General features: G+C 66.0%; 110 protein-coding genes, 8 tRNA genes and 2 rRNA genes (2 of these 120 cut by a window edge). 77 read left to right on the top strand and 43 right to left on the bottom strand.

Features of this window, described 5'->3' with window-relative positions; translation table 11 throughout:
- From ACX1NL_RS09595 to ACX1NL_RS09580, 4 genes are all read left to right on the top strand, one after another.
- Positions 1–1,201, top strand: a 23S ribosomal RNA gene (locus ACX1NL_RS09595); it begins 1,882 nt to the left of the window's first position.
- Between the two features lie 172 nt (positions 1,202–1,373).
- Positions 1,374–1,491, top strand: a 5S ribosomal RNA gene (gene rrf / locus ACX1NL_RS09590).
- 970 nt (positions 1,492–2,461) lie between these two features.
- A complete protein-coding gene (locus tag ACX1NL_RS09585; protein ID WP_458898016.1) occupies positions 2,462–3,250 on the top strand; it encodes an ABC transporter ATP-binding protein in 789 nt (262 codons plus the stop codon).
- Complete coding sequence (locus ACX1NL_RS09580; RefSeq protein ID WP_458898015.1) at positions 3,251–5,779, top strand: ABC transporter permease; 2,529 nt, start codon at positions 3,251–3,253, stop codon at positions 5,777–5,779.
- A gap of 5 nt (positions 5,780–5,784) precedes the next feature.
- Here the strand turns inward: ACX1NL_RS09580 and ACX1NL_RS09575 are convergent, their stop codons facing one another.
- From ACX1NL_RS09575 to ACX1NL_RS09555, 5 genes are all read right to left on the bottom strand, one after another.
- On the bottom strand, positions 5,785–6,138 hold the full coding sequence (locus ACX1NL_RS09575; protein ID WP_239307496.1) for a CrcB family protein: 354 nt from the start codon (positions 6,136–6,138) through the stop codon (positions 5,785–5,787).
- The gene (locus tag ACX1NL_RS09570) at positions 6,131–6,481 is read right to left on the bottom strand and encodes a CrcB family protein (RefSeq protein WP_458898014.1); all 351 of its coding nucleotides are present in this window, start codon (positions 6,479–6,481) and stop codon (positions 6,131–6,133) included. Before ACX1NL_RS09570 ends, ACX1NL_RS09575 begins: the two co-directional genes overlap by 8 nt.
- An 18-nt stretch (positions 6,482–6,499) precedes the next feature.
- Positions 6,500–6,868, bottom strand: a complete 369-nt coding sequence (locus ACX1NL_RS09565) for a fluoride efflux transporter FluC (RefSeq protein WP_458898013.1) — start codon at positions 6,866–6,868, stop codon at positions 6,500–6,502.
- A complete protein-coding gene (locus ACX1NL_RS09560) occupies positions 6,861–7,130 on the bottom strand; it encodes a CrcB family protein (RefSeq protein ID WP_458898012.1) in 270 nt (89 codons plus the stop codon). Before ACX1NL_RS09560 ends, ACX1NL_RS09565 begins: the two co-directional genes overlap by 8 nt.
- A gap of 79 nt (positions 7,131–7,209) precedes the next feature.
- Entirely contained in the window at positions 7,210–8,628 is a 1,419-nt protein-coding gene (locus ACX1NL_RS09555) for an alanine/glycine:cation symporter family protein (RefSeq protein ID WP_458898011.1), read from the bottom strand.
- Between the two features lie 109 nt (positions 8,629–8,737).
- Between ACX1NL_RS09555 and pgm the strand changes: the two genes are divergently transcribed.
- The 5 genes from pgm (at position 8,738) to ACX1NL_RS09530 (ending at position 11,966) form a co-directional block, all read left to right on the top strand.
- Positions 8,738–10,363 carry a phosphoglucomutase (alpha-D-glucose-1,6-bisphosphate-dependent) gene (pgm, locus tag ACX1NL_RS09550; protein ID WP_392398798.1) on the top strand — a complete coding sequence of 542 codons (1,626 nt, stop codon included), beginning with the start codon at positions 8,738–8,740 and terminating at the stop codon, positions 10,361–10,363.
- 18 nt (positions 10,364–10,381) lie between these two features.
- Positions 10,382–10,864, top strand: coding sequence for a MauE/DoxX family redox-associated membrane protein (locus ACX1NL_RS09545; RefSeq protein WP_239307502.1), 483 nt, complete (start codon positions 10,382–10,384; stop codon positions 10,862–10,864).
- 59 nt (positions 10,865–10,923) lie between these two features.
- Entirely contained in the window at positions 10,924–11,658 is a 735-nt protein-coding gene (locus ACX1NL_RS09540; RefSeq protein WP_458898010.1) for a DsbA family protein, read from the top strand.
- A gap of 118 nt (positions 11,659–11,776) precedes the next feature.
- A tRNA-Ala gene (locus ACX1NL_RS09535) sits at positions 11,777–11,849 on the top strand.
- Between the two features lie 41 nt (positions 11,850–11,890).
- Positions 11,891–11,966 (top strand) — tRNA-Ala (locus tag ACX1NL_RS09530).
- A gap of 49 nt (positions 11,967–12,015) precedes the next feature.
- Here the strand turns inward: ACX1NL_RS09530 and ACX1NL_RS09525 are convergent.
- Positions 12,016–12,666: a hypothetical protein gene (locus ACX1NL_RS09525; RefSeq protein ID WP_458898009.1), complete on the bottom strand. Its 651-nt coding sequence runs from the start codon at positions 12,664–12,666 to the stop codon at positions 12,016–12,018.
- A 49-nt stretch (positions 12,667–12,715) separates the two neighbouring features.
- On the opposite strand from ACX1NL_RS09525, the gene ACX1NL_RS09520 reads away from it, so the two are divergent.
- Genes ACX1NL_RS09520 through ACX1NL_RS09510 form a run of 3 tightly spaced genes read left to right on the top strand, consistent with a single transcriptional unit; the run spans position 12,716 to position 14,122 of the window.
- On the top strand, positions 12,716–13,159 hold the full coding sequence (locus ACX1NL_RS09520) for a methylated-DNA--[protein]-cysteine S-methyltransferase (RefSeq protein WP_202032095.1): 444 nt from the start codon (positions 12,716–12,718) through the stop codon (positions 13,157–13,159).
- On the top strand, positions 13,152–13,922 hold the full coding sequence (locus ACX1NL_RS09515; RefSeq protein ID WP_181889000.1) for a fructosamine kinase family protein: 771 nt from the start codon (positions 13,152–13,154) through the stop codon (positions 13,920–13,922). The genes ACX1NL_RS09520 and ACX1NL_RS09515 overlap by 8 nt, the downstream gene beginning before the upstream one ends.
- A 14-nt stretch (positions 13,923–13,936) precedes the next feature.
- The gene (locus tag ACX1NL_RS09510) at positions 13,937–14,122 is read left to right on the top strand and encodes a hypothetical protein (protein ID WP_181888999.1); all 186 of its coding nucleotides are present in this window, start codon (positions 13,937–13,939) and stop codon (positions 14,120–14,122) included.
- On the opposite strand, the gene nadE is transcribed toward ACX1NL_RS09510, so the two are convergent.
- Positions 14,119–14,943, bottom strand: coding sequence for an ammonia-dependent NAD(+) synthetase (gene nadE, locus ACX1NL_RS09505; RefSeq protein WP_181888998.1), 825 nt, complete (start codon positions 14,941–14,943; stop codon positions 14,119–14,121). The genes ACX1NL_RS09510 and nadE overlap by 4 nt on opposite strands.
- Positions 14,944–15,057: 114 nt before the next feature.
- On the opposite strand from nadE, the gene ykgO reads away from it, so the two are divergent.
- The 4 genes from ykgO (at position 15,058) to nrdE (ending at position 18,489) form a co-directional block, all read left to right on the top strand.
- Positions 15,058–15,180 (top strand): type B 50S ribosomal protein L36, encoded by a 123-nt coding sequence (gene ykgO, locus ACX1NL_RS09500; RefSeq protein WP_005288826.1) that lies wholly within the window; start codon positions 15,058–15,060, stop codon positions 15,178–15,180.
- Positions 15,181–15,476: 296 nt separating this feature from the next.
- Positions 15,477–15,707: a glutaredoxin-like protein NrdH gene (nrdH, locus tag ACX1NL_RS09495; protein ID WP_070475768.1), complete on the top strand. Its 231-nt coding sequence runs from the start codon at positions 15,477–15,479 to the stop codon at positions 15,705–15,707.
- Positions 15,708–15,791: 84 nt separating this feature from the next.
- Positions 15,792–16,313 carry a class Ib ribonucleoside-diphosphate reductase assembly flavoprotein NrdI gene (gene nrdI, locus ACX1NL_RS09490; RefSeq protein WP_239307508.1) on the top strand — a complete coding sequence of 174 codons (522 nt, stop codon included), beginning with the start codon at positions 15,792–15,794 and terminating at the stop codon, positions 16,311–16,313.
- Between the two features lie 10 nt (positions 16,314–16,323).
- Complete coding sequence (gene nrdE, locus ACX1NL_RS09485; protein WP_239307509.1) at positions 16,324–18,489, top strand: class 1b ribonucleoside-diphosphate reductase subunit alpha; 2,166 nt, start codon at positions 16,324–16,326, stop codon at positions 18,487–18,489.
- Between the two features lie 95 nt (positions 18,490–18,584).
- Here the strand turns inward: nrdE and ACX1NL_RS09480 are convergent, their stop codons facing one another.
- Positions 18,585–19,298 (bottom strand): FadR/GntR family transcriptional regulator, encoded by a 714-nt coding sequence (locus tag ACX1NL_RS09480; RefSeq protein ID WP_239307510.1) that lies wholly within the window; start codon positions 19,296–19,298, stop codon positions 18,585–18,587.
- A gap of 152 nt (positions 19,299–19,450) precedes the next feature.
- On the opposite strand from ACX1NL_RS09480, the gene nrdF reads away from it, so the two are divergent.
- The 3 genes from nrdF (at position 19,451) to ACX1NL_RS09465 (ending at position 23,222) form a co-directional block, all read left to right on the top strand.
- A complete protein-coding gene (gene nrdF / locus ACX1NL_RS09475; protein WP_284872609.1) occupies positions 19,451–20,440 on the top strand; it encodes a class 1b ribonucleoside-diphosphate reductase subunit beta in 990 nt (329 codons plus the stop codon).
- 267 nt (positions 20,441–20,707) lie between these two features.
- Positions 20,708–22,411 carry an aa3-type cytochrome oxidase subunit I gene (gene ctaD / locus ACX1NL_RS09470; RefSeq protein ID WP_269511327.1) on the top strand — a complete coding sequence of 568 codons (1,704 nt, stop codon included), beginning with the start codon at positions 20,708–20,710 and terminating at the stop codon, positions 22,409–22,411.
- 70 nt (positions 22,412–22,481) lie between these two features.
- Complete coding sequence (locus ACX1NL_RS09465; protein ID WP_448230386.1) at positions 22,482–23,222, top strand: peptidyl-tRNA hydrolase; 741 nt, start codon at positions 22,482–22,484, stop codon at positions 23,220–23,222.
- Here ACX1NL_RS09465 and ACX1NL_RS09460 read toward each other — a convergent pair.
- Together ACX1NL_RS09460 and ACX1NL_RS09455 are read right to left on the bottom strand one after the other, a co-directional pair.
- Positions 23,212–25,176, bottom strand: coding sequence for an ATP-dependent DNA helicase (locus tag ACX1NL_RS09460; protein WP_458898008.1), 1,965 nt, complete (start codon positions 25,174–25,176; stop codon positions 23,212–23,214). The two genes, ACX1NL_RS09465 and ACX1NL_RS09460, sit on opposite strands and share 11 nt — an antisense overlap.
- 3 nt (positions 25,177–25,179) lie before the next feature.
- Positions 25,180–26,526 carry a nicotinate phosphoribosyltransferase gene (locus ACX1NL_RS09455; protein WP_458898007.1) on the bottom strand — a complete coding sequence of 449 codons (1,347 nt, stop codon included), beginning with the start codon at positions 26,524–26,526 and terminating at the stop codon, positions 25,180–25,182.
- A 91-nt stretch (positions 26,527–26,617) separates the two neighbouring features.
- On the opposite strand from ACX1NL_RS09455, the gene clpS reads away from it, so the two are divergent.
- The 8 genes from clpS to lptM all read left to right on the top strand — a co-directional run bounded on the left by clpS (position 26,618) and on the right by lptM (position 32,137).
- Positions 26,618–26,917 carry an ATP-dependent Clp protease adapter ClpS gene (gene clpS / locus ACX1NL_RS09450; RefSeq protein ID WP_070475837.1) on the top strand — a complete coding sequence of 100 codons (300 nt, stop codon included), beginning with the start codon at positions 26,618–26,620 and terminating at the stop codon, positions 26,915–26,917.
- 10 nt (positions 26,918–26,927) lie between these two features.
- Positions 26,928–27,467, top strand: a complete 540-nt coding sequence (locus ACX1NL_RS09445) for a DUF2017 domain-containing protein (protein WP_448238620.1) — start codon at positions 26,928–26,930, stop codon at positions 27,465–27,467.
- A gap of 461 nt (positions 27,468–27,928) precedes the next feature.
- Positions 27,929–28,549, top strand: coding sequence for a rhomboid family intramembrane serine protease (locus ACX1NL_RS09440; RefSeq protein ID WP_239307524.1), 621 nt, complete (start codon positions 27,929–27,931; stop codon positions 28,547–28,549).
- 10 nt (positions 28,550–28,559) lie between these two features.
- A complete protein-coding gene (murI, locus tag ACX1NL_RS09435; protein ID WP_458898006.1) occupies positions 28,560–29,399 on the top strand; it encodes a glutamate racemase in 840 nt (279 codons plus the stop codon).
- Between the two features lie 33 nt (positions 29,400–29,432).
- Positions 29,433–30,200 carry an MBL fold metallo-hydrolase gene (locus ACX1NL_RS09430; protein ID WP_458898005.1) on the top strand — a complete coding sequence of 256 codons (768 nt, stop codon included), beginning with the start codon at positions 29,433–29,435 and terminating at the stop codon, positions 30,198–30,200.
- Positions 30,201–30,418: 218 nt separating this feature from the next.
- The gene (gene rph / locus ACX1NL_RS09425) at positions 30,419–31,147 is read left to right on the top strand and encodes a ribonuclease PH (protein ID WP_458898004.1); all 729 of its coding nucleotides are present in this window, start codon (positions 30,419–30,421) and stop codon (positions 31,145–31,147) included.
- Positions 31,141–31,740: an RdgB/HAM1 family non-canonical purine NTP pyrophosphatase gene (gene rdgB, locus ACX1NL_RS09420; protein WP_458898003.1), complete on the top strand. Its 600-nt coding sequence runs from the start codon at positions 31,141–31,143 to the stop codon at positions 31,738–31,740. Before rph ends, rdgB begins: the two co-directional genes overlap by 7 nt.
- A 22-nt stretch (positions 31,741–31,762) precedes the next feature.
- Entirely contained in the window at positions 31,763–32,137 is a 375-nt protein-coding gene (gene lptM / locus ACX1NL_RS09415) for an LPS translocon maturation chaperone LptM (RefSeq protein WP_269511310.1), read from the top strand.
- 57 nt (positions 32,138–32,194) lie between these two features.
- Here lptM and ACX1NL_RS09410 read toward each other — a convergent pair whose 3' ends face one another.
- Complete coding sequence (locus tag ACX1NL_RS09410) at positions 32,195–32,572, bottom strand: DUF3817 domain-containing protein (protein ID WP_458898002.1); 378 nt, start codon at positions 32,570–32,572, stop codon at positions 32,195–32,197.
- A 6-nt stretch (positions 32,573–32,578) separates the two neighbouring features.
- A complete protein-coding gene (locus tag ACX1NL_RS09405) occupies positions 32,579–33,022 on the bottom strand; it encodes a hypothetical protein (RefSeq protein WP_458898001.1) in 444 nt (147 codons plus the stop codon).
- A gap of 145 nt (positions 33,023–33,167) precedes the next feature.
- Here ACX1NL_RS09405 and ACX1NL_RS09400 point away from each other — a divergent pair.
- Together ACX1NL_RS09400 and ACX1NL_RS09395 are read left to right on the top strand one after the other, a co-directional pair.
- Positions 33,168–33,252: transfer RNA gene (locus ACX1NL_RS09400), tRNA-Leu, on the top strand.
- 1,050 nt (positions 33,253–34,302) lie between these two features.
- Positions 34,303–40,047: a VaFE repeat-containing surface-anchored protein gene (locus tag ACX1NL_RS09395; protein ID WP_458898000.1), complete on the top strand. Its 5,745-nt coding sequence runs from the start codon at positions 34,303–34,305 to the stop codon at positions 40,045–40,047.
- 112 nt (positions 40,048–40,159) lie between these two features.
- On the opposite strand, the gene bcp is transcribed toward ACX1NL_RS09395, so the two are convergent.
- Positions 40,160–40,645: a thioredoxin-dependent thiol peroxidase gene (bcp, locus tag ACX1NL_RS09390; RefSeq protein ID WP_269952793.1), complete on the bottom strand. Its 486-nt coding sequence runs from the start codon at positions 40,643–40,645 to the stop codon at positions 40,160–40,162.
- Positions 40,646–40,730: 85 nt separating this feature from the next.
- On the opposite strand from bcp, the gene ACX1NL_RS09385 reads away from it, so the two are divergent.
- From ACX1NL_RS09385 to ACX1NL_RS09375, 3 genes are all read left to right on the top strand, one after another.
- Complete coding sequence (locus ACX1NL_RS09385; RefSeq protein WP_181888980.1) at positions 40,731–41,006, top strand: DUF3618 domain-containing protein; 276 nt, start codon at positions 40,731–40,733, stop codon at positions 41,004–41,006.
- Between the two features lie 27 nt (positions 41,007–41,033).
- Entirely contained in the window at positions 41,034–41,897 is an 864-nt protein-coding gene (locus tag ACX1NL_RS09380; RefSeq protein WP_458897999.1) for a class F sortase, read from the top strand.
- Positions 41,898–41,997: 100 nt separating this feature from the next.
- Positions 41,998–42,645, top strand: a complete 648-nt coding sequence (locus ACX1NL_RS09375; protein WP_458897998.1) for a DUF305 domain-containing protein — start codon at positions 41,998–42,000, stop codon at positions 42,643–42,645.
- A 2-nt stretch (positions 42,646–42,647) separates the two neighbouring features.
- On the opposite strand, the gene ACX1NL_RS09370 is transcribed toward ACX1NL_RS09375, so the two are convergent.
- Positions 42,648–43,214, bottom strand: coding sequence for an isochorismatase family protein (locus tag ACX1NL_RS09370; protein ID WP_269511299.1), 567 nt, complete (start codon positions 43,212–43,214; stop codon positions 42,648–42,650).
- A gap of 103 nt (positions 43,215–43,317) precedes the next feature.
- Positions 43,318–43,390 (bottom strand) — tRNA-Lys (locus ACX1NL_RS09365).
- Between the two features lie 201 nt (positions 43,391–43,591).
- Here ACX1NL_RS09365 and ACX1NL_RS09360 point away from each other — a divergent pair.
- A complete protein-coding gene (locus ACX1NL_RS09360; RefSeq protein WP_458897997.1) occupies positions 43,592–44,788 on the top strand; it encodes a L,D-transpeptidase in 1,197 nt (398 codons plus the stop codon).
- Between the two features lie 149 nt (positions 44,789–44,937).
- On the opposite strand, the gene ACX1NL_RS09355 is transcribed toward ACX1NL_RS09360, so the two are convergent.
- From ACX1NL_RS09355 to ACX1NL_RS09325, 7 genes are all read right to left on the bottom strand, one after another.
- Positions 44,938–45,013: transfer RNA gene (locus ACX1NL_RS09355), tRNA-His, on the bottom strand.
- Positions 45,014–45,060: 47 nt separating this feature from the next.
- On the bottom strand, positions 45,061–45,690 hold the full coding sequence (gene orn / locus ACX1NL_RS09350) for an oligoribonuclease (RefSeq protein WP_239356637.1): 630 nt from the start codon (positions 45,688–45,690) through the stop codon (positions 45,061–45,063).
- Positions 45,691–46,497 (bottom strand): mycolate reductase, encoded by an 807-nt coding sequence (gene cmrA / locus ACX1NL_RS09345; RefSeq protein WP_269511269.1) that lies wholly within the window; start codon positions 46,495–46,497, stop codon positions 45,691–45,693.
- Between the two features lie 10 nt (positions 46,498–46,507).
- Entirely contained in the window at positions 46,508–46,828 is a 321-nt protein-coding gene (locus ACX1NL_RS09340; protein WP_458897996.1) for a transcriptional regulator, read from the bottom strand.
- Positions 46,825–47,265: a hypothetical protein gene (locus ACX1NL_RS09335; RefSeq protein ID WP_458897995.1), complete on the bottom strand. Its 441-nt coding sequence runs from the start codon at positions 47,263–47,265 to the stop codon at positions 46,825–46,827. The genes ACX1NL_RS09340 and ACX1NL_RS09335 overlap by 4 nt, the downstream gene beginning before the upstream one ends.
- Positions 47,266–47,431: 166 nt before the next feature.
- Complete coding sequence (locus ACX1NL_RS09330) at positions 47,432–48,817, bottom strand: MFS transporter (RefSeq protein ID WP_269952800.1); 1,386 nt, start codon at positions 48,815–48,817, stop codon at positions 47,432–47,434.
- Positions 48,818–49,048: 231 nt separating this feature from the next.
- A complete protein-coding gene (locus ACX1NL_RS09325; protein WP_267465814.1) occupies positions 49,049–49,174 on the bottom strand; it encodes a hypothetical protein in 126 nt (41 codons plus the stop codon).
- 349 nt (positions 49,175–49,523) lie between these two features.
- On the opposite strand from ACX1NL_RS09325, the gene ACX1NL_RS09320 reads away from it, so the two are divergent.
- Positions 49,524–49,721 (top strand): PspC domain-containing protein, encoded by a 198-nt coding sequence (locus ACX1NL_RS09320; protein ID WP_458897994.1) that lies wholly within the window; start codon positions 49,524–49,526, stop codon positions 49,719–49,721.
- A 101-nt stretch (positions 49,722–49,822) separates the two neighbouring features.
- Here the strand turns inward: ACX1NL_RS09320 and ACX1NL_RS09315 are convergent.
- Positions 49,823–49,896 (bottom strand) — tRNA-Arg (locus tag ACX1NL_RS09315).
- 55 nt (positions 49,897–49,951) lie between these two features.
- Here ACX1NL_RS09315 and ACX1NL_RS09310 point away from each other — a divergent pair.
- From ACX1NL_RS09310 to ACX1NL_RS09290, 5 genes are all read left to right on the top strand, one after another.
- The gene (locus ACX1NL_RS09310; protein WP_458897993.1) at positions 49,952–51,934 is read left to right on the top strand and encodes a bifunctional copper resistance protein CopD/cytochrome c oxidase assembly protein; all 1,983 of its coding nucleotides are present in this window, start codon (positions 49,952–49,954) and stop codon (positions 51,932–51,934) included.
- Between the two features lie 165 nt (positions 51,935–52,099).
- Positions 52,100–52,741: a single-stranded DNA-binding protein gene (locus tag ACX1NL_RS09305; protein WP_458897992.1), complete on the top strand. Its 642-nt coding sequence runs from the start codon at positions 52,100–52,102 to the stop codon at positions 52,739–52,741.
- Between the two features lie 116 nt (positions 52,742–52,857).
- The gene (gene ettA / locus ACX1NL_RS09300; protein WP_269511257.1) at positions 52,858–54,528 is read left to right on the top strand and encodes an energy-dependent translational throttle protein EttA; all 1,671 of its coding nucleotides are present in this window, start codon (positions 52,858–52,860) and stop codon (positions 54,526–54,528) included.
- A 9-nt stretch (positions 54,529–54,537) separates the two neighbouring features.
- Complete coding sequence (locus ACX1NL_RS09295) at positions 54,538–54,942, top strand: acyl-CoA thioesterase (protein WP_239306200.1); 405 nt, start codon at positions 54,538–54,540, stop codon at positions 54,940–54,942.
- Positions 54,943–55,569, top strand: a complete 627-nt coding sequence (locus tag ACX1NL_RS09290; RefSeq protein WP_181888962.1) for a hypothetical protein — start codon at positions 54,943–54,945, stop codon at positions 55,567–55,569.
- On the opposite strand, the gene ACX1NL_RS09285 is transcribed toward ACX1NL_RS09290, so the two are convergent.
- On the bottom strand, positions 55,566–55,979 hold the full coding sequence (locus tag ACX1NL_RS09285; protein ID WP_181888961.1) for a globin: 414 nt from the start codon (positions 55,977–55,979) through the stop codon (positions 55,566–55,568). The two genes, ACX1NL_RS09290 and ACX1NL_RS09285, sit on opposite strands and share 4 nt — an antisense overlap.
- Entirely contained in the window at positions 55,963–56,919 is a 957-nt protein-coding gene (locus tag ACX1NL_RS09280; RefSeq protein WP_458897991.1) for a mechanosensitive ion channel family protein, read from the bottom strand. The genes ACX1NL_RS09285 and ACX1NL_RS09280 overlap by 17 nt, the downstream gene beginning before the upstream one ends.
- Positions 56,920–56,983: 64 nt before the next feature.
- Here ACX1NL_RS09280 and ACX1NL_RS09275 point away from each other — a divergent pair, with 64 nt between their 5' ends.
- Entirely contained in the window at positions 56,984–58,126 is a 1,143-nt protein-coding gene (locus ACX1NL_RS09275; RefSeq protein ID WP_458897990.1) for a cystathionine gamma-synthase, read from the top strand.
- Here the strand turns inward: ACX1NL_RS09275 and pepN are convergent.
- Positions 58,113–60,506, bottom strand: a complete 2,394-nt coding sequence (gene pepN / locus ACX1NL_RS09270; protein ID WP_458897989.1) for an aminopeptidase N — start codon at positions 60,504–60,506, stop codon at positions 58,113–58,115. The two genes, ACX1NL_RS09275 and pepN, sit on opposite strands and share 14 nt — an antisense overlap.
- 33 nt (positions 60,507–60,539) lie before the next feature.
- Here pepN and ACX1NL_RS09265 point away from each other — a divergent pair, with 33 nt between their 5' ends.
- Both ACX1NL_RS09265 and ACX1NL_RS09260 read left to right on the top strand, forming a co-directional pair.
- Positions 60,540–61,157: a mycothiol-dependent nitroreductase Rv2466c family protein gene (locus ACX1NL_RS09265; protein ID WP_181888957.1), complete on the top strand. Its 618-nt coding sequence runs from the start codon at positions 60,540–60,542 to the stop codon at positions 61,155–61,157.
- Positions 61,158–61,162: 5 nt separating this feature from the next.
- Positions 61,163–61,630: a ribose-5-phosphate isomerase gene (locus tag ACX1NL_RS09260; protein WP_181888956.1), complete on the top strand. Its 468-nt coding sequence runs from the start codon at positions 61,163–61,165 to the stop codon at positions 61,628–61,630.
- A gap of 6 nt (positions 61,631–61,636) precedes the next feature.
- Here ACX1NL_RS09260 and ACX1NL_RS09255 read toward each other — a convergent pair whose 3' ends face one another.
- Genes ACX1NL_RS09255 through ACX1NL_RS09245 form a run of 3 tightly spaced genes read right to left on the bottom strand, consistent with a single transcriptional unit; the run spans position 61,637 to position 64,403 of the window.
- Positions 61,637–62,743 (bottom strand): glycosyltransferase family 2 protein, encoded by a 1,107-nt coding sequence (locus ACX1NL_RS09255; RefSeq protein ID WP_458897988.1) that lies wholly within the window; start codon positions 62,741–62,743, stop codon positions 61,637–61,639.
- Positions 62,719–63,582 carry a glycosyltransferase family protein gene (locus tag ACX1NL_RS09250; RefSeq protein ID WP_458897987.1) on the bottom strand — a complete coding sequence of 288 codons (864 nt, stop codon included), beginning with the start codon at positions 63,580–63,582 and terminating at the stop codon, positions 62,719–62,721. Before ACX1NL_RS09250 ends, ACX1NL_RS09255 begins: the two co-directional genes overlap by 25 nt.
- Entirely contained in the window at positions 63,579–64,403 is an 825-nt protein-coding gene (locus tag ACX1NL_RS09245; RefSeq protein ID WP_458897986.1) for a WcbI family polysaccharide biosynthesis putative acetyltransferase, read from the bottom strand. The genes ACX1NL_RS09250 and ACX1NL_RS09245 overlap by 4 nt, the downstream gene beginning before the upstream one ends.
- 36 nt (positions 64,404–64,439) lie before the next feature.
- Here ACX1NL_RS09245 and ACX1NL_RS09240 point away from each other — a divergent pair, with 36 nt between their 5' ends.
- The 4 genes from ACX1NL_RS09240 to ACX1NL_RS09225 are packed head-to-tail and all read left to right on the top strand — an operon-like array spanning position 64,440 to position 69,007.
- Positions 64,440–65,360, top strand: coding sequence for a glycosyltransferase (locus ACX1NL_RS09240; RefSeq protein ID WP_458897985.1), 921 nt, complete (start codon positions 64,440–64,442; stop codon positions 65,358–65,360).
- A complete protein-coding gene (locus tag ACX1NL_RS09235) occupies positions 65,357–66,472 on the top strand; it encodes a glycosyltransferase (RefSeq protein ID WP_458897984.1) in 1,116 nt (371 codons plus the stop codon). The genes ACX1NL_RS09240 and ACX1NL_RS09235 overlap by 4 nt, the downstream gene beginning before the upstream one ends.
- A complete protein-coding gene (locus ACX1NL_RS09230; protein ID WP_458897983.1) occupies positions 66,469–68,244 on the top strand; it encodes a glycosyltransferase in 1,776 nt (591 codons plus the stop codon). Before ACX1NL_RS09235 ends, ACX1NL_RS09230 begins: the two co-directional genes overlap by 4 nt.
- Positions 68,213–69,007 (top strand): N-formylglutamate amidohydrolase, encoded by a 795-nt coding sequence (locus tag ACX1NL_RS09225; protein ID WP_458897982.1) that lies wholly within the window; start codon positions 68,213–68,215, stop codon positions 69,005–69,007. The genes ACX1NL_RS09230 and ACX1NL_RS09225 overlap by 32 nt, the downstream gene beginning before the upstream one ends.
- Positions 69,008–69,067: 60 nt before the next feature.
- Here the strand turns inward: ACX1NL_RS09225 and ACX1NL_RS09220 are convergent, their stop codons facing one another.
- The 5 genes from ACX1NL_RS09220 to ACX1NL_RS09200 form a co-directional block, all read right to left on the bottom strand.
- Complete coding sequence (locus tag ACX1NL_RS09220) at positions 69,068–70,105, bottom strand: HNH endonuclease signature motif containing protein (protein WP_458897981.1); 1,038 nt, start codon at positions 70,103–70,105, stop codon at positions 69,068–69,070.
- Positions 70,106–70,260: 155 nt separating this feature from the next.
- Positions 70,261–71,658 (bottom strand): cytochrome b/b6 domain-containing protein, encoded by a 1,398-nt coding sequence (locus ACX1NL_RS09215; protein ID WP_458897980.1) that lies wholly within the window; start codon positions 71,656–71,658, stop codon positions 70,261–70,263.
- Positions 71,658–72,587, bottom strand: coding sequence for an electron transfer flavoprotein subunit alpha/FixB family protein (locus ACX1NL_RS09210; protein ID WP_458897979.1), 930 nt, complete (start codon positions 72,585–72,587; stop codon positions 71,658–71,660). Before ACX1NL_RS09210 ends, ACX1NL_RS09215 begins: the two co-directional genes overlap by 1 nt.
- 9 nt (positions 72,588–72,596) lie before the next feature.
- The gene (locus tag ACX1NL_RS09205; RefSeq protein ID WP_458897978.1) at positions 72,597–73,370 is read right to left on the bottom strand and encodes an electron transfer flavoprotein subunit beta/FixA family protein; all 774 of its coding nucleotides are present in this window, start codon (positions 73,368–73,370) and stop codon (positions 72,597–72,599) included.
- 60 nt (positions 73,371–73,430) lie between these two features.
- Complete coding sequence (locus ACX1NL_RS09200; protein ID WP_458897977.1) at positions 73,431–74,243, bottom strand: DUF1542 domain-containing protein; 813 nt, start codon at positions 74,241–74,243, stop codon at positions 73,431–73,433.
- An 85-nt stretch (positions 74,244–74,328) separates the two neighbouring features.
- Between ACX1NL_RS09200 and ACX1NL_RS09195 the strand changes: the two genes are divergently transcribed.
- From ACX1NL_RS09195 to ACX1NL_RS09175, 5 genes are all read left to right on the top strand, one after another.
- Positions 74,329–74,403, top strand: a tRNA-Gly gene (locus ACX1NL_RS09195).
- A gap of 138 nt (positions 74,404–74,541) precedes the next feature.
- Positions 74,542–74,618 (top strand) — tRNA-Pro (locus ACX1NL_RS09190).
- 79 nt (positions 74,619–74,697) lie between these two features.
- A complete protein-coding gene (tig, locus tag ACX1NL_RS09185) occupies positions 74,698–76,053 on the top strand; it encodes a trigger factor (RefSeq protein WP_458897976.1) in 1,356 nt (451 codons plus the stop codon).
- A gap of 433 nt (positions 76,054–76,486) precedes the next feature.
- Entirely contained in the window at positions 76,487–77,083 is a 597-nt protein-coding gene (locus ACX1NL_RS09180; RefSeq protein WP_181888944.1) for an ATP-dependent Clp protease proteolytic subunit, read from the top strand.
- Between the two features lie 30 nt (positions 77,084–77,113).
- Positions 77,114–77,734 carry an ATP-dependent Clp protease proteolytic subunit gene (locus ACX1NL_RS09175; RefSeq protein ID WP_181888943.1) on the top strand — a complete coding sequence of 207 codons (621 nt, stop codon included), beginning with the start codon at positions 77,114–77,116 and terminating at the stop codon, positions 77,732–77,734.
- Positions 77,735–77,796: 62 nt separating this feature from the next.
- Here ACX1NL_RS09175 and ACX1NL_RS09170 read toward each other — a convergent pair whose 3' ends face one another.
- Together ACX1NL_RS09170 and ACX1NL_RS09165 are read right to left on the bottom strand one after the other, a co-directional pair.
- A complete protein-coding gene (locus ACX1NL_RS09170; protein ID WP_239356609.1) occupies positions 77,797–78,435 on the bottom strand; it encodes a hypothetical protein in 639 nt (212 codons plus the stop codon).
- A 75-nt stretch (positions 78,436–78,510) separates the two neighbouring features.
- Positions 78,511–79,272 (bottom strand): alpha/beta fold hydrolase, encoded by a 762-nt coding sequence (locus ACX1NL_RS09165; RefSeq protein WP_458897975.1) that lies wholly within the window; start codon positions 79,270–79,272, stop codon positions 78,511–78,513.
- A gap of 110 nt (positions 79,273–79,382) precedes the next feature.
- Between ACX1NL_RS09165 and clpX the strand changes: the two genes are divergently transcribed.
- Positions 79,383–80,663 carry an ATP-dependent Clp protease ATP-binding subunit ClpX gene (gene clpX, locus ACX1NL_RS09160; protein WP_458897974.1) on the top strand — a complete coding sequence of 427 codons (1,281 nt, stop codon included), beginning with the start codon at positions 79,383–79,385 and terminating at the stop codon, positions 80,661–80,663.
- Positions 80,664–80,673: 10 nt separating this feature from the next.
- Here the strand turns inward: clpX and ACX1NL_RS09155 are convergent, their stop codons facing one another.
- Positions 80,674–81,414 (bottom strand): TetR/AcrR family transcriptional regulator, encoded by a 741-nt coding sequence (locus tag ACX1NL_RS09155; protein ID WP_311390457.1) that lies wholly within the window; start codon positions 81,412–81,414, stop codon positions 80,674–80,676.
- Between the two features lie 143 nt (positions 81,415–81,557).
- Between ACX1NL_RS09155 and ACX1NL_RS09150 the strand changes: the two genes are divergently transcribed.
- Genes ACX1NL_RS09150 through ACX1NL_RS09135 form a run of 4 tightly spaced genes read left to right on the top strand, consistent with a single transcriptional unit; the run spans position 81,558 to position 87,152 of the window.
- Positions 81,558–82,511 carry a malate dehydrogenase gene (locus ACX1NL_RS09150; RefSeq protein WP_458897973.1) on the top strand — a complete coding sequence of 318 codons (954 nt, stop codon included), beginning with the start codon at positions 81,558–81,560 and terminating at the stop codon, positions 82,509–82,511.
- A 22-nt stretch (positions 82,512–82,533) separates the two neighbouring features.
- Complete coding sequence (locus ACX1NL_RS09145) at positions 82,534–85,236, top strand: valine--tRNA ligase (protein ID WP_458897972.1); 2,703 nt, start codon at positions 82,534–82,536, stop codon at positions 85,234–85,236.
- Complete coding sequence (folC, locus tag ACX1NL_RS09140) at positions 85,237–86,730, top strand: bifunctional tetrahydrofolate synthase/dihydrofolate synthase (protein WP_311390145.1); 1,494 nt, start codon at positions 85,237–85,239, stop codon at positions 86,728–86,730. It abuts the gene before it with no gap.
- The gene (locus ACX1NL_RS09135; RefSeq protein WP_181888936.1) at positions 86,727–87,152 is read left to right on the top strand and encodes a DUF4233 domain-containing protein; all 426 of its coding nucleotides are present in this window, start codon (positions 86,727–86,729) and stop codon (positions 87,150–87,152) included. The genes folC and ACX1NL_RS09135 overlap by 4 nt, the downstream gene beginning before the upstream one ends.
- Here the strand turns inward: ACX1NL_RS09135 and ACX1NL_RS09130 are convergent.
- On the bottom strand, positions 87,149–88,558 hold the full coding sequence (locus ACX1NL_RS09130; RefSeq protein ID WP_458897971.1) for an AMP-binding protein: 1,410 nt from the start codon (positions 88,556–88,558) through the stop codon (positions 87,149–87,151). The two genes, ACX1NL_RS09135 and ACX1NL_RS09130, sit on opposite strands and share 4 nt — an antisense overlap.
- Positions 88,559–88,583: 25 nt before the next feature.
- Here ACX1NL_RS09130 and ACX1NL_RS09125 point away from each other — a divergent pair, with 25 nt between their 5' ends.
- From ACX1NL_RS09125 to ACX1NL_RS09030, 20 genes are all read left to right on the top strand, one after another.
- On the top strand, positions 88,584–88,889 hold the full coding sequence (locus ACX1NL_RS09125) for a hypothetical protein (protein WP_269511183.1): 306 nt from the start codon (positions 88,584–88,586) through the stop codon (positions 88,887–88,889).
- Between the two features lie 28 nt (positions 88,890–88,917).
- Positions 88,918–89,328 carry a nucleoside-diphosphate kinase gene (gene ndk / locus ACX1NL_RS09120; protein WP_034998207.1) on the top strand — a complete coding sequence of 137 codons (411 nt, stop codon included), beginning with the start codon at positions 88,918–88,920 and terminating at the stop codon, positions 89,326–89,328.
- Between the two features lie 137 nt (positions 89,329–89,465).
- Positions 89,466–90,023, top strand: coding sequence for a TetR family transcriptional regulator (locus tag ACX1NL_RS09115; RefSeq protein ID WP_181888934.1), 558 nt, complete (start codon positions 89,466–89,468; stop codon positions 90,021–90,023).
- A 172-nt stretch (positions 90,024–90,195) separates the two neighbouring features.
- Positions 90,196–92,949 (top strand): translation initiation factor IF-2 N-terminal domain-containing protein, encoded by a 2,754-nt coding sequence (locus ACX1NL_RS09110; protein WP_458897970.1) that lies wholly within the window; start codon positions 90,196–90,198, stop codon positions 92,947–92,949.
- Positions 92,950–93,134: 185 nt separating this feature from the next.
- Complete coding sequence (gene rplU / locus ACX1NL_RS09105; RefSeq protein WP_181888932.1) at positions 93,135–93,440, top strand: 50S ribosomal protein L21; 306 nt, start codon at positions 93,135–93,137, stop codon at positions 93,438–93,440.
- Positions 93,441–93,461: 21 nt separating this feature from the next.
- On the top strand, positions 93,462–93,806 hold the full coding sequence (gene rpmA, locus ACX1NL_RS09100; RefSeq protein ID WP_181888931.1) for a 50S ribosomal protein L27: 345 nt from the start codon (positions 93,462–93,464) through the stop codon (positions 93,804–93,806).
- Between the two features lie 92 nt (positions 93,807–93,898).
- Positions 93,899–95,404 carry a GTPase ObgE gene (obgE, locus tag ACX1NL_RS09095; protein ID WP_458897969.1) on the top strand — a complete coding sequence of 502 codons (1,506 nt, stop codon included), beginning with the start codon at positions 93,899–93,901 and terminating at the stop codon, positions 95,402–95,404.
- 40 nt (positions 95,405–95,444) lie between these two features.
- A complete protein-coding gene (gene proB, locus ACX1NL_RS09090) occupies positions 95,445–96,560 on the top strand; it encodes a glutamate 5-kinase (RefSeq protein WP_239306233.1) in 1,116 nt (371 codons plus the stop codon).
- A gap of 18 nt (positions 96,561–96,578) precedes the next feature.
- Positions 96,579–97,487: a D-isomer specific 2-hydroxyacid dehydrogenase family protein gene (locus ACX1NL_RS09085; protein WP_458897968.1), complete on the top strand. Its 909-nt coding sequence runs from the start codon at positions 96,579–96,581 to the stop codon at positions 97,485–97,487.
- A 15-nt stretch (positions 97,488–97,502) separates the two neighbouring features.
- The gene (locus ACX1NL_RS09080) at positions 97,503–98,789 is read left to right on the top strand and encodes a glutamate-5-semialdehyde dehydrogenase (protein ID WP_458897967.1); all 1,287 of its coding nucleotides are present in this window, start codon (positions 97,503–97,505) and stop codon (positions 98,787–98,789) included.
- Positions 98,790–98,798: 9 nt separating this feature from the next.
- Positions 98,799–99,737 (top strand): cutinase family protein, encoded by a 939-nt coding sequence (locus ACX1NL_RS09075; protein WP_239306236.1) that lies wholly within the window; start codon positions 98,799–98,801, stop codon positions 99,735–99,737.
- Entirely contained in the window at positions 99,737–100,132 is a 396-nt protein-coding gene (locus tag ACX1NL_RS09070) for a hypothetical protein (protein WP_181888920.1), read from the top strand. The genes ACX1NL_RS09075 and ACX1NL_RS09070 overlap by 1 nt, the downstream gene beginning before the upstream one ends.
- A gap of 6 nt (positions 100,133–100,138) precedes the next feature.
- On the top strand, positions 100,139–100,759 hold the full coding sequence (gene nadD / locus ACX1NL_RS09065) for a nicotinate-nucleotide adenylyltransferase (protein WP_181888919.1): 621 nt from the start codon (positions 100,139–100,141) through the stop codon (positions 100,757–100,759).
- A gap of 66 nt (positions 100,760–100,825) precedes the next feature.
- Positions 100,826–101,299 carry a ribosome silencing factor gene (rsfS, locus tag ACX1NL_RS09060; RefSeq protein ID WP_239306239.1) on the top strand — a complete coding sequence of 158 codons (474 nt, stop codon included), beginning with the start codon at positions 100,826–100,828 and terminating at the stop codon, positions 101,297–101,299.
- A gap of 9 nt (positions 101,300–101,308) precedes the next feature.
- Positions 101,309–101,941 carry a histidine phosphatase family protein gene (locus tag ACX1NL_RS09055; RefSeq protein WP_458897966.1) on the top strand — a complete coding sequence of 211 codons (633 nt, stop codon included), beginning with the start codon at positions 101,309–101,311 and terminating at the stop codon, positions 101,939–101,941.
- On the top strand, positions 101,942–102,742 hold the full coding sequence (locus tag ACX1NL_RS09050; protein ID WP_458897965.1) for a DegV family protein: 801 nt from the start codon (positions 101,942–101,944) through the stop codon (positions 102,740–102,742).
- Positions 102,743–102,844: 102 nt separating this feature from the next.
- Positions 102,845–103,486 carry a ComEA family DNA-binding protein gene (locus tag ACX1NL_RS09045; protein WP_458897964.1) on the top strand — a complete coding sequence of 214 codons (642 nt, stop codon included), beginning with the start codon at positions 102,845–102,847 and terminating at the stop codon, positions 103,484–103,486.
- 2 nt (positions 103,487–103,488) lie between these two features.
- Entirely contained in the window at positions 103,489–105,060 is a 1,572-nt protein-coding gene (locus ACX1NL_RS09040) for a ComEC/Rec2 family competence protein (RefSeq protein ID WP_458897963.1), read from the top strand.
- A 1-nt stretch (position 105,061) separates the two neighbouring features.
- Positions 105,062–105,997 carry a DNA polymerase III subunit delta gene (holA, locus tag ACX1NL_RS09035; RefSeq protein WP_181888912.1) on the top strand — a complete coding sequence of 312 codons (936 nt, stop codon included), beginning with the start codon at positions 105,062–105,064 and terminating at the stop codon, positions 105,995–105,997.
- A complete protein-coding gene (locus tag ACX1NL_RS09030; RefSeq protein WP_458897962.1) occupies positions 105,994–106,641 on the top strand; it encodes a LysE family translocator in 648 nt (215 codons plus the stop codon). The genes holA and ACX1NL_RS09030 overlap by 4 nt, the downstream gene beginning before the upstream one ends.
- On the opposite strand, the gene ACX1NL_RS09025 is transcribed toward ACX1NL_RS09030, so the two are convergent.
- The 4 genes from ACX1NL_RS09025 to ACX1NL_RS09010 form a co-directional block, all read right to left on the bottom strand.
- On the bottom strand, positions 106,638–107,621 hold the full coding sequence (locus tag ACX1NL_RS09025) for a CE1 family esterase (RefSeq protein WP_458897961.1): 984 nt from the start codon (positions 107,619–107,621) through the stop codon (positions 106,638–106,640). The two genes, ACX1NL_RS09030 and ACX1NL_RS09025, sit on opposite strands and share 4 nt — an antisense overlap.
- A gap of 90 nt (positions 107,622–107,711) precedes the next feature.
- A complete protein-coding gene (rpsT, locus tag ACX1NL_RS09020) occupies positions 107,712–107,975 on the bottom strand; it encodes a 30S ribosomal protein S20 (RefSeq protein WP_038612735.1) in 264 nt (87 codons plus the stop codon).
- Positions 107,976–108,162: 187 nt separating this feature from the next.
- Complete coding sequence (locus tag ACX1NL_RS09015) at positions 108,163–108,669, bottom strand: type II toxin-antitoxin system PemK/MazF family toxin (protein WP_239306246.1); 507 nt, start codon at positions 108,667–108,669, stop codon at positions 108,163–108,165.
- Between the two features lie 33 nt (positions 108,670–108,702).
- Positions 108,703–109,572, bottom strand: a complete 870-nt coding sequence (locus ACX1NL_RS09010) for a CPBP family intramembrane glutamic endopeptidase (protein ID WP_458897960.1) — start codon at positions 109,570–109,572, stop codon at positions 108,703–108,705.
- A 45-nt stretch (positions 109,573–109,617) separates the two neighbouring features.
- On the opposite strand from ACX1NL_RS09010, the gene lepA reads away from it, so the two are divergent.
- Entirely contained in the window at positions 109,618–111,492 is a 1,875-nt protein-coding gene (gene lepA, locus ACX1NL_RS09005) for a translation elongation factor 4 (protein WP_458897959.1), read from the top strand.
- 102 nt (positions 111,493–111,594) lie between these two features.
- Here lepA and ACX1NL_RS09000 read toward each other — a convergent pair whose 3' ends face one another.
- A protein-coding gene (locus ACX1NL_RS09000; RefSeq protein ID WP_181888907.1) for a hypothetical protein crosses the window boundary here: on the bottom strand, positions 111,595–111,975 show its 3' portion. The gene runs 579 nt beyond the window's last position; only the last 381 of its 960 coding nucleotides appear in the window; its start codon lies beyond the right edge, outside the window — the gene reads right to left on this strand; its stop codon occupies positions 111,595–111,597.

The following is a 111,975-nucleotide window of genomic DNA, read 5'->3' as shown; positions in this document are numbered from 1 at the left end:
TTCGGGAGAAGGGGGACCTGCACTAGTCAAGCACTTCACGTGCGGCAGCTGGTGTGGGTCGCAGAGAAGAGAGGGGAGCGACTGTTTATCAAAAACACAGGTCCGTGCGAAGACGGTTAAGTTGATGTATACGGACTGACGCCTGCCCGGTGCTGGAAGGTTAAGAGGACCTGTTAGGACGTCATGTCCGAAGCGGAGAATTTAAGCCCCAGTAAACGGCGGTGGTAACTATAACCATCCTAAGGTAGCGAAATTCCTTGTCGGGTAAGTTCCGACCTGCACGAATGGCGTAACGACTCCCCTGCTGTCTCAACCACAGGCCCGGTGAAATTGCAGTACGAGTAAAGATGCTCGTTTCGCGCGGCAGGACGAAAAGACCCCGGGACCTTCACTATAGCTTGGTATTGGCATTCGGTGCGGTTTGTGTAGGATAGGTGGGAGACTGTGAAGCATGCACGCCAGTGTGTGTGGAGTCGTTGTTGAAATACCACTCTGACCGTAGTGGATATCTAACCTTGGCCCATGATCTGGGTTGGGGACAGTGCCTGGTGGGTAGTTTAACTGGGGCGGTTGCCTCCCAAAATGTAACGGAGGCGCCCAAAGGTTCCCTCAGCCTGGTTGGCAATCAGGTGTTCAGAGTGTAAGTGCACAAGGGAGCTTGACTGCGAGACTGACTAGTCGAGCAGGGACGAAAGTCGGGACTAGTGATCCGGCACCTACTTGTGGATGTGGTGTCGCTCAACGGATAAAAGGTACCCCGGGGATAACAGGCTGATCTTCCCCAAGAGTCCATATCGACGGGATGGTTTGGCACCTCGATGTCGGCTCGTCGCATCCTGGGGCTGGAGTAGGTCCCAAGGGTTGGGCTGTTCGCCCATTAAAGCGGCACGCGAGCTGGGTTCAGAACGTCGTGAGACAGTTCGGTCTCTATCCGCCGCGCGCGTTGAAACTTGAAGAAGGCTGTCCCTAGTACGAGAGGACCGGGACGGACGTACCTCTAGTGTGCCAGTTGTTCCGCCAGGAGCACGGCTGGTTGGCTACGTACGGGAGGGATAACCGCTGAAAGCATCTAAGCGGGAAGCCTGTTTTAAGATGAGGTTTCATTTGAGGTTCCCAGAAGACGACTGGGTTGATAGGCCGGACCTGGAAGCACAGTAATGTGTGGAGGCGACCGGTACTAATACACCAATAAACACACGAATCGCCGCACACCAACCAGGGTGTGAACACCGCGAAACGAACACAACAAAGCAAAACGCTTGCGTCCACTGTGCAGTCACTGACACAACACACCAACCCGAAGAAGTGGTTGGCCGACACTCAATTGCATACACACGCTGAACACTCAGCGCCGTGCACGCCCCTATAGGTGTGTCGGTGGTTGATGGCGGCGGGGAAACGCCCGGTCCCATTCCGAACCCGGAAGCTAAGCCCGCCCGCGCCGATGGTACTGCCCCCGGGAGGGAGTGGGAGAGTAGGTTACCGCCGACCCAACAACTTCACACAACAAGCACCCGCCACAAGCACCTTCTTGCGGCGGGTGCTTTCGCATGCTCACTACTCGGCCGGTGTCGACACGCTGCTTGCGTGTGCTCCCGCATTGCGGACAACCCCGCCCGCACCCATGATTGGCGGGAACCCACGAATATCCGTACCCGACCAAACTTCGCATTGCGGACACCAGCGACACCGCCAACAATGGGTGTACACCAACGGACCTGCCGTCCGGTAGGTGGGGTTTCGTAAAAGCTGACAACAGCGTTTTGCGACCTGGGGAAACAGCGAGCGAGAACCGTCCGGTCGTCAACTTTTACGAGAACACCCCACCCGAAGCCCACCTTGCGGACGCCGCACTGCGGACAACCACCCCACCACCAAGGATGGGTGCACACCAACGAACCTGCCGGCCGGGAAGTAAGTGTCTCGTAAAACCTGACAACACCGTTTTGCGACCTGGGGAAACGCAGAGCGAAAACCGCTCCCTCGTCAACTTCTGCGATACCAACCCAGCCGGACGCTAGCGGACTCCGCATTGCGGACAACAACCGCGTCACCCATCATTGGTGTCCACCCACGAATTGTACGAATCGACGAAACAGTCTCTTCGCCCGAGTATCGACCTGGGGAAATGCGCTGCCGATGCCGATTCGTGCACAACCGGTACCCGGATGACAAGACCGGGGCGCATCATTTGGGGGCGAAGCCCACCTTGCGGACTCCGCATTGCGGACAACAACGGTCCCACAAACAATGGGTGCGCACCCAGGGTGTGTAAAACTCGGCGACACTACCACCTGCCTTTTGCCGCGACCAGCACGAACACGACCGAACGTGACGACTTTTGCAAAACATGCTCACGCGAACCTTGTCAGGGCAGCAGGCCCCTTCGCCTGACTCTCAGCGGTTCACCTCCGGGTGCGTATAGTCCCGAAAGAGTGAACGGATAGGGAGGCGGACCTCAATGGCTGAGAAGGACGAGATCCTCGGGGCAGCACCAGACCCGGCAACACCAGACCCGGCAACCAGGGCCGCGGCCGCCCGGGCGGTAGGCCTGGTCAAGACCTATGGGAGGGGCGACACCGAGGTCAAGGCGCTCGATGGGGTCAACGTGGAGTTCGCCCGCAATGAATTCACGGCGATTATGGGCCCGTCCGGGTCGGGTAAGTCCACGCTCATGCACGTCATGGCGGGGCTGGACTCCGCCACGCGCGGCGAGGCGTATATCGGCGAGACGGACTTATCCCAGCTCAACGATAAGCAGCTCACGGCGCTGAGGCGCGATCGCCTCGGGTTCATCTTCCAGTCCTTCAACCTGGTGCCCACTCTCACAGCCGCGGAAAACATCACGCTGCCCACGAACATCGCGGGCGGCAAGGTGGACCCTCAATGGTTCGAAGAGGTCACCCAAAGGCTCGGCCTGGCCAAGCGCCTGGATCACCGTCCGGCGGAGCTGTCGGGAGGCCAGCAGCAGCGCGTCGCCTGCGCCCGCGCGCTGGTGAGCCGCCCGGAGCTGATCTTCGGCGACGAGCCCACGGGCAACCTGGACTCCAACGCCTCGAAAGAGGTCCTGGACATTCTCCGTACGGCGGTGGACAAGGACGGGCAGACGGTGGTCATCGTCACGCATGACGCCCGCGCCGCCTCCTACGCTGACCGCGTGGTGTTTCTGCGCGACGGCAATATCGTCGACGAGATGCGCGATCCGGACATGGAATCCATCCTCCGCGTCATGGCTGGCATGGAGGACTAGATGGCCAACACGTTGACGAAGGTGTCGCTGCGCAACGTCGCGGCGCACAAGCTGCGGCTCGCGCTGACGGTGCTTGCGGTGGTGCTGGGCACGGCGTTCCTGTCGGGCGCGCTGATGTTCACGAACATGCTGTCTGCCACATTCGATTCGGCCGTCGATACGGCGCTGGAAGACGTGGACGCGGTGGTGCGCCCGACCGAGGGCAGCATCGACATGGACACGTTCCACGCCATCGAGGACACCGAGGGCGTCGATGGGGTGAATGTGTTCGTGGATGTGCCTGTGGTCGTCGCTAGGCAGGATGAAGTTGCGATTCAGACGCAGCTCGGCACCTCGCGCCTCATGCCGTTCTACGGCGAAGGTGAGGCGGTGGGGAGGGCATCTGTGCTTGTCGACGGCTCCGCTCCCACCGCCGCCGGCGACATCGCCGTCAATGCGAATGGCGCGCAGAACTACGGCATTGAGATGGGCGAGAAGCTCATCGTGGTGGACAAGGACGGGCGCAACGAGTTCACCGTCACGGGGCTGTACGAGGACCCGCTGGCGCAGGAGACGTCGCTGGTGATGCGGGTGGGCGAGCAGGCCTACCTCGACGTGTACCGGGACGGCGCGTCGGTGCCGGCGGTGACGGTGGACGGGGGACAGGGGGTCGTCGATAGGCTGAAGGCGCAGTTCCCTGAGCTGGAGGTGCGCGCAGGCGCGGATGTGGCCGAGGAGATGTCGCAGCAGATCCGCGAGGGCTTGAGCTTTGTCAGCTACTTCCTCGTCGCGTTCGGCCTGGTTGGGCTGTTGGTGGGGACGTTCCTCATTGCGAACACGTTCTCCATGATCGTGGCGCAGCGCACCCGCGAGTTTGCGCTGCTGCGCTCGTTGGGGGCGTCGCGCGGGCAGATCACCCGCTCGGTGGCGTTCGAGTCCGCGCTGGTGGGACTCATCGGCTCTGCGCTCGGCGTGGCCGGCGGCATGGGGCTGGTGGCGCTGATCCGGGTGGCGATGGCGCGCTACGGCATGCCGCTGCCGGACGCGGGCACGGGCTTGTCCACCCGCGCGGTGGTGGTGCCGCTGGTGGTGGGCACGCTGGTGACGGTGTTGTCGGCGCTGGCGCCGGCTCGCAAGGCGGGGCAGGTCAAGCCTGTGGAGGCGATGCGCTCCAGCGAGGCCGCCACCCCGCAGCCGCTGCGCTGGCGCACAGCCGCGGGCCTGATCCTGGTGGCCGCGGGCGTCGCGGCGGCGGTGTACGCGATGGGCTGGGACGACGGCGCGACCGGCCGCCGCGCGGGCCTGGTGGGCGTGGCGGCACTGGCCGCGATCACTGGCCTGTTCCTGGCCGGCCCTGCGCTGAGCCTGCCGGTGGTGCCGCCGCTGGGCCGGGTGATTGGGCTGCCGTTCGGTGCGGTGGGCAGGCTTGCGTCCACGAACACGCGCCGTAACCCGCGCCGCACCGCCACCACGGCGTTTGCGCTGATGCTGGGCATTGCACTGGTGACGGTGATCGGCATGCTGGGCGCGTCGATGAAGCGCTCGGTGGACGACGTCGCCTCTAGCGAGGTGTCCGCGGACTTCGTGCTGTCCGGCCCACAGAACGGGGTGTTCCCGCTGCCGGAGGACCTGCCGGAGCGTCTCGAAGCGGTGGACGGCGTCGGCGAGACGGCCGCCTACACCCAGGCCCCGATCACGGTGGACGGGCAGTTCGGCTACCAGCTCGGCGGCTTCGGTATGACCGACGTGCTGCAGGGCGACCCGGCCGACCTGATCGCGCTGGACATGGTGGAGGGCAGCTCCAGCCTGGACGGCAACACCATCATCGCGCCGGCGCCGCTGGCGCAGGAGCACGGCTGGCGCGTCGGCGACACCCTCCCCGTCGCGGGGCCCACCGGCGAGTCGGTGGAGGCGACCCTGGGCGGGACCTTCGAGCCGTCGAATATCCTGCAGTCCTTCGTGGTCTCCGACGAGGCAGCCGCGGCCACGGGCGCGCGGGGGACCGGGCGCGTCCTCATGGTCGGCGTGAACAACGACGGCACGGTGGACGAGGCCCAGTTGCGCGCGAACCTCGAGGAAGAGGTGCGCCACGACATCGTCGTGCAGGTCCGCTCCACCAACGACATGGCGGGCGAGGTCTCCGCCATGATCGACCAGATGCTGTTCATCCTGTACGCGCTGTTGTCGCTGGCGGTGGTGATCGCGGTGCTTGGCATCGTGAACACGCTGACGCTGTCGGTGATTGAGCGCCGCCAGGAGATCGGCATGCTGCGCGCGGTGGGCACGCAGCGCCGCCAGGTCCGCACGATGATCACGCTGGAGTCGGTGCAGATGACCGTCTACGGCGCCATCCTCGGTGTGCTGTTGGGGCTCGGGCTGGGGTGGGCGTTCCTCACCGTCCTTGAGGCAAAAGGCTTGACGACGATCACCGTCCCGTGGCAGCTCATCCTCACCGTCCTCGCAGGGTCGTTCCTGGTTGGCCTGCTGGCCGCGGTGTGGCCGGCGGGAAGGGCCGCCAAGACCCCGCCGCTGGACGCGATCGCGGAGTAGGGGGCTTACCCGAAGCCGTACACGCCGACCGCCGAGGCGGCGATGGCGGCAAGGGCGGTGCCCACCCCGTATTTCACGGCGAGGACGAACTCGCCGCTTTCGACCATCTCGCCGAGCTGGCGCGCGAGCATGGACAGGGTGGACAACGCCCCGGCAAAGCCGACGCCGATGCCGATGCGCCACACGCCCGGCGCAGCCGCCGCAAAACCGATGACTGCGGCGGCCGAGACGTTCGCCGCGAACGTGGATGCAAGCGGGCTGCGGATCTGGCGCATGAGCAGCCAGCGGGCAAACCCACCTAGCATGCCGCCGATGAACACGGCCGCAACCCCGATGAGCAGGGGCAGCAGGTCAGCCATGCCGACGCCCCCGGGTGGCGTCGCCGGCCATCCAGGCCAGGGTGGCGGTGGTGAGGCTGAGCACGATGATGAATCCGGCCCACACCGGAGAATCCGACACCGCGGTCAGGGAGATCGCGGAGAGGGTGGAAAACCCGCCGAGGAAGCCCACGCCCCAGAACGGGCCGGGTTGGAATAGGCCCATGGCGAAGCAGGCGACGAGGTTCACCGCGGTGGTCACGGTTAGCGCGAGCGCTTCGGGCGTGGTGGGGTTGACCCAGATCAGCACGAGGTAGCGTGCGACAGCTCCAAGTCCCGCGCCCAGCGCCACGGAAAGGCCGGTTGTGAGGTCGTTGAACTGCACATTTCCCACTCTAACGCCCTAGCCGCCGAAGGCCCGCAGGCCCCAGTGCATGCCGAACCAGGCGGCGGCGATGCCCAGCACCGCGGTGCGCAGGGCGTAGCGCAGGGCCTGACGGTGCTGCCCGGCGGTGATCAGGTCGCCGAGCTCGCGGGCGAAGGTGGACCAGGTGGACAGCGCGCCGGCGAAGCCTGCGCCGAGCGCGATCTGCCACGCGATTGGGGCGGTGGCGGCGAAACCGGCGATGGTGCAGGCCACGGTGTTGGCGGCGAAGGTGGCGGCGTGGGCGTTGTCGATCAGCTGGGACAACGCGAAGCGCGCCATGCCGCCGAGCACACCGCCGGCGAACACGACGACGAGGGTAAGTGCCAATCCGAGCCAGCTAACCATGGCGGCGCTCCCGGAGGGTGTGGCCGAGAAGGTAGGAGGCTATAGACGTCGCAAAGCTGAGTGCGACGATGACCAGCGCGATGATCGCCTCCGACTGCATCGCCGCCACCGAAATGGCGGAGAAGGTGGTGAAGCCGCCGAGGAAGCCCGCGCCCCACAGCGGACCCGGCTTGTACAGGCCCATGGCGAAGCAGCCGGCGATGTTGACGGCGAAGGCCAGTGCGAGCGCCGCCGTGGACCCGGGTGCGGCATATAGGAGCACAAAATGCCTGACGACGGCCCCAAGGCCCGCCCCGAGCCCGACCGTGAGTGCTGTCCGGAATGTGTCCACGGCTGCGAGTCTATCGCCAGTCCATCTGCTGGCGTTCCACGAACTCTGCGACCTCCTCCGGGGTCTTCTTCAGGTACGGGTCCCAGGCGAGGTACTCGCGGGTCTCGCGCACCACGATGCCGGACAACAGCAGCAGGCCGATCAGGTTCGGGATGGCCATCAGCCCGTTGGACAGGTCGGAGAACGTCCACGCCAGCTCCAGCGACGCCACCGCGCCGACAAAGGACAGGGCGGTGAAGAACATGCGGTAGGGGATGGACGCCCAGTCGCCGAACAGCGCCACGATGGCGCGCTCACCGTAGTAGGACCAGCCCAGGATGGTGGAAAAGGCGAAGAAGATCAGGGCGACGGAGACGATCAGGCTGCCCCACTCGCCGGGCAGGGCCGTCTCGAAGGCGGTGGCAGTCATGATGGCGGCCTGGTCGCGGCCCATGTCCCAGGTGCCGGCGGTGACGATGACCAGGCCGGTGATGGTGACCACGATGATGGTGTCGATGAACGTCTGGGTCATGGACACCAGCGCCTGGCGCGCCGGGTGCTGCGTCTTCGCGGCCGCGGCGGCGATGGCGGCGGAGCCCATGCCGGACTCGTTGGAGAAGATGCCGCGGGCCACACCGAACTGGATGGCCAGCATGATGCCGGAGCCGACGAAGCCGCCGGTGGCGGCGGTGCCGGTGAACGCGTCGGTGAAGATGGTGGCAATGGCTTCCGGCACCCGGTCCGCCATCAGCGCCAGCGCGGTGATGCCGCCGCCGACGTAGATGACGATCATCAGCGGCACGAACGCCGCGGTGATCTTGCCGATGCCCTCGATGCCGCCGAGCACGGCCGCGCCGACCGCGAAGAAGATGATTACGCCGGCGACGTTGGCGCTGATGCCGAAAGCGTCGTTCATGCCCGCGGCGATGGAGTTGCCCTGGGCGAGGTTGCCGATGCCGAAGGAGGCGAAGATGGTGAACAGGGTGAACGCCGCGGCCAGCGTCTTGCCGAAGCGGCCGCCGACACCGGTTTTCAGGTACTCGTGCGGCCCGCCTTGCTGCTTTCCTTTCTTGTCGGTGGTGCGGAAGCGCACGCCCAGGTACGCCTCGGAGTACTTCGACGCCATGCCGACGATGCCGGTCAGCCAGACCCAGAACAGCGCGCCGGGCCCGCCGATGGAGATCGCGGTGGCCACGCCGACGATGTTGCCGGTGCCCACCGTTGCGGCCAGGGCGGTGGTCAGCGCTTGGTAGTTGGAGATGTCGCCGGCGCCTTCCTCGGGCTTGTCCACGAACGCGTGGCGTGTGGCGCGGCCGAGGGTGCGGAACTGGATGCCGCGCAGGCGGATGGTCAGGAACAGGCCGGTGCCCAGCAGCAGGGGGATGAGCAGGAACGGTCCCCAGACGAAGGTGGAGATAGCACTGAGGATGTCGTTCAAGGTGTCAGCCATGCCGAGTAGTAAAACATACGGCGCGGTGAATAATATATAGGTGGCGGGAAATACATTCACGGACGATGATGGTGGAAAGGACTCTGCCTGAGACACAAGGAGTATTCCCATGGCATACGAACGCGCCGGCCAGCCCGCCCGCGAGGACGACCTCATCGACATCGCCGAGGTAGTCACCGCCTACTACACCCGCGACATCGACCCGGACAACCCGGACCAGCAGGTCGCGTTCGGCACCTCCGGCCACCGCGGCTCCTCCCTGGACAACGCGTTCAACGAGGCGCACATCCTGGCCACCACGCAGGCGATCGTGGACTACCGCCGCGGCGAGGGCATCGACGGGCCGGTCTACATCGGCCGCGACACCCACGCCCTGTCCGAGCCGGCTATGGTCTCCGCGCTCGAGGTGCTCATCGCAGGCGGGGTGCAAGTGCTTGTCGACGCCTCCGGCCGCTACACGCCCACCCCAGCCGTCTCCCACGCAATCCTGACCCACAAAGGCGGCAAGGCCGACGGCATCGTGGTTACCCCGTCGCACAACCCGCCGCGCGACGGCGGCTTCAAGTACAACCCGCCCACCGGCGGCCCCGCCCCGGCGGAGGCCACGGACTGGATTGCCAAGCGCGCCAACGAGTACATCGCCGCAGGCCTTGACGGCGTGAAGCGCACCCCCGTCAGCGGCGTGCTGGACGAGCGCGCCGGGAAGTTCGACTACCTCGACCATTACGTTGCCGACCTGGGCAACGTGGTGGACATGGACGCGATCAAGGCGTCCGGCCTGCACATCGGCGCCGACCCGATGGGCGGGGCGAGCGTGGACTACTGGGGTGCCATCGGCGAGCGCTACGGGCTGAACCTCGAGGTGGTCAACCCGCACGTGGACGCCACCTGGCGGTTTATGACCCTGGACACCGACGGCAAGATCCGCATGGACTGCTCCAGCCCGAACTCCATGGCGTCGCTGGTGCACAACCGCGACAAGTTCGACCTGGCCACCGGCAACGACGCGGACGCGGACCGCCACGGCATCGTCACCCCCGACGCTGGCCTGATGAACCCGAACCACTACCTGGCCGTGGCCATCGAGTACCTGTTCAGCCACCGCGACGGCTGGTCCGACGGCACCGCGGTGGGCAAGACGCTGGTGTCGTCCTCCATGATCGACCGCGTCGTCGCGTCGCTCGGCCGCGAGCTGGTGGAGGTGCCCGTCGGCTTTAAGTGGTTCGTGCCGGGGCTCATCGACGGCACGATCGGCTTCGGCGGCGAAGAATCCGCCGGCGCGTCGTTCTTGCGCAAAGACGGCACCGTCTGGTCCACCGACAAGGACGGGCTGATTATGGACCTGCTCGCCGCCGAGATCACCGCCGTGACCGGCAAGACCCCCTCCGCGCGCTACGCGGAGCTCGAGGCCGAGTACGGATCCCCGGCCTACGCGCGTATCGACGCCCCGGCCGGCCGCGAGGAGAAAGCCAAGCTCAAGGCGCTTTCGGCTGACCAGGTGTCGGCGGATACGTTGGCGGGCGAAGCAATCGTCGCAAAGCTGACTGATGCTCCCGGCAACGGCGCCGCCATCGGCGGGCTGAAGGTGACCACCGAAAACGCGTGGTTCGCAGCGCGCCCATCCGGGACTGAGGACAAGTACAAGATCTACGCCGAATCCTTCAAGGGCGACGCGCACCTGCAGCAGGTGCAGGAGGAAGCCCAGGCGCTCGTTTCTGAAGTTTTGGGCGACTAATGGAGTAACGTACGACCTGTGAGCACAACGACAACCCCCGCGCCCGAGCGCAACACGAAGACGCTGGTGCTGGACGTACTGTCCGCACTCGCGCGGTTTTACATGGCGTACGTGTGGCTGGACGCCGGCATCGCGAAACTCGGCGTCCCCCTCGACGTGACCAAGACCATCGAGGCCTACGAAATCTTTACCCCCGACTGGTCTTACCTGCTGGCCCACATCATCGGCCCACTTGAGGTGGCCGGCGGCCTGCTGCTGCTTCTGGGCATCAAGCTGCGCTGGTCCGGCAAGGTGTCCATCATCGTGCTGACGCTGTTCATCATCGGCATGCTGTCCGCCTGGCAGCGCGGCCTGGTCATCGACTGCGGCTGCTTCGATCCGTCCGCGGCGGGGGAGGGCGAGACCAACCTGCTTGTTACCGTCGCGCGCGACGTGGCCTACATCGCGATCACCGGCTTCATGATGTGGCGTCCGTTTAAGAAGTTCGCTATCTACCCCTAAACTTGTGCGGGTAAATCTGTACCCGCCATGCCGCCAGGCACGCACAACAGGAGATAACTGTGACCACACGCAAAGTGGAAAACCCGAACAAGAAGGGCAACACCGCCTTCATCTGGGCAGTCCTCGCCGTACTCGCTATCGCCCTTGTGGTGATCGGCTTGATCGTCTTCAACGGCCGCGAAAACCGCAGCGCCGCCATCAAGGAGGGGATGATCGACGTCGAAGGCATCAACGTCGCCTGGAACGAGGATGAAGACATCATCCACCTCACCGGCGACAACGCCGACGCCAAGACCGCCGAGCTGTTCGAGGACTTCTCCTGCACCCACTGTGCGGACCTGCACATCGCCAGCGACGAAGCGATGATTGAGAAGCTCAAGGCTGGCGAAATCAACGTGGACCTGCGCCCGATGACCGCCCTGGACAAGGGCGAGGAGGGTCACTCCACCAAGGCGCTCGCCGCAGAGCTTGCGCTGTTCGCCAACGGCGATCTGGCCCAGGCGTTCACCATCCGCGACTACCTGTTCCAGAACCAGCAGACCGTGTACAACAAGTACGACAACGACGGTTTCGCGGACATGGCAAGCGACTACGAGGCATCTAAGGAAGCCGTGCAGGACATCCGCGACGGCAAGTACCTGGAGACCGCGAAGCGCATGGGCGCAAACAACATGAAGTACCAGGAGGACAAGACCGGCGAGGCCTGGACCCCGCGCGTCCTGGTCGACGGCAAGGACATCGAGGACATCGAGGGCAAGCGCGACGACTGGCCGCAGACCCTGTCTCAGATGTAAACGCGTTCCGCAAGCGTTTTCACCGCCTCACTCCGGTCCCGGGGTGGGGCGGTTTCACGTTCCCGCTGGGGATTTGGAGGCCCGCGCGCCCGACTGTATATTTACGTGAGTTATCCAAGGGGCTATGGCGCAGTTGGTAGCGCACCACACTGGCAGTGTGGGGGTCACGGGTTCGAATCCCGTTAGCTCCACTCCACAACTACATATTCCTGTGGCGGCACAGCTGCCATACGGGGCTATGGCGCAGTTGGTAGCGCACCACACTGGCAGTGTGGGGGTCACGGGTTCGAATCCCGTTAGCTCCACCAAAAGCAAAACTGCCCGGCTGTTCGGCCGGGCAGTTTCTCGTTTCTGCAGCTACTGGGCGGCTTGGCGCATGCCCTCGAAGTAGGCGTTGCCGTCAGCGCCGGTGTAGCAGGCGTGCGAATCGACGGGCCACACGTCGCGCGCCTGCTCGCACGTGAACAGGCTCCCGTAGGGGCCCAAGGTGGCCCACTCCATGGCCGGCGGGCCGGAGGGTTGCTGGGGCGCTTGCTGCTGGGGTGCGGGTTCGGGGGCTTGTTGCTGTTGCTGCTGTTGTTGGTTCGCCGCCTCGCGCTGCGCTGCCTCGCGTTCGGCGGCTTCGCGCTGCGCTGCCTCACGTTCCGCCGCCTCGCGTTTGGCGGCTTCGCGTTCGGCTTCTGCGGACTTCGACGCTGCAGCTGCGGAAGAGGACGCTGCCGCCGCGGACGAAGACGCGGCGGCCTCTTTCTCCTCGGCTTCCTTGTCCAGCCGCTTGAGGGCGGCGTCGAGCTCCTCGCGGTCGATGACGCCGTCGCCGTCCGCGTCGTCCGACGCGTCGAGCTTGTGGCTGAGCTCGCGCATGTCGGATTCGCAGCCGTCGTCGCCGTCGCACACCGCAGAGGCGATGGCGGGGCTGGTGCCGGCGATGGTGTCGGATGAGCTGCCGCAGGCGGCCAAGGTCAGGGCCGCGGCGCAGGCGAGGGCGGTTGTGAGTCTCCTGTGCATGGCCAGAATTTTAGCGCAATTGCCGGCGCGGGGAGCTACTCTGAGCTGCATGTTTACCTCACCGATCGGGCCGTTGCGCTTCGCCGCGAGCGGGCGCGGCGTCACCCGCGTGTGCTTCGAGGGGGAGCCGCTGCTTGACGACGCCCTTTCGGTGAGCCCCCTGGTCACCCAAGAACTGACCGAGTACTTCGCTGGCACGCGCCGGGAATTCACTGTCCCGCTGGACTTGTCAGGCGTGACTGAGTTCCGGGCGGCGGTGCTACGGGAGCTGGCGAAGGTCCCGTTCGGGGAGACCACCACGTATGCGCAGCTCGCCCGCGCGGTGGGCAACCCCAAAGCGGTGCGGGCGGTGGGCAGCGCGTGCGCGACCAACCCGCTGCCGCTGTTCATCCCGTGCCACCGGGTGCTGCGCTCCGACGGCCAACTTGGCGGTTACCGTGGCGGGGTAGAGGCAAAACGTTTCCTACTGCGAATGGAGGGCATCGATGTCTGACTCGTTTGTGAAGTACGGCAGCGCGCCGGGAGCGGCAGCCGCGGAGGCCGCGTACCTGCGCTGGCTGCGGGAGGGCTCCGCCGCGGTGGTGGAGGTGCTCGCACTCGACGAGGACGCGAACACGCTGACCATCGAGAAGGTGGATTCGGCCCGCCCGACCGTGGACGCCGCCCGCGAGGCCGGGCGGGAGCTGGCCGCCATCCACGCCATGGGCGCCGCCGCGTTCGGCGCGCCCGCGGACGGGTGGGACGGCCCCAACTTCATCGGCACCCGCCAGCAGGCGTGCGAGCCCACCGAACGCTGGGCCGAGTTCTACGTGCAGCAGCGCGTGCTGCCATTCGCCGAGAAGGCGCTTAAAGCGGGGAATCTCGGGGGCGGCGGCATGGACGTCGTTAAGCAAGCATGCGATGCGCTACTCGAAGCGGACGAGGACGCCCCACTGGCGCGCATCCACGGCGACCTGTGGGCGGGCAACCTGCTGTTCGGGTCGGAGGGCCCGCGGTTCATTGACCCGGCGGCGCACGGCGGGCACCCGCTGACCGACATCGCGATGCTCGAGCTGTTCGGCGCCCCGTACTTCAACGCGATCGTGGACGGGTATGTGGATGCCGGCGGCGAGCTGGGCCGCGACTGGCAGCGGCGCATCGCGGTGCACCAGCTGCACCCGCTGGCCGTGCACGCGTGGACGCACGGACCGTCCTACGGCTCCGCGCTCGTGCGCGCGGCGGAGGAGACCCTGCGCGTGGTAGACAGTAGGCAATAAAGGAGGAGATTCAGATGGGGAATGCAGAAAATTCGCTAGACAGGCTCGAGGAACTCGGGCTCCTGGAGCAGAGGGGCAAACCCTTCGAAGTGACCTGGGAACCCATCCAACTCGACTTCACTCTGGAGGATTGGCTCGAGGAGGAGCGCGGTGAGGACTGCCTGGTACGAGTGATGGCGGAGCTCCGCGACCTGCTCTAGCGCCACCAGGTGTCGTTCGGGCCCGGCGGCAGGTGGCGCTTGTGCTGGCCGATGCGCCACAGGTGCTCGAGGTGCTCGGCGGCCTCTTGCGGGATCTGCTTGCCCTCCAGGTAGTCGTCGATGTGGGCGTAGGTGATGCCGAGCGCGTCTTCGTCGGGAAGCGCGGGGCGGTCTTCCTCCAGGTCCGCGGTGGGGACCTTCTCCCACAGGCGGGGATCCGCGTCCAGGTGGCCCAGCAGCGCCGCGCCCTGGCGCTTGTTCAGCCCGGCCAGCGGAACGAGGTCCGCGGCGCCGTCGCCGTGTTTGGTGAAGAACCCGGTGACGTTCTCCGCCGCGTGGTCCGTGCCCACCACCAGCAGGCCGCGCTCGCCGGCGATGGCGTACTGGGCGATCATGCGCATGCGCGCCTTGACGTTGCCCTTATTGAAGTCGCCGAGACTGCCCGTTTCTAGCGCCTCCGCCACAGCACCCGCCATGGCGGTGGTGGCTGGCTCAATGTCCACCGTGACCGTCTCGTCGGGCTGGATGAACTGCAGGGCCAGCTGCGCGTCGTCCTCGTCGGCCTGCACGCCGTGGGGCAGCCGCACCGCCACGAACTTCGCGTCGTTGCCGTCCGCGCGGCGCTGCTCCACCGCCAGCTGCGCCAGGCGCCCGGCGAGCGTGGAGTCCTGCCCGCCGGAGATGCCCAGCACGTATCCCTTCGCGCCGGTGGCGTCCAGGTAGTCCACCAGGAACTGCACGCGCCGGGTGATTTCGGTGTCCGGGTCGATGGTCGGTGCCACGCCGAGGGCGGCGATGATGTCTGACTGCATGGCGCTCATGGTAGGAGGTTTTGATTCAGCGCGTCCGATGTGTAACATTTACCCCCGTGTTGCGACCCGGCAGCCCGCCGTTGGTCGCTAATTGCAGGTAATCCGAGCAGAAAGGAGCGCCCGATGAAGGTCCGCAAGTCGCTTCGGTCGCTGAAGAACAAGCCGGGCGCCCAGGTTGTGCGTCGCCACGGCAAGGTTTACGTGATCAACAAGAAGGATCCCCGTTTCAAGGCTCGCCAGGGCTAAGCGCGAATCCTGCCCCGTCACCGTTTGGTGGCGGGGCTTTTTGCTGTAATTTTCCGCCAAATTACACCCGTGGGAGCAGATGGCCGTCCATGTTTTAACTACATGTAGGTGATTTGCTGGCCCTATCCTGGGAATACCACCCGTGTAACTACTACATGTAGTAGCAGTTGCCGAAGTTTCCCCCAAGGTATAGTGTCTCTTGGTGTTGCCCCGGGGGATCCGGGGAAGCGAGAAAACCCCGTCGATTCCCTGTCGAATCCCAGTCGAAGACCCGCACAGAAAGAGCCTGAAGAACTATGTCGATCACCGTTTACAGCAAGCCGGCCTGCATGCAGTGCAAGGCAACCGAGAAGGCCCTGACCAAGGCCGGCCTTGAGTTCACCACGGTCGACATCTCCATGGACGAGGAGGCCCGCGACTACGTCATGGCCCTCGGCTACGTGCAGGCGCCGGTCGTGGAGGCGAACGGCGAGCACTGGTCCGGCTTCCGCCCGGACCGCATCAAGGGCCTCGCAGCGGCTGCCTAACTCGGCGGTCCACCCCGCCGCAGCGCGGGGATAGGGCGGGCGGCGCCGAACAACTAAAACTCAACACGAAGAAAGGCGGCGTCCATGCTGGTGGTCTACTTCTCTTCCGCGACGGAAAACACGAAGCGGTTTGTGGAGAAGCTTGGCCTCCCGTCCCAGCGCATCCCGTTGCGCAGGAGCGACCCGGAACTCACCGTCGACGAGCCGTACGTGCTCATCTGCCCCACATACGGCGGCGGGGCGAGCGTGAGCGGCGGCAACTCGCGGCCGGTGCCGGGGCAAGTGATCCGCTTCCTCAACAACGAAGGCAACCGGAGCCTGATCCGGGGTGTCATCGCCGCAGGCAATTCCAACTTCGGGGCAGATTACTGCCTTGCCGGGAAGGTTATCGCCGACAAGTGTAAGGTCCCGTACTTGTACCGGTTCGAGCTCATGGGCTTGGCCGAGGACGTTGCGCACGTGCGCCGCCAACTGATCCAGAACGCTGGAAGGTTGGGGCTGCGTGGGGGACCGGAGGTCGTCGATAGGCAAGATGCTCCGGACGAATCCGAGCGCTTGGCAAAACTGCGTGAAAAATACGCCGGTAAATACTCAAGAACACGATGAAGGACGCGATGTGACTACCCAGACTGTCGGTAAGAATGTCCCGGAGCCGGTCAATACAAGCGACCAGCTGGATTACCACGCGCTCAACGCGCTTTTGAACCTCTACGACGAAAACGGCCAGATCCAGTTTGACAAGGACCGCGAGGCCGCCAACCAGTTCTTCCTCCAGCACGTCAACCAGAACACCGTCTACTTCCACGACCTGGAAGAAAAGATCGACTACCTGGTCACCAACAAGTACTACGAGCCTGACACCATTGAGAAGTACGACTGGACCTTTATTAAGGACACGTTCAAGCGCGCGTACTCCTACAAGTTCCGCTTCAAGTCCTTCCTCGGCGCGTACAAGTACTACACCTCCTACACGCTGAAAACCTTCGACGGACGCCGCTACCTCGAGCGCTTCGAAGACCGCGTGGCCATGACGGCGCTCTTCCTCGCCGACGGCAACGAGGAGCTCGCATTCGCGCTCGTGGACGAAATCATGACCGGCCGCTTCCAGCCAGCCACCCCGACGTTCTTGAACGCCGGAAAGGCGCAGCGCGGCGAGCTGGTGTCCTGCTTCCTGCTGCGCATCGAGGACAACATGGAGTCCATCGGCCGCGCCATCAACTCCTCGCTGCAGCTGTCCAAGCGCGGCGGCGGCGTCGCGCTGCTGCTGAGCAACATCCGCGAGTCCGGCGCGCCGATCAAGCACATCGAGAATCAGTCCTCCGGCGTCATCCCCGTGATGAAGCTTTTGGAAGACTCCTTCTCCTACGCCAACCAGCTCGGCGCGCGCCAGGGCGCCGGCGCGGTGTACCTCAACGCACACCACCCGGACATCATGCGCTTCTTGGACACCAAGCGCGAGAACGCGGACGAGAAGATCCGCATCAAGACCCTCTCGCTCGGCATCGTCATCCCGGACATCACCTTCGAGCTGGCCAAGCGCAACGACGACATGTACCTGTTCTCCCCGTACGACGTCGAGCGCGTCTACGGCGTGCCGTTCGCGGACATCTCCGTGACCGAGAAGTACGAGGAGATGGTGGAGGACCCGCGCATCCGCAAGTCCAAGATCTCCGCGCGCGCGTTCTTCCAGACCATCGCCGAGATCCAGTTCGAGTCCGGCTACCCGTACATCATGTTCGAGGACACGGCCAACCGCGCGAACCCGGTGAAAACCGGCCGCATCAACATGTCCAACCTGTGCTCGGAGATCCTCCAGGTCAACTCGCCGTCCGTGCTCAACGACGACCTGACCTACGCCGAGACCGGCCACGACATTTCCTGCAACCTCGGCTCGCTGAACATCGCGATGGCCATGGACTCCGACAACTTCGCCCGCACCGTCGAGTCCGCCATCCGCGCGCTGACCGCCGTGGCGGACAAGACCTCCATCGACTCCGTGCCGCCGGTGCGCGACGGCAACGACGCCTCCCACGCCATCGGCCTGGGGCAGATGAACCTGCACGGCTACCTCGGCCGCGAGCACATCGAGTACGGCTCCGAGGAAGGCCTGGACTTCACCAACGCCTACTTCGCCGCCGTGATGTACCAGTGCCTGCGCGCCTCCCACAAGATCGCAGTGGAGAAGGGCACCGCGTTCGCGGACTTTGCCAAGTCCGAGTACGCCACCGGCGAATTCTTCGACCGCTACGACCCGGCGGACTTCCAGCCGAAGACCGATAAGGTCAAGGAGCTGTTCGCCAACTCCGACATTGCCGTACCGACGGCGGAGGAGTGGGCGCAGCTGAAGGAGGACGTCGCCCGCGACGGCATCTACAACCGCTACCTGCAGGCGGTGCCGCCGACCGGCTCGATCTCCTACATCAACAACTCCACGTCCTCGATCCACCCGATCGCCTCCAAGATTGAGATCCGTAAGGAAGGCAAGATCGGCCGCGTCTACTACCCGGCGCCGCACATGGACAACGAGAACATCGACTACTTCAAGGACGCCTACGAGATCGGCTACGAGAAGATCATCGACACCTACGCGGTGGCCACGAAGTACGTCGACCAGGGCCTGTCGTTGACCCTGTTCTTCAAGGACACGGTGACCACCCGCGACATCAACCGCGCGCAGATCTACGCGTGGAAGAAGGGTGTCAAGACCCTGTACTACATCCGCCTGCGGCAGATGGCGCTGGAAGGCACCGAGATCGAGGGCTGCGTCTCCTGCATGCTGTAGGTGAGCGTGCTTCTCGACGAAAACCGCTGACGTGCTAGTTCCGTTTTTGGGCAACTAGCACGTCAGCGGTTTTCGTTTGCAAGGCGCGGGGAGAGTTACATCTCCATGAAATCGTTGACGCCGCGGAGGAGACGTCGAGAAGCATCTTCTGCTGCATCCGCGTCGCCGGAGGAAATGGCCTGGGCGAGATCCACGTGGATCTGCATGGTGTCCACGTGCGGGTCGTCCGGCATGATGCCGTAGAGCGCGCGGCCGGACATGATGTCCATGATCGGCGGGGTCAGCGCCACGAACATCTCGTTGCCGGACGCCTCGAGCATCAGGCCGTGGAACTCCAGGTCCGCTTCCTGGAACGCCTCGGAGTTGCCGGCGTCTTGTCCTGCCAGCTCCACAATCTGGTCCGCCAGCTGGCACAGCCGGCGCGCCTGCTCGCGGGACGTGTTGGTGGCGGCTAGGCGGGCGGCGGCTGGCTCGATGGCGTCGCGAAGCTCCCGCAGCGACGCCAACTGCGCCGGACGTTGCTCCTCGCTGCGCAGCCGCCAGGAAATGATGGAGTGGTCGAAGACGTTCCACTCGCTTTGCGGCAGCACTTTCAAACCCACGCGGCGCGAGGAGGAGACCAACCCCAGTTGCTCCAGTGCGCGCATCGCCTCACGTGCCACGGTGCGGGAGATGCCGAAGCGCTCCGACAAGTCGTGGAGCGTGAACGTGTGCCCCTCCGGCTGCCGGCCCGAGACGATGTCTTCGCCGAGCGTGTCCAGAATCGAGGAAAGCAGGGGTTGAGAGGACCGATGACCGCTTGTAGTCACGGCGCGACCTCCTTTAAAAGATGATGTATTGCAGCAATCTGCGAGTAGTTTATGTCATGCGGACAGAGCATTAATGCATTGCGTGCGGGCGGTTCACGCACGGGGCGCAGGACGACTCCCGCAGTGTTTGACACCGAAGTAGGATGGTCGCCATGACTGACGATTACGCGCGTTACCTCGAGTCCCACGAAAAGCCCGTGAAGGCTATTAACTGGAATAGCGTCCCGGACGACAAGGACCTTGAAGTGTGGGATCGCCTGACCGGCAACTTCTGGCTTCCGGAGAAGATCCCGGTGTCCAACGACATCCCGAGCTGGAACACCCTCAACGACGAGGAAAAGCAGGCGACCATGCGCGTGTTCACCGGCCTGACGCTGCTGGACACCATCCAGGGCACCGTCGGCGCGGTGTCGCTGCTGCCGGATGCGAACTCGCTGCACGAGGAGGCGGTGCTGACCAACATCGCGTTCATGGAGTCGGTGCACGCGAAGTCCTACTCCAACATCTTCATGACTCTTGCGGACACGCCCGCGATTAACGACGCGTTCCGCTGGTCCGAGGAGAACGAGTACCTGCAGCGCAAGGCGAAGATCATCCTGAGCTACTACGAGGGCGACGATCCGCTCAAGCGCAAGATCGCCTCCGTGATGCTGGAGTCCTTCCTGTTCTACTCGGGCTTTTATCTGCCGCTGAACTGGTCGGTGCACTCCAAGCTGACCAACACCGCGGACATCATCCGCCTGATCATCCGCGACGAGGCGGTGCACGGCTACTACATCGGCTACAAGTACCAGGTGGCGCTGCGAAACGAGTCCGAGGAGCGCAAGGAGGAGCTGAAGGACTACGCCTTCGAGCTGCTCTACGACCTCTACGAGAACGAGAACCAGTACACCGAGGACATCTACGACGCGCTCGGCTGGACCGAGGACGTGAAACGCTTCCTGCGCTACAACGCCAACAAGGCGCTGAACAACCTCGGCTACGAGGGCCTGTTCCCGGTGGATGAGACGAAGGTGTCGCCGGCGATCCTGGCGTCGCTGTCGCCGAACGCGGACGAGAACCACGACTTCTTCTCCGGCTCCGGCTCCTCCTACGTCATCGGCCGCGCGGAGGACACCCAGGACGACGACTGGGACTTCTAAGCACAAGCTTTACGACGCACCTTCGGTGGTCCCCGGTTCGCGCTTGCGAGCCGGGGATTTTTCTTGCCTCCCGTCTAGGTCCCTTGCGCCTCACCAGTAACAGCCCGGACTGGCCGTCGCCGGCGCTGACCCCGCACGGGGGCAGCATTGCGGGAGGCTGGAAAATCAATGTGCAGAACGTTATGCTGATCCGGTATCACTCGTGGCATCTGTGCCCATTCTGGCGTGAGCTGGACGGGGTGTAGGTGCCGTAGTCAGGAGGATCAGATGACCGCTGTGGCACCGCGGCTGGATAATTACGTCCCGCCGACACGCCCCGAGCCGACGGGCAACGCTCGTAAGGGCTCGAAGATTTACAAGCAACTCACCACGACTGACCACAAAGAACTGGGCATCATGTACATCATCATGTCCTTCGTCTGGTTCTTCGTGGCCGGCCTGATGGCACTGCTTATCCGCACCGAGCTGTTCAGCCCGGGCCTGCAGTTCCTGTCCAACGAGCAGTTCAACCAGCTGTTCACCATGCACGGCACCGTGATGCTGCTGGCGTTCGGTACCCCGATCGTCTGGGGCTTCGCCAACTACGTGCTGCCGCTGCAGATCGGCGCGCCGGACGTGGCCTTCCCGCGTCTGAACGCGTTCGGCTTCTGGGTGACCACCGTCGGCGTTGTCGCCATGCTCCTCGGTTTCGTCACCCCGGGTGGCGCGGCCGACTTCGGTTGGACCATGTATATGCCGCTGGCTGACGCTGTGCACACCCCGTCCGTCTCCGCCAACCTCTGGGTTGTCGGCGTGGGCGCCACCGGTGTGGGCACCATCGCCTCCGCGGTGAACATGCTCACCACCGTGCTGACGATGCGTGCGCCGGGCATGACCATGTTCCGTCTGCCGGCGTTCACCTGGACCATCTTCGTCACCTCCATCATCGCCCTGATGATCTTCCCGCTGCTGACCGCTGCGGCGATGGGTGTGCTCTACGACCGTCTGCTGGGCGGCCACATCTACGACACCGCCAACGGCGGCACGATCCTGTGGCAGCACCTGTTCTGGTTCTTCGGCCACCCCGAGGTGTACGTCCTGGCGCTGCCGTTCTTCGGCGTGATCTCTGAGATCGTCCCGGTGTTCTCCCGCAAGCCGGTCTTCGGCTACATCGGCCTGATCTTCGCAACGCTGGCAATTGCCGGCCTGTCCATGGCTGTGTGGGCGCACCACATGTTCGCCACCGGCGCGATCCTGCTGCCGTTCTTCTCCTTCATGACCTTCCTCATCTCGGTCCCGACCGGTGTGAAGTTCTTCAACTGGCTGGGCACGATGTGGAACGGCCACCTCACGTTCGAGACCCCGATGCTGTGGGCCGTGGGCTTCCTGTTCACCTTCCTCTTCGGCGGCCTGACCGGCATCATGCTGGCGTCCCCGCCGCTGGACTTCCACCTGCACGACTCCTACTTCGTGGTTGCGCACTTCCACTACACCCTGTTCGGCACCGTGGTGTTCGCCTCCACCGCTGGCGTGTACTTCTGGTTCCCGAAGATGACCGGCCGCATGCTGGACGAGAAGCTGGGCAAGATCCACTTCTGGTTCACCGTTGTCGGCTTCAACATGACCTTCCTGGTCCAGCACTGGCTGGGCAACATGGGCATGCCGCGCCGCTACGCTGACTACCTGGACACCGACGGCTTCACGCTGCTGAACCAGGTCTCCACGGTTGGCGCGTTCATCCTGGGCATCGGCTTCCTGCCGTTCATCTGGAACGTGTTCAAGTCCTGGCGCTACGGCGAGATCGTCACCGTCGACGATCCGTGGGGCTACGGCAACTCCCTGGAGTGGGCAACCTCCTGCCCGCCGCCGCGCCACAACTTCACCGCCCTGCCGCGTATCCGCTCCGAGCGCCCGGCGTTCGAGCTGCACTACCCGCACATGGTGGAGACCCTGCGCCGCGAGGCGCACACCGGCCACCGCGACTCCAAGTAGTCGCCGGACACCGGCCTCCTGAACGAACCCCCGCTTCGGCGGGGGTTTTCGTCGTTTCAGGCCCAACGCAATGAGGAGTACCCTGACCCCGGTGACTGAGCAGATGATCGCCGCCGCCCACCAACTCCTTACGGAGCGCGTCTCGGGCGACTACAAAGCCCGCAGCGAGGACCCGGACGACCCGCAGACGGTGCAGGCGATGCAGATGGCCATCAACCTGCCCAAACAGGACCCGCCCAGCCGAAACCAGGTGCTTGCAGACGCCGCCCGTGCCGCCGTGGCCGTGTGCCTCGACCCGCGTGCCGGAGAGGACGGGTTTTGGCGCGAGGCCTTAGACGCCTGGTACTCCCACCGCATCCGCAAAGTGGCCCGCCGCGCCCGCAACAAGGCCTGGGACGACGTGCAGGCGCTGCCCGGCGTCACCGTCGGCAACGTGCGCGCCTTCGTCCCCTCGGCGGTTGCAGACGTACCGCACGCGATTGCGAAGCTGCAGATCAAGGGCACGGACATCGAGCCGGGGGAGGTGCTCCCGCGCGACCCGCACGTGCCGCTGATCGCGCTCGACGCGTCGCTGCACATGTCCGCGGGCAAGGCAGCGGCCCAGGCCGGCCACGCCTCGATGCTGCTCGCGGCCGCGCGCGACACCGCCTGGGCGCAGCAGTGGGCCGAGGCGGGCTTCCCGCTGGACGTGCGCGAGCTGCCCCGCGAGGAGTTCGCGGAGCTCGCCGCGCGCCCCGAGGCGGTGGCGGTGCGCGACGCCGGGTTCACGGAGGTCGCGCCCGGCTCCACCACAGCGCTCGCTATTGCTTAGCGACGAGCCTCCGCAACGCCCCGCGCACGACTTCCGCGTCTGTGGTGTCCCAGAACGCCGGGAGGCTGCGGCGGATGAACGAGCCGTAGCGTTTGGTCACCAACCGGTTGTCTAGCACGGCGACGACCCCGCGGTCGTCGACAGACCGCAAAAGTCTGCCCGCCCCCTGCGCCATGAGCAGGGAGGCGTGCGTGGCGGAGACCTCCATGAACCCGGAGCGGCCCGCCGCGTCGGCTGCGTTGGAGCGGGCCTGCAGGAGGGGATCGTCGGGGCGGGGGAAGGGGATGCGGTCGATGATCACCAGCGAGCAGGCGCTGCCCGGCACGTCCACGCCCTGCCAGAGGGTGAGCGTGCCGAACAGGCAGGAGTTCTCGTTTTTGGCGAAGGTGTCCACCAGCGTACCGGTGGAGTCCTCGCCTTGGAGCAGGATGTCGAAGGGCAGGCGCGCCCGCATGGCCTCTGCGGCCTGCTCCGCGGCGCGGCGGGAGGAGAATAAACCGAGGGTGCGCCCGCCGGCGGCGGTGATCAGTTCCGCGATCTCGTCTAATGTCTCCGCGGACAGCCCGTCGCGGCCCGGGGTGGGCAGGTGGCGGGCGGTGTAGAGGATGCCGGATTTGCGCGGGTCGAACGGCGTGCCGGCGTCCAGCGAGTCCCAGGTGCCCTGCGGCAGGCCCCAGGCGGCCGCCATGGCGTTGAAGTTGCCGCCCACGGTCAACGTGGCAGAAGTGAGCACGACCGTCTTCTCACCGAAGAGCCGCTCGTGCAACAGGCCCGCCACCGACAGGGGAGCGACCGAAACGGAGTCGCCGTAGCGCTCAGAGCGGGTCAGCCACACCACGTCCGAGTGCTTCGCGGGGTCCGGCTCGTCGAAGACCTCGAGGATGCGCACCACCGCGTCGTGCAGGTCCTCTAAGTGGTTGCGCAGGTTCGCGCGTTCGGCGAACTTCTCCGGGTCGTTTTCGGACTCGCCGGGTGGGGCATCAGAGATGGCGGTGCGGGTCTTCCACAGGGCGTCGCGAAGCGCGGCGAAGGCGCCGCGGGCCGGCTCGGAGATGACCTCCCAGCGCCCCGGGGCCTCCAGGTCGATGGCGGCGGTGAAGTCGTCGATGACGCCTTCGAGCGTGTCGCGCTCCGCGCCCAGCTTGCCGGCGCGGCGGGCCGCCATCGCCAGGGCGCGCGCGGAGATCTCGTTGGTGGCCACGGAGGTGATGCGGCCGTCGAGCTCGTGAGCCTCGTCGATGATCACGGCGTCGTGCTCGGGCAGCACGGCCACGTCCGCGAGTGCGTCGATAGCCAAAAGTGCGTGGTTGGTCACCACGATGTCCACGTCCTTGGTGCGCTCGCGCGCGAGCTCCGCGAAGCACTCCTCGCCGTGCGGGCAGCGGGTCGCGCCGAGGCACTCGTTGGAGGTCACGGACACCTGCCGCCAGGCCATGTCCGGCACGCCGGGGACCAGGTCGTCGCGGTCGCCGGTTTCGGTGTCCTGCGCCCACTCGGCCACGCGCTTGACGTGCTTGCCCAGCCAGGACAGGTCCTCTTCCTCGATGAGGGATTCCGCGGGTGCGCTATCAAGCATTAATTTGTGCTTGCACAGGTAGTTGTTGCGGCCCTTTTGGATGGCAAAGGTGGGGCGCTCGGGCAGCAGCGGCTCGAGCGCGTCCGCCAGACGGGGCAGATCCCTATCGACGAGCTGCCGCTGCAACGCGATCGTCGCCGTCGACACCACCACCGTGGTCCCGTGCGCCTGGGCGTGCCGGATGGCGGGGACGAGGTAGGCCAGGGACTTGCCGGTGCCCGTGCCCGCCTGCACCGCCAGGTGGCGCTCGGTGTCGAGAGCCTTAGTCACCGCCTCGGCCAACTTGACCTGGCCGGGGCGGCGCGACCCGCCGAGGGACTCGACCGCGGCGGCGAGCAGGTCGGTGGTGGACTGGGTGAGTGGTTCGTCTGCAGCCACGGCCTACTCGGTGGGCTCCGGGAAGCCGACGAACTTCGTCGGGATGGCCACCTCGCCGCGCGACAGCGCCAGGCCCTCCCACGGCAGCGTCTTGCGGGCGGCCGCGTGCAGCTCGCGGATCTCCTCAATGCCCGGCTGGCCTTCCACGATTTCGCCGTCGCGGATCAGCGGCACCGTCATCTCGCGGTACTCCAGGTTCGTTTTGCGCGGCACGTCCACACCGAGCGGGTGGATCACCTCGCCGACCGCCACGCCGGAGGAGCGGTAGGCGCGAAGCGCGGACTTGCCGCCGCCGTAGGTGACCTTGCCGGAGGAGCGCTTGGCCACCGGGTGGCCGTCCACCTCCACCAGCTTGTACACCAGGCCCGCGGTGGGGGCGCCGGAGCCGGTGACCACGGAGGTGCCCACACCGAAGCCGTCCACTGGGTCGCCGCGCAGGCCGGCGATGGCGAACTCGTCCAGGTCAGACGAGACGATGATGCGGGTGTTAAACGCCCCGGCCTCGTCCAGCTGCTTGCGCACACGCCTAGAGACGATGCCCAGGTCGCCGGAGTCGATGCGCACCGCACCCAGCTCGGTGCCGGCAACCTCGAGCGCGTTTTCCACGCCCTTGGTGATGTCGTAGGTGTCCACCAACAGCGTGGTGTCCACGCCGAGGGAGTCGATCTGGCCCTTGAACGCGGCCTTCTCGTCCGGGTTGCCGTCCTCGTCCACGTGCAGCAGCGTCCAGGAGTGGGCGGAGGTGCCGGAGGCGGGGATGCCGTAGCGCAGGGAGGCCTCCATGTTGGAGGTGGCGTTGAAGCCGGCGATGTAGGTCGCGCGCGCGGCGGAGACGGCGGCCTGCTCGTTGGTGCGGCGCGAACCCATCTCGATAATCGGGCGCCCGTCCGCGGCAGAGACCATGCGCGACGCCGCCGATGCGACAGCGGAATCGGCGTTGAGGATGGACAAAAGGACCGTCTCCAGGATCACGCACTCCGCGAACGTGCCGCGCACCGTCATGATCGGCGAGTACGGGAAGTACAGCTCGCCTTCGCGGTAGCCGTCGATGTGCCCGGAGAACTTGTAGTTTTCCAGGTACTCGCGCGCCTCGGGGGAGAGGAAGTCGGCGGAGTCCAGCTGGTCTTGGGTGAAGCGGAACTTGGTGATCGCGTCGAGCACCCGCTCGGTGCCGGCGACTACGCCGTAGCGGCGCTCGTTGGGCATGCGGCGGCCGAAGACCTCGAAGATGCAGTCGCGCTGCGCGGTGCCGTCCTTGATGGCGGCGTCGAGCATGGTCAGCTCGTACATGTCCGTGAAAAACGCGGTGGAGCCGCGCGTGCCGGTGGAGTGGGTGGGAGTGTCGTTCATGGTGAGACAGCGTACCCTGCTGGTACGAGAAGGTAAGGTGGTGCACATGTTTTCCTCAGCCGATTTTCCTGCGGCCAGCCGCGCGGAGCGCATGGGTTCGCCGCTGGCAACCCCGGAGTTGGACGAGGCCATCGACGTGGACGTGGCCACGAGCGAGAACCTGCCCTGGCTGTGCATCGTGTGGGACGACCCGGTCAACCTGATGAGCTATGTCACCTACGTGTTCCAGACCGTGCTGGGCTACGACCGCAAGCGCGCCCAAGAGCTGATGATGCAGGTCCACACCGAGGGCAAGGCCGTGGTCTCCTCGGGCGAGAAGGACAAGGTGGAAACCGACGTGAAGAAGCTGCATACCGCGGGGCTTTGGGCCACAATGCAGCAGGCAGGGTAGGGGAGAATCGATGCAGCCGTGGCGTAAGAAGAAGGGCCTGATGCGCTCGACGTCGAAGTACACCACCGTCTTCGACCCGATGGAGCGCGAGGTCATCGGCGACCTCACCGCCACCGTGTCCGAGGCGCTGATCGCGCGGGCCCAGTCCGCGCCGAAGGATGAGTTCGCGGAGATGCTCGGCGTCGCCACCGGCCACACCGAGGCGCCCGAGGACCCGCGCCTGGCGCGCCTTCTGCCCGATTTCGAGCGCGAGGGCGACGAGGAGTTCGACGGCGACAACGGCCTGCTTCGCAGCCTGCATGAAAACGACATCATCAAGGCCAAGCTGATCAACTTGCAGGTGGTCAACGCCGCGCTCGGCCCCACCGGCGGCGTCGAGGTGACCATCGAGGAGGACGAGGCCCACCAGTTCATCGCCGCGCTCAACGACATGCGCCTCTACGCCTCCGCGGACGACTCCGGCAGCGAGGCCGCGCGCGAGGACCGCCAGCGCCTCATCGACTGGCTCGCGTTCTGCCAGGACTCTCTCCTCGAAGCCCTCATGGGCTAGGGGTTTCGCGCGCAGCTTTACGACGCCCTCCGGTAGACCACCGCGGCAGACCCCTCCACAAACTCCGGGGATTCGGCCTGCCCACCACAAACCCCTATCAAGGGACCCAGAGGATGGCCCAAAACAGGGCATACTCTGGGTCCCTTACTAGGGGTCTGGCGGAAATAGAGTCGGGTGCCGCCGCCCAACCACCGCCCAGCCACCACCGGGCCCGGATCCGGCGAACCCGCTAGACTCCAACCACGATGAGCGAATACAACCACCACACCCCCGAGGGCTGGGGCTACGGCCAGACCGGGCAGCCGGGCTACGGCAAGCCGTTCCAGCGACCGTTCTCGCACCCGGAGCGGCAGCAGCCGGCGTTTAGCGAGCCCGCCCAGCCGTACAACCCGTACGCGACCCCGCAGCAGCAGGGCCAGTACGGCCAGCCCCAATACAGCCAACCCCGCGGAACCAGACGGGTGTCGAAACGAAAGGCGCAGCGCCAAACGGGCCTGAAGCTCGCCGGCGGATTCCTCGCCACGATCTGGATTGTGTTCATCCTGGAGCTGGTGTTCCCGTGGCTGCAGGCGTTTGGCATCCACCCGCTGGACGTGTCCTCCCTGCCGTTCATCTTCACCTCGCCGCTGCTGCACGCGAACTTCGAGCACATCATCTCCAACTCGATCCCCGGCGCAATCTTTGCGTTCTTGGTGGGCTACTCCGGCAAGCGGGTGTTCTGGGAGGTCACCACGTTTGTGGTGATTATCGGCGGCCTTGGCACCTGGCTGTTCGGCGGCGTGGGCACGAACCACATCGGCGCCTCCGGTCTGGTGTACGGCTGGCTGGCGTATCTGATCGTCCGCGGCTTTTTCAACCGCTCCATCGGCCAGATCATCACCGGCGTTGTCCTGGGCTTTTTCTACTCCGGCCTCATCTTCGGCTTGCTACCCGGCACTGAGGGGGTGAGCTGGCAGGCGCACCTGTTCGGCGCAATCGGCGGGATTGTCGCCAGCATGGTGATCACCTCCGACGACCCGCCGAAGTTGGCCGCGAAGAAGCAGGCCAAAGCGCTTGAGAAGCAGGCGCGCAGGCAGGGATAGGATGACCGGCGTGGAAACTTTCGCCGGCAGCCAAAACCCCAACTCCAACAACAACTCCGCCCCCATCGGGCTGTTTGATTCCGGCGTCGGCGGCCTCACGGTAGCGCGCGCGGTGATGGACCAGCTGCCGGGCGAATCCCTGATCTACATCGGCGACACCGCCCACGGCCCCTACGGCCCGCAGCCGATCGCGGACGTGCGCGCGCATTCGCAGCGCATTGCCGACGAGCTCGTGGAACGCGGCTGCAAAATGCTGGTGATCGCCTGCAACACCGCCACTGCTGCTTTCCTCCACGATGCCCGCGAGCGCTACGACATCCCCGTCATCGAGGTCATCCAGCCAGCCGTGCGTCGCGCGATGGCCACCACCCGCAACAACAAAATCGGCGTCATCGGCACCGAGGGCACGGTGAAATCCGGCGCGTACCAGGACTTCTTCGCGGTCAACCCGAACCTTCAGGTCACCGCCCAAGCCTGCCCGGAGTTCGTGCCGTTTGTGGAGCAAGGAAAAACCTCCGGCAGGGAAGTCCTCGACGTCGCACGCGGCTACGTCGCACCGCTGCGCGAGGCCGACGTGGACACCCTCGTGCTCGGCTGCACGCACTACCCGCTGCTCTCCGGCGTGATCCAGCTGGCCATCGGCGATGAGGTCGCGCTCGTCTCCTCCGCCGAGGAGACCTCAAAGGATGTGCTTCGTGTCCTCACCGAGCGCAATATGCTTAACGACGGCACGTCCGCCCCCACCCACATCTTCGAATCCACCGGCGACCCCGACACCTTCGACGCGCTCGCCCGCCGCTTCCTGGCGCCTCCGGTGCACGCTGTCGGCCGTGATTTAAGGATTCACTAGGAAAATGTGCCCCATTCATGGCAGAGTGTGTCCATGCAGTTGACCATCCTCGGGTGCTCTGGGAGCCTGGCCGCGCCCGGTAACCCAGCTTCCTCCTACGTCATCTCCGTGCCTGGTGAAACGGATGTGGTGATGGACTTCGGTCCGGGAGCGCTCGCCGCCATGCAGGAGCGGTTCGACCCGTCTGCGGCGCACGTCATCTTCAGCCATCTTCACGCCGACCACTGCTCGGACTTCCCGTCGCTGCTTGTGTGGCGCCGTTACCACCCCTCGGCCCCGGCGCAGCAGCGCCACCGGCTGATCGGCCCCTCGTACGCGCCGGAGCACTTGGGGCGGATGAGCGCGGACGCGCCGGGGGAGCAGGACGACTTTACGGACACCTTCGAGTTCACCACCTGGCGCGCCGGGCAGCCGGAGCAACTCAGCGGTCTGACCATCACGCCGTTCGACGTGATCCACCCGGCACAAGAGTCGCATGCGCTGCGCATCGAGGACGCCGCCGGCAAGGTCATCACGTTCTCCGGCGACTCCGGGTACACGCCAACGCTCATCGACGCCGCACGCAACGCCGACTACTTCCTCTGCGAAGCCGCCTGGGGCGCAACCTCCGAAGGCAAGGCGGAGGGCATGCACCTGTCCGGCGTCGAGGCCGGCCGCATCGCCCGCGAAGCAGGGGTGAAGACCCTGGTGCTGGTGCACATCCAGCCGTGGACGGACCCAGAGGACGTCCTCGCAGCTGCCCGCACCGAGTTCGATGGGGAAATCATCCTGGGCAAAGCCGGCGCCACCTTCGAGCCTTAAGCGCCTGCGTTACGCGCAATGGCAGTGAGGGCAACTTAATGTGTTAACTTAACCAGCACAATGACCGGTTCCGCTCGTCTACTTCAGGTAGTCAGTCCAGGGCCGGTTTTCAAATTTTAGGGGTCCACACAGGGCGCCTTTCGAACGTGATCAATCAAACGCCTTGGGTGTAGAAGTCCGACGAATCGACATTGCCGAACTGCGTTACCCTTGGACGCATGACTGATTTTTCGCGCCTGGACGGCCGCGCCTTCGACCAACTGCGCCCTGTGCGCATCACCCGCGGCTTCACTTCCAACCCGGCGGGCAGTGTGCTCGTGGAGTTCGGCAACACCCGCGTCATGTGCACGGCCTCCGTGGAGGAGGGCGTGCCGCGCTTTAAGAAGGATTCCGGCGAGGGCTGGCTCACCGCCGAGTACGCCATGCTCCCGTCCGCAACCCACGAGCGCATGCCGCGCGAGTCCATGAAGGGCAAGGTCAAGGGCCGCACCCACGAGATCTCGCGTCTGGTGGGCCGCTCGCTGCGTGCCGCGGTGGATCTGAGCCAGCTCGGCGAGAACACCATCCAGCTCGACTGCGACGTGCTCCAGGCCGACGGCGGCACGCGCACTGCCTCCATCACCGGCGCGTACGTCGCGCTCGCGGATGCCATCGCGGTGCTCAAGGAGCGCGGCGTTGTCCCGGGCGAGCCGCTGCTCAAGCCGATTGCCGCCGTTTCCGCCGGCATCATCGACGGCCACGTGTGCCTGGACCTGCCCTACGAGGAGGACTCCCGCGCCGAGGTGGACCTCAACGTGGTGATGCAGGAGGGCGGCAACTTCGTGGAGATCCAGGGCACCGGCGAGCACGGCCTGTTCGGCCGCGAGCAGCTCGGCGAGATGCTGGATGTCGCGGCGAAGGGCTGCGAGGAACTCATCGCAGTGCAGAAGGCGGCGCTGGGATGGTAAGAGTTCTCGTCGCATCCAGGAACCAAGGCAAGGTCCGCGAGCTCGAGCAGGTGCTCCGCGAGCTCAACATTGAAGGGGTGGAGCTTGTCTCGCTTCACGACGCTCCGCCGTACCCCGACCCCGTCGAAGACGGCCTCACCTTCGTGGACAACGCCCTATCGAAGGCCCGCGCCGGAGCAAAAGCCACCGGCCTGCCCTGCGTTGCCGACGATTCCGGCCTGACCGTGGAAGCGCTCAACGGCATGCCCGGCATCCTGTCCGCCCGCTGGTCCGGCAACCACGGCGACGACCAGGCCAACAACGAACTGTTGCTCGCCCAGATGGCGGACATCAACGAGCGAGCCGCCGCGTTCGTGTCCTGCTGCGCCCTGGCCGCCCCGGATGGGCAGGAGTTCACCGCCGAGGGCCGCTGGGAGGGCGAACTGCTGCGCGAACCGCGCGGCGAGAACGGCTTCGGCTACGATCCACTCTTTCAACCCGCCGACGCCGACGGCCGCTCGTCCGCCGAACTTTCCGCCGATGAGAAGAATGCCCGCTCCCACCGCGGCAAGGCGCTTCGTGCGCTTGCCCCGCACATAGCGGCGCTGAAGTGACGCAATTCGTTACAGTGTGCTTATGAAGAAAACGATTGCACTTGTAGGAACTGTTCTCGCTTCCGGCGCGCTGCTGACCGGTTGCGGTCAGAAGGGTGATTTCGACGGCGAATGGACCGGCGACATCACCGCGACCCAGGAAGGCAAAGGCGGCGGCCACGCCACCATCACTATCGATGGCAAGGACTGCGACTGGCAGATGACCGAGACCGACGGTGAAACCAACGAGGCGAACTGCCTGCGCGACGACAAGGAGTTCAAGCTCGAGGATCCGCTGACCCACCAGGACCTGAAGTACGACGCCGAGCGCAGCGGCGACACCCTCACCCTGAGCCCGCAGAACGACCAGGCGGAAAAGGTCGGCGTGATGGTGCTGTCCAAGACCACCGAAAAGTAAACCGGCTCCGACATCACAAAACCCGGCAGGTTTTCCCTGCCGGGTTTTGTCTTGTGCTTAGGAGAGCTGGAACTTCTCCGTTACTTCCTTGCGGCGCTTGGCTTCCACGATAAACGACATGAACGGCACAACTCCGGACAGAGCGGTGGTAATCCAGGTGCCCGCGGACCAGCGGGCCTTGGAACCTAGATTCAACGACGCCATCAGAAAAGCCACAAACGCGAAGCCGTGCACGCGGGCGACCCAGGACAAGTAATCGACGTTCATCTCAAAGCCGTACTGCATGATCATGCGGGTAATAAGCAGGAGGAACAGCACACCAGTGATCCACGCGGTGACGGTGAAAAACTGCAGTGCCTGCTTCACGCGGCGCTGGCGCTCTGGGTGGATACGCGCGGGCTGAGTGGGCGGGGTCTGCGGGGTCGGCTGCGTCATGCTGATTCACCTTTTACCTTCTGTGTTCGTTTGACGGCGTGGTGCCACAAGCTCGTTGTATTCCTCCACGTCCAGCTCAGGGCGAGAGGGGAGGAAGTCCTCATCGATCGCCGTGGGTTCCTTCACTTCGCCGTACTTGGCAAGGTCGGCCTCGTAGAGGTCGTCCATGGTCAGGCCGGCGTTTTCGGCGTCGATCTTGTCGTTTTCCATGCGCATGCCTACGCGGTAGGCGTAGATGAAAAACGCTGCGAAGCACGGCCATTGCAGGGCGTAGCCCAGGTTCTGGAACGTTCCCGAGCCGGACTGGTAGCGCTCCCACTGCCAGTTCGCGAGCAGGAGACAGGTCACGGCTGCTGCGATTAGCAGCACGATATGCCACCAGCGCACACGAACGCGCTCGCGTTGGGGCACCGCCTCAGTGCTCTCAACTGCCTTGTTCTCTTCGCTCACAGCTGGTCAGTCTACCCGGCAACCTTAAAAGACCAAACGAAAGTTTGACTGCCCAGTTCAATCGCACTGTATTTATATGTCGCCGTAAAGGTTCAGGTTCCGGTTAACGATTGCAGCGCACCACTGTGTACTATTCACCAACGAAGCGCCCGTGGCGGAATTGGCAGACGCGCTGGATTTAGGTTCCAGTGCCTTATGGCGTGGGAGTTCAAGTCTCCCCGGGCGCACCAAGTTTTGCGGGGTGGCGGGGGCGATACCGAAAAACTTAGAGATTCTCGTGTTTTGAACAGCTCGACTTGTTTGCAAAAAGTTTCCCCAGCGTGTTGCAGGGGTACCCAAATTTCAACGCTTAGAGGGGGTTAAGCGGACGATTCACTAATGTACAGAAGTTTTCGACCTGCGTATAAGCCGTTGCCCCTCGCCTGTCTATGGGTTATGTTTTCCTGGAAAACCCCTGCCATTGGCATGTCCACTTGGCGGGGTGTTGGAAATGTGGCGGCAATGCGCTGCTCGACGAGTGAAAGGTGGAGCTTGTGTTAGATAGTCCAGCAAGAACTAGATCGTGGTGGGGGGTGTTCGTCTCCCTGCTTGCTGTAACTGGTCTCATATTTGGGGCGATAGTAGCACCTTCTGCGCAGGCGCAGAGTCTATTCACCCCATTTAAATCCGAAAAATACTTGCCGATTCAGACCGGTAGTGGGCTAGACGGATACTCAAAGGACGCTTACGTCGTCATTGACGCAGAAGAACTCGCCGATTCTCAAATCGGTTGGGCATGGTGCCTCGATCCTGGGATGAGTACGCCTTATGTAACTTCAAAAGAGGATCTTCGTTACAGTCCAAATGATGCTGTCAAGTTTGAATTCCGGGACAACCCGGAGCTCCGGAATGCGGTGATGCACGTAGCAAAGTTGCAACAGGACGCATTTGCAAAAGGTGATTACAACCTGGCAGCACGCTACTCGTTCTACCTCTCAGCATTGATTGAGAATACCGACAAGAACGCGCTTGATAGGACGCGAACCGTTAGGTACTCGATTAGCACACTGCCCTACGTCGATCTTTGGAACGAACTCTCGGGCGACTTTTCGGATAAGGGTGCGACAAAGGAGGATTTCAGAAAGACCACTGGGTACGAGATCGACTCTGGGGATAACTTCACCCTGCGGCGAGTTGAGGGTGTGTCCATTCCGGAGGCGGCCTCGACTGACTACATCGTCGTCGTTTTACCCCCGTATTCGCCAGAGATCACTAACGGAGGCCGGTTTGCTAGTCAGCGAATGCTGCCGATCGATCAGCCGGGCTTGACCGAGGATCCGACACCTTCCCTGGAGCCTTCGATTAAGACTCAGGCCGCGTTCAAGGATGGCGCTACTGAGATCAAGGCTGGCACGTCTGTTGTGGACACCGTATCTTACTCCGACCTGGTCCCGGACAAGACCTATACGCTGACCGCTGAGCTGGTCGGCAAGGATGCCTACAACGCTCTGGAAGACAAGAGTGCTTACGGTGATGCCGTTGTTGGCGTCGGCACCAAGACCTTCACCCCGGAGACTGCAAACGGTTCCGTCGAGGTCGAAATCAAGGTCAACGACGGTGTGACCGAGCCGGTGAAGGTCGCGGTTGCATTCGAGACTCTGACCTCCACTGAGGTTGACAGCGAAGGCAAGGACAACCCGAAGGGTGGCGACACCTCGGAGACGTCCGACGACAACAAGATCGCTGAGCACAAGGACATCAACGACGACGATCAAACTGTCGTAAGTGAGGATGAACCAACTTCCAAGGAGTCACCGGTTCCTCCGGTTGAGCCGTCGTCTCCGTCCGCGGAGACTGTGACTACCACTGTCAAGCAGGGGTTCAACCCGAACCCGGAAATTCGCACCGTTGCGGAGTTCAAGGACGGGGTAAACGTTGTTCAGAACGGCAACACCGTTGTGGACACTGTGTACTACTACGGCCTGGTTGCGGGTAAGAGCTACGCGTTGGATGCGAAGCTCGTCGATAAGCAGGATGAGAACAACGTCCTGGGTACTGGCGCGGTGACCTTCAAGGTCCCGGGCGACGAGGGCAAGCTGGTCAACGGCAATGTCAAGGTTGAGATCGCTGTGACTAACGCTCCGAACCCGGTTCAGGCTGCGGTTGCGTTTGAGCGTCTGACTTCCAAGGAAGTCAATAAGGATGGCGAGGAGACCAACGGTAAGACGGTCAATGACATCGCTGAGCACGAGGACATCACCGATGAGGACCAGACGGTCCGCACCGTGCTTGAGCCGAGCATCGCGACCAACGCGAAGTTCGCAGATGGCTCGACTGAGATTGCTGCCGGCAACACCGTGATCGACACCGTTGATTACAAGGGTCTGGTTCCGGGCAAGGAGTACACCCTGTCCGCGCAGCTGATCAATAAGGCTGACGGCAAGACCGTTGTGGGCGCTGGCACGAAGACCTTCAGCCCGGAGACCACTGACGGTTCCGTCGAGGTCGAAATCAAGGTCAACGATGATGTGAACGAGTCGGTTGACGCCGCTGTTGCCTTTGAGGAGTTGACCTCTACTGAAGTTGACAAGGCTGGTCAGGACACCCCGCAGGGTGGCGACACCCCGGAGACGTCCGACGACAACAAGATCGCTGAGCACAAGGACATCAACGACGCCAACCAGACTGTTGGTGTTCCGCACATCTCCACGAACGCAAACTTCGCGGAGGGTTCCACTGAGGTAACCAACGGTGCTGTGGTTGTGGATACCGTCTCCTACGCCGGTCTTGTGCCGGGCAAGGAGTACACCCTCACCGCACAGCTGATCGATAAGGCTGACGGCAAGACCGTTCTGGGCACCGGCACCAAGACCTTCACCCCGAAGGAGGCGAACGGCTCTGAGGATGTGGAGATCACTGTCGACAATGCTCCGGACGGCCGCACGGTGACCGCGGCTGTTGCTTTCGAGGAACTGACCTCCAAGGTTGTTGATCGCTTCGGCAACGACAACCCGAACGAGGACGGCAACGAGATTGCTGAGCACAAGGAAATCGACGATGAGGACCAGACGGTCCGTAATCCGAAGATCTCCACGAACGCGAACTTCGCCAACGGTGCGCAGGAGGTCAAGAACGGCTCTGCCGTGGTTGACACCGTTACCTACGAAGGCCTCGTGCCGGGCAAGGTGTACACCCTGACCGCGGACCTTATTAATAAGGCAGACGGTGAGACGGTGCTCGGTTCCGGCAACAAGACGTTCGTTCCTACTGAGCCGAACGGTTCTGAGGATGTGACCATCGTGGTCAGCAACGCACCGGAGGGCGAGACTGTCACTGCTGCTGTTGCCTTCGAGACGTTGACTTCCACGCAGGTCGACCGCGCTGGCAAGGAGAACCCGAAGGGCGGGGAGACCCGCACGACGGACGACGACAACAAGATCGCTGAGCACAAGGACATCAACGACAACGATCAGACCGTGCGCAGCCCGCGCATCGCGACCAACGCGAACTTCGCGGATGGTGCGAAGCAGGTTGAAAACGGCACGGTTGTTGTGGATACCGTTGACTACTCCGGTCTGATTGAAGGCAAGACCTACACCCTGACCGCTGAGTTGAAGGAGCGCCTCGGCGAGGCAGCTCCGTACGGTGTGGGCCGCACGATCGGCACTGGCACTGAGACGTTCAAGGCTGAAGCTGAGAACGGCAAGGTCGATGTGCGAATCACCGTTGATGGTCTTGAAGATGGCGAGCAGGTTGCTGCCGCCGTTGCCTTCGAGGAGCTGACCTCCACTGAGGTCGATCGCAACGGCAACGACACCCCGGATGCTCCGGGTGCGAACGAGATCGCTGAGCACAAGGACATCAACGACGGCAACCAGACCGTCGAGGGCCCGGTGAACACTCCCACGACAGAGCCGTCGACCACCCCGGAGGAGACCACTACCGAGGAGTCGGCGCCGACCACGACGATTCAGATGATCCCGTCGACCGAGCCGACTACTTCTAAGGAGCCGGCGCCGACGACGACGATCCAGATGCTGACGAGCACTGAGCCGACGACTGCGGAGGAAACCACTCCGAAGGAGACGACCTCTGAGGAGACGATCCCGACGACGACGATCCAGATGCTGACGAGCACTGAACCGTCGGTACCGTCGCCGTCGACCGCCACGACGACGAGCACGACAACCAAGGTGACCTCTCCGCAGGAGCCGTCCACGGAGGAGACCACTTCCGAGGACCCGACGCCGACCACGACGATCCAGATGCTGACGAGCACCGAGGCGACGACTGAGGTGACGACGTCGGTGGCGGAGCCGTCGACAAGTGAAACTGCTCCGAGCAGCACCCCGGTGGTGCCGTTGGTGCCGTCGAACCCTGAGGGCAAGATCGACACCAAGGTGACGGTGAACGGCAAGACCATCGTCGATGGCAAGCCGGTGACCGTGACCGAGCAGGACGTGACCAATGGCCTGAAGGTGACGGACGAGATCACCTACTCCGGCCTGGTCGCGGGCGCGAAGTACCGCTTCGAGGGGCAGCTGCAGCACGTTGAGTTCAACGAGGCTGGCGAGGTTGTGAAGGTCACCCCGGTGACCGAGGTGAAGCTCACCGACGTTCTGGCCGCTGAGAACGGCGCGGGTACGGCTACCGTCGACTTCGGTACGCTGACCGAACTAACCGCGGGTGAGACGTACGTTGTGTACGAGCGGGCGATCCCGCTTGATGGCAACAATCAGCCGACGACGAACTCCGACGGCACGCCGAAGGATTCGTCGAAGGACAACCGCGAGGTAGTCGAGCACAAGGATCCGAAGGATAAGGCGCAGACGTTCGAGGTTGTGAAGACCTCGACCTCCACGCCGACCAGCCCGGCTGCGCCGACCTCCACGCCGACCAGCCCGGCTGCACCGACCTCCACGCCGGACAATTGCGTGCCGGTGACCACGGTGAGCACGGTGCCGGGTACGACGGTTCCGGAGACCACCGTTTCGGGCACCACTGGTCCGGAAACCACCGTCCCGGGCAGCACTGTTCCGGGTACCACGGTTGAGGAGTCCACGACTGAGGTGACCACGGCTCCGGAGACCTGTGCTTCCACGCCTGAGGAAGAGCCGACCCCGGAGGAGTCCACCCCAACTGTCCCGGCTGAGCCGACGACGTCTAAGGAGACCACCACGACGACCGAGCCGACGACGTCTGAGCAGACGACCGAGCCGACGACGAAGGTGACCACCTCCGAGCAGCCGACGAAGCCGACCGCTCCGGTGGCTCCGTCGAACACGACCACCCCGGTTGTGCCGCCGGTTGTGTGGTTCCCGAACCCGCAGATCGGTACGACCGCTGACTTCGCCAACGGTGCGAAGGAAGTTGTCTCCGGCACCGTGGTCAACGACACGGTCAAGTACCAGGGCCTGGTCCCGGGCAAGACCTACACGCTGACCGCTGAGCTAGTGAGCAAGGACGTTTACAACGAGCTGGTGAACCGCGACGCCTACGGCGACGCCATCATCGGCACCGGCACCAAGACCTTCACCGCGTCGGAGACCGGCAACGGCTCCGTGGTTGTGGAGATCCCGGTTGTAGACGGCATCGACACCCCGGTCCGTGCGGCTGTCGCCTTCGAGACGCTGACCTCCACCGAGGTCGACCGCGAGGGCAAGGACAACCCGAAGGGCGGCGAGACGCCGAACGACGTCTCGGACGACAACCCGATCGCTGAGCACAAGAACATCAACGATCAGAACCAGACGGTTCGCAGCCCGAACGCTCAGGAGAACTCTGAGCCGTTCATCGGCACCAACGCGAACTTCGCTGAAGGTTCTACCGAGGTTGTGGCTGGCGCCACCGTGGTGGACACCGTCCGCTACACCGGCCTGGTTCCGGGCAAGACCTACACCCTGACCGCGGACCTCGTTGCCAAGGGCAGCGGTGCCATCATCGGCCAGGGCGAGAAGCAGTTCGTCGCCTCCGAGAGCGGCTACGGTGCGGTCAACGTCGACATCACCGTCGCTTCCTGGGTGAACAACCCGGTTCACGCTGCAGTCGCCTTCGAGCGCCTCACCTCCGTCGAGGTTGACGCGCAGGGCAACGAGCAGCCGGCAGGCAACCGCGTGCCGCAGCAGATCGCCGAGCACCGCGACATCAACGATGCCGCGCAGACGGTGATCACCCCGGGTACCAGCGAAGGCCGTGACATCCCGGGTGAGCCGGGTGTGTCCACCAACGCTGACTTCTCCAAGGGCGCTGAAGTTGTCAACGGTGCCGTGGTGCGCGATGTGGTCAAGTACTGGGGCCTGGTCCCGGGCGCGACCTACACCGCAACCGCACAGCTGATGGAACGCCTCGGCGAGTCCGCTCCGTACACCGAGGGCCGCGTACTGGGTACCCAGTCCGTGACCTTCACCCCGGAGGCTGCCTACGGCGAGATTGTGGTGGAGATCCCGGTGACCAACGCTGAGGGTGCCGTCCCGGCAGCCGTGGCGTTCGAGACCCTGACCTCCACCGAGGTTGACCGCAACGGCGACGAGAACCCGAAGGGTGGCAACACCCCGGACGACGTCACCGACGACAACCCGATCGCTGAGCACAAGGACATCAACGACGGCTACCAGACGGTCGAGACCAGCGAGGGCGACACCCCGCCGGCCGAGAAGACCACCCCGGCAACGACCACGCCGTCGACGACCACCCCGGGCGCACCGGCTGAGGAGACCACCCCGGCTTCCTCCACCCCGGCGCCGTCCACGACTCCGGGTGAGGAGGGCAGCTCGGCTGACTTCGACAAGAAGAAGCTGTGGTGGCTGCTGCTCATCCCGGGCCTGGGCATGATCCCGGCAGTGCTCGGTGGCGGCAACGGCTCGTCCAAGCCGGCGCCGAAGCCGACCCCGGCACCGCAGGAGAGCAAGCCTGCTCCGGCACCGTCCAGCCAGCCGGCGCCTGCGCCGGTGGGCAAGCCGGTCCCGGCTGACAGCCCGCGTGGCGAGATCAAGCAGATCCCGTCCGGCGGCACCGTCCTCGAGAAGGACATGCCGGCCTACATCTAGGCGCTGACGGCGCCGCCCACACCAGGGCGGTGCCAGGCATAGCCCGCAGGGCATAACCGAAAAGGCCCCGCACACCCGAATGGGCGTGCGGGGCCTTTGGTCGTCGAAAAGCTTAGATGTTCCAGTCGCGCAGGATGCGGCCCACGTGGCCGGTGGCCTTGACGTTGTACTGGGCCGTCTCGATGGTGCCCTTGCCGGCGTCGTCCACAGATACCAGGAAGGTGGAGCGGATGACGCCCTGGACCACCTTGCCGTAGTTCTTTTTCTCGCCGAACGCGCCGTAGGCCTCCAGGGTCTCCTTCGACGGGTCGGACAGCAGCTCGACGGAAAGGTCGTGGTCCGCGCGGAACTTCGCCAACGCCTCCGGTGTGTCGGGGCTGATGCCGAGGACCTTCACGCCGGCGTCATCGAACTGGCTGAAGTTCTCGGTGAAATCGCACGCCTCGGTGGTGCAGCCCGGGGTGTTGGCGCGCGGGTAGAAGTACACGATCACGCGGGAGCCGGCGAAGTCCTTCAGGGAGACGGTCTCGCCGCGGTCGTTGGACAGTGCAAACTCGGGGGCGGTGTCGCCGGTATCTAGGCGGATGGAGTCAGTCATACCACCCCGTTTTACACTAAGCTGATACCTCGGCGGCGGAAACGCCGAACGACAAAACTTTTAACAATCTGAGGAGCAATTTCCCATGGCACGTGACATCCACGACATCGAACGCGACCTCGAGCGCACCCGCAACCAGCTCGCCAGCACCCTGGACGAGCTCGCGGACCGAACCAACCCGAAGACCCTGGCCGGCAACGCCAAGTCCGAGGCCGCCAACTGGCTGCAGGACGAGACGGTGCAGAAGGTCATCGGCGGCGTTGTTGCCGGTATCGCAGTCCTGATCAGCATCAAGGCCTACAACGGCCGCAAGCGCAAGAGCGAGCTCAAGGAACTGCAGAAGCTCCTGGCCAACCGCTAATCGACGCACCAAAGGTAACCCCCGCACATGTCCACCTCCATCTCTGGCAGCACCCCCGAACCGGGCCGCGGAAAGCACCGGCTCGAAGACCAGGACGACAGGCTTGACGGCCTGAGCGACGGCGAGGAAACACAACAGCGTCGCAAGTGGTGGCCGATCGTGGCCGTCATCGCGATCGCGCTGGTGCTGCTGCAGCTCGCGATCTTCGCGTTCCGCAACAACGACGACGAGCCCGCTGACACCGACGCCGCCAGTGAGGTGCCGGTGGGGGAGAGTGTGGCGCCGTCGGCAGGCGAGGCCCCTGAGGGCGCGACGGAGCAGGAGCCGGGCGAGGAGTCCCCTGTGCCGACGGAGGGCGGCTACGTCGACCCTGAGGGCGAGCAGGAGGTGCAGTACGAGGCTGCGCCGGGCCAGTTCGACGGCATCGAGGGGATGGCGTTGAACGTCGGCGGCGACATCGCCGCGGTGGACCCGGTGCAGCTGACGGAAGCTGGCGCGCTGATCCCGCCGGCGGACGTCTCGCGCCTGGGCTGGTACTCCGCCTCGGCCGTGCCGGGGGCAGAGGGTGCCGTGGGTTCGTCGGTGATCACCGGGCACATCAACTACCAGGGCCAGGGCACCGGGTACGCCGCCCGCTTCGCCAACATGGCGGTGGGCCAGGAGTTCGACGTGCTCATCGACGGCACGCCGCGCACCTTCCGCGTCACCCAGGCGCCGTACCGGCTGCCGAAGGGCTCGGACTTCCCGCCGGAGGTCAACGACGCCACCGGCCCGAACCGCCTGGTGCTGATCACCTGCGGCGGCCAGTTCGTCGGCGGGGCCCTGGGGTACGCCGACAACATCATCACCATCGCGGAGCCGGTCGCGCCGCCGGCACCGCCTGCGGTCTAGCCCGAGTTCTCATTCCTACCGCGCCGATGCGCTGCACGAAACGCAGTGTGTCGGCGCGGTTTTTGGGTTACCCTCAAACAAGACCAGAAAGGGCATACCAATGACGAATGAGCACGCGCAGACCGCGCACGATCCGGAACTCGAAGAAATGCGGCCCAGCAAGAAGCCGCTGTGGATCGCAGTGGCGCTGATTGCGGCGCTGGCGCTGGTGCTGACGTTCGCGGGGCCGTCGATACGCGCCGCGTTTTCGCCTGAGACCACAACCTCCGCCGACGGGGAGGCGGGCTACAACGATGTGGACGTCCACTTCCTCGGGATGATGGTGCCGCACCACGAGCAGGCCATTGACATGTCGGACGTCCTGCTGGCCTCGGATGTGGACGACGCTCAAGTTCGCGACCTCGCGCAGCGCATCAAGGACGGCCAGGAGCGCGAGAACGAGCAGATGCGAGCCTGGGCTGACGAGTGGGGCATCCAAGAGGATATGGAGCACCACTCCAAACACATCGCCAACGGCATGTTCCACCCGGAGCAGCTCGCAGAGTTCGAATCAAAAACCGGCGACGAGCTTCGCACTGCGTTTCTGGAGATGATGCACTTCCACCACGCCCACGTCATCGACATGACGCAGGACGAGATCGACCGGGGCGGCTACGGCCCGCTGCGCGAGATGGCGCAGCAGATGGTCGACGTCCAAACCGCCGAGATGGGGGAGATGGAAGACCTGCTCGGCTACACGCCGAACTAGCGTTAGACCAGTTCCGCGCCGGCGTCGATCATCTCCTGGAGGGCGTCGGCGCCGCGCTTGTCGTCGACAGGCGAGCACATTGCCCGCAGCACCCGGACCTTGAAGCCTTCCTTCAACGCGTCGAGGACCGTTGCGCGCACGCAGTGGTCGGTGGCGATGCCGCAGACATCCAGGTGGGAAACGCTCTGCGTGCGCAGCCAGTCCGCCAGCAACTCGTCGTTGTCGTTGACGCCCTCGAAGCCGGAGTAAGCGGCGGTGTAGTGGCCCTTCTTGAAGAACTGGTCGATCAGTTCGGTGTTCACCGGGCCGCGGATCTGCGCGCCGTAGGAGTCGGCCCGGCAGTGCGGCGGCCACGAATCCACGAAGTCGGGCGCGTCCGAGAAGTGCGCGCCCGGGTCGATGTGCCAGTCCTGGGTGGCAACAATGCAGTCGTAGTCATGGGTGCGGCTGTCCGCGGTGGAGATCAGTTCGGCGATTTTGGACGCCACCTCGTCGCCGCGGGCGGTGGCCAGCGCGCCGCCGGGGCAGAAGTCGTTCTGCACGTCCACGATCACTAATGCTGTCTTCATGGGTTTAAGCCTACTCTCAGGGGGCGGGCAGCGGGCGCAATGGCCAAATGCAGAACAAAACGAGGCCAGCAGGTAGAATTCCTGCTGGCCTCGCCTCACATTGTGCGCCATCAGGGAATCGAACCCCGAACCCACTGATTAAGAGTCAGTTGCTCTGCCAATTGAGCTAATGGCGCGTATTTTGTTTTTCTCTGTCGCTCTCGGCAACGAAAAGAAACTGTAGCACCCACTCTGCCTAGCGTGAAATCGGCTGGTCAGGGGCGAGAAATCGTCGATAGGCAATGTGCGTAAACACACGCGCGACAATAGTGGACTTTGGCTGGTGAGGGGATAGAGTATGGGGGATTGATAAACAGTAGTTGTGTGAGGGGTTTGCCGTGGTCCGTCGAGTGGTACGCGCCTGTGCGCTGGTGGCTGCAGCGGCGACGCTGGCGTCGTGCACCATCGGGGACGCAGGCAAGCTGGAGCCGGCCGCGCACACCTCCGACGCCTCGCTGGTGGAAAAGACCACCGAGAAGGCCTCGCCGCGCCCGCCGAAGGTCAGCGTGGCAAACGGGGAGACCGGTGTCGCGCCGTTGGACCCGATCACGGTGACCGCCGCCGCGGGGCTGTCCTCGGTGACCATGACCAACGAGGCCGGCAAGGAGATCGAGGGCGAGTTCGACGGCGACAAGTCTGAGTGGTCCGTCGCCGAGCCGCTCGGCTACGGCCGCACCTACACCGTGGAGGCGCGCGACAAAGAAGGCCAGAAGGTGGTGTCCTCGTTTACCACGCTGACCCCGGACGCGACGGTCAACGCCTACGTCGGCCCCTTGGACGGCGCGACCGTCGGCGTGGCGCAGGCCGTGACCATCCGCTTCGACAGCCCCGTCCAGGACACCAAGGCGATGGAGGAGCACATCGATGTGGAGACCTCCAACGACACCGAAGGCGCGTTCTTCTGGCTGGACCCGTACGAGGTGCGCTGGCGCCCGAAAGACTACTGGGAGCCCGGCACCGAAGTCAGCGTGAAGGTGGACATCTACGGCCAGAAGCTGAGCAAGGGCGTCTACGGCGGCGAGGACAGCGAGACCAACTTCACCATCGGCGACAACGTGGAGGCCGTGGTGGACAACGCCGACAAGATGATGCGCGTCTACTCGGGCGGCGAGCTGGTCAAGGAGTTCCCGATCTCCCTGGGCACCGACAACGTCCACGACACCCCGAACGGTGTTTATGTGGTCGGCGACGAGCACGAGAAGCTGACCATGGACTCGCGCACCTACGGTCTCGCGCTGGACGCCGGCGGCTACGTCACGCCGGTGGACTACGCCACGCAGCTGTCCTACTCCGGCATCTACGTGCACTCCGCCCCGTGGGCGCTTGGCGCGCTGGGTAGCTACAACCAGTCCCACGGCTGCATCAACGCCTCCTACGACAACGCGCAGTGGTTCCAGAACTTTGTCAAGCGCGGCGACCCGGTGGTGGTGAAGAACACCGCTGGCGGCACGCTCACGCCTTACGACGGCCTGGGGTACTGGAACCTTGATTGGGAGCAGCGTTCCGGCGGTTCAGGTGAGCCGCTGTACGAGTAGGGGTGTGCTGGTTTTGGAATGTGGCAAATATTTGCCACATTGCTAAAACGGCATACCCGTGGCCGAACGGGAGGGGCCAGCCGGGGACAAACCAGGCGCCAACAACTAAGGCCTGGCCCGCGAGTTTCTGCGGGCCAGGCCTTGAACTTTGGGGTGGCTGACGGGACTCGAACCCGCGACACCCAGGATCACAACCTGGTGCTCTACCAGCTGAACTACAGCCACCATCGCTGTTTTTGCAGCGGGATCTACCTTAGCCCCTCACCGTGTTTTCACAAAAACGGCTGGTAGGCGTCGGTTGCGCCTGCGGAAGCCTCCACGGCGGCCTCCGTGTCGGGCCCGGGGGAGGGCACGAACACGGAGCGTCGATAGTAATCAAGCTCGCGGATGGACTCCACAATGTCCGCCAGCGCGCGGTGCGCCATGCCCTTTTGCGGCTGGTTGAAGTACGCCTTGGGGAACCAGCGGCGGGAGAGCTCCTTGACCGTGGAGACGTCGATCATGCGGTAGTGCAGTGCCGCATCGAGGCGCGGCATCTGCGCTCTGATAAACGTGCGGTCCGTGGCGATCGAGTTGCCCGCAAGGGGAGCGGGATGCGCAGGATCGCAATGCTTCTCGACGAGCCCGAGCACCGCATCCTCCGCCTCCGCGAGCGATACCGTGGACGCCTTGATGTCATCGAGCAGCCCGTTGTCGGAGTGCATCTGGGTGACAAAGTCGTCCATTTCGGCGAGCTCGGCGTCGGTGGCGTGCACGACCAGGTCCACGCCCTCGTCGATAATGTTCAGCTCCGCGTCCGTGACCAGGGCGGCGACCTCCACGATGACGTGGCGGGAAGGGTCCAGGCCCGTCATCTCCAGGTCCACCCAGACGATGCGGTTGTCCTTGGCAGCGATGTCCATCTATTCCTCTCCCATCTGTGCGTAGAACTTGCCCATGATCGGCGGCAGCCACCCGCGCGGGGCGTAGTTGGACACCACGTCCATGGCCTTCGAAAGCGGGCCGGGCACGATGCGGCGGCGGTTCTTGCGCATCGCGTTGATGGTGTCGGCGGCGCAGGACTCGTAGGTGGTCCACAGGAAATCCGGCACGACCTTGTCCACGATCGACTGCTCTTCCTCCGGGATGTACGCTTCGCGCACCGGGCCCGGCGCGAGCAGTGTCACGTGCACACCAGAGTCCTTGAGCTCGTAGTGCAGCGCCTCGGTGAACTGATTCACGCCTGCCTTGGTGAACACGTAGGTGGCGTTGTTCGGGATGGGTAGGTTGCCGGCCGCGGAGCCGACGTTGCACAGCGCGCCCTCGCCGCGCGGCACCATCTGGTCCAGCACCGCCTTGGTAATGCGGAACACCGCCGTGGCGTTCAGGTTGAACTGGTTCGTCTCGTACTCCCAGTCCTGGGCCATGAACGGCCCGAAGCTGGCGATGCCCGCCGAGTTCACGCAGATCGAAACCGTGCGGTCGTTGATGTGTTTGATCAGGGCGTCCACGTCGCGGGCCTTGGACAGGTCTGCCGCGAAGATTTCGACGTTGATGCCGTGGGCGAGCGAGAGCTCGTCGCCAAGCTTTTGCAAAACATCTTCGCGCCTTGCGACAAGGATGAGGTTGTGGCCTTCAGCGGCGAGCTGGCGCGCGATGGCCTCGCCGATGCCTTGGCTCGCGCCGGTGATCAGCGCGAACGCGCCGGGTGCTGGTGCGGGAAAACTCATGGGGACGAATCTACCCGCCAGCGATCTCGCGCAACGCGGCCGTGTGGTTTTCAAAGGCCTCCGCGCCCGTTGCGGTGAGCGTCACCCACACCGTGTCCTTCGCGCGAGTGGAGCCGTACTCGCGGAAGCGCGTGACGTAGCCATGCTCCTCCAGCGTGGCCAGCTGCTTCGACAGCGCGGAATCCGACAGGTCGGTTTTGTCTCGCAGCGAGCTGAAGCGCATCTCGTGCCGGGACGTTTGCTTCTCGACGGCTCCCGCGCTGTACAGCGCCGCACAAATCTTCAGCCGCGCCAGGGGGTGAATGACGGGGTCGATGGCCGGGGCGTTCATCGGTTCCTGCTTTCGTGGATCATGACGGCCGTGAATATGACCGCCGTGATTACGCCGGCGATGACCCCGCCGACCACGCTGCCCTCGGGGACCAACCAGGTCAGCGGAAAGACGAGCATTGGAGCAAGTGCGGCGGCCCAGTTTGTCTTCGGGTCTTCCTGGATCGGCTGCTTCATGCTCGGGCGCACGTTGCGGTTGTTGTCCCAGATCGCGAGCGCGATGCAGGCGATGACGATGAGCAGGAACAGCACCCACCAGTACTTCCAGCCGATGATCGTGCCGGCGATCGTGATGCCGAAACTCGTGCCGAGGATGGCGTAAGCCCACGGCGGTGTGTGTTTGCGTTGTGTTCCGCGCTCGATCCCGTCGATCTGCTCGAGGGCGGCGCGGGCTTCTTCGCGGGAGATCTGGTCTTGCGGCGGCTTGTTGCTTTCCATGTCTGCAAGTGTGTCACTTTCCGGGGTGGAAAGCAAGGGTTTTCGGAGGGGATATATGCGCGTTTGGTGGCCTCGGTGAAAACCTGAACTCAGGGGGCGTTTGACGGGGTGGTGGCGTGAAAAACGGGCGGCCGAAGCCGCCCGAGTTCAGGTTTTGTACGACGCGTTAGATTTCGTGCATCTCCTGGTCCTTGGTCTCAGGTGCGGTGAGGATGGCCACCAACGAGATCGCGGTGACGACCACCAGGTAGTAGCCCACCGCCTTCGGGCCGTAGTTGGAGCTCAGCGCTGTGGCGATGAACGGGGCGATGGCCGCACCGAGGATGGAGGATACGTTGTAGGCGATGCCCGAGCCGGTGTAGCGCACGTTGGAGGGGAACAGCTCCGGCAGGATTGCGGACATCGGGCCGAAGATGAAGCCCATCAGGATCATGCCGATGAACAGGAAGATGCCCAGGGAGACCATCGTGAACGTCTCCGGGTTGAGCAGCCACTTGAAGCACAGGCCGTAGACGATGATGGCCACGGACGTCAGACCCAGCGTCGGGCGTCGTCCGTACGTGTCGGCCAGGTGCGCCGCGACCGGGATGCCCAGCATGAAGCCGAAGATGCACACCAGCTGCAGCTTCAAAAACGTCGGGTAGGCGATGCCTAGGCCCACGCCCTCCTCGGCGGAGCCGATGCCGTAGGAGAGGAACCAGGTGGTCACGATGTAGAACAGCGTGTAGCAGCCGACCATGATGAACGTGCCCTGGATCAGCGGCTTCCACGCGGTCTTGAACACCTCGGCCAGCGGGGAGGCGGCCTTCTGGTCGTTTTGCTCCACCTGCTGGAACACCGGGGTCTCCTCAACCTGCAGGCGCACCCACAGGCCGATGATGACCATCACGATGGACAGCAGGAACGGCACGCGCCAGCCCCAGGCCATGAACGCGCCCTCGAAGTCGCCGGACGTGTGGCCCAGCACCGTCACCAAGATCAGGAACAGGCCGTTGGCCAGCAGGAACCCGAATGGCGCGCCGAGTTGGGGCCACATGCCGGCCCATGCGCGGCGTCCCTTAGCTGCTGTCTCTGTGGACAGCAGGGCCGCGCCGGACCACTCGCCGCCGAGGCCCAGGCCTTGACAGAAGCGCATCAGGGCAAGCAGCGCCGGCGCCCAGATGCCGGCCTGTGCGTAGGTGGGCAACAGGCCGATGACGAAGGTGGCGATGCCCATGGTCAGCAGCGCGCCCACCAGGGTGGCCTTGCGGCCGATTTTGTCGCCGAAGTGGCCGAACAGCACCGAGCCGAGCGGGCGGGCGATAAACGCCAGGCCGAAGGTGGCGAACGAGGACAGCAGCGCAACCGTGCTGGACTCCGACTTGGGGAAGAACAGGAACGGAAACACCGCCACGGCGGCGGTGGCGTACGCGTAGAAGTCGTAGAACTCGATCGTCGTGCCGATGGTGGAGGCGAGTCGGACGCGGCGGCGCTCCTCCGGGGTGGTCTCCCTAATCTGCGCGGCGGGTGCCGCCGGTTGGGGAGTGGGGTGGTGTTCGACGCTGGTTGTCATCGCCCGTCCTTTCATTCCACTGTGTGGGAACTGAATATCAGTGTGCGGACGAATGTACCACATGGTGGGACGGCTATTCCAAAACGGTGCGGCGCTCTGGGCGGGTTGTGCACGAATCGACAATTCCGCCAATTTTCGGTTTGCAAACCCCCAGGTCAGGATTTGGCGCGGACGATTCGTACAAAAACCGGCCGCCGCTACAAACGCGGGGCCGGTTTTCGCTGGACGTGCCTAGTCGCGGCCGTCCGCTTCAAAGTCGTTGTCCTCGCCGGTCTCCTGCACGGACGTGTCGGCGTCCGGGTCGGACAGGTTCTCAATGCTGTCTTCGTTGACTGGGGAGTTCTTCGGGTCAGTCATGGTTTAGGGTCTCCTTGGGGTAGGGGAAATCTGCCCCGCCGACTGTATGCGCAAACCCGGACACCACGCCGAAAACCCCTCTGGCCAGGCAAAAAGCGTCCAAACGGGCCACTTGGAAATGGCGCCATTGTGCCGAACCCGTCGAAGTAGCCGATGTGCATTCTTCCCTTAAAATGCACGAAAGCTCGCGCTTTCGCACGAGCCTCGGAAGTGGAGCACCGCAGTGCGTCCGAAGCTCACAGTAGCGTGCGTCATGGCTGTTGTGCGACCTCAGCGGGGAAAGCTGGGCTACGATGCAACTCGAGCACACCGTCACGGAATCGTTGTGAACGCAAACGTTTGAGTAAGGATGTTCATAATGTCCCAGCGAGAAAAGTGGCACAAAGTCGAGGAGGGCAAGCTCATAGCAGGGGTCTGTGCTGGAGTAGCCGAAACATACGGAACCTCCGCCGACACGGTCAGGACCATTTACGTGATTGCCTGTCTCTGCGGGCTACCCATGGTTTTCGTCTACTTATTGCAGTGGGCTATCTACCCACGATATTGAGCGCCCCGTCGGTCGCACGCTAGGTGAATCTGCGCGGTTCGTTGGTCATTCTGCCCAGTGGTAACCCGCTCAGTAAAGTGCCTGCTCAGGGCGGAAATTTGCGCCCCCAGCAGGATTCGAACCCGCGACCAGCCGGGTAGAAACCGGATGCTCTAATCCACTGAGCTATGGGGGCAACACCGGCTGATTGTAGTTATGGCTCTGCGCAGCGCGAAAGTAGGGTATGCGGCATGACTGCACCCGCCCGCACTCGCACTGTCGCCCCCGCTTGGCCGCTGTATTTGGCCGCGTTCGCCATCGCGGCTGTTGTCGCCGGCGCGGTGGGGGAGGCGTTCTCGGGCGGCTCGCTCGCGGAACTGGGCATCCCGGATCCGGGCGCGGCCACCACGGTCGGGCTGCCGGCGCTGCGTGGCGTCGCGTGGCTGCTCATGGCGCTGGCCACGGGCTCGTTTTTGCTCTCTGCCTTCCTCATCCCGCCGAAGCAGACCCAAGAAGACCTCAACGGCGCCCGCCTGACCGTCGACGGCCACCTCGCCTCGCGGACCGGCGCCCACGCCAGCGCGGGCATCGCGCTGATCGGGCTCGCCATGATCCCGCTGGTGCTTTCGGACGTCTCCGGCCAGCCGCTGAAAACCGTCCTCTTCGAGGCAGCCGCGTGGTCGCAGGCGCTGGACCAGGTGGCGGACGCGCGCGTGTGGCTCATCGTCGCAGTCTTCGCCGCCATCGTCGCGGTGGGTGCATACACCGCGACCAGCTGGTGGTCCCAGGTCTGGCTGTTCGTCGGCGCGATCGTGGTGGTCATGCCGATCGCGCTGACGGGCCACTCGGCCACCGGCGGCGCGCACGACTTCGGCACCAACTCGCTGATCTGGCACCTGGTAGCCATGCTGCTCTGGGTCGGCGGGCTGATGGCGCTTGTCGCACATGCTTTACGACGAGGCCCCGGCCTCACCGCCGCCACCCAGCGTTACTCCCGCATCGCGCTGTTTTCCATCCTGGCCATGGCTATCTCCGGTGTGGTCAACGCGCTGGTGCGGGTGCGCCTGGAGGACCTGACGCAGTACAGCTACGGCTGGGTGCTGATCATCAAGACTCTCGGCATTGTCGTCCTCGGCATGATCGGCTACGTGCACCGCGAGCGCACCATCCCACAGCTTGAAACCCAGTCCAGGGCGTTCACCCGCCTTGCCGCGGGCGAGGTGCTCGTCATGGCGGCGATCTCCGGCCTGGCCGTCACGCTCGGCCGCACCCCGCCCCCGCCGCCGCTGGACCCGAATCTGACCCGCATGCAGATTCAGATGGGCTACAACCTCACCGAGCCGCTGACCTGGACCAACTGGATCACCACCTGGCGCCCGGAGCTGCTGTTCAGCGTCATTGCGATCCTGCTTGCGGCGTACTACCTGCACCTTCTCCGCCGGGTGGACGGCTGGCCGGTTGCGCGCACGCTGTGGTGGCTGGCCGGCTGCGCGATGGTCGTCGTCACGCTGAGCTCCGGCATGGGCATGCACATGCCCGCCTCCTACTCCGCGCACATGACGGTGCACATGATCCTGTCCATGGGCGTGCCGGTGTTCCTGGTGCTCGGTGCGCCGCTGACGCTCGTGCGCGAGGCGTACCCGGCCGGCGAGTTCAACCCGCGCCTGTGGGCGGAAAGCTTCCAGCGCTCCAAGTTCCTGCGCGCGGTGACGTTCTCACCGGTGTCCACCATCCAGTTTTTGGTGGTCTTCTACGCCATGTACGTCATCCAGCCGTTCTACGAACTCATGATCTCCGAGCACGCCGGCCACGTCATCATGAACGCCGCGTTCCTTATCTCCGGCTACCTCTACTTCTGGGAGCTCATCGGCCCCGACGAGATCGAGGGCCGCCCCACCGCGAAGGTGCGCCTGTTGTGGCTGTGGGTGTCCATGCCGTTCCACCTGTTCATGGGCGTGTACCTCATGCAGCTCGGTTCCGTGATGGGCGAGGAGTTCTACCGCTCGCTGGAGCTGCCGTGGAACCCGGACCTGCTCGCCGTGCAGAAGGACGGCGGCGGCATCGCGTGGGCGTCCGGCTCTTTCCCGCTGGTGATCGTCTTCGGCGAGCTGTTCATGCGTTGGTGGCGCGAGGATAAGGCCGAAACGGCCGAGTCGGACCGCCGCGCGGAGGAGACCGACGACGAGGAATGGCGCCGCTACAACGAGATGCTTTCGCAAATTCATGACCGCTAGCTGCGGATTGTGAATTTCTCAGGTTAAGTTATCCACAATTTGGCCGACCCCTTTTTCTGCCTTGCGTTTCGTGCGACTCTGCTCGCGCAGGGGGCAATTGCTTATCGACGAGCTCCCCGCCCCCGCAACCGCACACCATCCGCACATGCAGAAAGGGGCCTTGAAATGGCCAACATTGACTACACGCTGCTCGGCAACCTGATCGCCGAGCCGTACTTCAAAACCTTCAACTCGGGCAACGCCGTGCTGCGCTTCCGCGTGGCCACCTCGGACGTGAGGAAAGAAAAGAACGACAACGGCGACGACGTCTGGCAGGACTACAACCAGTTCTACGTCGACGTCGAGTGCTGGGGCCAGCTCGCGGTCAACGCTGGCGCGTCGCTGCGCAAGGGCTTCCCGGTGATTGTCATCGGCAAGCTGGTCCACGAGTACTGGGAGGGCAAGGACGACAAGGGCGAGGTGGCCCTGCGCTCCAAGACCACGCTCAAGGCGCGCCACGTCGCGTTCGACCTCGCGCGCTACCAGGTCAACTCGGTGCGCACGTCCGCTTCCGGTAACACGCTCGAAGGCCACGACATGCCCAAGCCGATGGACGCCAAGGCGCTGAACCGGAAGCTCAACGGCGAGGAGGCAGACGACTCCGAACCCAAGGGCGGCTGGGGCAGCTTCGCGGACAGGCCGGAGGTGGAGGAGCGCCGCGTCAGCGCCGAGGACGTCGACGGGGTCACCCGCACCGACGCCGACACCGACACCGACACAGACAGAGCAGGGGAGGAGCTCGCCGCCACCGGCGGCGCCCCGTTCTAGTTTTTCGCCGCCTTCGCCCCGCCGCTTCAGGTGCGCCTTGGAAGCGGTGGGGCACGCGTGTGCGTCATGTACCCTAAGTGCGGTATTTACCTCCGCACTAACAAAGGGGATTCGTAGTGGCTGAGTTCATCTACACGATGAAAAACGTCCGCCGAGCCATCGGCGAGAAGGTCATCCTGGACAACGTCACCATGGCGTTTTACCCGGGCGCCAAGATCGGCGTCGTGGGCCCGAACGGCGCCGGTAAGTCGTCGCTGCTGAAGATCATGGCCGGCATCGACCAGCCGAACAACGGCGAGGCGTTCCTCCAGCCGGGCGCGTCCGTGGGCATCCTGCTGCAGGAGCCGCCGCTGAACGAGGAAAAGACCGTGCGCGGCAACGTCGAGGAGGGCCTCGGCGAACTGTTTGAGAAGAAGCAGCGCTTCGAGGAAATCGCCGAGGAGATGGCGACGAACTACTCCGACGAGCTCATGGAAGAGATGGGCAAGCTGCAGGAAGAGCTCGACGCGGCCGACGCGTGGGAGATCGACTCCAAGATCGAGCAGGCCATGGAGGCCCTTCGCTGCCCGCCTTCCGACGCACCGGTGACCAACCTGTCCGGTGGCGAGCGCCGTCGAGTAGCACTTGCGAAACTGCTGCTGAGCGAACCGGACCTTTTGCTCCTCGACGAGCCGACCAACCACCTCGACGCCGAAAGCGTGCTGTGGCTGGAGAAGCACCTGCAGACCTACCCGGGCGCCGTGCTGGCCATTACCCACGACCGCTACTTCCTGGACAACGTCGCCGAGTGGATCTGCGAGGTCGACCGCGGCAAGCTCTACCCCTACGAGGGCAACTACTCCACCTACCTGGAGAAGAAGGCCGAGCGCCTTGAGGTCGCCGGCAAGAAGGACCAGAAGCTGCAGAAGCGCTTGAAGAAGGAACTGGACTGGGTCCGCTCCTCTCCGAAGGCCCGCCAGGCCAAGAACAAGGCCCGTCTGGAGCGCTACGAGGAGATGGCGGCAGAGGCCGAGCAGTACCGCAAGCTCGACTTCGAAGAGATCCAGATCCCCACCCCGCCGCGCCTGGGCAACAAGGTCGTCGAGGTGGAGAACCTGAACAAGGGCTTCGACGGCCGCGTGCTGATCAAGGACCTGTCGTTCACCCTGCCGCGCAACGGCATCGTCGGCGTGATCGGCCCCAACGGCGTGGGCAAGTCCACGCTGTTCAAGACCATCGTCGGCCTCGAGGAAGCGGATTCCGGCTCTGTGGAGGTCGGCGAGACCGTCAAGATCTCCTACGTCGACCAGAACCGCGAGAACATCGACCCCGAGCAGACCGTCTGGGAGGTCGTCTCCGACGGCCTGGACTACATCCACGTCGGCCAGAACGAGATGCCGTCGCGCGCCTACCTGTCCGCCTTCGGCTTCAAGGGCCCGGACCAGCAAAAGCCATCCAAGGTGCTCTCCGGCGGCGAGCGCAACCGCCTGAACCTGGCACTGACGCTGAAGCAGGGCGGCAACCTGATCCTGCTGGACGAGCCGACCAACGACCTCGACGTCGAAACGCTCGGCTCGCTGGAAAACGCGCTGCAGGCCTTCCCGGGCTGCGCCGTGGTGATCTCGCACGACCGCTGGTTCCTGGACCGCACCTGCACCCACATCCTGGCCTGGGAGGGCAACGTGGAAGAGGGCAAGTGGTTCTGGTTCGAGGGCAACTTCGGCGACTACGAGGCCAACAAGGTCGAGCGCCTCGGCGAAGAGGCCGCGAAGCCGTCGCGCGTCACCCACCGCAAGCTCACCCGCTAGGAGCACACCATGGCTGAGATCCACGTCCACACAATCCCGGTGCGCTGGAGCGACTTCGACCGCTACGGGCACGTGACCAACTCCGCCTACATCGAGCTCGCCCAGGAGGCGCGCCTGGCGTTCGCGCAGGAGTTCTTCTACTCCCAGGGCCACGAGTTCGTGGTGTTCGTGCGCCGCCTCGAGGTGGATTACGTCCGTCCGATCCTGCCCAACACCACCGAGGTGACGGTGGAGACGCAGGTGTCCAACGTGGGCAACACGTCCTTCACCACCCGCCAGGAAATCAAGGATGCGCAGGGCAAGGTCTGCTGCGTGATCGACTGCGTGCAGGTCACGGTGGATACCACCACGACCTCGCCGCGCGAGATCACGCAGAAAGAGATCGGCATCCTGTCAAAGACGGCCGGGGCCTAAGTGGTCGAGCTTCACATCGAGCGCGGCGCGCGCGGGCTCACCGCGCTGCTTTCGCGCGCGCTCGCGCTGGACGCCCAGGCCTCCGCGCGCATCCAGGAGGTGGGGGAGGGCCAGCTCGACGTGTTTGTGACCACGCCGTTTGATGCCATTGCTTCTCGACGCACCTCCGGCACCACCACCGACCCCGGCGCCACCGTCAGCGCTCGCGATTTGCTCGACGCGCTGCAGTCCGGCGCGACCGAGGTAGGCCCCGCCCGCGACGCCGCCTGGCCCGGGGCCCTGCCGCCGGCGAGCGGCTTCATCGCCCGCGAGGAAGTGCCCATCGGCGTCGCCCGCCGCCTGGCGGACGAGGGCCGCAACCTGGCCCGGCAATTCTCCGGCCCGGCCGGCCCACCGCGCTCGCTTCTCGACGGGGTAGTGCTCACCGCCGACGCCGACAGCGACACCCCCGTGGAGATCCCCATGCGGATGATCTTCGCCTGCACCTCGCTCGGGCTGATCCCCGGCTTCGAGGCCCCCGCCGAAATCCCGCGCCACCTGCGCGTTGCCACCTCCGGCAGCTGGGTGCGCTTGGACGCGCCGTTCGGCTCCGTCTACCGCAGCACCCGGCCGAACCTGCTGTTTTAGTATGCGCGCGGGCCCTGGTTGATCATCATGTAGGCCACGCGCTGCATGTGGTTCCACATTTGGGCGCGGTAGGCGGGCGGCAGCTCGTCGTCAGTAAATTGCTCCATGGAATTGCCCATGAGCTCCAACCAGCGGTCCGCCTCCGCCTCACCGATGGCGAAGGGCAAGTGGCGCTTGCGCAGCATCGGGTTGCCGCGCTTTTCCTGGAAGGTGCGCGGGCCACCCCAGTACTGCACCAAAAACCAGCGCAGGCGGTCCTGCGCGCCGTCCCAATCCTGGTCCGGGTACATCGGGCCGATGAGGTCGTCCTTCTTGACCTGCGTGTAAAAGCCCTCGACGAGGCGGTGGAAGAACGCGTCGCCACCGACGGCGTCGTAAAGCGTCTGCTCCTGCTTAGGACCGATCTCCATTTTGCTCCTTCATCTCTACAAGCACAGAATCCATCGCCGTGAGCACCACGTCCTGCTCGTGCAGCGCCGCGAGGATGCGGTGGTTCAGGTGGCGCGCCACGCCCCACTGCTCGCCCGGCATCGTGGTCACGCTCAGGCGGAACGACACGTAGGTCGGGTTGAACTCGCTGGGACCCAGCATCGTCGGCGTGCCCATGACCACATCGCGGATCTCCGGATCCTGGCACGCGGCGACTGCGGTTTCCTCGATGACGCGCGAGACCTTGTCCGGGTTGGCCATGACCGACACCGGGATCTGCAGACGCGCCGTGGAGAAACGCGCAGAGTGGTTGCCCACCTGCTCGATATCGCCGTTGCGGATGTGCCACAGAGCGCCGTCCATGTCCCGCACCGTGGTGATGCGCAGCGACATCTCCTCCACCTCGCCGACAATGTCGCCGACCTGGATGGTGTCGCCCACGCCGAACTGGTTCTCAATGAGGATGAACATGCCGGAGAAGAAATCCTTCACCAGCGACTGCGCGCCGAAACCGATGGCCACGCCGACCACACCGGCGGACGCGATCAACGGCGCGACGTTCACGCCAAGCTGGTCCAGCACGGCGAGCGCCGCCCACGTCCAAATCACAATCGCGGCGACGGACCGGCCCACGTTGCCCAGCGTCTTCATGCGCTGCTGGCGGCGGGCCTCCTGCGCCCGGTACTGCGGGGTGTCCTCCACGGTGGGGGCGATGAACGGGGTGCGCTCGATGCCGTGACGGGTGGCGCGGTTGATCACCTTGCGCGCCAGCCAGCTCAGCACCAGCGCGACCACGATGATCAGCAGGATCTTCACGGGGCGTTCCACCACGAGTTCGTGGGTGGCTGGGTCGTTCCACCAGTTGGTGACGCCGTCGACGGCCTCGTCGACCTTTTCTGCAGTATCTGTTTGCGCTTTCATCGGGAGCGAGTCTAGTGCATAAAAATGCCCGCGGAATGAACCGCTTGGTCTACTGTCTGTGGGCATGACTGGATTTGCTACCGACGCCATTCACGCCGGATACGAACCCGACAGCCTGTACGGGCCGATCAACACGCCGATCTACGCCTCCACCACGTTCGCCCAGGACGGGCTGGCGGAGCTGCGCGGCGGCTACGAGTACACCCGCGTGGGCAATCCCACCGTCACAGCGCTGGAAAAGGCGGTCGCCGCGCTGGAGGGCGCCGAGTACGCCGTGGCGTACTCCTCGGGCATGGCGGCTATCGACGTCATCCTGCGCATCCTGCTCAAACCCGGCGACCACATCGTCGTGTCCAACGACGCCTACGGCGGCACCTACCGCCTGATCCAGCAGGTTTTCACGCAGTGGGGCGTGGAAAACACCGTGGTGGACATGACCAACCCGGAAGAGGTCGCCGCGGCCGTCAAGGACAACACCAAGGCCATCTGGGTGGAAACGCCGACGAACCCGATGCTGGACATCGTGGACATCGAGGCGATCGCCGCCGTGAAAAAGCAGGCGACCCTGGTGGTGGACAACACCTTCGCTTCCCCGTACCTGCAAAAACCCTTCGAGCTCGGGGCGGACGTTGTGGTGCACTCCACCACGAAGTACATCGGCGGCCACTCGGACGTCGTCGGTGGCATCGTCTGCGGCGACGACTCGCGCGTGCCCGGTTTCCACGAGCAGCTGCGCTTCTTCTTCGGCTGGGTCGGCGCGAACCCGTCGCCGTTCGACACCTACCTCACCGGCCGCGGCCTGAAGACGCTTTCCGTGCGCATGGACAAGCACTGCGACAATGCGGAAGCCGTCGCAAAGTTCTTGGATGCCCAGCCCCAGGTCGCGCGCGTGTGCTACCCGGGCCTGGAAACCCACCCGGGCCACGAAACCGCGAAGAAGCAGATGACCCGCTTCGGCGGCATGGTCTCCGTGCTGTTCCAGACCACCGAGCAGGCCAAAACCTTCTGCAAGTCCACCAAGCTGTTCTGCCTGGCGGAGTCTTTGGGCGGCGTGGAGAGCCTGCTCGAGCACCCCGCCACCATGACGCACGTTTCCGTCGCCGGGTCCGCGCTCGAGGTGCCGGGCGAGCTGGTGCGCATCTCGGTGGGCATCGAGGAGGAGGCCGACCTCATCGCCGACCTCGAGCAGGCGCTTACGCGCTTGTAGCGTCGACCTCGCGGTTGCGCACCGCACGCGCGATGCGGTCCTGTCCCTCGGCGATGACGCGCTTCAGCCCGGCGGGGGCGTCGCCGTTCAGCAGCCCATTTGCCTTGTCCACGGCCGCCGCGGTGACGTCCCAGCGCGGGTACATGCCCTCGAGGGTGCGCTGCGCCATCTCGTTGGTGAGGCGATCCCACAGCGCGGGCGCGGCGCGGAAGTACTCGTCGGTCAGCCCCTCGAGCCCGTCGTAGGTGAACGTCAGGCCGTCCATGAGGTAGCGGGCTTCGAGGTTGGTCAAGTCGTCTTCCACGAGCTTGTTCCAAGCCCATCGCTTATCGACGACAGCTCTCGCCCGCAGACGCGAAATCGCGCCCTCCGACGTGTTGTCCTGCTCCTGCTCCGCCGCCTCCAGCGGCAGGGCGCCTGCGGCGATGAGGTTGGTGATGGCCAGCCAGCGCACCTCCTGGTTGTCGGAGCGTTCCAGCAGCGCCTTGAAGTAGGCGACGGTCTCCTCGGTCGGCGTCAGGCGGGCCAGTGCGCGGTCGAAGATGGCGGCCGGCTCCGCGCCGCGGAACGCGGCGTTGAGCAGGTCCATGCCCTCGCCCTCCCAGGCGGGGTCGACGTACTGGCGCACTGCCTGGGTCGCCTGGGCGAGCAGGCGCTCCTGCACGCTCGGGTGCGTCTCGGCGGCGGCGTGGGCGGCGACCAGCTTCACAAACTCGCGGGCGGCCAGCTCGCCGTCGCGCACCGACTCCCACAGCGACGACCAGATCAGGGTGCGCGCCAGCGAATCCTCGATCTCGCCGATGTGCTCGAGCGCGAATTTCTGGTGCTCCGGGGTCAGGCGCATCTTCGCGTAGGTCAGATCGTCGTCGTTGACAATCGCCAGGTCGTGTTCGACGCCGGCGAGCTCCGGGATCTCGGTGCGTTCGCCGTCGATGTCGGTCTCGATCTGCTTGACGCGGGAAACGGAGCCGTCGACAAGCTTGTAGAGCCCCACGCGCACACGGTGCGGGCGCGGATCCTCCTGCAGCACCGCGAAGTGCTCGCCGATCTCCGGGCGCAGCGTCGACGGGCCCGTGGTGCGCAGCCACTTTTCGGCCCAGCCCGAAAGGTCGCGGCCCGACGCCTCCTCGAGCGCGCCGAGCAGGTCCGCGAAGGTGGCGTTGGAGTAGGCGTGGTTGTCGAAGTGCTTGCGCACGCCGGCGAAGAACTCCTCGTAGCCCACGTACGCCTGCAGCTGCTTCAGCACCGACGCGCCCTTGGCGTAGGTGATGCCGTCGAAGTTCTGCTCCGCGGTCTCAATGTCCGGGGCGTCCGCGGCGATCGGGTGCGTGGACGGCAGCTGGTCCTGCTGGTACGCCCACGCCTTCTCCACGGACGCGAACGTGGTCCACGCATCCGCGTACTCGCCGATCGCCGTCTGCGCGGTGGCCGCGGACCAGGTGGCGAAGGACTCGTTGAGCCACAAATCGTCCCACCACTGCATCGTGACCAAATCGCCGAACCACATGTGCGCCATCTCGTGCAGGATGGTGTCGTTGCGGCGCTCCAGGCGGTACGGGGTGGGCTCGGAGGTGAAGATGTACTCGTCGCGGTACGTCACGCAGCCGACGTGCTCCATCGCGCCCATGTTGTACTCCGGGCAAAACACCTGGTCGTACTTGTCGCCGAACGGGTAAGTGCGGCCGAAGTTGGCGTGGTAGAAGTCGAAGCCCTCCTTGGTCTGGCGGAAGATGCGCTCCGAATCCATGTGGGGGATCAGCGATGCGCGGGCGTACAGGCCGAGCTCGATGGTGCGGCCGTCGCCGGCGTCGTAGGTGTCGGAGATGCGCTCAAACTCGCCGGCGCAGATCGCGATGAGGTAGGTCGACAGCGGGTAGTCGATCGTGGTGGTCCACGTCGCGGTGCCGTCGCCGTTGTCCGTGCGGGTGACCGCCTCGTTGAGGATCACGGTGTAGCGCTCCGGGGCTGTGACGCTGACCTTGTAGGTGGCCTTCAGGTCCGGCTGATCGAAGCCGGCGAACACCTTCATCGCCATCGCCGGCTCGAACTGGGTGTACAGGTAGTCCTTGCCGTCCACAGGGTCGGTGAACTTGTGCAGGCCCTCGCCGGTGCGGTTGTAGGCGTCGTGGGAGGTGACGGTCAGCGTGTGGGCGCCGTCGCTAAGCGAAAGCTCCCGGCCCGTCTCATCGCCGTCGAGGGTGGCCTCGAAGCCTGCCGCCACCAGGTCGAAGTGGGTGGCGCCCGCCTTCGAATCGAAATGGACGGTGCTCACCGTGGTGAACTCGTCCGCGTCCGTGATGTCCACGGCGATGTCGTAGCGGACGTTGGAAATCAGTTCAGCGCGCTCCCGCGCGTCCTTGCGAGTCAAATTCGTCTTCATCTGCCGCAGCCTACACGCGCTATCGTGGGCGCCATGACGGAACAAGTGAAATTTTGGTTTGACGTATCCTGCCCGTTCGCATGGCAGACCTCCCGCTGGATCAAAGAGGTGGAGAAGGTCCGCGACATCGAGGTCGAGTGGGTGCCCATGTCGCTCGCAGTGCTTAACGACGGCCGCGACATCCCCGAAGACTACGCAGCCATGATGGAAGCGAACTGGGGCCCGGCCCGCGTGTTCGCGAAGGTCAAGGAGGAGCAGCCCGAGAAGGTCGACGAGCTGTACACCACGATGGGCACGATGATCCACGCCGGCGGCGAAGGCGGCAAGAAGGGCGACGGCGCCTACGACGAGATCATCGCGAAGGCGCTGGCGGAGGTGGGCCTGCCGGAAAATTTCGCTGAGGTGGCCAACACGTCCGACTGCGACGATTTGCTGCGCGGCTTCCACGCCACCGCCATGGACGCCGTCGGCGACGACGTGGGCACCCCGGTGGTCAAGCTCGGCGACAACGCGTTCTTCGGGCCCGTGATCACCCGCGTGCCGGAAGGCGAAGAGGCCGGCGCATTGTTCGATCACGCGGTTGGGTTGGCGGAGTTCCCGTACTTCTTCGAACTCAAGCGCACCCGCACGGAGATGCCCCAGGTACGCTAAACGCCATGCGTATTTACCTTGGAGCAGACCACGCCGGATTCGAGCGCAAGAACCAGATCAAGGCCCACCTTGAGGCCCAGGGCCACGAGGTGACCGACTGCGGCGCCCACGAGTACGACGCCTTGGACGACTACCCGGCGTTCTGCATCGCCGCCGCTGAGGCCGTGGTGGCGGACCCGGGTGCGCTGGGCATCGTGCTCGGCGGCTCCGGCAACGGCGAGCAGATCGCCGCGAACAAGGTCAAGGGCGCGCGCTGCGCCCTGGCGTGGTCGGAAGAGACCGCGAAGCTCGCCCGCGAGCACAACAACGCACAGCTCATCGGCATCGGCGGCCGCATGCACACCGAGGAAGAGGCACTCGCAATTGTCGACGCCTTCGTGTCCCAGCCGTGGAGTGAAGAGGAACGCCACCAGCGCCGCATCGACATCCTCGCCGAGTACGAGCGCACCGGCGTCGCGCCCGAGCTTCCGTAAGCTGCGTCACCAGCCCGCGAAGTAGCGCTCCAGCTGCAGCGGGCCTGCCACCGGCGTGAGCCCGAAGTCTTCGGGGTGCGCGGTGGCCGGCTCCAGCTCCAGCGCGGCGGCGCGCTTCGTGCGCACCACCGTGCCGTCGGGGGAGAGCACGTAGTCCACCGCCAAAAGCGCGCCTAAGTCCTGCGGCGCCCAGCCCGCGCCGACGGCGATGCTCACCCGTGCGTCGACTTCCGCCGTGCCCACCCGCGGGTCGTGCGCGAACAGCGCCGGCACCTCCGCGACGCGCACGTACGCGCCGACTTTCAGCCACTCCGCAATGACGAAGTCGCGCACCCCCTCGCCGTCGAGCTCCGGGACCTCCACCTGCATGTCGAAGGTGTCGAAGATGACCCCGTCCGGCCGCGCCAGCGGGTGCGTCACGCGCCGGGCCAGGGCCAGCGACTCGGCGTTTTTGACGGCGGTGGCGGCGGCGGGGTCGTCGTAACGCTGCCCGAAGTCCTCCTCCGCGTGGTGCGCGACGGCCGCCGGCTCGTGCACGAAGCTCGCACCGGCGTTCCAGGCGCGGAAGCCGAACTCCCAGTCCTCGCCGCCGTAGCCGACGAGCGTGCCGTCGAAGCCGCCGACCTCGTCGAAGAACTCGCGCGAGCACGTCAGCACCGCCGAGATGATGTAGCGCCAGGAGCTGTGGTCGGCGTTGCGGAGGTTGGCGGTGGCGGACCAGGCGTCGATAAGCCATTGCGGCTCTTTGTCCTCGGCGCCGGTGCGGCGCGCGCCGACGACCACCGCCCGCGCATCGCCCACGACGTGCGGCACGACCGCGGAGAGGTAGCCGGGCTCGGGCACGGTGTCGGCGTCGAGAAACGCGAGCACCTCGCCGCGCGCCGCGTCCGCGCCGAGGTTGCGCGCCGCGGCCGCCCGGAAGCCCTTGTCCTCCTGGCGCACCACGCGCACCCCCTCGATTTCGGGCGGTTCGGCGGAGCCGTCGTCGGCCACGACGATCTCCACTTCGCCCGCGTAGTCCTGCGCGCGCACCGCCGCGACGACCCGCTCGAGCGCTTCCGCGTCGTTGTAGTGCGGGATGACCACGCTCACAAAAGGCCAGCTAAACGCCATGTTTCCTCCCACAATTCGGCGACTTCGGCCCAGCCGTAGCGCGGCGGGTCCATCTGCTTGGGCACATGCTTATCGACGGCCTCCCGCCACCCGCCGTCAGCCACCAACGTCACGCGCCCGGGCAGCCACGCGTCGATCTCGCGGGCGTAGGCGGAGTCGCGCACCAGCACGGTGCGGCCCGCGCCCAGCCAGGCCATCAGCGAGCCGGAGGCGGAAAAGTGGCGGTGCGGGCACACCGGTACGGCGATGCGGCCCATCTCGGCGGCGAGTTGGGCGTCGGAAAGCCAGCCCGTGATCTCGGCGTCGAGGTTTTCGGCCCATGTTTCGTGGCCGTGTGAGACCGCGCCGAGGAAGCGCAGGCGGCGGTCCGGCAGTGCTGCGATGAGGTCCTCGTGGCCCTTGCCGGGGTAGAGGAACCCCAGCACGCCGACGCTGCCCGGCTCGGGGTTGAAAGGGGAGTCGATGACCGGGATGGGCAGGCGGATCACGGTTGTTGCGGCGTCGAAGAAGGACGCCTCGTGGTCGGAGTTGACCACCGCGGCGTCCGCCCTTTCGACCAGCTCGCGGTAGACGCGTGCGCGGCGGGCGTAGCGCTCGGCGCCCTCTTCGGGCTGGGGGATGTCGTGCAGGCTCACGGACAGCGGGCCGTCGATGCGCGCCAAAAGAAGCTCAGCCGTGTCGCCGAAGAGGTGGTCGGTGAACGTGACGTGGACGGGGCCGGTGAGCGGGGAGTCGCCGAACGTCTCTTCCCGGATCACCTCAGCCCCGGTGGCGCGGGCGAGCCCGAGGGCGTACTCGGTCACCCCGTGGCCCACGGGGCCGACGATGAGATGTTTCATGCAAGCAACCCTAGATTCGCAATGCGCTCGGCGTGGCGCTGCAGGCCATGGGCGACCAGCGCCGGGCGCTCACGGTAGAACTCCAGCTGCGCGGCGCGGATCTCGTCGACGTCGATGACCCCGCCGCCGCGCTCGCGCCACTCATCGCGGCCTGCAACCGGAACGCCGAGGGCGTCGGCGGCCGCGGCGTCGATAGGCGCGTCCAGCCCGCCGAGCATTTCGTAGTCGGGGGCGACGGGCTCGTCGGAAAGCCCCAGCTCCTCCAGCACCCGCGATGCCATGAACGCAAGGGTGGCGTTGTCGGGGTGGTTGACGGTGTGCCACACCGGGTTTGTCTCCAGGTAGTCCGAGACGACAACCGCGCCGTGGGCGCGCTCGCGCACCCGCATCTGCTCGACGGACATCGCGGCTGCGCGGCGCAACGCATCCGGCGACGGCGCAGCGGCCCCCGCGTACCCCGCGGCGGCGGCCAGGGTGCGCAGGTCGTGGTACGGCACCACCGGCGGGTTCAACGACGGGTCATCCGGGTCGCGGATGATGGCCTGGTGGGGCATGAGCCCGTCGAAACGCAGCACCGGCACGACCACGCGCCGCGCCGACGTACGAAGTTGCCGGGTGCCCACGGGCAGGCCGCGGTAGTTGTCGCGGATCGGCTGGGTCACCAGCACGTCGGCGCGGGCCACGAGGTCCAAAAACCACCCCATGTCCGCCGCTTCAAGCTCGTGGACAGGGGCGATGCGCTCGCCGGTGAAGTGCCCGGTGGACATCAAAAGCTTTCGGGTGGACTCCGCTTGGCAGTTACCGACGACAACAAGCAGCATGCCAACACAGTATGCGAAAACGTTTATATTAGTGGGGTGCGCGTTCTGTCTATCCCCTCCGGCCACCCGTACACGCAGGCTATCCGCCCTGCCGGCGTGGAGTTTTTGCCGGACCCGGACATCGGCGGCAACTGGTGGCCGCACCCCGCCTTCGAGGCGGAGTTTTGGCGCGACCCGCCCGCCGTGGACCTGGTGCACATCCACTTCGGCTTCGAGCACCGCACGCCCGCGCAGATCGCCGAGCTGTGCCGCGCGCTGCCGGTGCCGCTGGTGCTCACGGTCCACGACCTGGACAACCCGCATCTTTCGGATCAGACCGAGCACCACGAGCGGTTGCAATTGCTTATCGACGAAGCTTCCGCCCTCATCACCCTCACCGACCAAGCCGCCGACATTCTTACCCGCGACTTCGGCGCGGGCGACGTGCGGGTGGTGCCGCACCCGCGGATCGTGGAGGACCCGGTGCACGTCGAGGCGGGGGATCGCGCGGCGGTGTTTTTGAAGTCGGTGCGCTCTAACGTGGTGTCGGACGCGCAGTTCTACCGCGAAATTGCGGCGCAGGTGCCGTTGGATGTGTATGTGCATGGGGGAGCGGAGCTTTCGTCGATAGGCACTGTGGTGCACGAACCGATGAGCGACGACGAGCTGCACGCCGCTGTCGGCCGCGCCGGGGTGTGCGTGCTGCCCTACACCCGCGGCACACACTCAGGGTGGCTGGAGATGTGCCGCGACCTCGGCGTTCCCGTGGCGGTGCCGGACTGCGGCTGCTACGCCGGGCAAGCCGACACGCGCGACGCGGTGGAGGTCTACCGGACCGGCGACGGGCGCGCGGCCGGTGAGGCTGCGGCGCGGCTGCTCGCGCGCGGGCCGGTGCCGTACGCCGGCGACCGGGCGAAACAGCTGGACGAGGTGCGCCGCGCGCACGAGGAGATTTACAGGAAAGTGGTGAGCGAGTGACCGTTGCCGCGAAACCCGCGCCGCGCGCCTCGCGCACCGGCAAGCTGCGCATCGCACTGGTGGGGCCCGCGCGCTACCCGGTGCGCGAACCCTACGCCGGCGGGCTGGAAGCGTTCTGCCACACCATGGTCGCAGCCCTGCGCGACCTGGGCCACGACGTGGACTTCTTCGCCGCCGAAGGCTCCGACGGCAACGACAAGACACTCGAACTGCCCGGGGTGGACTGGGGCGCGGACGCCGCAGACGCCACCGACACCACCTACCCCGAAGGCGGCCGCGAGCGCGAAAACGCCGCGTTTGTGCAGCTGCGCCGACTGTTAGTCGCCCGCGGCTACGACGTGGTGCACAACAACAGCCTCAACCCGTACATCTTTCCCTCGGCCGCGTCGCCGGAGCCGCTGCCGATGCTGACCACGCTGCACACGCCGATGGTCGAGGAGATCCAGGCCGCCATCACGGCCGCCGGCCTGCGCGCCGGGCGTTTCGCCGCCGTCAGCCGCACCACCGCGCGCGACTGGCGCCTGCCCAGTGAGCCGGTGATCATCCCCAACGGCGTCAACGTGGACCTCTGGCGCCCGGGCAGCGGCGGCGGGACCGCGGTGTGGTTTGGCCGCCTCGTGCCGGAAAAGGGCGCGCATTTGGCTATCGACGCCTGCCGCACCGCCGGCATCCCCCTCGTCCTGGCAGGTCGCAACGGCGACCACCACTACTTCCGCGACGAAATCGAGCCGCGGCTCGGGCACGACGCGCAGTGGATCGGCGAGCTCTCCCACGCCGAGCTGCGGCGCCTGGTCGCCGGGTGCGGCGTCGCGGTGGTCAGCCCGCGGTGGGAGGAACCGTTCGGGCTGGTCGCGTTCGAGGCGATGGCGTGCGGCACCCCGGTTGCGGCGTTTCGCCGCGGCGGCATGGGCGAGCTGCTCCGCGACGCCCCCGCCGCCCTCGCCCCAGCCGACGACGTCGACGCGCTCGCCGCCGCGATCGGACAGGCGCGTGGAATTGAGAGGGACGTGGTGCGCCGTTGGGTCGTCGAGAGGCATTCGCTCGCCCAAACCGCGAAGCACTACACCGACATCTTCCGCCAGGTGGCGGCGTTTGGAAAGGTAGGACAATGATCGGGATCTACGCCCACCACCACGGCTCCGGGCACCTGCACCGCTGCCGCGCCATCCAGCGCGAACTGCGCGCGATGGGGCATGAGGCGCAGATTTTGTCCACGGCTGGCGGGGACGTTGCGCTTCTCGACGATGCCAGCGCCGGCCCACGCGAACTGCGCAGCGGGCGCGCGATGACCGCCGGGGGCACGTTGCACTACGCGCCGTACGGGGCGCCGCAGATCGCATCAAGGTTCGCGCAGATCGCCGACTGGGTGGCCGAGAACCAGCCGGAGGCGTTCTACGTGGACGTGTCCAACGAGGTCGCCGCGTTCGTGCGGATCATGGGTGTGCCGGTGGTGGTGCACGCGATGCCCGGCTACCGCGGCGACGCCCCGCACCAGCTGGCGTACGCGCAGGCGGATGCGATCGTCGCGGCGTGGCCGGACTGGGTCGAGGTGCCCGATCACCTGCGCCCGCACGCGGACCGGTTGCACGCCGTCGGCGGGATCTCGCGCCTGACCCCGCGCGAGGGTGTCGAGCGCGACCCGAACCACGTGGTGGTGATGGCGGGCCTGGGCGGCTCGACGTGGTCGCCTGCCGACTGGGAAGCGGTGCAGGCCGCCTGCCCCGAGTACCGTTTCACGTTTTTGGGCGGCGACAACCACGTCGACGACCCGACGGAGCTGCTGCAATCCGCGGGCATCGCCGTGACCGCCGGCGGGCAGAACTCCGTGGCGGACCTCGCCGCCACTAACACCCCGGCGGTGATCCTGCCGCAGCCGCGCCCCTTCACCGAGCAAAAGGCGGGCGCGAAAGCGCTCGAAAGCTTGGCGACGGTACGAAACGCCTTCCCCGCCCCCGAAGAATGGCCCGAACTGCTGCGCCGCCGCGACACCGACTGGGCCCGCTGGCAGACAGACGGCGCGGCGCGCCGGGCCGCCGAAGTCATCGCTGGTGTGGCGGAGAACCCCGGCCAGCCCGCGACCTGCGTGATCACGCTCGCCGACGTCAACCGGCGCGACCACCTGACTCACCAGGTCAACCTCATGCCGATGGGCGTCGACCACGTCACCGTCGCACTGAATGATGTGGACGAGTTGGCCAAAGCGGTGCCGAAAAGCTGCGTGGTTCCAGGACCGCGCAACCTCGCCGCCGCCCGCAACCTGGGCGCGAAGGTGGCCATCGAACGCGGCGCCGAGGTGCTCGTGTTCCTGGACGCGGACTGCCTTGCCTCCGACGCGCTCGTGCCGCGCTACGTCGCGGCGCTCACGCAGCGCCCCGAGGCCGTCGCCGCAGGTCCGGTGACCTACATGAAGCCGGGCGAGCTGCGCGTCACCGACCCCGACCCGCACCCCGCCCGCCCCAACCCGGCCGACGGCGAGCTCGTCGACGCCGACAACTACAACCTGTTCTGGTCCCTCTCCTTCGCCCTGACCGCGAAGACGTGGGCGCGCATCGAGCGCGACTTCGGCGGCTTCGACGCCGGCTACCAGGGTTACGGCGGGGAAGACACCGACTTCGCCCGCGAGCTCGAGCGCCACCGCATCCCGCTGATCTGGGTCGGCGGGGCGCACGCCTACCACCAGTGGCACCCCGTTTCCTCGCCACCGTGGGAGCACATCGAGGACATCGTCGCCAACGCCAACCGATTCCACGACAAATGGGGCACCTTCCCCATGGAAGGTTGGTTGGAGGCGTTCGAGGCCGAAGGCGCCGTCGAGAAGCAAGATGCCCCGAAGCGCTATATCCTGCGGAACCATGAACTTCACCGTCCACGAGGGAAGCACTGACTGCCCGGTGATCGTGCACGTGCCGCACGCGTCGCGCGAGATCCCGGCCGAGGTTGCTGCTGATTTCATCGCCACCGACGACCAGATTGCGCGCGAGCTCGACCACGTCACCGATGACCACACCGACACCCTCGCCGCGGCCGCCGCCGAGCAATCCGGGTGCGCGCCGTGGATGATCGTGAACAACCTTTCGCGCCTGGTGGCGGACCCGGGGCGGTTCTCCAACGAGCGCGAATCCATGGACTCGACCGGGCGCGGCGCCATCTTCCTCAAGCTTGGCGACGGCAACCCGCTGCGGCCTTTGGACATGGACGTCGCAGACCTGAAGGCCGAGTACTACTTCCCGTACGCCGACGCGGTGTCCAAGCTGGTCTCCGGCCGCATCCAGGACTGCGGCTGCGCTGTGATCGTCGACGTGCACTCCTACAACAACCAGCCCGACGAGTACCGCATCCACCCCGGCAAACTCCTGCCGGATGTGTGCATCGGTACTCACTCTGTGCACACGCCCGCCGTGCTTGCCGACGAAGCCGACCGCACCTTCACCACCGCCGGCTTCGACGTGGAGCGCAACACCCCCTTCGCCGGGGCGTACGTGCCGGTCGACTACGACAAGAACACCTCCGTGTTGGCCGTGATGTTCGAGGTGCGCAAAGACCTGCTGGAAAACGACGAGTCGCGCGTGCGCGTCGAGGCCGCCCTGGCCGAGGTGATCCGCAAGGCCGTGGAGATTTCCCGCACCGACATGGGCCGCCCGATGTAGCCGTTTTTGGGCATGCCTGTATCCCCGCCCGGGTGGGGCGGGTTTTCGGTGTGTGGCGGGTTAGCCGAAGAGCAGTTCCATCGCGCCCGGGGTAGTCATCGGGACTTTCGTGCCGTTGGGCGCGACCCAGTGGATGCGGGCGTTCGGGTTGTCGATGTAGCCGAACGGGCCGTTGCGGTTGTCGGCGTTGACCCCGTTGTGGAAGGGGCAGAGTTCGGCGAGGTTGTCCATGTTGCTCATTCCCCCGTAGCGCCACGCGTTGATGTGGTGGGTTTGGGTGGTCTCTGCGGAGTGTTTGCAGTCGGGAAACGCGCACGACGGGCAAAGCAGCTTCGACATGACCTTCTGCTTGACGTTGGCGCAGCGCTTACCGTAGTACAGGTTGACGGGTCCTTCCTGGGGGTGGAACGCGGCGACTTCGAGTATGTCGCCAAATTCGTGCTCCATGTATTCGGCACCGGTCATGGTGGTGCCGTCGGTGCAGATCAGCGTGACCTCGTCTGCGTGGCCTGATTGGATGCGGGCCCAGTCGGCGATCGGCACCAGGATGATCGGCCGGAAGTTCGCCTTCGGTATGCCTTTGCCGTCGCGCAGGATCCCGATAAGGGTGTGGGCCATTTGGGCGGCGGCGGGGTCGTCTGCGTCGATGAGTTTGCGCAGCAGGTGCTCCAAATCTGCGAGGTCGCGCTCGTTGTAGGTCAGGATCATGGTGCGCATGCCCGCTTTCGAGCGGGAAAACTTACACGAGGGTGGGGCGGGTTTGACGGGTTGTTTGATCAACCGTTTGATGCGCTTGGTCAACGCCCGGTAGGAGCCGCGGTGGCGCACCAAATCCAACCTAATGCGCCAGCGTTCGGCTGCCCCTTCGACGGCGAGGAGTTTCTTCTCGATGTGCACGAGCTGGTCGATAGGTAAACCCTCGGCGGCGGCGAGGGCGTCACGTTGTTTGCGGGTGAATTGGGTCGGACCAAAGTAGGTGTGGTGCACCCGCGCCAAGTCGCGGACCCGGCCAGACGACAGGCCGGCGGCCATGGCTACATCGCGGTCGAAGTCGGCGAGGACGGAAACGCCTGCGGAAACAAAGTCGGTGAAGTTCATGGCCTGAAAGCTATGGCGGCCACACAACACCAAACAAGACCCAAATCAAAATCTGTGGATAACCCCCGCCGGTTGTTGACGCCGCAACACAGTTGTCCACAGAAACGCAAAACGCGGTGGCGCAAGCACGCCACCGCGGTATACGTTGCAAAGTTTTAGCGCTTGGACACCTTGCCGGTCTTGCCCGCCACAGGCGCGACCACCGAGGCGCGCGCGAAGAACCAGCCCAACGCCGTCACACCCGCCGCGACCAGGAACAACACCACACCGATCCAGCTGGTGGCGTCCTCGCGCGCGGCGAACATCGCGTTCATGTTGCCGCGCAGGCCGGTGGTGAGCACGAGGAACACGTGCACCACCACAAACGCCACGAAGTAAATCATGGTGGGGAAGTGCACCGCGCGCGCCCACGACACCGGCACCGCCTTCCACGACGCCGGCCACATGCTGCTCATGCGGAAACCAGACACGATGGCCAGCGGCGAGGCGATAAAAACGGTGACGAAGTACGACAGCTCCTGCAGCGCGTTGTAGTACAGCCAGGGGTTTTCCGTCGGCCAGTCCAGCGACAGGTACTGCAGGCCCGCCGACACCGCGTGCGGGATCGCGTCCCAGCTGGTGGGCACGATGCGCATCCATTGGCCGGTGGTGAACAGAAGCACGAAGAACACCACGCCGAGGACGACCCACGCGACGTCGAGAAGCTGGTGCAGCCAGAGCGTCACCGAGATCTTTTTGCCGCCCTTCTTCGGCTGCCAGTAGGCGGCGGGGCGTTTCTCGCGGCGCACGTCAATGCCTGTTTTGATGATCAGCGCCATCAGGAACATGTTGAAGAAGTGCGCCCAGTTCAGCCAGCCGGGCAGCCCGGTGGGGGCGTTGTCCGGCAGCGGCTGGATGCCGTTGTAGCGGGCGATGAAGTCGGCGCCGGCCTCGGTGCCCACGTACCAGCGCGCGCCGAACACGGCCGCGGCGAGCAGCAGCAGCGCACCGATCGCCCATGGGAGCCATTGCCTTACGACGCTCTCCGGTTTCCCCGCCGTCGCCTGCGCGGGTGCCGGCTGCGGGGTCGGTTTCGGGGCCGGCGCGGGTGCTGTTTTGGCCACCGCGTCGTCGACCACCGTCGCCGCAGGCGCTGCCGCGGTCTCGGGCTGTGGCTCGGGCTCCGCAACCGGCTCCGGCGCGGCGACGCGCACGGTGCCGGCCGGCGGCCACGGTTCGCCGCCCTCGACGCGCGGCAGGCCCTGGCGCAGCGGCACCTCGACGGTGTGCGCCGGCTCGGCAACGTCGGCAGCTTCTGCGGCGGCAGCGGCACCAGCGGCGGCAGCGGGCGCCGCGACGCGCACCGTTCCAGCGGGCGGCCACGGCTCGCCGCCCGGCACGCGCGGAAGGCCGCGGCGCAGCGCCACATCGGCGGCCTCGGCCGCGTCGGCAACGGGTGCAACGTCAGCAGCAGCGTCCTCGACCGGCGCGTCGGCAACGTCGACGGTGCCGGCCGGCGGCCACGGCTCGCCGCCTGGAACGCGCGGCAGTCCTCGGCGGAGTTCTACCTGCATTACTTGCGCGCCTCAATCTCGGAGATGATGTCCGGCACCAGGTCGAACAGGTCGCCGATGATGCCGAAGTCGGCGATGTCGAAGATCGGGGCGTCCTCGTCGGAGTTGATCGCCACGATGGTGTCGGCGGTCTGCATACCCACCAGGTGCTGCACCGCGCCGGAGATGCCGACGCCGATGTAGAGCTTCGGACTGACCATCACGCCGGTCTGGCCGATCTGCGCCTCGTACGGCACCTGGCCTTCGTCGACGGCGGAGCGGGTGGCGCCGATGGCGGCCCCGAGGGCGTCGGCGAGCCCGCCGACGAGGTCTTCGAACATGTCCTCGTCGCCCAAGGACACGCCGCCTGCTACGACCTTGTCGGCGGTGAGCAGGTCGGGGCGGTCGGAGGTGCGCTCGACGGGGGTCACGGAGAGCACTTCTGCCTCTCGACGTCCCGTCGGCGCCACCTCCAACTCGCGCACCTCAGGCGTGGCCGCCTCCGCACGCGTTTCCACCGCACCCTTGCGCAGGGTGATCACCGGCGCGGAGTGCGTCGCCGCGGCAGAAGCGGTGTAGACGCCGCCGAAGTTCTGGTGCTCGGTGACAATGCCCTGGTCGTCGCGGCTCACAGACACCGCGTCGGTGAGCAGCGCCCTGCCTGTGCGTGCGGCGAACCGGCCGGCGGCTTCGCGCCCGCGCACGGTGTGGGCGAACAGGACGGCTGCTGGGAAGAGTTCGTCGAAGGCGGCGGTAGCTGCGTCGATAAGCGGGGCGTTGGACACCAGCACCACCGCGGCGCCGAGCGCACCCAACTCCTCTGCGTGCGCGCGGTCTGACGCCAGCACCACCGGGGTGCCGACGGCGGACGCGGCGCCGATGAGCTCGGCCGCAACGGGGCTGACCGAGCCGTCGAAGGAGCGGTCCGGGACAACAAGAATCTGGGTCATGGCTGCTCCTTAAATGAGGTTCTTGGATTCGAGGAAGTCCACCAGGCGGGCGGCGGCGGTGGAATTGCCGTCGATGATTTCGCCGCGCTCGCGCTCCGGGCGGCGCTCGATGCTGGTCATGATGGCGCGCGGGTGCGTGAAATCCTCCGGGTCCACGCCGAGCTCGGCGAGGGTGACGGTGCGCAGCTCCTTCTTCTTCGCGGCCATCAGCCCCTTGAAGTTGGGGTAGCGCGGGTCCGCGAACTCGTCGGCGACGGACACCACGGCCGGCAGCTGCGCTTGCAATTCGACGGTGGCGGCGTCGGAGGCCTGGGTGGCGCGCACGGTCTCGCCCTCGAGCGTGAGCTCGGTGAGGTTGGTCAGCACCGGCCAGTCCAAAAGCTCGGCCATGAAGGGGGCGATCACGCCGGTGCCGCCGTCGGAAGACTCGGCGCCCGCGATGACGAGGTCGTAGCCCTGCTTCTCGACGAGCTCCGCCAACACCTCACCAGTCAACGTCGCATCCGCGCCCGCGAGCGCGTCGTCCGAGACGATGTAGGCCTCAGAAGCGCCCATGGCGATGCCGCGGCGCACCGAGTCGGCGGAGGACTCCGGGCCGACGCTCAAGATCTCAACCTCGACGTTCTCGCCGGCCTCGGCGATGCGCAGCGCGGCCTCGACGGCGCGCTCGCTGACCTCGTCGGCGACGACGTCGCCGGAGCGGTCCGTCAAACCCGTCTCCAGGTTCATTTCGCGGTCACTGTACGTGTCCGGCACTTCTTTCAGCAGCACAGCAATGCGCACGGCCACTCCTTGCTCTTGAGCTTTCTGGGGTTCGCGATCGCTGTGCAGTGTAACGCACGGCTAAAAGTCGAATCCCCCGAAGTCGAAGCCGCCGCCGTCGCCGAACCCGCCGAAGCCCCCGAAGTCGCCGCCGGCATCGCCCATGTCACCCATGTCGCCGGCGCCGTCCATGCCTTCCATACCGGCGCCGTCCATGCCGTCGCCAAGCCCGCCGGCCTCAAACGCCTCCGCCGAGGCCACACCGGCCATCCCGGCGAACATGGTGGAGTAGAACATCATGGAGCTTGCGGCCCATACACCGGTCATCATCGCCGGGCCCCACCACGCGGTGGAGTACCAGCCGGCCGGCACCGGGCGGCCCGCGACGGCGCCGCCGGGGTAGTAGTGCGGCGTCTGCGTGGTGGCGTGCGGCGACGCCATGACCTGCGTGCCGTCCTCCTGCGTGACGGTGCGCTGCTCGGTCACGCGACCTGCCTGGCGCTGGCCCTCCAGCTCCGGCAGCTGCGGGCCGGCGGGAAGCCCCATGATCTCGCGGGCCGCGTTGACGTAGTGCAGGCCCTCCAGCGCGGACTCGCGCGCGAGCATCGCTTGCTTGACAGAACGCGCCTCGCTCAGCCCGGCGGATGCCGCGTTGAAGCGCTCGGAGGCATCGGCCATCGCCTGCTGCGAGGCGGTGTCGTTGCCGGAGAGGTTCAGCACCTGCGAGCCCAAGCGGTCGGTCCACCGCTTGGCGTCGGCGTACGCGTCGTCGAAAGTCAGCTGCTGCTGCCTTGCCACCTGGCGCCGCGACTGGGGCATCTGCCGCTGCCCGCTCATACTCGACAACACCACCAACGCGCCGATCATCAAGAAAATGAGCAACAGGGTGAACATGACTCCTCCTAAAATTTCGTTCGTGTTTGGTTCAACGCATACGCCTGCGCTAAAGTTCCGCACAGCGCTGCAGATTTCGGCGCCTGGGAATGTCGTATAGTGGCTAATACCTCAGCCTTCCAAGCTGAAGACGCGGGTTCGATTCCCGTCATTCCCTCCACACATGACACCGGTTCCGGTTGCGGGGCCGGTGTTTTTGTGCCCTCAATGCGGACGGTGATTGAAGCACCGCTACAATGACTGTCCTGAACTACACACGTTCAACGAATGTGGTTCATACCGTGCGGTTTCACCGCAACGGGGCGTGGCGCAGCTTGGTAGCGCACCTGCTTTGGGAGCAGGGGGTCGCAGGTTCAAATCCTGTCGCCCCGACCAAGGCGGGCCCGTGGTTTCGCGGGCCCGCCACATATAAACATCTGACAAACGTTGTTTCGATCTAGTACAGGAGAAATCCGTGAAGACTTCCGTCGACAAGCTCAGCGACACCCGCGTGAAGCTCAACGTCAGCGTGCCGTTCGACGAGCTGGGCAAGGAGATTGACCAGGCCTACAAGGCCATCGCCCAGCAGGTCAACATCCCGGGCTTCCGTCGTGGCAAGGCTCCGCGCCAGCTCATCGACGCTCGCTTCGGCCGCGGCCCGATCCTGGAGCAGGTCGTCAACGACATGCTGCCGACCCGCTACGAGCAGGCCCTGGCGGAAAACGAGATCAACCCGCTCGGCCAGCCGGAGATCGAGATCACCAAGATCGAGGACAACGACGTCGTCGAGTTCACCGCCGAGGTCGACGTGCGCCCGGAGATCGAGGTGCCGGACTTCTCCAAGATCTCCGTGAAGGTTCCGGAGCTCAAGCTTGACGACGAAGCAGTCGACGCCGAGCTGGACACCCTCCGTGAACGCTTTGGTGAGCTCAAGGACACCAAGCGCAAGCTGAAGACCGACGACTACGCCATCATCGACCTCGAGGCCACCGTCGACGGCGAGAAGCTCGACGATGCTTCCGCCGAGGGCCTGACCTACCGCGTCGGCGCCGACGACCTGATGAAGGGCCTGGACACCGCGCTGCGCGGTCTGAAAACCGGCGAGGACGCAGAGTTCGAGTCCGAGATCCAGTACGGCGAGCACAAGGGCGAGAAGGCCACCGTGAAGGTCACCGTCCAGCAGACCAAGGAGCGCAAGCTGCCGGAGCTCGACGACGACTTCGCGCAGATGGCGTCCGAGTTCGACACCGTCGAGGAGCTGCGCAACTCCACCCGCGAGCAGGTTGAGGAGAACGCCAAGGCCAAGCAGGCCGCGGACATCCGCGACGAGGTGCTCAAGGTCGCCCTGGCAGAGTCCACGTTTGCCCTGCCGGAGTCCGTGGTGGACGAGCAGGTGCACAACCAGCTCCACCAGCTGCTGGGCCAGATGGCGCACGACGAGAACGCGTTCGCCCAGCTGCTCGAGGCGCAGGGCACGACCCGCGAGGAGTTTGACAAGCAGTCCCGCGAGCAGGCCGAAGAGTCCGTGCGCACCCAGCTGTTCCTCGACGCTGTGGCAGAGCAGGAGCAGCCGGAGGTCTCCCAGCAGGAGCTGACCGACCACATCCTGTTCACCGCGCAGTCCTACGGCATGGACCCGAACCAGTTTGTGGCTCAGCTGCAGCAGTCCGGCCAGATTGCCAACCTGTTCTCCGACGTGCGCCGTGGCAAGGCGCTGGCCATCGCCATCTCCCGCACCCAGGTCGAGGACGAGGCCGGCAACAAGGTCGACCCGAACGAGTACTTCGGCGAGATCGAAGAGGACGAGGCTGAAGAGTCCGACGAGAACTAAGCCGTTCTCTTAGCGGCCGGGGCATGGTGTTGCCCCGGCCGCTTTCGCGTTTTCTGGGCTCCTTCGCCAGATTTGTTCACTCCCACGGACCGTGCCGGTGAATGAATTCCGTTTTGGTCGGATGGTTTGTTCACTTTCCCCAGGTGGCATAAATCCCGGAACCCGGTTGATTCACGCCGCAGTGAACAAATCTCCCTGGGGGACCCCGGCCCCGACACTTCGCGGCGGAATCTGTCAGGCGGCCACGATAGCCCCAGGTCGCCGCAAACGCCCGCCGTAATCTGTCAGGAACCGGCCGCCGGCCACCCCAAAACCGGTCCGAACCGGCCCCAAACTTCCGCCCCGTACGCCGGTAGCGAACAGGCTCGGAGATACAGGACCTCGCGAGTAGGGTAGTGGCGTTACCGGATGAACTAGCAAAGGAGCGTCTGTTATGACTTCCCCGACCCAAGGCATGAACCTGGGAGACTCCGTTTATGAGCGTCTCCTCCGGGAGCGCATTATTTTCCTGGGCCAGCAGGTGGACGACGAGATCGCCAATAAGCTCTGCGCCCAGATTCTGCTGCTGTCGGCGGAGGATCCGACGCGCGACATCAACCTCTACATCAACTCGCCGGGCGGCTCCGTCACCGCCGGTATGGCGATTTACGACACGATGAAGTACTCCCCGTGCGACATCGCCACCTACGGCATGGGCCTGGCGGCGTCGATGGGCCAGTTCCTGCTCTCGGGCGGCACGAAGGGCAAGCGTTACGCCCTGCCGCACGCGCGCATTATGATGCACCAGCCGTCCGCAGGCGTCGGCGGCACGGCAGCCGACATCGCTATTCAGGCGGAGCAGTTCGCGGAGACGAAGCGCGAGATGGCGCAGCTCATCGCGGAGCACACGGGCCAGACCTTTGAGCAGATCACGAAGGATTCGGACCGTGATCGCTGGTTCAACGCTATGCAGGCGAAGGAGTACGGCATCGTGGACCACGTCATCGAGAACGCAGCCCAAGCCGGCGAGCACTCCATCGGCGAGAACTAAGGCACACGAGGAATTAAGGAGACACCCACTATGACTTTCCAGATGCCCAACTCCCGCTACGTGCTGCCGCAGTTTTTGGAGGAAACGAGCTTCGGCACGAAGCAGATCGACCCGTACGGCAAGCTGTTCGAGGAGCGCATCGTCTTCCTGGGCACCCAGGTGGATGACACGTCGGCGAACGACATCATGGCGCAGCTTCTGGTGCTGGAGTCCCAGGACCCGGACCGCGACATCACCATGTACATCAACTCCCCGGGCGGTTCCTTTACCGCGCTTATGGCTATCTACGACACGATGCAGTACGTCCGCCCGGACGTGCAGACTGTCTGCCTCGGTCAGGCCGCTTCTGCGGCCGCGGTGATCCTCGCCGCGGGTGCGCCGGGCAAGCGCGCCGCGCTGCCGAACTCGCGCGTGCTGATCCACCAGCCGGCGACCCAGGGCACCCAAGGTCAGGTGTCTGACCTGGAGATTCAGGCCGCGGAGATCGAGCGTATGCGCCGCCTCATGGAGGACACGCTCGCGCACCACACTGGCCGCACGTCGGAGCAGGTCCGCATTGATACGGACCGCGACAAGATCCTCACCGCCTCTGAGGCCGTGGAGTACGGGATCATCGACCAGGTCTTTGATTACCGCAAGCTCAACGGCTAAGTGCACAGAGAAAACGCGCCCGGTTCACTTCCGGGCGCGTTTTGCTTTGCGACGACCTCCGGTTACTCCGCTTCCTCCCCGGATGCCGGGTCGCAGAATGCCACGGCGTTGCGGATGGCCTCCGGCGCAGTTTCGAAGTCTTCGCGCGCCCAGCAGATGCCGCCATCGTCGGTGGTGACGGGGTCGACGGAGACCCAGCCCTGGCCCTTGGCGGCCCAGTAGTAGTCCTGGCCGTCGGAGGTGACGGTGCGGGCCCATTCGCGGTCGCAGAAGGTGCTGTACTCCTGGTTGCCGGACGCCGCACCCTGGGTGGGCCAGGCGCAGGTGGCGCCGGGGCGGTCGTCGACGATGGTTTCGCGCACCGGCTCCGGCTCACGCGCCGCGTTGTTGGAGTCGTTGGAGCTGCGCGACTCCGAGCGCTTGGAGCTGGACTTCGTTGAGGTGCGCGTGGACGACTTGGTCGACGAAGACGAGCTCGACGAGGACTTCTTCGCCGTGGTGGACGTGGAGGTGGTGGTTTCCTCATCCTCGTCGTCCTCGGTGGGCGTCGGCGTCGGGGTGGCGGTGGTGCTGGTCTGCGGGAAGTCCAGCGTGGGCTCCGCCAGGGGCTCTGCGTCCGCGCCGGAGTCCGAGCAACCGGTCAGCAGCGACGCGACGAGGGCGGCTGCGGCGAAGGCAGAAAGTGTGCGGCTGCGATTCACGGATCGGTTCCTTTCAGGGTGCTCAGCGTTGGGGCACCGGTGGGCACGATTGTTTAACGTGTACAGGCTAGCGGATTAGCTTCCAAGGAACCGCGTCAGTGCGGTGTTGAATTCTTCCGGGTTCTCTATGGCCACTTGGTGGGCGGCCGGGTCCACCACCACGGATTGGGACGGGCCGGCCACGCCGTCGGCGATCTCGGCAAGCTTCTCGGGCGGGCAGGTCGGGTCGGACGCGCCCGCGATGGTGAGCACCGGACAGGTGATCTTCCCCAGCTCGCCGGCGAAATCCCAGGTGGCGAGCGCGGTTCCGTTGTGGGCGTAGCCCTCGTCGTCGACGGAGTCGATCATGTCTGCCACGCGCTGCACCACCTCCGGGTGCTCCGCGCGGAAAGATTCTGTGAACCAGTTGCCCATCAGTGTGGGGGTCAGGCCGGAGGTGCCGTCGTGAAGCGCGGTGTTTATCTTTTGCTCCCATGCCTCCTCACCGCCGAGGAAGGTGGCGGTGGCGGCGAAGACGGCCTTGTCCACGCAGCCGCTGTTCGCGGCGAGCCACTGCGCGATCGCGCCGCCGAGGGAGACGCCGACGACGCTGAAGCGCTCCACGCCGAGCTCGTCGAGTGCGGCGAGGACGTCGCGGCCGAGCGTGCCCACCTCCGTGGGGCGCTCGGAGGGCACGCCGGAGCCGCCGTGGCCGCGGTGGTCGACGGTGATCACGCGGTAGCCGGAAAGCGCGGGGATGACCTCGGACCACGCGTCAGAGGTGGTGGCGATGGAGCTGAGCAGCACCACCGCTTCGCCGTTGGGGGTGCCGAATTCTTGCGTGTGAAGAAACGTCATGGGCCCCATTTTCGCACGCGCGCGACAGTTGTGTCGGCGCGGCGGGTACGGTTTGACGCAAGCATTACACTCGGTGGGGATTGACCGAAGACGGGAGTAGATAGGCGCATATGGCAACTACGCACGACAGCGCGAACCTGCTCAAGTGCTCTTTCTGTGGGAAGAGCCAGCAGCAGGTGCGCAAGCTCATCGCCGGCGGCGGCGTCTACATCTGCGACGAGTGCATCGAGCTGTGCAACGAGATCATTGAGGAAGAGCTCGCCGGCGCGCAGAAATCCCAGGACGCGGACGACCCGGACCGCCTGCCGCGCCCGAGCGAGATCACGGCGTTTTTGGACGAGTACGTCATCGGACAGGACACCGCGAAGAAGACCCTGGCTGTGGCGGTGTACAACCACTACAAGCGCATCAAGGCCGAGACGTCCAACGTGTCCAGCCGCAAGCGCGACGAGGACGTGGAGATCGCCAAGTCCAACATCCTCCTGCTCGGCCCCACCGGCTCCGGCAAGACCTACCTGGCGCAAACGCTGGCGCGCATGCTCAACGTCCCGTTCGCCATCGCGGACGCCACCAGCCTCACCGAAGCCGGCTACGTCGGCGAAGACGTGGAGAACATCCTGCTGAAGCTTTTGCAGGCGGCGGATTTCGACGTCAACCGCGCCCAGCACGGCATCATCTACGTCGATGAGGTGGACAAGATCTCGCGAAAGTCCGAGAACCCGTCCATTACCCGCGACGTCTCCGGCGAGGGTGTGCAGCAGGCCCTGCTGAAGATTCTGGAGGGCACCACCGCGTCCGTGCCGCCGCAGGGCGGGCGCAAGCACCCGAACCAGGAGTTCATCCAGGTGGACACCACGAACATCCTGTTCATCGTGGCAGGTGCTTTCGCTGGCCTGGACAAGGTGGTCGCGGAGCGCGTGGGCAAGAAGGGCATCGGCTTCGGCGCGGAGATCGACTCGAAGGAGCAGCGCGACGAGGCGGACCTGCTGGCCCAGGTGCAGCCGGGCGATTTGGTCAAGTTCGGCCTGATCCCCGAGTTCATCGGCCGCCTGCCCATCCTCGCGCACGTGAACGACCTAGACCGTGATTCGATGAAGCGCGTGCTTACGGAGCCGAAGAACTCGCTGGTCAAGCAGTACCAGCGCCTGTTCGCCATGGACGGCGCGGAGCTGACCGTCACCGACGGGGCGCTCGGCGTGATCGCCGATAAGGCGGCGGAGCGCAAGACCGGCGCCCGCGGCCTGCGCGCGATCATGGAGGAGCTGCTCGTGCCCATCATGTACGAGCTGCCGGACCGCGAGAACGTCGCCGAGGTTGTCGTCGACGAGGCTGTGGCGCTCGGCACGGAGGAGCCGAAGTACATCGAGGCCGAAGAAAAGCAGTCTGCTTAACGACGGGCCATTAGACGATCCAGCCTTCGTCGCCGTAGATATCGAATAGCTCGTCCGGCTCCGCGTCCTCGGCGGGTGCCGGGGCGGCCTCCAGGTAGGACTCGTAGCCGGAGTACGAGATGTTGGAGGTCAAAAACGCCAGCACGGCGTCGATGACCATGCGGCGCATGCCGTCGACGTTGCGGCGGCTTTCCGCGTCCACGCCGAAGACGTGCTTGGCGGTGGCGGCGTTGCCGACACGGTAGAAGCACAGCGAGGAAATCAGGGCGAGCAGGTCAACTGCGGTGATGCCGGGGCGGAAGGCGCCGGCGTCCTGGCCGGCGAGGAGGAGCCGTTCGGCGTGCAGGCTCACCTCGCGCACGCCGGCGAGCATTGACGCGTCCTCCGCCTTAACTTCTGGGTCCAGGTTTTCGCGCAGCACCAGGCGGGTGGCGTCCGGGTTGTGCAAAAACGCGTGGTAGAGCGCGTCGACGAAACGCCGCATGCCTTCCACCGGCACGGCGTGGGAGCGGTTGAGGATGTTCTCCGGCGGGGTCAGCTGCTCCAGCGCGAGGCGCAAGGTGGCGTGGTAGAGGCCGCGCTTGTCGCCGAAGTGGTAGTGGATCATGCGTTTGGTCATGCCGGTTTTCTTGGCCAGCGTTTCCACCTTCACGCCGGAGTATCCTTTGCGGGCGAATGCCCCCAGCGCTGCGCGGACCACCGCGTCGGGGGAGGGCGCGCCGGAAGTTGCGTCGTCGACAACGTCGGTCACGTCCGTCCCCTTTCTGCTCGAAATACCCCTCAATCGTGCACTAGATGTCCGCTCCCGGACGCATAGCGCTGAATTTCTGCCCCGGCTGGGGGTAGGTTACTGTGAGGCAACACACAAACGTTTCGATCGAAGGAGTAAGACACATGACAAAGATTGTGGTCACGGGCGCTGCGGGAAACATCGCCTACTCCCTGTTGTGGCGCATCGCCGCCGGCGACGTGTTCGGCGACGAGCCGGTGGACCTGACCCTGCTGGAGATCCCGGACGCCGTGCGCGCCGCCGAGGGCACGGCGATGGAGCTCGCCGATTCTGCGCTGCCGCTGGTCAACTCCATCGAGGTCACCGACGACGCGACGAAGGCTTTCGACGGCGCCGAGGCCGCGTTTTTGGTGGGCGCGAAGCCGCGCGGCAAGGGCGAGTCGCGGGCGGACATGCTCGCCGCTAACGGGAAGATCTTCATCGGCCAGGGCGAGGCCATCAATAACGGTGCGGCGGACAACGTCCGCGTGCTGGTGGTGGGCAACCCGGCCAACACCAACGCCTACATCGCCTCCAAGGCAGCGCCCGACGTGCCCAAGGACCGCTTCAACGCGCTGATGCGCCTGGACCACAACCGGGCGCAATCGATGTTGGCGGACCGCGTGGGGTGCCCGTCGAGAAGCATTGAGCGCCTCGTGGTGTGGGGCAACCACTCCGACACCCAGTTCCCGGACATCACCTACGCCACCGCGGACGGTAAGCCGGTGGAGGTGGACCGCGAGTGGTACACCGGCGAGTTCATCCCGCGCGTGGCCAAGCGCGGCGCCGAGATCATCGACGTGCGCGGCAAGTCCTCGGCCGCCTCCGCGGCGTCGGCGTCCGTGGACCACATGCGCGATTGGGTGCAGGGCACCGGGGAGCGGTGGGCGACGGTGGCGTTGCCGTCGACAGGCGAATACGGCGTGGACGAAGGCCTGGTCTTCGGCTTCCCGGCCGTAAGTGACGGCAGCTGGCGTCTCGTCGAGGGGCTCGAGCTTTCCGACGACCAAAGGACCCGCATCGACGCCAACATCGAGGCCCTGCGTGAGGAAGCCGCCATCGCCGACAAGCTGTTTTAGGGCGCTGGTTAAGATAGGGCGCGTGACTCAGAACGATCTTGCGAACGACCTGCCCAAGTCGTGGGAACCCAGCGCCCACGAACGCGACCTGTACGAAGGTTGGGTAGACGCCGGTTACTTCACGGCGGACCCGGCCTCGGACAAGCCCGCGTACTCGATCGTGCTGCCGCCGCCGAACGTGACCGGCCAGCTGCACATGGGCCACGCCCTCGACCACACCCTGATGGATTCCCTGGTGCGCCGCAAGCGCATGCAGGGCTACGAGGTGCTGTGGCTGCCGGGCATGGACCACGCGGGCATCGCCACCCAGACCAAGGTGGAAGCCAAGCTCAAGGCGGAAGAGGGCAAGGACCGCTACGACTACGGGCGCGAGGAGTTCATCGAGCGCGTGTGGGAGTGGAAGGAGCAGTACGGCGGCACGATCACCACGCAGATGCGCGCCATCGGCGACTCGGTGGATTGGTCGCGGGAGCGCTTCACGCTTGACGACGGCCTGTCGCGCGCCGTGCAGACCATCTTCAAGCAGCTCTACGACCGCGGCCTGGTCTACCGCGACTACCGCCTGGTCAACTGGTCGCCGGTGCTGGAAACGGCCGTCTCCGACATCGAGGTGGTGTACAAGGACGTCGAGGGCGAGTTCGTCTCCATCCGCTACGGCTCGCTGAACGACGACGAGCCGCACCTGGTCGTGGCCACCACCCGTGTGGAAACAATGCTTGGCGACGTCGCGATCGCCGTCCACCCCGACGACGAGCGCTACGCCGACCTGATCGGCCAGGTTTTCCCGCACCCGCTGCGCGACGACCTGCAAATTGAGGTCATCGCCGACGACTACGTGGACATGGAACTGGGCACGGGTGCCGTGAAGATCACCCCGGCGCACGACCCGAACGACTACGAGATGGGCCTGCGCCACAACCTGGACATGCCGATCATCATGGACGAGAAGGGCCGCATCGCCGATACCGGCACCCGCTTCGACGGCATGACGCGCGAGGACGCCCGCGTGGCCGTGCGCGAGGCGCTGGCGGAGCAGGGCCGCATTGTCAAGGAGGTGCGCCCGTACGTGCACTCCGTGGGCCACTCGGAGCGCTCCGGCGAGCCGATTGAGCCGCGGTTGTCCCTGCAGTGGTTTGTCAAGGTCGACGAGTTGGCGAAGATGTCCGGCGACGCGGTGCGCGAAGGCGACACCAAGATCCACCCGGAATCCATGGAGAAGCGCTACTTCGACTGGGTGGACAACATGCACGACTGGACGATCTCGCGCCAGCTGTGGTGGGGCCACCGCATCCCGATCTGGTACGGCCCGGAGGACGAAAATGGCAACCGCGACGTCGTCTGCGTCGGCCCAGACGAGGAGCCGCCGGCAGGCTACGAGCAGGACCCGGACGTGCTGGACACCTGGTTCTCGTCCGCCCTGTGGCCGTTTTCCACCATGGGCTGGCCGGAGAAGACCCCGGAGCTGGAGAAGTTCTTCCCCACCACGGTGCTGGTCACCGCGTACGACATCCTGTTCTTCTGGGTGGCGCGCATGATGATGTTCGGCACCTTCGCTGGCCAGGAAACCCCGGAGATCCTGGGGGAGGGCGTAGACGGCCGCCCGCAGATCCCATTCGAGCACCTGTACCTGCACGGCCTGGTGCGCGACGAAAAGGGCCGCAAGATGTCCAAGTCCCTGGGCAACGGCATCGACCCGATGGACTGGGTGGAGCAGTACGGCGCGGACGCGCTGCGCTTCGCCCTGGCCCGCGGTGCGAACCCTGGCGTGGACCTGCCGATCGGCGACGACCACGCCACCGCCGCCCGCAACTTCGCTACCAAGCTGTTCAACGCCACCAAGTTCGCGCTGATGAACGGCGCGCACGTCGGCGAGTTGCCGGCCCGCGAGACGCTCACGGACGCGGACCGCTGGATCCTGGACCGCGCTGAGGAAGTCCGCGCCAAGGTGGACGCCTACCTGGATGACTACCAGTTTGCCAAGGCCAACGAGCTGCTCTACCACTTCGCGTGGGACGAGTTGTGCGACTGGTACCTGGAGATCGCCAAGACCCAGATTCCACGGGACGGCGAGAGCGAGCAGGGGGAAACCACCAAGGTCGTGCTCGGCCGCGTCCTCGACGTCGTGCTGCGCCTTTTGCACCCCACCATGCCGTTTGTCACCGAGGTGCTGTGGAAGGCGCTCACCGGCGAGGAGACCGTCACCATCGCGCCGTGGCCGACCGCGGACGACACCAACAGCGGCGCCGAGACCGACACGAAGGCCCGCACCCGCGTCGAGGACGCGATCAAGCTCATCACCGAGCTGCGCCGCTTCCGCTCCGACCAGGGCGTCAAGCCCTCGCAGAAGGTGCCGGCGCGCGTGGACTTCGCGTCCGCGGACCTGGCGGAGCTCGAAGACGTGGTCCGCCAGATTGCCAGGGTGGAGGAGCCGGGGGAGGACTTTAGTGCGTCGGCAAGCATTGAAATGCGCCTGAGCCAAGCCAACCTCGACGTCGCGCTGGACACCTCCGGCACCGTGGATGTCGCCGCGGAGCGCAAGCGCCTGGAAAAGGAGCTCGCCGCGGCGCAGAAGGAGCTGGACACCACAGGCGGCAAGCTCGCCAACGAGCAGTTCCTGGCCAACGCGCCGGAGCAGGTTGTGGAGAAGATCAAGGTCCGCCAGCAGGTCGCGCAGGAAGAGTTCGAGCGCGTCACCGCACGCCTGGAACAGCTGCCGGAGGCCTAAGTGGCAGACAACGATTTCGAGCTGCCCGAACTTCCGGAGCAGTACGACATCCAGCAGACCGACACTGGCCTGACGCTCAACCTCGGCGCGCCGGGGGAGGGCAACGACACCGACGCGCTCGCCCCGCGCGGCGTGAGCGAGGAAGACCTCGTCGCGCTCGCGCAGGTGGAAGCGGAGCTCACCGCCCGCTGGCCGGAGACGGACATCGATCCGTCGCTGGAGCGCATCGAGCTGCTCATGGACTTTCTCGGCGAGCCGCAGAAGTCCTTCAAGGTCATCCACATCGCCGGCACCAACGGCAAAACGTCCACGGTGCGGATGGTGGAGTCGCTGCTGCGCTCGTTTGGCAACCGCGTGGGCCGCACGACCAGCCCGCACCTGCAGTCCGTCACCGAGCGCATCGGCATCGACGGCGAGCCGATCCACCCGGCGGATTTCGTGCGCATCTACCGCGAGATCGAGCCGTACATCCAGATGGTGGACGAGCGCACCGGTGTGCCCATGAGCTACTTCGAGGTCATGGTGGGCCTCGCGTTCGCCGCGTTTGCGGATGCGCCTGTCGACGTCGCCGTGGTCGAAGTCGGCATGGGCGGCACCTGGGACGCCACAAACGTGGTCGACGCGGACGTGGACGTGATCATGCCCGTCGGCCTGGACCACACCGCCTACCTGGGCGACACGATCGGGGAGATCGCCGGCGAGAAGGCCGGGATTATCCGCAGCGCGGATGCCGTGGCCGTGATCGGCCAGCAGGACCCGGACGCGATGCGCGTGATCCTGGAGCGCACCGTGGAAATCGGCGCGCCGGTGGCCCGCTTCGGCCAGGAGTTCGGCGTGGCCGCCTCCGAGGTGGCCGTGGGCGGGCAGACGCTCACGCTGAAGGGCCTGTCCGGCGAGTACCCGGAGGTGTTCCTCCCGCTGTCCGGCCCGCACCAGGCCCACAACGCTTCGGTGGCGCTGGCGGCGGTGGAGGCGTTCCTCGGCGCGTCGTCGGAACGCACGCTCGACGCGGACACCGTGCGCGAGGGCTTCGCCGCCACCACCTCGCCGGGCCGGCTGGAGCGCGTGCGCGCCACCCCGACCACCTTCATCGACGCCACCCACAACCCGCACGGCGCCCAGGCGCTCGCGGCGGCGCTGGAGCGCGACTTCGACTTCACGCGCCTGATCGGCGTGCTGGGCATCTTGGGCGACAAGGACGCCCGGGGCATCATGGAGGCGCTCGAGCCCGTGCTCACCGAGGTCGTGATCACGCAGAACAGCTCCCCGCGCGCCACGGACGCCTACGAACTGGCCGAAACCGCCCGCGAGGTTTTCGGCGACGAGCGCGTGCACGTCGAGGAGCACCTGCCGTCCGCCTACGAGCTCGCCGTGGAGCTGGCCGAAGAAGCGCTCGCTGAGGTGGGCGTGCAGTCCGGCTCCGGCGTGATTATCACCGGCTCGGTGGTCACCGCCGGCGAGGCCCGCGCCATGTTTGGAAAGGACCCGCAATGACACCCAAAAAGCAGCAGATGGGCCCGCTCGGCCCCGGCAAGGCGCCCGTCAAGGACCCGATGTCGGGGCTGACCGGCGTGCTCGCCGGCACGCTGATCATGGAGGCCATCACGGTCCTGCTCATCCTCACCGTCATCCTGAAAGTCGACGGCGGCGAGCACTGGACCACCTTCAACTGGGTCTACGTCACCGTCATCGGACTGGCGCATGTGGTGATGGCGTTCTTCCAGAAGAAGCCGGCCGCGCTGTGGATCGACCTGGCGCTGCAGATCCCGCTGATCTTCGGCTTCTTCATCCACTGGTCCGTTACGGCCGTGGGCATCATCTTCGGCATCGTCTGGTACTTCGTCATCCGCATGCGCTCCGAGATTGTCCAGCGCATGCGCGGCGGCTACCTCACCACCCAGCACTTGGGCACTTAAAGGTCCTTGCGCAAAATTTTGCCGGCGGCGTTGCGGGGGATCGCCTCCACGAACGCCACGGCGCGCACCTTTTTGTAGGCGGTCACGCGCGCCGCAACCCACTCCATCAATTGCGCCTCATCTAAAAGCCCTTGCTTTACGACGAAAGCCTTCGGCACGCCGCCGCGCTCGGCCACAGCCACATCATCGATCTGCGGGTGCGTGAGCATGAGCGCCTCGAGCTCGGCCGGGGCGATCTGGAACCCGTGGTACTTGAACACGTCTTTGGCGCGGTCCACGACCGTGACCGTGGCGTCCGGGTTCACCCGCGCGATGTCGCCGGTGCGCAGCCAGCCGCCGACGATGGCGTTGCGGGTGGCCTCTGGGTTGTGCAGGTAGCCGCGCATGACCTGGGGGCCGCGGACGTGCAGCTCGCCGTCGTGGCCGTCGGGAAGTTCAGCGCCGGTGCCTAAGTCCACCACGCGGAATTCGGTGTTGGGGATGGCGAAGCCGATGGTGCCCGGGTTGGATCTGCCGGCGATGCCGACATGGGTCACCGGCGAGGACTCGGTGGTGCCGTAGCCCTGCAGCATGACCGTGCCGAGGCGGTCCTCCACGCGGCGCGCCAGCGCCTCGTCCAAGGGGGCGGCGCCGCAGACCATGTGGGCGCAGGCGGCGAAATCGGCCGGGTCGATGGCAGGCGAGTTCGCCAGCGCCAGCGCGATCGGCGGAGCGATGAAGCTCAGCTCGATGGCGTACTCGCGGTGGGCGCGCGCGAACTCGGCGAGGTCGAAGCGCGCGGCGGTGAACACGTGCCGGCCCGCGGCCAGCGACGACAGCAGCAGCGTGTTCAGCCCGTAGATGTGGGAAAACGGCAGGGGAGCGGCCACGCGGGTGCCCGCGCCGATGCCGCTGGCGGCCAGCGCCGCGTTGAATTGCACCGCGTTGGCGGTAATCGAGTGATGCGTCAGCTCCACTCCCTTGGGCAGGCCGGTGGTGCCGGAGGAAAACGGGATGGCGGCCACCGAGTCCGGGTCCGCCGGCGCGAACGCGTCGGCGGGCCCGGGGGCGAGATCGTCCGGCTCGATTCGGTGGGTGGTGCCGGCGAGGGTGGCAAGGCGGGACGCTTCGGCGTCGATAAGCGAATGCCCGACAAGGCAGGCCGCCGCCCCCGTGCGCGAAACGGCGAGCAGGGCGACCGCGAAGTCGATGGAGTTGGGCAGGCGCAGCTCAACGACGCTTCCCGGCCCCACGCCGCGGCGACGCAGGCGGGTGGCGGCGGCGTCCGCGAGTGCGCCCAGCTCGTCGTAGGTGACGGTGCGGCCGGTGTCGTACTCCGTGACGGCGGGCAGGCCGCTGCGCGGGACCAGGCGATCGAGCGAAACATCAGGCAGCGCGACATCCGGCAGGGGAGAGCTGTGCACCATGGGCAACAAGGCTACGGTATGGCCCATGCGCATCGTGAGTTTTGCCCTGGCCGCCGTGTTCTCCATCGTCGCGGTGGTTACTGTCTACACCACCCTGCCCGGGTGGGTGGGCACCGCGGCGATCGTCGCCGCCGGGCTGTTTTTGGTGCTCGGGTTCTACGAGCAATACACGCGCCGCGAGGAGATTGCGCCCGAGCTTGACGACGAGCAGCGAGCCACCGTCAACCGCATGAAGGCGGAGGGGAACTTCCAGCTGGCGGTGCAGCAGGTGCAGCTGTGGTTCCGCAACACCACGCCGGAAGACGCGGCGCGCATCGTGCGCGAGGCTTAACCACGACTTTGGGGTAAGATTTTGGGCTATGACTGAACGTACTCTGATCCTGATCAAGCCCGACGGTGTTGCAAACGGCCACGTCGGCGACATCATCTCCCGCATCGAGCGCAAGGGCCTGAAGCTGGTGGAGCTGGACCTGCGCACCGCAGACCGCGAGACCGCTGAGAAGCACTACGCAGAGCACAAGGACAAGCCGTTCTTCGGCGAGTTGGTGGACTTCATCACCTCCGCTCCGCTGGTCGCCGGCATCGTCGAGGGCGAGCGCGCCATCGAGGCGTGGCGCCAGCTGGCTGGCGGCACCGACCCGGTTGCCAAGGCCACCCCGGGCACCATCCGCGGCGACTTCGCCCTGTCCGTGGCGGAGAACGTCGTTCACGGTTCGGACTCGCCGGAGTCCGCCGAGCGCGAGATCGGCATTTGGTTCCCGAACCTCTAAGTGCACGTAGCCAACACCGCAGCCACCCGGCTGCGGTGTTTTTCACGCCTTGGGCGGGGGGAATTAAAATCACGCGGGATCAATTGTTGTATAAATAGAGTCGCATGTAATCCGCATAGTGAGAAAGGGAGATGGTGGTGGCATCTCGCAGCGAACAGGCACGAGCGGTGGAGAAGCGCTCTGCGATCCTGGATGCGGCGATCGGTCTGCTGCTTTCGGAGGGACTCAAAGGGGTGACGCACCGCCAGGTCGCTGCGGCGGCGTCGGTGCCGGTGGGATCCATCGGCTACTACTACTCCACGCGCGACAAACTTGTGGCTACCTGCTTCGAACGGCTGGAGCAGGGCCGCCGTGACGCGTTCGAACGCGCAACCGCCGAGGGTGAGGCGTTGACAGACCCTGTGAACCTGGCGGAGGCGGCCGTCGCGGTGGTGACGTGCGGCCAGCCGGAGCGGGCGCGCGCCGTGATCTCAGCGTTTGTGGAGGCGCAGCGCGAAACCGGCGAGGTCGGCGACTTTGTCGGCCGCACCCTCAGCGAACTGAAGGAGCTCATCTCCCAGCTGCTGCAGCGCGCCGGCGTGGATTTCAACGCCGCGCGTGTGCTGCAGATCGTGGTGGGCACCGCACTGACTGAATCCCACGAGAACGCCCCCGTGGCCGCGGTGGCCGACCTTCTGCGACTGGCCGAGAAGTAAACACTGCCCCGCTGTGCCACAATGGGGAGCGCAAGCGCCGCGACGCGACGCTAAGAAACTTTCACATGTACCGCACCGTGGGGTTCGCCGCGCGGCCGCTTCGGCACCGTTTTGCCAGCGCCCGGCCCACCCCGGCGGGTTGCGGCTGAGCAAAATTGGAGAGTGACGCACATTGGCTGGTCACAAAAACATTTACGCCGAGTTCGACCGCTCCCAGCTGGCGGAGAAAACCCGCGTGTTCGCCCTGGCGAAGGCCCTCGGCGTGCCGTCGAAAGAGCTCGTCGTCGCGCTGTCGGAGCTCGGCGTGGTCAAGGTTGCGCAGTCCACGCTGACGCGCGCTGAGAGCGAGCAGCTTCTCGACGCCCTCGCGAACGCCGCCGCCACCGACACCACCGACGACGAGACCACCGACGATGCCGCGGATGAGAAGATCCGCCAGCGCGTGCGCAAGGACGTGGAAAACGAGATCCACCAGATCGAGGAAAAGGTCGAGGCGGACCTGCGCGAGGGCCCGCTGACCGACGTTGAGCCGGAGATCACCCCCGTGCCGGAGGAGACCACCAACCGCGCACCCGTCTTCAAGGCCCCGGAGCGCAAGCGCCGCCGCGCCACCCGCCAGGCTGCCCCGAGCGAGGAGAAGGAGCCCAAGCCTGACGACGAGGCTTCGCCGGAGGACGTCGATAAGCAAGAGCCCGAAGTCATCGAAGAGCCGAAGGCGATCAAGGGCTCCTCGCGCCTAGAGGCGCAGCGCCGCCGCCGCACCGAGAAGCGTGAGGAGCAGCGCAAACGCTCCCGCATTGTCAGCCAGGCGGAGTTTTTGGCGCGCCGCGAGTCCGTGGAGCGTCACATGGTGGTGCGCGAGCGCGACCGCCACGACGGCCACGGCAAGATCACCCAGGTCGGCGTGCTCGAGGACGGGCTGCTGGTGGAGCACTTTGTCACCGCCGAAAGCCAGTCCTCCATGATCGGCAACATCTACCTCGGTCGCGTGCAGAACGTGCTGTCCAGCATGGAGGCCGCGTTCATCGACATTGGGCAGGGCCGCAACGGCGTGCTCTACGCCTCCGAGGTGGACTGGAAATCCGCCGGGCTGGGCGGGCGTTCGCGCCGCATCGAGCAGGCGCTGAAATCCGGCGACCAGGTGCTGGTGCAGGTGACCAAGGACCCAGTCGGCCACAAGGGCGCGCGCCTGACCACCCAGATCTCGCTGGCCGGCCGCTACCTGGTGTACGTGCCGGGCGGCCGCAGCGCGGGCATCTCCCGCAAACTGCCGGCGCCGGAGCGCAAGCGCCTGAAGGAGATCCTGAACAACGTCGTGCCCGGCAAGGGCGGGGCGATCATCCGCACTGCAGCCGAGAACGTGCCGGAAGAGGCCATCGCGGCTGACGTGAATCGCCTGCACAACCAGTGGACCGCCATCCAGAACCAGGCGGAAAAGGAGAAAAGCTCCAAGGGCGCGAAGCCGGTCACCCTCTACGAGGAGCCGAACATCCTGGTCAAGGTCGTGCGCGACCTGTTCAACGAGGACTTTACGTCGCTCATCGTCGACGGGCGCAAGCCGTGGAACACCGTCCACGCCTACGTGCAGTCCGTCGCCCCGGACCTGCTGGACCGCCTGGAGAAGTTCGACCGCTCGAAGCACGACGGCAAGGACGCCTTCGAGGTCCACCGCATCGACGAGCAGCTGCAGAAGGCGCTGTCGCGCACCGTGTGGCTGCCGTCCGGCGGCACCCTGGTTATCGACCGCACCGAAGCCATGACCGTCATCGACGTCAACACCGGCAAATTCACCGGCTCCGGCGGCTCGCTGGAGGAGACGGTCACCTCCAACAACCTGGAGGCCGCCGAGGAGATCGTGCGCCAGATCCGCCTGCGCGACATCGGCGGCATGATCATCATCGACTTCATCGACATGATCCTGCCCGAAAACCAGGAGCTCGTGCTGCGCCGCCTGAACGAGGCGCTCGGCCGCGACCGCACCCGCCACCAGGTCTCCGAGGTCACCTCCCTGGGCCTGGTGCAGATGACACGCAAGCGCCTGGGCAACGGCCTGCTGGAGACCTTCTCCACCGAGTGCGAGTGCTGCGGCGGCCGCGGCATCATCGTCTCCGACGACCCCGTCGAGCACGACCCCTACTCCGAGCGCGGGCGCGAAGAACGCTCCAAGCGCCGTTCGCGTGACGACGAGCACCGCTCCTCCCGCGGCCGCAACAAGCCCGCCGAGGCGGAGCACGACACCGAGCACGACACCGGGCGAGACTCGGGCCGCGACGAGCAGCCGTCGCGCGGTTCGCGCCGCTCCAAGCGCAAGCACCTCAACGAAGACGAGATGGACAACCTGCTCAACTCGATCTTCAGCGACGACAGCGACACCGCTGACGCTGCGGACTCCGGCGCCGACGACGACAGCTCCGAGCCGCGCCGCCGTTCCTCGCGCCGCCGTGGCCGCCGCGGGGGCAACCGTGGGCGCGGCCCGCAGACGGACCGGACGGACCAGACGGACGCGCAGGAGCAGCGCGACGAGCGCCCGGCACGCGAGGAGGACGCCCCGCAGCAGAGCTTCGAGGAGGCGGTGGACGAGTTCGACAACTCGCCGCGCCGCAAGCGCCGCACCCGCGGCAACTCCCGCTCGGATCACCGCCCGCGCCGCGAGGACTACCCGGATGCCGCCGAGGAGACCACCGCAGCAGCAGCCGACTCGGATGCCAAGAAGGTTGAGCCGGCAGAAAAGAAGAAGCCGACGGCGGGCCGCCGGGGCCGCCGACGCGCAGTGCGCAAGTCCAACGCCACGTCCGCCGCAGCCGCCAACGCCCGCGCGGCCGAGAAGGAAAGGCCGAAGAAGGAAGAGGGGCAGGCGGAGCCCCCTCGAGAAGCAAAGGCATCCCCGCGGCGCGGACGCAGGCGCGCCACACGCCGCAGCAGCTAACGCGGTTTGGTAAAGCGCAAGGTGCCGGTGTAGTCTTGCCGAGTCGCTGTTTCGGGGCGTGCCGCCTCGTTGCCTACGCATGCGGGCACGGCAGGCTCACCATCGGCCCCGAAACGCTCAAACTGTTCCATTTCCGCCTCCGAGCATGCAGGGGGCGGGCGAGTAGAGATAAGGGGTAACCCTCTATGTACGCGATCGTCAAGACCGGCGGCAAGCAGTACAAGGTTGCCGAGGGCGACCTCGTCAAGGTCGAGAAGCTTGAGGGTGAAGCAGGCGACAAGGTCGAACTCACCCCGATCCTTCTCGTAGATGGCGCAGACGTCACCTCCGGCGCAGACGCACTGTCCAAGGTCAACGTGACCGCAGAGATCGTCGAGCACGGCAAGGGCAAGAAGGTCGACATTCTGAAGTACAAGAACAAGACCGGCTACAAGGTCCGCCAGGGCCACCGCCAGCAGCAGACCACCGTCAAGATCACCGGCATCAAGTAAACACATAGGAGAATTTGAACAATGGCACACAAGAAGGGTGCATCCAGCTCCTCGAACGGTCGTGACTCTGAGTCCAAGCGCCTCGGTGTGAAGCGCTTCGGTGGCCAGCAGGTCAAGGCCGGCGAGATCCTCGTCCGTCAGCGCGGCACCAAGTTCCACCCGGGCGACAACGTCGGCCGCGGTGGCGACGACACGCTGTTCGCACTGACCGCAGGCTCCGTCCAGTTCGGCATCAAGCGTAAGCGCCGCATCGTCAACATCGTCCCGGCCGACGGCCAGGGCGTCGCTTCCGAGGTCCTCGAGCAGGCCGAGGCAGCAGGCGTTGTCGACGAAGGCACCGCCGAAGAGGCAACCGCCACCGCGTAACCGCGAAGCGTAGGCGCCGCCGGTCCATTCGGGCCGACGGCGCTTTTTGCATATCATCGTCCGTGTCCTAAAGAAAGGCGGGAAAACCCACCATGGCCCAATTCGTTGATCGCGCAACCCTGCACCTGCAAGCAGGCGACGGCGGCCACGGCTGCGCGTCCGTCCACCGCGAGAAGTTCAAACCGCTCGGCGGCCCGGACGGCGGCAATGGCGGGCACGGTGGCGATATCGTGCTTGAGGTGTCCACCCAGGTCCACACCCTGCTGGACTTCCAGTACCGCCCGCACATCAAGTCGCAGCGCGGCGCGAACGGCGCCGGCGACTGGCGCAACGGCGCCCGCGGCGAAGACCTCGTGCTGGAGGTGCCGGTGGGCACGGTGGTGCGCAGCGAGGACGGCGAGGTGCTCGCGGATCTCACCGTCCCGGGCACCCGCTTCATCGCGGCCGAGGGCGGCTTCGGCGGCTTGGGCAACGCCGCCTTGGCGACGGCGAAGCGCAAAGCCCCCGGTTTCGCGCTGAAAGGCGAGCCGGGGGAGGCGCACGACCTGATCCTGGAGCTGAAGTCGATGGCGGATGTGGGCCTGGTCGGGTTCCCGTCGGCAGGCAAGTCGTCCCTCATTTCCGTGGTTTCTGCCGCGAAGCCGAAGATCGCGGACTACCCGTTCACCACGCTTGCGCCGAACCTGGGCGTGGTCAACGTCGGCCACGACACGTTCACCATCGCGGATGTGCCTGGCCTGATCCCGGGCGCGAGCGAAGGCAAGGGCCTCGGCCTGGATTTCCTGCGCCACATTGAGCGCACCGCGGTGCTCGCGCACATCGTTGATGTGGCGACGATGGAGCCGGGCCGCGACCCGATCTCCGACATCGAGGCGCTCGAGCACGAGCTGGACACCTACGCCGACGCCCTGGACATGGACTCCGGCCTGGGCGACCTGCGCGAGCGCCCCCGACTGGTGGTGCTGAACAAGATGGACATCCCGGAGGCGAAGGAGCTCGCTGAGTTCCTGCGCGCGGACATTGAGGAGAAGTTCGGCTGGCCGGTGTACCTCATCTCCACCGCCACCCGCGAAGGTTTGGACGAGCTGAAGTGGGCGCTGTGGGACATCGTCAAACGCACTCGCACAAAGCGGCGCACGATGCCTATCGACGAACCACAGGTCATCCGCCCCAAACTCATCGGCCGCCGCCACGACGATGGGGGCGTGGAGGTCGTGCGCGACCCCATGTACCCGGAAGGGTGGCTGGTCACCGGCGAGAAGGTGGAGCGTTGGGTGCGCCAGACGGACTTCGAAAACGACGAGGCCGTCGGCTACCTGTCGGACCGCCTGAACAAGGCAGGCGTGGAAGACATGCTTCGCAAGGCCGGCGCCCACGAGGGCGACACGGTGACCATCGGCGAGATCTCGTTCGACTGGGAACCGTCCATCGGCGGCGACCCGACGCTTGCCGGCCGCGGCCAGGACGCGCGCCTGGGCGGCACGGACCGCACTTCCGCGGCGGAGCGCAAGCGTGCGTCGCAGGCCCGCCGTGGGCTTATCGACGAGTACGACTACGGCACGGGCGAAGAGGCCGACCGCGAGCGCTGGCAGGGCTAGGGCCCTGAGCGGGTTAGCCACAGGCGTAGACTTCACACGCATGACTACGCTTCGCAACCAGATCGCCGCCGCCCGCCGCATTGTGGTCAAGCTGGGTACAAGTTCCCTGGTCAACGCTTCAGGCGAGCTGGATCCGGCGAAGATCGACCGCATCGTGGACGCGATCGAACACCGCATCGCGCGCGGTTCCGAAGTGGTTGTGGTGTCCTCGGGCGCGATCGCGGCGGGCATGGGGCCGCTGGGGCTGAAGGCCCGCCCGCGCGACCTGGCCACAAAGCAGGCGGCCGCGTCGGTGGGGCAGATCCACCTCGCGCAGGTGTGGGGCGCCTCGTTCGCGCGCTACGGCCGCACCATCGGCCAGGTGCTGCTCACACAAAGCGACGCCGGGTCCCGCGAGCGCGCCCGCAACGCGCAGCGCACCATCGACCGGCTGCGGCAGATGGGGGCGGTGCCGATTGTCAACGAGAACGACACCGTGGCCACCTCCGAGATGCGCTTCGGCGACAACGACCGCCTCTCCGCCATCGTGGCCACCCTTGTGTCGGCGGATGCGCTGGTGCTGCTGTCGGATGTGGACGGCCTCTACGACAAAAACCCGTCCGATCCAGGGGCGAAGCTTCTCGACGAAGTCCGCTCCGGCAACGACCTCACCGACGTCGAAGCCGGCGACGGGGGCGTGTTCGGCACCGGCGGCATGGCGGCGAAGGTCTCGGCCGCGCGCCTAGCCACCCGCGGCGGCGTGCCGGTGCTGCTCACTGCCACGGAGAAGATCAAGGAGGCGCTTGGCGCAGCGTCGGTGGGAACCGTCTTCCACACCCGCCCGGAGAGCAAGCTCAATGCCTGGAAGTTCTGGGCCCTCTACGCAGCGGACGCGGAGGGCGTGCTGCGCCTGGACGAAGGTGCGGTCGAGGCGGTCACTCGCGGAGGCACCAGCCTGCTCGCGGTGGGCATCACCGGCATCGAGGGGGAGTTCCACGCCGGCGACATCGTGGAGATCCTTGGGCCGGACTCCGAAGCTATTGGTCGCGGGGAAGTGGCGTACGACGCCTCCGAACTCGCAGAGATGCTGGGACGCCATTCCGACGAGTTGCCTGAACACCAACGCCGCCCAGTCGTCCACGCCGACTACCTGAGCAACTACGCCTCGCGCCTGTAGTAGCTAGTCTGGGCGGGCATGAAGTTCACGTTTTTGCCCAAGCCCAAGGACGAGCCGATCGCAGCCTTGGAGGCGCAGGGCCACCAGCATGTGGCGCTGGAGGACAACCCGGACATGGTCCTCTTCGGCGGCGGCCCGAAGGATTTCCCGGACGAGCTGCCCGAGTCGGTCAAGGTCGTGCAGATCCAGTACGCCGGGGTGGAGAATCTGCAGGACATCTTTGCCAAGCACGCGGCGAACAGCGTGCGTTTCGCCAACGCCGGCGGGCTTTATGACGACACCGTCGCCGAGTCCACCCTCGCCCTGCTTCTCGCGGTGGAGCACCGCATGAAGGCCGTGGACCGCGAGTGGAATAACACGCAGCTGTTCAAGGAGAAGCAGTACCTCTTCGACAACAAGAAGCTCGCGATCATTGGCGCCGGCGGCATCGGCAAGACGCTGATCCGCTTCCTGGAGCCGTTCGGCATGGAGATCACCGCCGTGAACCGCTCCGGCAACCCCGTCGAGGGCGCGGATCACACCGTGACACTTTCCGACGACGTCTGGGCAAACCACGACTACTTCGTCCTGCTTGCCCCGCTCACCGAGGAAACCCGCCACATGGTCAACGCGGAAACCATCGGGAAGATGCGGGACAGCGCCGTGATTGTGAATGTGGGGCGCGGGCCGCTCGTCGATACGCAGGCGCTCACGCAGGCACTTGCCGACGGCCACCTGCGCGGCGCCGGCCTGGATGTCACCGAGCCCGAGCCGCTGCCCGCCGACCACGAGCTGTGGGGCCTGGACAACTGCGTGATCACCCCGCACGTGGCCAACATCCCGCGCTTTATGGAGCGCCGCATCGGCGGGCTGGCCGCGAAGAACTGGGAGCTTTACGCCGCGGGCGAGAAGATGGCCACAGAGGTCGACGTCGACGCCGGGTACTAGCGCTAGGATTGCCGCATGAGTGCGCAGCAAACTGACCAGCAAAGACAGGCCGAGCGCCAGGAGGTGCTCGCGAAGGCGCGCCGCGCGAAGGAGGTCGCGCCGGTCATCGCCGCGCTGCCGACCCCGGCGAAGGACGCGGTGCTGCTGGCCGCGGCGGCCGCGCTGACGGAGCGCGCCGGGGAGATCCTCGACGCCAACGCCCGCGACCTGGAGCAAGGCCGCCAAAACGGTCTGGCGGAGTCGGTGCTGGACCGGCTTGCGCTTGATCAAGACCGCATCGAGAGCATCGCCGGCGGCCTGCGCCAGGTGGCGGGCCTGCAGGATCCGGTGGGGGAGGTGCTCACCGGCCGCACGCTGCCCAACGGCATCCAGATGAAGAAGGTGCGCGTCCCACTCGGCGTGATGGGCATGGTCTACGAGGCCCGCCCGAACGTCACCGTCGACGCGTTCGGCCTGGCGCTGAAATCCGGCAACGTGGCGCTGCTGCGCGGCTCGAAGACGGCGCGGTGCTCCAACGAAAAACTGGTCGAGGTGCTGCAGGACACCCTCGCAGCACACGACCTGCCTCGCGAGGCGGTGCAGCTGCTGCCGTGCGAATCCCACGATTCGGTCCAGGACCTCATCACCGCGCGCGGACTTGTCGACGTGGTCATCCCCCGCGGCAGCGCCCGCCTCATCGAGGCGGTGGTCACCGGCGCAACCGTGCCCACCATTGAGACGGGCACCGGCAACTGCCACTTCTACATCGACGCCTCCGCAAACCTGGACAAGGCGATCGCGATGCTCATCAACGGCAAGACGCGCCGGGTCAGCGTGTGCAACGCCACCGAGACGGTGCTCATTGACGCCGCTCTCGCGGACGAGGACAAGCGCGCGGTCGTTGCTGCGTTGCAGGATGCGGGGGTGGAGGTGCACGGAGACGTCGAGAAGCATCATGCGTTCGGTGCGGACGTTTCGCCTGCAACCGAGGCCGATTTCGCCGAGGAGTACCTCAGCATGGACATCGCGAGCGCCGTCGTAGATGGCGTCGAGGGGGCGATCGCCCACATCGCGCGCTACTCCAGCGGCCACACCGAGGCGATTGCGGCCCAGGACGCACATGCTTTACGACGATTCGCTGACGCCGTGGACGCCGCCGCCGTCGTACTCAACGCATCGACCGCCTTCACGGACGGGGAGCAATACGGCATGGGCGCCGAAATCGGCATCTCCACCCAGAAACTGCACGCCCGCGGACCGATGGCGCTGCCGGAGCTGACCACCACTAAATGGATCCTGGAAGGTACCGGCCAGGTGCGCTAGTCTATCCGCGTGAAAAAATCCCGTTCCTCCTGGCGCGCCCGCTTCGGCCTGTTCGCCACCGCTGTCGCCACCGCCGTGACAGCCACCGTTTCCCCCGTCGCGCCCGTGCAGGAAGCCGACGCGCAAACCCGCTGCCCGGCCGTCGCGGTCATCGCCGCCCGCGGCTCCGGCCAAAACACCCAGATCTACCCCACGCGCTACTCGGGCGGGGCGGCCTGGACCTCCAACGGCTGGGAGGCGGAGACCATCCGCGCCTTCCTCCAGCACGCGGAGCGCCGCTACACCGCCACCCACGGCGGCAACTCGCTGATGAAGGACGTCGAGGTCATCGGCTTGGAGCCGCGCTACTACCCGGCGACGTTCCCGGAGTACGACGTGCCCGAGGTCGCCGTGCCGTCGACGCTGCTGCAGGCGCTCGGCCTTGCCATCCAGTGGGCCAACCCGATGTTCATGATGGCGCGCAGGGCCTCGAACCAGTTCCTGGACTCGGTGAAAATCGGCCGGGGCGGCGTGATGCAGATGATCAACGACTACCAGGGCGCCACCGGCTGCCGCCCGAAGTACATCCTGTCCGGCTACTCCCAGGGCGCGATGATTCTGCTGGAGCACGAGCGTGAACTGGCGCGGCGCGGCCAGCTCGCCGGTGTGGTCTACTTTGGCAACCCGAACACCGCCCCGGGTGACTGGTCCACCGTGGGCGTGCGCGGCGGCGGCGCGGGTGGCATCCTCGGCGCGCTGCCGTTCAACACCAAGACCGCCGCGGCGACCCGCAACCGCGTCAACTACTGCCTGCCGCTGGACGCCGTGTGCGACTTGTCCGTGCAGACGCTGGAGGCCTCCCGCGCCACCGGCGGCAACCACGCCCGCTACTTCCGCTGGAGCTCCCGCTGGGACAACCAAGTCTCCGACGCGTTCGGGCGCTTCGTGGATCAGGTACGGTACGGCTAATGAACCAGCTGATTCGGACCACCGCCGCCGCGACCGCTTGCGCCGTCGCGCTTTCAGTTGCGCCTGCGGGCGCGGAGACCATCACGCGTGACACCACGCAGCGCGTGACGGTGGAAAAGACCTGTGAGTGGGAAGTGGACGCCAAGGGCAACCCGATCCTGGACGCCAAGGGCAACCCGATCCCGGTGGAGGTGGACGGCAAGCAGGTGTGCAAGGAGCGCGAGGTCGCCGCCGGCTCCTCGAGCAGCGCCAACAAGTGGGCGGACGACACGCGCGACGAGCTCAGCATCGGTGCTGTCGTCGGCGTGGTCGGCGCACTGCTCGCGCTGGTGCTCGGCGCCGGACTGCTGTTCATCGAGTCCGTGGACATCCGCATGCTGCCCCCGGCGAGGTAACGGCGCATGACGGAGCACTACGCCGCCTCCTTGGAGCAGGCGCGGCGCATCGGGGTCATGGGCGGCACGTTCGACCCGATCCACCACGGCCACCTGGTCGCCGCCAGCGAGGTGGCGGACCGGTTCAACCTGGACGAGGTCATCTTCGTGCCCACCGGCCAGCCGTGGCAGAAGGCGGGCAAGACCATCAGCCCGGCGGAAGACCGCTACCTGATGACGGTGATCGCCACCGCCTCCAACCCGCGCTTTTCCGTCTCCCGCGTCGACATCGACCGCGACGGGCCGACCTACACCATCGATACGCTGCGGGACCTGCGCGAGCAGTTCCCGGACGAGGAGCTGTACTTCATCACCGGCGCCGACGCGCTGGCCTCCATCATGTCCTGGCACGACTGGGAAGAGATGTTCCAGCTCGCCGAGTTCGTCGGCGTGACCCGCCCCGGTTACGACCTGCGCGAGGACATGCTGCCGGCCGACATCCAGGAGCGCGTGCACCTGGTGGAAATCCCGGCGATGGCCATCTCCTCCACCGATTGCCGCGAGCGTGCCGCCGAGGGCCGGCCCGTGTGGTACCTCGTGCCGGACGGGGTGGTGCAGTACATCACCAAAAACGCCCTCTATGCCTAAGTAGCACTCTTAGGCCGTGTCGTGGGACAATGGCGGGGTCTGTCCAACCAACGAAGGGTTTGCCACTTGACCGCTCCGCAGATCTCCATCGACCGCGCCAAGATTGCCGCGAAGGCGGCAGATGAAAAGCTTGGCAAGAACATCGCTGTTATCGACGTCTCCAACGTCATGGCCATCACGGACGTGTTCGTGATCGTCTCCGCCGACAACGAGCGCCAGGTCGCCGCCATCGTCCAGGAGGTCGAAGACGACCTGACGGATGAGGGAGTGGAGCCGAAGCGCCGCGAGGGCAACCGCGAAAACCGCTGGGTGCTGCTGGATTACGGCAACTTCGTCGTGCATATCCAGCGCGAGGCAGAGCGCGAGTTCTACGGCCTGGACCGCCTGTACGCGGACTGCCCGGCCATTGAGGTCGAGGGCCTGGAGCCCTACGAGCGCCCCGCCACCTTCGGCAACGAGGCCGAGCTGCGCGAGGCGCAGAACATCGAGGACCTGCCGCTGGCCGGCGACGGCCCGGCGGCCGCAGACGACGAGTTCTAGGCGTCGCGCATGCAACGACGTTTGATCCTGCTGCGCCACGGCGAAACGGAGTACAACGCCACCTCCCGCATGCAGGGGCAGCTGGACACCGTGCTCTCCGAACGCGGTGTGAACCAGGCCCACGCCGCCGCCAAAGAGCTGCGTGACCTGGGTATTTCCAAGATCATCTCCTCCGACCTCGTGCGCGCGAAAAACACTGCTGACGTGGTGGCGGCGGATTTGGGGTTGACTGTAGACGTCGATAAGCGGCTGCGCGAAACGCACCTCGGCGACTGGCAAGGCAAAACCCACACCGAGGTGGACACGGAGCACGAAGGTGCGCGGGCGGTGTGGCGCACGGACGCGACGTGGGCACCGCCGCGCGGGGAAAGCCGCCTCGAGGTGGCGGCGCGCGCGCAGGCCGTGGTGGACGAGCTGATGCGCGACTACGACGAGTGGGACAACTCCGCCGTGCTTTTGGTCTCCCACGGCGGCACCATCGCGGCGCTGACCGCGTCGCTGCTGGGCTTCGTGGTGGCGCAGTACCCCGCGATCAAGGGGCTGGGCAACGCGAACACGGCGCGGCTGGTGGCGATGCCGCGCCTGGACGAACCGGCGAAGACCCGCTGGTTCCTCGAAGCCTGGAACCGGGGGCTGAACTAAATGGCAGTGCGCGTGGTGGTGGATTCCTCGGCGGGGCTGCCGCCCGAGGTCGTCCGCGAGCTGGACATCACCGTCGCCGACATGCACGTCATGGGCAGCGGCGAGGACAGGGGCACCTCCGGGTTGTCCTCGCTGGAGCTTGCGGCCTGCTACGCGCGCCAGCTGGAGCGCGGCGGCGACGACGGGGTGATCGCGCTGCACCTGTCCAAGGCGCTGTCGTCGACGTGGTCCGCGGCCGTGGCGGCATCCGCGGTGTTTCCCGGCACGGTGAAAGTGGTGGAAACGGACGCGGCCGGCATGACCATCGGCGCGGCCGCCATGGCCGCCGCCACCGTGGCCCAAGAGGGCGGGGACTTGGCGGCGTGCGAGGCGATGGCGAAATCGACGCTCGCCCGCTCCGAGACGTGGGTGTACCTTCACCAGCTCGACGACCTGCGCAAGTCCGGGCGCCTGCCCACCGGCACCGCGGTGCTCTCCGCGGCGCTTTTGGCAAACAAGCCGATTTTGCGCATCCACGACGGCAAGCTGGAGCTCGCCGGCAAGACCCGCACCCAGTCGAAGGCGTTTGCCAAGCTCACGGAGCTGGTGGTGGAGCGCGCCGAGGGGCAGGCGGTGTTCGCGGCGATCCAACACGCGGACGCCGAGGAGGCGGCCGAGCAGCTGGCGGCGTCGCTTGAGGCGGAGTTGCCGGAGGGCTCGCGGGTGATGTGCGAGCCGCTTGTCGACGTCCTCGCGGTCCACACCGGCCCCGGCGCCATTGGGCTGTCGGTTGTCTTTTCTTCTCGGGAATCAGCCCAGTAGGTGTGGATAACCCGCCCTGATAGGTGACGCTGCAACAACGTTATCCACAGGTTTGCGGTGGGGGTCTTCCGGTGCGGGGTTTGTGGACCTAGCGTGCCGGGCATGAACGCCATCGACCGCCTCCAGGAGCTCACCCGGCCCACCGGGGAAGAGGACCTGCTCGCCGTGCGCTATCCCGCGCCGCGTGTGTCCGTGCCGGTGAAGCCGGCCGCCGCGGCGGTGGTCGCGCTGCTGGTTGTGGTGGGTGCGTGGGCGCTGCTGCGTGGCGGCGGGTCGGAGGGGGACGTCGACTGGGAGCAGGTGGCCTCGCCGACCGAGGTCAGCGGGGTGGTGGTCGTGGCCGTGGTGGGGGAGGTGGCCAACCCGGGACTGATGACGCTGAACGAGGGCTCCCGCATCGCCGACGCCCTCCAGATCGCACAGCCGCTGCCGCACGCCGATTTACTGGCGCACAACCAGGCGCAGCTGCTTGTGGACGGCCAGCAGATCCACGTCCAGGCCGTCGGCGCCGCGCCCCCGGCAGGCGGCGGAGGAGCGGCCGCGTCTGACGCTGGAACGGTGTCGCTGAATAACGCGTCCGCCTCCGAGCTGACCGCGCTGCCCGGGGTGGGGGAGGCGACCGCGGCGGCGATCGTGGCCCACCGCGAGGCCAACGGGCCGTTTACCGCGGTGGAGCAGCTCATGGACGTCCGCGGCATCGGACCCGCGAAGTTCGAGGCCATGCGTGACATGGTGGGGCTGTAGCGGTGTCGGAGCTGCGGCTGGTGCCGGCGGCGCTGGCGGTGTGGGCCGCGGCGGCGTGCTGCATTCTGTTCGGGGTGTGGGCGGCGCTTTTTGTTGTCGGGGTCCTCGCCGCCGGCTGCCTGCTCGCGCGCGAGTATGGCCAGGGGGTGCTGACCGCGGGCCTCGGCGCGGCGGCGACGCTCACGGCGGCGGTGCGCAAACACGCAAGCGTCTCCGCCTCCGAGATCGTGGGCACCGTCAGCGGCACCCCGAAGCAGACCGAGTCCGGCGCCTATCTGGTGCGGGTGAAGGTGCCCGGCCAGCCGTCGACGACGCCGGTGTTCGCAGACGACCTGCCCGACGGCGCGGTCGCCGGCGCGCAGGTGGTGGGCCGCGGGGTGTCAAAGGAGTCCGGCGTGCCGGGCGTGAACCCGTTCGTGCTCAACGGCGACGTCGAGGTCCTCGGCCCGCCGGAGGGGCTGGCGGCGTTCGCGCACCACGTGCGTTCCACCTTCGCCGCGGCGGTCCAGGCGCAGGTGGGCGAGGGTGCACGCGGGCTCATTCCGGGCATGGTGCTTGGCGACGTCTCCCTGCAACCGCCAGCCGAACAACAGATGTACATCGACACCGGACTGTCCCATTTGACCGCCGTGTCCGGGGCGAACATCGCGATCGTGGCCACCTTCGCCACCGTGGCGGCGGCCGCAATCGGGGCGGGGCTGCGCGGCAGGATCGCCGCCTCGGCGGTCGCGCTTTTGATCTACGCCGCGCTGGTGGGCCCGGAGCCGAGCGTGCTGCGCGCCTCGGTGTCCGGCCTGGTGGGGCTGGTGGCGGTGCTCGCCTCCCGTCAGGCAGAGCCCATCCACGCGTTGTGCCTGTCCGTCATCGGGCTGGTGCTGGTGGATTCCGACCTTTCGGTGCACTACGGCTTCGCCCTGTCAGTGGCGGCGACGGCCGGCATCGTGGCGCTCTATCCGCTGTTGTACCGCGCGCTGGCGGTGACTGGCTGGCCGGACATCCTCGTCCGCGCCCTTGCTGTGGCGGTGGCGGCGGACCTGGCCACCATGCCCATCGTGGCGATGATGGCGGGCAAAGTCTCGCTGGTCTCGGTCGGTGCCAACGTGCTGGTCGCACCGGTGGTGGGGCCGGTGACGGTGCTCGGGCTCGTCGCGGCGGTGGCGTCGCTTTTGCCCGGCGGGCTGGAGGTGCCGGTGCTGTGGTGCGTCGAGCCGTTGGCGTGGTGGGTGCACACGGTGGCGAAGATCGGCGCGGGGCTGCCTAGTGCGACGGTGTCGGCGACCCCACTGACCGCTCTTGTGGTCTACGGGTGGGTGCTCGCCGGGTTACTCGCAGGCCGCCCGCGCGCCACGGTCTGCGCTGCCGTCGTTGGTCTGGTGCTGTTTGTCGCGCCGGGCGAGCCCGCGCCCGTCGACCCGACGGGGCTTCGCGCCCACGTCGTGGAGACCATCGAAAATGCGGAGCCGGTGCCGGAGTGGGCGCAGATCGTCGTCGTGCTGGAGGGCGGCCCACCGCGAGGCCGACCTGTGGCCACGCGCGAGGGGATCCCCGTCATCTTCCCCAACGACAGGACGTAAGATGGCGCGCATGCTTAACCCCGTGCACCTGGTGCTCGGCGAGGACGATTTCCTTGCCGAGCGCGCAACCAAAGCCATCGTCGCCCAGGCCGGCGAGGGCGTGGAGGTGACCACTCTGCGCGCCGGCGACGTCTCTGAAGGAGAGATCGCGATGGCGACCAGCCCGTCACTGTTCGCGGAGGACCGCGTGGTGGTGGTCAAGCACGCCGAGCTCGCCGGCAAGGAACCCACCGAGATCCTCCTGCAGGCCTGCGTGAACCCCGCGCCGGGCATCACGCTGATCATCGAGCACACCGGCGGCGGGCGTCAAAAGGCGATGGTGAAGAAGTTTGCCAAGGTCGCCGAGGTGCACAAGGCCGATCCGCTGAAAGACAATGAGCGCCGCTCCTGGCTCATGGAGGAGTTCCGCAGCCACGGCGTGCGCCCCACCCCGGACGTGGCCGCCGCGGTGCTGGAATCGGTCGGCTCGGACCTTCGCGAGCTCGCCTCCGCCGTCAGCCAACTGGTTAGCGACACTGAGGGCGAGCTCACCGTCGAATCCGTGCGCGCCTACTACGTGGGCGTGGCTGAGGTCGCCGGCTTCGACATCGCGGACCAGGCGGTGGCAGGCCGCGCGGACCGGGCGCTCGCGTCGACGCGCCGCGCGCTGCAGCTGGGCACTAGCCCGGTGTCCATCGCGGCGGCGCTCGCGCGCAAGGTCGGCGACATCGCCAAACTCCACGGCGTGCGCGGCAACCCGGACCAGCTGGCGCGCACCGTCGGCATGCACCCGTACGTGGCGAAAAAGACCATGCAGGTCGCGCGCCAGTGGAGCGGGGACGCGGTCTCGCACGCGGTGATCATCGTCTCCGACCTCGACGCCGAGGTGAAGGGCCAGGGCGGCGACCCGGAGTTCGCCCTCGAAAACGCGGTGCGCCGCATCGCGGAGCTTGCATGATCGCGCCGGGCGATCTCGCGGTCATCGTCGGGTTCAACCTGGTCGGCGCCGCCGCCCCGGGCCCCGACATGGTGCTGCTTATGCGCACGGCCACCCGCTCGCGCAGGCACGCCTGGGCGACCAACCTGGGCATCCACACCGGCGCCGCTTTGTGGTTCACGCTCACCGTCGTGGGCGCGGCGGCGCTTTTGCACGCGGTGCCGCAGGCCGTCGCCGCCATCCAGATACTCGGCGGCGCGGCGCTGATTTGGATGGGCCAGCACAACCTGCGCGGCGGGCTGCGCGACAGGCACGACCCGCCCGCGGACCTGGATGAAGCGGTGCAGCGCTTGGGCTCGGTGCGTGCTGCCTATCGACGGGGCCTTGCCACCAACCTGGCCAACCCCAAAATCGTGGTCGCGCTGACCGCCATGATCGCGCCGCTCTTGCCCGCGAACCCCTCGCTTTCCACCGCGCTGATTGTCATCGCCTCGCTCTGGCTCAGCTCGTTCGCCCTGTTTGGGGCGATCGCGCAGGTCACTTCCGCCGAGCGTGTGCGCCGGAAGTTCCTGCGCGCCGGGCCCTACATCGACATCGCCGCGGGCGCGTTTTTCATGGTGGTCGGCGCGGTGCTCATCGCCCGCGGGCTTGTCAGCGTGCTCTAGAGGTAGCGGCGCAAGAACTGGGCCGTTTGGCGCGTCGCGTCGGGCGAGTCGAACCAGGTGTGGCCGCCGCCTTCGACGCGCTCGATGCGCACGGGCGCGGAGCAATTCTCGAAGTCGAAGGTGGTGATGGCACCGGAGCGCGACTGCGACGCCACCATGGAGCAGTCGTTCTTGCGGGCGAAGGTGCGCGCTACCGATTCCACGGACTCGAAAGGCGCGCCGTGGCGGAAGCCGCCGTTGTAGCCCACAACGCCGTCGTTGGTGCCGTGCATGATCATCGTCGGCACTTCGCCGGAAGTGCAGCCGGTGACGGTGGGGGAGTAGAACGCGCCCGCCACCGACGCGATACCGCGCACTGTCTCCGGGGCGTGGCAGGCGAGCGCGGCGACCATGCCGCCGCCGTTGGACAGGCCTACGGCGACGGTGCGGGAGGTGTCGGCGTTGTAGCGCGAAGCGACGTCGCGAAGCACGGCCTTGGTGTACGCGACATCCTCATCGATGCTGGTGGCCGCGTACGGCGCGCCGCCCCACGCGTTGTCCACGCCCTGGCCGTAGACCACGATCGCGTCCGTGAACTGGCTCTCCAAGTTGGAGTAGTCGTGCATGTTGGCAGAGGTGTGGTGCCAGCCGCCGAAGCCCAGCACCACCGGGTAGGACTTCTCTGAGTCATAGCCGCGCGGCAGCACCACGTCGTAGGTGCGGCTGCGCCCGTCCACCTGCAGCGAGTGGGTGTGCTCGCGCGACGGCGATGTGACCTTGCCGTTTTTCACCATCGGAATCGCAATCGCGATGCTGGCCACAAGTGCGGCCAGCACCCCGAGCGCACGCACCTGCTCCGGGTCCACGCCCGGGGCGTAGCGGGCCAGAAGCTCCTCAAATTCGGGCGAGGAGCTCAGCTGCTGCGCCTCGGCCGGTACCGGCAACGACAGAGACAGGGAAGTGGCAAGCGCGGCAGCCAGCGCGCGGCGGGAGTGTTTCACGGCAGTATTCTTTTCTCTTCAAATGGGGTCTTGATACACGAAACGCCCCGCGCACCGATTCAACGATGCACGGGGCGGAACATGACGGAATTAGTCCATCTTGTTCAGGGCGCGGGCCATGTTGGACTTCTTGTTCGCTGCGGAGTTGCGGTGGAACACGCCCTTGGTCACAGCCTTGTCCAGCTTGCGGGAAGCCACGCGCAGCTGCGCCTCAGCGGCAGCCTTGTCGCCGGACTCTACAGCCTCGCGGAACTTGCGGATCTCCGTGCGGGTGGCGGAGCGGACGGACTTGTTGCGCATGCGGCGCTTCTCGTTGGTGAGGACGCGCTTCTTCTGCTGCTTGATGTTAGCCATTATGAAATACCTCTTGGTTTCTCAATCGAACATGGATGTCGTCGTCCCAGCCGGGGTATCTTGCGCACCGCTTTGGCTATGAACGCGAACCCAAGGTCCTGCCCGCGTAGCAGTGTGCACCCGAAGGTGGCCGGTAACGGTCAACTTGAGCAGGATAACAGCCCGGCATTACCGGGCCAAACCGTCCTTACAGCCACTGGAAGCGCTCGCGCAGCGTGTTCGCCACCCGCTCGAAGCGGCGCTGCGGCACGGTGGTGCCGCGCCGGTGCACGTCGGCCTCCGGTACCACGAGCGTTTTGTCCAGGCGCACCCAGCACGGATGGCCTGAGGCGTCCCAGTCGCCGGGGCCGATTTCAAACCAGCGGTCATCCTCCGCGTGCTCCTCTTCCGGGGAGATGAGCAGGCCCAAGATGTCGCTGTGCTCGCGGCCCACCACCAGCATGGAGCGCTCTTTCGGCGGGTGCGACGGCACGGTCACCCACACCACCTCGCCGGGTTCGGCGCCGCCGTCCATGTCGGGGGCGTAGTAGACGTTGCGGGGCACCGAGCCGGTGGGGCGCACGTCCACGCGCGAGGCGCGCTTGCGGCGCATCTCAATCTGGTTGGTCACCCGGTCGTGCAGCAGGGCCAGGCCTTGGTCGAGCGATGCCGTGCGGGGTCGCGCGCCTTTGCGCTTAAATCGCTCGAACGCCACGTTGGCACCTCCACATTGCAGTTATCTGCAACCTTAAGCTTTCGTGTCTGCCGGGACAAGGGGTTTCTGCTGTTCTGCTGAAATCCCCCGCAGCGCCCACAGAAGGAGGGCGGTGCACACGACGGTCATCAGCGAGGCGCCCAGCATCTGCTGCCAACCGATCTCCGTCGCGTTCGGGTCCACCATGTCCAGTGCCCCGTAGCCGAAGAAGATCGTGTTGCTCACGGCGTGCAGCGCAATCGACGCCTCGAGCCCGCCCGTGCGCCAGGTCAGCACCGCGGTGCACACGGCGAATATGGCGATGTCGATGAGCCCGACCCAGTTGTAGGCGTGGCCCGCCACAAAGGCGATGCCCGGCAGCAGGTAGGCCAGCCACGCGGGCGCCCGCCACTGCCCGAGGATCTGCGGCAGCGCGCCGCGGAAGAGGAACTCCTCGGCGGCGGACTGCAGCGGCACGGCGATGACCAGGGCCGCGACGAGGGTAAGCCGGAACGGGTTGATGGTGGCTTCGGCGGGGGCGCCCCGGAAGGCGTCGATAAGCACTTGCGCCCCGTAGACCGCGCCGACGACTACAAGCGCGCGCCCGAACACACCCCACCGCATGCGCAGCGCGGTGCTGAACAGCGCGGACGGGCGGCGGCCCGCGATGCGCGCGGCGAGAAACGGCGCCGGCAGGATCGCGGCGATGATCAGCACCTGGACAAGCGGACTGAGGGGGTCCGCCCCGCCCTCGACGAGCATTTCGAAGTCGCGGCCGGAGGACCCGGCGGCCAGCCCGAGGGCGATCACCGACGCAACCGCAAACAGGGCCACGAACGCGACCAGCACCACGAGCTCAATCAGCGCCCGCCACCACGCAGCGGGCCGGTGGCGGGCAACAAGTCCTAAACGGTGGTAAGGCATGGTGCATACCGTAGCGCGGGGCTCGCAAAGTAGGATGTGGCAACTATGGCCGCCAAATCGAAAAACTTTGCAGAGGAAACGTTCACGGACCCCGCCCGGATCCGTAACTTCTGCATCATCGCGCACATCGACCACGGCAAGTCCACGCTGGCAGACCGCATTTTGCAGCTGTCCAACGTCGTCGACGAGCGCGAGATGCGCGACCAGTACCTCGACAACATGGACATCGAGCGCGAACGCGGCATCACCATCAAGGCGCAGAACGTGCGCCTGCCGTGGGTGCCCAAGACGGGCGATCACGTCGGCGAGCAGATGGTGCTGCAGATGATCGACACCCCGGGCCACGTCGACTTCTCCTACGAGGTCGCCCGCAGTTTGGACGCCTGCGAGGGGGCAATTTTGCTTGTCGACGCTGCCCAGGGCATCGAGGCGCAAACCCTGGCCAACCTCTACATGGCCATTGACAACGACCTCGAGATCATCCCGGTGCTGAACAAGATCGACCTGCCGGCGGCGGACCCGGAGAAGTACGCCCTGGAGATCGCCAACATCATCGGCTGCGAGCCGGAGGACGTGCTGCGCGTTTCCGGCAAGACGGGCGAGGGCGTGCCGGAGCTGTTGGACCGCGTGGTGGACCTGATTCCTTCTCCTTCCTCCCCTTCGGGCGCGGCAGCGACCGACGCCGACGCACCGGCCCGCGCGCTGATCTTCGACTCGGTGTACGACACCTACCGCGGCGTGGTCACCTACATCCGCATGATGGACGGCAAGCTCGAGCCGAACCAGAGGGTGCAGATGATGAACACCGGCAAGACGCTTGAGATCCTCGAAATCGGCGTCGTCTCGCCCACCATGAAAAAGACCAAGGGCTTAGGCCCCGGCGAGGTGGGCTACCTCATCACCGGCGTCAAGGACGTGCGCGACACCCGCGTCGGCGACACCGTCACCTGGGCCTCCAAGGGCGCCGAGGAGCCGCTGGAGGGCTTCGAAGACGTCAAGCCGATGGTCTATTCGGGCCTGTTCCCGGTTTCGCAGGAAGACTTCCCCACGCTGCGCGAGAGCTTGGAGAAGCTGCAGCTTAACGACGCTTCCTTGACCTGGGAGCCGGAAACCTCCGTTGCGCTGGGCTTCGGATTCCGCTGCGGGTTCTTGGGCCTGCTGCACATGGAGATCACGCGCACCCGCCTGGAGCGCGAGTTCGACCTGGACCTCATCTCCACCGCGCCGAGTGTGACCTACCGCGTGGTGGCGGAGGACGGCACCGAGCAGATCGTGCACAACCCCTCGGACTGGCCCAGCGGCAAGATCCCCGAGGTCTACGAGCCGATCGTGAACATGACCATCATCGTGCCCCAGGAGTTCGTGGGCTCCACGATGGAGCTGTGCCAGTCCAAGCGCGGCCAGATGAAGAACATGGAGTACCTTTCCGAGGACCGCGTGGAGCTGCGCTACATCATGCCGCTCGGCGAGATCATCTTCGACTTCTTCGACATGCTGAAGTCCCGCACCAAGGGCTACGCGTCGCTGAACTACGAGGAGGCCGGCGAGCAGCTGGCGGACCTGGTCAAGGTGGACATCCTGCTCCAGGGCGAGCCTGTGGATGCCTTCTCCGCCATCGTGCACAGGGATTCGGCGCAGTGGTACGGCAACAAGATGACCAAGAAGCTCAAAGAGCTCATCCCGCGCCAGCAGTTCGAGGTGCCGGTCCAGGCCGCCATCGGCTCGAAGATCATCGCCCGCGAAAACATCCGCGCGCTGCGCAAGGACGTGCTGTCCAAGTGCTACGGCGGCGACATCTCCCGCAAGCGCAAGCTTTTGGAGAAGCAGAAGGCCGGTAAGAAGCGCATGAAGAACATCGGCTCTGTCACCGTGCCGCAGGAAGCGTTCGTGGCTGCGCTGTCCACCGACGGCGAGGAGTAGCGGCCAGCGCCCACCCCACCCGCCGCCGGTGCCACATGTGACAGAACGAATGTCACATTTGGCACTCTTCCCGGGTCGCGCAAGAAGCCGATGGCACATCCGTCACCGGACCCCGAGCTTCTGCTTCAGCACCGCCTCCACCACCTCGACGCACTGACGCATGCTCCTGGAGGCAGTGCGTGGCACCGTCCAGCCGTGCATTATCGATGTCAGATTGATCGACGAGTCCAATTGCCGCTGTTCGTAGGTCCAGTGGTGGCTGCCGTCGTACATGATCCCCAATTTCAGCTCGGGGATGGCGAAGTCGAAGGTGGTGACCACCCTGCCGCCGACTACCAGCGGGTATTGCTCCACCAGCATCAGGTTGTATTTTTCCACCACTGGCTGCAGGAGCAGGCGCAGCTCCGTTTCTTTCGGCGAATCGGCGGTGTCGCGGGAGAGATTGAGTACCTTCGAGAGCCACCGCTTGCTCAGTTGGCCCGC

Source organism: Corynebacterium sp. CQ3829_602738, from assembly GCF_054478435.1.
The sequence above is the reverse complement of the archived record's forward strand: the minus strand, read 5'-3'. Positions and strand labels throughout refer to the sequence as shown.

Bases quoted from the DNA above. Each gene is read 5' to 3' on its own strand.
- ACX1NL_RS09330 (WP_269952800.1), bottom strand. From the start codon at position 48,817: ATGACAACCAGCGTCGAACACCACCCCACTCCCCAACCGGCGGCACCC.
- ACX1NL_RS09575 (WP_239307496.1), bottom strand. From the start codon at position 6,138: ATGGCTGACCTGCTGCCCCTGCTCATCGGGGTTGCGGCCGTGTTCATC.
- rpmA (WP_181888931.1), top strand. From the start codon at position 93,462: ATGGCACACAAGAAGGGTGCATCCAGCTCCTCGAACGGTCGTGACTCT.
- ACX1NL_RS09340 (WP_458897996.1), bottom strand. From the start codon at position 46,828: ATGAACGCCCCGGCCATCGACCCCGTCATTCACCCCCTGGCGCGGCTG.
- ACX1NL_RS09210 (WP_458897979.1), bottom strand. From the start codon at position 72,587: ATGACCCAGATTCTTGTTGTCCCGGACCGCTCCTTCGACGGCTCGGTC.
- ACX1NL_RS09260 (WP_181888956.1), top strand. From the start codon at position 61,163: ATGCGTATTTACCTTGGAGCAGACCACGCCGGATTCGAGCGCAAGAAC.
- ACX1NL_RS09385 (WP_181888980.1), top strand. From the start codon at position 40,731: ATGGCACGTGACATCCACGACATCGAACGCGACCTCGAGCGCACCCGC.
- nrdF (WP_284872609.1), top strand. From the start codon at position 19,451: ATGACTGACGATTACGCGCGTTACCTCGAGTCCCACGAAAAGCCCGTG.
- ACX1NL_RS09055 (WP_458897966.1), top strand. From the start codon at position 101,309: ATGCAACGACGTTTGATCCTGCTGCGCCACGGCGAAACGGAGTACAAC.
- clpS (WP_070475837.1), top strand. From the start codon at position 26,618: ATGGGTTCGCCGCTGGCAACCCCGGAGTTGGACGAGGCCATCGACGTG.
- ACX1NL_RS09280 (WP_458897991.1), bottom strand. From the start codon at position 56,919: ATGAAAGCGCAAACAGATACTGCAGAAAAGGTCGACGAGGCCGTCGAC.
- pgm (WP_392398798.1), top strand. From the start codon at position 8,738: ATGGCATACGAACGCGCCGGCCAGCCCGCCCGCGAGGACGACCTCATC.
- ACX1NL_RS09305 (WP_458897992.1), top strand. From the start codon at position 52,100: ATGGCCAACATTGACTACACGCTGCTCGGCAACCTGATCGCCGAGCCG.
- lptM (WP_269511310.1), top strand. From the start codon at position 31,763: ATGAAGAAAACGATTGCACTTGTAGGAACTGTTCTCGCTTCCGGCGCG.
- ACX1NL_RS09465 (WP_448230386.1), top strand. From the start codon at position 22,482: ATGAGGAGTACCCTGACCCCGGTGACTGAGCAGATGATCGCCGCCGCC.
- rplU (WP_181888932.1), top strand. From the start codon at position 93,135: ATGTACGCGATCGTCAAGACCGGCGGCAAGCAGTACAAGGTTGCCGAG.
- nadD (WP_181888919.1), top strand. From the start codon at position 100,139: ATGACGGAGCACTACGCCGCCTCCTTGGAGCAGGCGCGGCGCATCGGG.
- ACX1NL_RS09125 (WP_269511183.1), top strand. From the start codon at position 88,584: ATGCGCATCGTGAGTTTTGCCCTGGCCGCCGTGTTCTCCATCGTCGCG.
- clpX (WP_458897974.1), top strand. From the start codon at position 79,383: ATGGCAACTACGCACGACAGCGCGAACCTGCTCAAGTGCTCTTTCTGT.
- ACX1NL_RS09225 (WP_458897982.1), top strand. From the start codon at position 68,213: ATGAACTTCACCGTCCACGAGGGAAGCACTGACTGCCCGGTGATCGTG.
- ACX1NL_RS09310 (WP_458897993.1), top strand. From the start codon at position 49,952: ATGACTGCACCCGCCCGCACTCGCACTGTCGCCCCCGCTTGGCCGCTG.
- bcp (WP_269952793.1), bottom strand. From the start codon at position 40,645: ATGACTGACTCCATCCGCCTAGATACCGGCGACACCGCCCCCGAGTTT.
- orn (WP_239356637.1), bottom strand. From the start codon at position 45,690: ATGGACATCGCTGCCAAGGACAACCGCATCGTCTGGGTGGACCTGGAG.
- obgE (WP_458897969.1), top strand. From the start codon at position 93,899: ATGGCCCAATTCGTTGATCGCGCAACCCTGCACCTGCAAGCAGGCGAC.
- ACX1NL_RS09375 (WP_458897998.1), top strand. From the start codon at position 41,998: ATGACGAATGAGCACGCGCAGACCGCGCACGATCCGGAACTCGAAGAA.
- ACX1NL_RS09285 (WP_181888961.1), bottom strand. From the start codon at position 55,979: ATGGAGATCGGTCCTAAGCAGGAGCAGACGCTTTACGACGCCGTCGGT.
- ACX1NL_RS09215 (WP_458897980.1), bottom strand. From the start codon at position 71,658: ATGCAGGTAGAACTCCGCCGAGGACTGCCGCGCGTTCCAGGCGGCGAG.
- nrdH (WP_070475768.1), top strand. From the start codon at position 15,477: ATGTCGATCACCGTTTACAGCAAGCCGGCCTGCATGCAGTGCAAGGCA.
- ctaD (WP_269511327.1), top strand. From the start codon at position 20,708: ATGACCGCTGTGGCACCGCGGCTGGATAATTACGTCCCGCCGACACGC.
- ACX1NL_RS09230 (WP_458897983.1), top strand. From the start codon at position 66,469: ATGATCGGGATCTACGCCCACCACCACGGCTCCGGGCACCTGCACCGC.
- ACX1NL_RS09085 (WP_458897968.1), top strand. From the start codon at position 96,579: ATGAAGTTCACGTTTTTGCCCAAGCCCAAGGACGAGCCGATCGCAGCC.
- ACX1NL_RS09050 (WP_458897965.1), top strand. From the start codon at position 101,942: ATGGCAGTGCGCGTGGTGGTGGATTCCTCGGCGGGGCTGCCGCCCGAG.
- ACX1NL_RS09380 (WP_458897999.1), top strand. From the start codon at position 41,034: ATGTCCACCTCCATCTCTGGCAGCACCCCCGAACCGGGCCGCGGAAAG.
- lepA (WP_458897959.1), top strand. From the start codon at position 109,618: ATGGCCGCCAAATCGAAAAACTTTGCAGAGGAAACGTTCACGGACCCC.
- rpsT (WP_038612735.1), bottom strand. From the start codon at position 107,975: ATGGCTAACATCAAGCAGCAGAAGAAGCGCGTCCTCACCAACGAGAAG.
- ACX1NL_RS09030 (WP_458897962.1), top strand. From the start codon at position 105,994: ATGATCGCGCCGGGCGATCTCGCGGTCATCGTCGGGTTCAACCTGGTC.
- ACX1NL_RS09520 (WP_202032095.1), top strand. From the start codon at position 12,716: ATGTTTACCTCACCGATCGGGCCGTTGCGCTTCGCCGCGAGCGGGCGC.
- rdgB (WP_458898003.1), top strand. From the start codon at position 31,141: ATGGTAAGAGTTCTCGTCGCATCCAGGAACCAAGGCAAGGTCCGCGAG.
- ACX1NL_RS09045 (WP_458897964.1), top strand. From the start codon at position 102,845: ATGAACGCCATCGACCGCCTCCAGGAGCTCACCCGGCCCACCGGGGAA.
- ACX1NL_RS09255 (WP_458897988.1), bottom strand. From the start codon at position 62,743: ATGGCGTTTAGCTGGCCTTTTGTGAGCGTGGTCATCCCGCACTACAAC.
- ACX1NL_RS09455 (WP_458898007.1), bottom strand. From the start codon at position 26,526: ATGAACGACACTCCCACCCACTCCACCGGCACGCGCGGCTCCACCGCG.
- ACX1NL_RS09150 (WP_458897973.1), top strand. From the start codon at position 81,558: ATGACAAAGATTGTGGTCACGGGCGCTGCGGGAAACATCGCCTACTCC.
- ACX1NL_RS09130 (WP_458897971.1), bottom strand. From the start codon at position 88,558: ATGGTGCACAGCTCTCCCCTGCCGGATGTCGCGCTGCCTGATGTTTCG.
- cmrA (WP_269511269.1), bottom strand. From the start codon at position 46,497: ATGAGTTTTCCCGCACCAGCACCCGGCGCGTTCGCGCTGATCACCGGC.
- ACX1NL_RS09295 (WP_239306200.1), top strand. From the start codon at position 54,538: ATGGCTGAGATCCACGTCCACACAATCCCGGTGCGCTGGAGCGACTTC.
- ACX1NL_RS09370 (WP_269511299.1), bottom strand. From the start codon at position 43,214: ATGAAGACAGCATTAGTGATCGTGGACGTGCAGAACGACTTCTGCCCC.
- ACX1NL_RS09245 (WP_458897986.1), bottom strand. From the start codon at position 64,403: ATGCTGCTTGTTGTCGTCGGTAACTGCCAAGCGGAGTCCACCCGAAAG.
- ACX1NL_RS09320 (WP_458897994.1), top strand. From the start codon at position 49,524: ATGTTCATAATGTCCCAGCGAGAAAAGTGGCACAAAGTCGAGGAGGGC.
- rph (WP_458898004.1), top strand. From the start codon at position 30,419: ATGACTGATTTTTCGCGCCTGGACGGCCGCGCCTTCGACCAACTGCGC.
- ndk (WP_034998207.1), top strand. From the start codon at position 88,918: ATGACTGAACGTACTCTGATCCTGATCAAGCCCGACGGTGTTGCAAAC.
- ACX1NL_RS09175 (WP_181888943.1), top strand. From the start codon at position 77,114: ATGACTTTCCAGATGCCCAACTCCCGCTACGTGCTGCCGCAGTTTTTG.
- ACX1NL_RS09565 (WP_458898013.1), bottom strand. From the start codon at position 6,868: ATGGTTAGCTGGCTCGGATTGGCACTTACCCTCGTCGTCGTGTTCGCC.
- ACX1NL_RS09585 (WP_458898016.1), top strand. From the start codon at position 2,462: ATGGCTGAGAAGGACGAGATCCTCGGGGCAGCACCAGACCCGGCAACA.
- nadE (WP_181888998.1), bottom strand. From the start codon at position 14,943: ATGAGCGCCATGCAGTCAGACATCATCGCCGCCCTCGGCGTGGCACCG.
- ACX1NL_RS09250 (WP_458897987.1), bottom strand. From the start codon at position 63,582: ATGAAACATCTCATCGTCGGCCCCGTGGGCCACGGGGTGACCGAGTAC.
- ACX1NL_RS09395 (WP_458898000.1), top strand. From the start codon at position 34,303: ATGCTGCCGATCGATCAGCCGGGCTTGACCGAGGATCCGACACCTTCC.
- ACX1NL_RS09515 (WP_181889000.1), top strand. From the start codon at position 13,152: ATGTCTGACTCGTTTGTGAAGTACGGCAGCGCGCCGGGAGCGGCAGCC.
- ACX1NL_RS09555 (WP_458898011.1), bottom strand. From the start codon at position 8,628: ATGGCTGACACCTTGAACGACATCCTCAGTGCTATCTCCACCTTCGTC.
- ACX1NL_RS09265 (WP_181888957.1), top strand. From the start codon at position 60,540: ATGACGGAACAAGTGAAATTTTGGTTTGACGTATCCTGCCCGTTCGCA.
- ACX1NL_RS09580 (WP_458898015.1), top strand. From the start codon at position 3,251: ATGGCCAACACGTTGACGAAGGTGTCGCTGCGCAACGTCGCGGCGCAC.
- ykgO (WP_005288826.1), top strand. From the start codon at position 15,058: ATGAAGGTCCGCAAGTCGCTTCGGTCGCTGAAGAACAAGCCGGGCGCC.
- ACX1NL_RS09325 (WP_267465814.1), bottom strand. From the start codon at position 49,174: ATGACTGACCCGAAGAACTCCCCAGTCAACGAAGACAGCATTGAGAAC.
- ACX1NL_RS09525 (WP_458898009.1), bottom strand. From the start codon at position 12,666: ATGCACAGGAGACTCACAACCGCCCTCGCCTGCGCCGCGGCCCTGACC.
- ACX1NL_RS09275 (WP_458897990.1), top strand. From the start codon at position 56,984: ATGACTGGATTTGCTACCGACGCCATTCACGCCGGATACGAACCCGAC.
- holA (WP_181888912.1), top strand. From the start codon at position 105,062: ATGGCGCGCATGCTTAACCCCGTGCACCTGGTGCTCGGCGAGGACGAT.
- ACX1NL_RS09010 (WP_458897960.1), bottom strand. From the start codon at position 109,572: ATGCCTTACCACCGTTTAGGACTTGTTGCCCGCCACCGGCCCGCTGCG.
- ACX1NL_RS09165 (WP_458897975.1), bottom strand. From the start codon at position 79,272: ATGACGTTTCTTCACACGCAAGAATTCGGCACCCCCAACGGCGAAGCG.
- ACX1NL_RS09430 (WP_458898005.1), top strand. From the start codon at position 29,433: ATGCAGTTGACCATCCTCGGGTGCTCTGGGAGCCTGGCCGCGCCCGGT.
- ACX1NL_RS09445 (WP_448238620.1), top strand. From the start codon at position 26,928: ATGCAGCCGTGGCGTAAGAAGAAGGGCCTGATGCGCTCGACGTCGAAG.
- ACX1NL_RS09070 (WP_181888920.1), top strand. From the start codon at position 99,737: ATGAACCAGCTGATTCGGACCACCGCCGCCGCGACCGCTTGCGCCGTC.
- ACX1NL_RS09135 (WP_181888936.1), top strand. From the start codon at position 86,727: ATGACACCCAAAAAGCAGCAGATGGGCCCGCTCGGCCCCGGCAAGGCG.
- ACX1NL_RS09220 (WP_458897981.1), bottom strand. From the start codon at position 70,105: ATGAACTTCACCGACTTTGTTTCCGCAGGCGTTTCCGTCCTCGCCGAC.
- ACX1NL_RS09510 (WP_181888999.1), top strand. From the start codon at position 13,937: ATGGGGAATGCAGAAAATTCGCTAGACAGGCTCGAGGAACTCGGGCTC.
- ACX1NL_RS09335 (WP_458897995.1), bottom strand. From the start codon at position 47,265: ATGGAAAGCAACAAGCCGCCGCAAGACCAGATCTCCCGCGAAGAAGCC.
- proB (WP_239306233.1), top strand. From the start codon at position 95,445: ATGACTACGCTTCGCAACCAGATCGCCGCCGCCCGCCGCATTGTGGTC.
- ACX1NL_RS09410 (WP_458898002.1), bottom strand. From the start codon at position 32,572: ATGACGCAGCCGACCCCGCAGACCCCGCCCACTCAGCCCGCGCGTATC.
- ACX1NL_RS09080 (WP_458897967.1), top strand. From the start codon at position 97,503: ATGAGTGCGCAGCAAACTGACCAGCAAAGACAGGCCGAGCGCCAGGAG.
- ACX1NL_RS09200 (WP_458897977.1), bottom strand. From the start codon at position 74,243: ATGTTCACCCTGTTGCTCATTTTCTTGATGATCGGCGCGTTGGTGGTG.
- pepN (WP_458897989.1), bottom strand. From the start codon at position 60,506: ATGAAGACGAATTTGACTCGCAAGGACGCGCGGGAGCGCGCTGAACTG.
- ACX1NL_RS09180 (WP_181888944.1), top strand. From the start codon at position 76,487: ATGACTTCCCCGACCCAAGGCATGAACCTGGGAGACTCCGTTTATGAG.
- nrdI (WP_239307508.1), top strand. From the start codon at position 15,792: ATGCTGGTGGTCTACTTCTCTTCCGCGACGGAAAACACGAAGCGGTTT.